This is a genomic window from Cupriavidus phytohabitans, from assembly GCF_017815025.1.
Lineage (GTDB): Bacteria > Pseudomonadota > Gammaproteobacteria > Burkholderiales > Burkholderiaceae > Cupriavidus.
Genome location: NZ_JAGIQB010000035.1, coordinates 1 through 81,346, shown reverse-complemented (window position 1 = coordinate 81,346; position 81,346 = coordinate 1). Strand labels below are relative to the sequence as shown.

The window sequence follows — 81,346 nt, the reverse complement described above, 5'->3', positions numbered from 1 at the left end:
CGCCGATGATAGTGCGGATTCCCGTGTGAAAGTAGGTCATCGCCAGGCTCTTATTGTGCAAAACCCCTCGACAGCGTGTGCTGCGAGGGGTTTTTGCTTTGGTTTTTTCGTCGTCATCAACGGCACCCGCCCCCAATCCCCGTTGTTTTCCCGCTGCATTCCGGGTACCCCAGCATTCCTGCTCCACACACCTTCTGCTATGTTCAACTCCCAAGTGCCCACGAGCGGCACGAAGCCGTTTGCATCAAGCAGCAAGCAGTGAGCAATAGACAGGCCCTTGCCAAGGAAGCAGGGCCAGTTCCGGGATTCGAGGGGTTACATGACGGCCAAGGCGTTTCGGCTGGTTCTTACTGGCGCCGCCAGCGCGCTGATGCTGGCAGGATGCGCATCCAATCCCCCCGGTTCCGCAGGCTTATCCACCGCCGAAACTGATTCGGCACAGGCGGGCAGCATTTCCGCGGTCGACTGCCAGGCTTTTGCCAAGCGCATGGCGGCGTACGCGCAGACGCAGCGCGCTACCGAGCAGGGCGAGCTGCCTTCGGCCACGCCGGCTAATTCCTTCACAGCGGCTAACGGCCGCGCTGTGGAGGCCGATGCAGGCGAAGACGGAGAGGAGACCGACGCCGCGCCGACGACGCTGCCTACGCTTCCACTGTTCTCGGTGGCGCAACGCGCAGGACATCTGCCGGTCGGCTGGCAGCCATGGACCATCAACCGCAACAAGATCCCCACCCGCTATGCGATGACCGAAGTCGACCAGCGCGTGGTCGTCCATGCACAGGCCGATAGCTCGGCATCCGGCCTCTATGTACCGCTGCACGATCGCGATGCCGGCATGGTCCGCTGGAGCTGGAAGACCAGCGGGATCATCCGCAATGCAGACAACAGCCACGGTCCGCGCGAGGATTCTCCGCTGCGCCTGTTCGTCGCCTTCGACGGCGACAAGGGCAGTCTGCCGCTGAAAGACCAGTTGATGTACGAGATGGCACGGCTCACCACCGGCCGCGAAATGCCTTACGCCACGTTGATGTACATCTGGGGCGGCAAGCGCGCCGAAGGCTCGGTGGTGGCCAATCCGCATACCGACCGCGTGCGCATGATCGTGGTCGATAGCGGCACGAAGCATGCCAATGAGTGGCGATGCCACGAACGCGACCTGCGCGCGGACTACCGCAAGGCGTTCGGCACCGATCCCGGGCGAGTGGTTGCGGTCGGCATCATGACCGATACCGACAACACCAGGAGCAAGGCGGAATCCTGGTACGGGGATATCGCGCTGGACTGAGGGCAACGTGGCGGCGTCAGCCGCCGACCGGCTCGGCCATCGCCAGCAGCGCGAACGAGGCCAGCCAGTGTGTCGAGACATAGTCGCCGGCAACGGCATAGGGCAGCGATGCCTCGATATGGTCGGACCAGGCGCGCACGGCCAGCGGGCGCAGCGGTTCCGGCAACGCCGGCTCCAGCAGGCGCCAGCACCACGCGCGCGACAGGTTCAACCCGTCGAGATGCGACGTCTTGGGATCGCTGCGATTGGCGACCTCTACTGGAGTCAGCCAGTTGGCCAGTTCCGCCGGCCCAGGCACGAACATTTCCCACCATTGCCCGAACGCGCTGCCGTCCATGACGGCATGCATCAATACGGCTTCGGTCATGCCGCCCGACAGGAATTCATCGCCGCCCGGCTCATAGCGCGCCGGATAGCTGCGGTCGTGCCCGAACCAACGATGCGCGCGCCGCACGATGGCGCGCCGCAACGCCGTGTCCTGCGCTGCGCGCGCGTAGGCCAGCGCCATCACGCAGGCAAAGGCGCTGTTGAAGTGTGTGCCGGTGCGCACCGGGAAATCCGCCGCGTCCAGAAACTCAGCCAATTGCCGCGACAGGTGCGAGGCGAGCGGAGCGCAGGCTTCGGCCCATGCCACGGCGCGCGGATCCAGCTGAGCCAGCGCCAGCAATTCGGCCTGCAGCTTCATTACCCAGCCCCAGCCATACGGACGTTCGAACGTCCGCGAACCGGGCCGATGGAAATAGTCCAGTTCGACCGCGATATGCTGCGGCCGCAGCTGCGCGTCGAGCGCATCGCGAAGTTCGTCCGCTTCATCCAGGTCAGGGTACAGCGCCAGCAGCCGCACCAGCAGCCAGTGCATGTGCACGCTCGAATGCCAGTCGTAGCTGCCGCAAAAGGCCGGGTGCCAGTTCGCCGGCTCGGCCACGTCGCCGGCGGCGCACATCATGTGATCCACCTTGTACGGATAGCGGCGCAGGATATTGTCCAGTGCCACGCGCGCAAAGCTGCGCGCCGTCCCCCGATCAAGCGCCGAGCGGCCCATGCAGATGCTCCCCCTGTCTTGCGCGAATGCGCTGTTATCGATTCTGCCTGCAGGCTGCGCCTTGAGTTCTTGTTGTTACACAGGTGCCAGCCACTTCTCCACCAGCCGCACGAAGAAAGTCGAGCCCACCGGCAGCAATTCGTCGTTGAAGTCGTAGCTGGGGTTATGCAGCATGCAGGGTCCCATGCCATGCCCGCTGTCGCGGTGTGCGCCGTCGCCGTTGCCGAGGAACAGGTAGCAGCCCGGCTTTTCCTGCAGCATGAAGGAGAAATCCTCGGCGCCCATGGTCGGCTCGATGTCGCTGTCGACATTGGCTTCGCCCACCAGTTCGGCGGCGACCGCGGCGGCGAAGCCGGTTTCGGCTTCGGTGTTGATCGCGGGCGGATAGTTGCGGTGGAATTCGTAGTCGACGGTGCAGTCAAACGCGCTCGCGACAGCGCGGGACACTTCCTCCATGCGCCGCTCGATCAGGTCGAGCACCGGCACCGTGAACGTGCGCACCGTACCGCCGATCCAGGCTTCGTTCGGCACGATATTGGTTGCGTCGCCGGCATGGAACTGCGTGACCGAGATCACCGCGGTATCGATGGGGCGCTTGTTGCGGGTGATGATCCCCTGCAGCGCCGAGACGATCTGCGCGGCGGTGAAGACTGGATCGTTGCCATTGTGCGGCATGGCCGCATGCGCACCCTTGCCGCGCACGACGATGCGGAATTCATTGCTCGATGCCATCAGCGGACCCGTGCGCGTGCCGAAGGCGCCTACCGGCATGCCTGGCCAGTTGTGCACGCCGAATACCGCATCGCAGGGAAAACGGGAGAACAGTCCGTCCTTGATCATTTCGCGCGCACCGCCGCCGCCTTCCTCGGCCGGCTGGAAGATCAGGTGCACGGTGCCGTCGAAGGGCTTGTGCTGCGCCAGGTAGCGCGCCGCGCCGAGCAGCATCGCGGTATGCCCGTCGTGGCCACATGCATGCATCTTGCCCGCATGCTGTGAACGGTGGCCGAAGGTGTTGGCCTCTTGCAGCGGCAGGGCGTCCATGTCGGCGCGCAGGCCGATGGTGCGCGCGCTGCTGCCATTGCGGATCACCCCGACCAGGCCGGTGGTGCCGAGGCCGCGATGCACTTCGATGCCCCACGCCTCGAGGTTGCGCGCAACCACGTCGGCGGTGCGCTGTTCTTCGAAGCAGAGTTCCGGATGAGCGTGGATATCGCGGCGGATCGCGCGGATTTCGGCCTGCGCCTGCAGGATTTCGGGGATGAGCTTCATGATGCCGGAGTCTGGGCGTGGCGAGCCGGGTAGGCGTCGGATAACCCCGATCATACGATGCCTCTCGGAAAAGCGCCAAAATGCGCCGGTTCGTGCCTCATCCAGCGAATGGCGCGGTGCAATATGCCAAATGGTGTGGGTTTCCCCGCATTGCCCTCGCATGTCGACTGCTGGAACAGTTCATGCTTGAAGTGCCCGGCCGGCAAATTGCCGTTTTGCGCTGCATCACTGCGCCCAGATTGCGCACCAAAAAGCAGCGCCCGTGCGCGACCTGCTGCGTGACCCGCGGCGCGCGCATTGCCGATCCTAAAACGTCTGCTTCACTTCCTACAGGGAGAATTGCGCGATGTCCCTTCGCACTTTCAAGAAGGCAATCGGTGTTGTCGCCGTGGCCGGGGCCCTTGGCCTGGCCTGGTCCGGCAGCGCCCAGGCCGCGGACCTCAAACTGGCCATGAGTTCGCCGCCGACCTCGATGGATCCGCATTTCTACAACCTGTTCTCCAATATCAACGTGTCGGAGCACATCTTCGACTCGCTGGTGAAGATGGATCCGGACAGCCGCATCATCCCGGGCCTGGCCGAATCCTGGAAGCTGGTCAACAACCTGACCTGGGAATTCAAGATCCGACAGGGCGTGAAGTTCCATGACGGTTCCGAGCTGACCACCGAAGACATCGTCTGGTCGCTGGACCGCCCGGCCACCATCCAGAACAGCCCTGGCAAGTTCGACGTCTACACCAAGGCGATCGTCAACAAGAAGGTGATCGACAAGTACACCATCCAGCTGACCACCAACAAGCCGTACCCGCTGATGCTGAACGACCTGACGTCGATCTTCATCGTGCAGAAGAAGGCCACGCAGGGCCTGAGCTCGGACGATTTCGCCCAGGGCAAGGGCATGATCGGCACCGGGCCGTTCAAGTTCGTCAGCTACGCCCGCGACGACCGGGTCGAACTGGTGCGCAACGACAACTACTGGGGAGCCAAGCCGGCGTGGGAAAAGGCCACGCTGCGCTTTATCCCGAACCCGGCCACGCGCCTTGCGGCGCTGCTGTCGGGCGACGTGCAGGCGATCGAGAACGTGCCGACGCCCGACCTGCCCAAGGTGCGGCAGGATCCCAAGCTGTCGTTCTTCTCGAAGATCTCGCACCGCGTGATCTACCTGTATTTCGATGCCAAGCGCGACAAGTCGCCCTACGTCACCACGAAGGAAGGCGCGCCGCTGGACAAGAATCCGCTGAAGGACGCGCGCGTGCGCAATGCCATCAGCATGGCGATCAACCGGCAGGGCATCAAGGACCGGCTGATGGAAGGCCTGTCGGAGCCGACCAACAACCTGGTGCCGCCCACGCTGTTCGGCTACAACCCCAACCTGAAGACGGTCAAGTACGACCCCGAAGGCGCCAAGAAGCTGCTGGCCCAGGCCGGCTACCCGAACGGCTTCGGCGTGACGCTGCACACGCCCAACAATCGCTACGTCAACGACGAGAAGATCGCGCAGACCATCGCGCAGAACCTGACCCGCATCGGCATCGTTACCAAGGTGGAAGGCATGCCGATGGCGACGTACTCGTCCAAGGGCATCAAGCATGAGTGGTCGTTCGGCCTGCTCGGGTGGGGCGCCCAGACCGGCGAGGTCAGCTCGCCGCTGCGCGCGCTGCTGGCGTGCGAGGACAGCAAGAAGGGCTTCGGCACCACCAACTGGGGCGAATACTGCAACCCAAAGATGGACGTGGTGCTGGAACAGGCGCTGTCTACCGTGAATGATGCCGAACGCTCCAAGATGCTGCAGGAAGCCACCGCGATCGCGATCAACGATGGCGGTATCATCCCGATCCACCAGCAGGTGACCACCTGGGCCACGCAGAAGGGCATCGTCTATGTGCCGCGTACCGACGAGCGCACCTACGCGCATAACTTCAAGCCCCAGTAAGCAGGCTGCCTGCTGCTGAGTTCGCGGTGCCGCGCATGGCTGCTGCGCCGCCCGGAAGCGTATCGCGCTCCTGGGCGGCGTGCGCATTCGCGCGCGAAAGGATAGTGGTCTGAATATGCTGGTTTTCATCATCCGGCGCCTGATGCAGAGTGTAGTGGTGCTCTTCGTCATGTCGCTGCTGGTTTTCCTCGGCGTCTTTGCCATCGGCAATCCCGTCGACATCCTGATCAACCCGCAGGCCGACCAGGAGGACATCAAGCGCACCATCGCGGCGCTCGGCCTGGACAAGCCGCTGTGGGAGCAATACTGGGTGTTCCTGCAGAATGCGCTGCAAGGTAACCTCGGTACTTCGTTCGCGCACGGCACGCCGGCGCTCAAGCTGATCTTCGAGCGCATGCCAGCCACCATGGAGCTGGCCGTCTGCGCGATCCTGCTGGCGATCGTGCTGGGCATTCCGCTGGGGCTGTGGGCCGGGTTGCGGCCCAACGGCGTGGCGGGCAAGTCGATCATGACGGTGTCGATCCTCGGGTTCTCGCTGCCCACCTTCTGGGTCGGCCTGATGCTGATCATGGTGTTCGCGGTGCAGCTCGGCTGGCTGCCGTCCAACGGGCGCGGCGAGACCGTGCGCGTGCTCGGCATCCCGCTCAGCTTCCTGACCGTCGACGGCATCCGCCACCTGGTGCTGCCGGCGGTGACGCTGTCGCTGCTGAATATCGCCATGGTGATCCGGCTTACGCGCGCCGGCACGCAGGAGGCGATGCTGCAGGACTACGTCAAGTTTGCGCGCGCCAAGGGCTTGTCCAATACGCGCATCGTCGGCGTGCACGTGCTGAAGAACATCCTGATTCCGATCGTCACGGTGATCGCGCTGCAGTTCGGCTCGATCATCGCGTTCGCAATCGTGACCGAATCGATCTTTGCCTGGCCCGGCATGGGCAAGCTGATCATCGACTCGATCCAACTGCTGGACCGGCCGGTGATCGTGGCCTACCTGATGGTGATCGTGACGCTGTTCATCCTGATCAACCTGGTGGTGGACATCATCTACAGCATGCTCGATCCGCGCGTGCGCATTGCCGACAACAAGGGCTGAGCCATGACTGCCGCAACCGTCGAACCGCAAGACAAGACGCCGCCGGGCGTACCACCGGCCGCACCGCCGGCCGCGCGCGAACAGTCGCCGTGGCGCCGCTTTGCCATGGAGTTCTTTTCCAGCAAGATCGCCGTGGCCGGGCTGGCCACGCTGGTCACCATCATCCTGATTGCGATCCTTGCGCCATGGCTGGCGCCGCAGAACCCGTATGACCTGGCTACGCTCGACGTGCTCGACGCCCGGCTGGCGCCGGGCGAGAAGGCCGGCACCGGCATGACCTTCCTGCTCGGCTCGGACGAGCAGGGGCGCGACATCCTGTCGGCGGTGATGTACGGGCTGCGCATCAGCATCGGCGTGGGCGTGGTGAGCACCGTGATCGCGCTCTTGCTCGGTGCCACGCTGGGGCTGCTGGCCGGCTTCCTGGGCGGGCGTACCGAGGCGTTCATCATGCGCGTGGCCGACCTGCAGCTGTCGTTCCCGCCGATCCTGCTGGCGCTGATCCTGCTGGCGTTCCTGCGCCCGGGGCTGGGCAACATTGTGATCGCGCTGGTGGCGGTGCAGTGGGCCTACTACGCGCGCACCACGCGCAGCGCCGCGCTGGTGGAGCGCCGCAAGGAATATATCGAGGCGGCCACCTGCCTGGGCCTGCCGCCGCGGCGCATCATGTTCCGCCACCTGCTGCCCAACTGCCTGCCGCCGCTGATCGTGATCGCGGCGCTGCAGGTGGCGTCGGCGATCACGCTGGAGGCGACGCTGTCGTTCCTCGGGCTGGGCGTGCCGATCACGGAGCCGTCGCTGGGCTCGCTGATCTCCAACGGCCAGCAATACATGCTGTCGGGCAAGTACTGGATCAGCTTCTTCCCGGGCATCGCGCTGGTGGTCACCATCGTGGCGATGAACCTGGTCGCCGACCAGTTGCGCGACGTGCTCAACCCGCGCCTGCAGACGCAATAACCCGCGGGAGACCGACATGGCACAACCTACGCTGGTCGTAGAGAACCTGAAGACGCATTTCTACACGCGCGGCGGCATTGCCAAGGCTGTCGACGACGTGTCCTTTACCGTGGGCCGCGGCGAGATCATGGGGCTGGTGGGCGAGTCCGGCTCCGGCAAGTCGATGACCGGCTACTCGATCATGGGCCTGATCGACCCGCCCGGGAAGGTCGTCGACGGGCGCATTGCGCTGACCAGCCGCGACGGCATCACGCGTGACCTGCGCGCGCTGACGCCGGCGCAGCAGCGCGACGTGCGCGGCAACCGCATCGCGATGATCTTCCAGGATCCGATGATGACGCTCAACCCGGTCCTGCGCATTGACACGCAGATGATCGAGGCGGTGCTGGCGCACGAGAACGTCGGCAAGGCGGTGGCGCGCGAGCGCGCGCGCAATGCGCTGGCGCGGGTCGGCATCCCGTCGCCGGACGAGCGCCTGCTGGCCTATCCGCACCAGTTCTCGGGCGGCATGCGCCAGCGCGTGGCGATCGCGATCGCGCTGCTGAACAAGCCCGACCTGATCATCGCCGACGAGCCGACCACGGCGCTCGACGTCACCATCCAGGGCCAGATCCTGTACGAGATGCAGACCCTGTGCCGCGAATCCGGCACGGCGCTGATCTGGATCACGCACGACCTGTCGGTGGTGGCGGGGCTGGCCGATACCGTGTGCGTGATGTATGCCGGCAAGATTGTCGAGGCGGGCGATGTGCGCCAGGTGCTCGAGCATCCCGAGCATCCGTACACGCACGGCCTCATCGGTTCAGCGCCGTCGCGCAACCCGCGCGGCGCGCCGCTGCGGCAGATCCCGGGGATGACGCCATCGCTGCTGAACCTGCCGGGCGGTTGCTCGTTCCGCGAGCGCTGCCCGTACGCGACCGCCGCGTGCAAGACCGAGCCGCCGCTGGAGACCGCGCCTGACGGCCGCCGCCTGCGCTGCTTCCACCCGGTGCTGGCCAACCAGGAGGCGGCATGACCACGACTGAACTGCAATCCCGACCGATGGCAAACACTGCGGCCGCTCCCGGTGAGACGCCCGCGGCGCCGCTGCTGGAGCTGCGCGGCGTGTCCAAGCGTTTCGTCAAGTCGCTCGACACCGCGGCGCGCATCGCCAACCTGTTCGGCGCCCATGCGCGCGAAGAGGTGGTGCATGCGGTCGACCGCGTCGACCTGAGCATCCGCACCGGCGAGGTGGTGGGCCTGGTCGGCGAATCCGGCTGCGGCAAGTCCACGCTGGGCCGCATGGCCGTCGGCCTGCACACGCTGACGGAAGGTGATCGGCTGTGGCGCGGCACCAACCTCGACCACCTGCCGCCGGACAAGCGCCGCGAGAAGCAGCTGGCGATCCAGATGATCTTCCAGGATCCGTACGCTTCCCTCAATCCGCGGCTGCGCGTGCTGGACATCGTCGGTGAGGCGCCGGTGGTGCACGGCATGGTCGACCGTGGCGGGCAGAAGGGCTATGTCGAGGACATGCTGGTGCGCGTCGGCATGGACCCGACCGTGCTGCGGCGCTTCCCGCACCAGTTCTCGGGCGGGCAGCGCGCGCGCATCGGCATTGCGCGGGCGCTGGCGGTGAAGCCGGAATTCCTGGTCTGCGATGAGTCGGTGGCGGCACTCGACGTATCGATCCAGGCGCAGGTGCTGAACCTGTTCATGCGGCTGCGCGAAGAGCTGAACCTGACCTACCTGTTCATCAGCCATGACCTTGGCGTGGTCAAGCACATCAGCGACCGGGTGGTGATCATGTACCTGGGGCGGGTGGTCGAGTCGGCGCCGACCGAGGACGTGTTCGCCGCGCCGAACCATCCGTACACGCAGGCGCTGCTGGCCGAAGCGCCGAAGCTGGAGGTCGGCAAGAAAACCTATGTGGCGATCAAGGGCGAGATTCCATCACCATTGAATCCGCCGTCGGGGTGCCATTTCCATCCGCGCTGTCCGTATGCGATGCCACGTTGCAAGGAGGAGCAGCCGGCGTTGAAGGAGATCGCGCCGATGCGGTTTTCGGCTTGCCATTTGAATGACATGAAGTAGGAGAGGACCCAAGCCGTCTTGCTCCCCTCTCCCAGAGGGAGAGGGGAGAAACCAAACGCGGCTGGAAAACTCACCGGATCACCTGCCCCTTCGAATTGATCACCGTCATCTCCACGAACCGTGACCCCACATGGTTCTCCGGCGTGAAGTTGACGATGAATCCGCCCAGGTCAAGGCTGCGCATCGATTCCAGTGCCGTCACCAGCTTCTCGCGCGTCAGGTCCTTGCCCGCGCGGCGCAGCCCTTCGGTAAAGGCCTTCGCCGCGATGTAGCCCTCGATGCTGGCGTAGTCGAACTCGTTCGGCTTGCCGGCGGCCTGAAGCAGGCGCAGGTATTCGCGCACCACCGGCAGCGTTGCGTTGCCCGGATGCGGCATCACCTGCGAGATGATCACGCCGCTGCCTTTCGCGCCGACCTCGTTTGCCAGCGCCTGCGTGCCGACGAAGGAAACGTTGTAGAACTGCCCGTTGTAGCCGCGCCGCAGCGCTTCCTTGACGAAGGCGCCGGCCGTGCGATACGCGCTGATCATCACCACGGTATCGGGCTGGGCCTTGATAACGCCCTGCATGGCGTCACCGATTTCCACCGTATTGCGGACCACGGCTTCGCGCGCGACCAGCTGCACCCCACTGTCGGTGGCGCTCTTCAGCGCGCGTTCCAGCTCTTCCAGCTCGGCCTTGCCGTAGGCATCGTCGTTGTAGACCACGGCCACGCGCTTCAGGCCGGTGGTCTGGATCTGGCGCAGGATCGCCGCGGCTTCGTCGCCGTAGCCGGCACGGACATGGAAGACGTAGCGGCTGCGCGGCTCGCGCACCGAGCGCGCGCCGGTATACGGGCCGAAGAACGGCACCCTGGCCTGTGTCGCCAGCGGCAGCGCGGCCTGGCTGGTGGGCGTGCCGACGTAGCCAAACAGCGCGAAAACGCGGTCTTCCTCGATCAGCTTCCGTGTGTTCTTGGCGGCAGGCTCGGGCTCGTAGTAGTCGTCCAGCGCCTCGAGCCGGATCTTGCGGCCAAAAATGCCGCCTTGCTGGTTGATGTGGTCGAAATAGAGCCGTGCGCCCGCGTGCATCTGCTTGCCGAGCGACGCGGCGGGCCCGGTCAGCGCGGCCGATTGGCCCAGCCGGATGGTATCGGCGGTGACGCCGGTTTCGGATGTGGCAGTGCTGGCGATGGCAGCGCCGGATGCGCCGCCCGTGCCGATGGCGCACGCCACCAGCAGGCCGGCAAGCCGGCCATTGACCCCGGATCGGAAAAACATAAACCCCCGCAAAATATGGTTCGGTTACCCGTTCGCCGCCATGCGCCGGTCTGCGCCGGCATTGGTCGGCAAGCGCGCCGCCAGCATGGGGCCGGCCGCGCGCCGGCACATCATAATCGAATACAATCCGATCGAGATACTCCCCGCGCCTGGTCCCGTACGCCCGCACGGACGGGGACGCGCCGCAGCGCCGGCGCCGGCCCGCGACCCGCGGCAACCGCGCCATAAACCTCACGTTCCGACCGAACGAAAGATAACGACTGACCGCCAGCCCCCCGGAGATCCCATGGCTTCCCGCATTGTCCGCGCCGCCTGCCCGCATGACTGCCCCGACACCTGTGCCTTGCTCGTCACCGTCGAGGACGGCCGCGCCGTCAAGGTGGCCGGCGATCCGGACCATCCCGGCACGCAGGGCGTGCTGTGCACCAAAGTATCGCGCTACACCGAACGCACCTACCACCCCGACCGCCTGCTGACGCCGATGAAGCGCATCGGCAGGAAAGGCGAGGGCAAGTTCGCACCGATTTCCTGGGATGAAGCGCTCGACACCATCGCAACGCGCCTGCAAGCCATCGCCGCGCGCGATCCGCAGGCCATCGTGCCGTACAGCTATGCCGGCACCATGGGCCTGGTGCAGGGCGAGAGCATGGCCGCACGCTTCTTCCACAAGCTGGGCGCGTCGCGGCTGGACCGCACCATCTGCGCCAGCGCCGGCGCCACCGCGTTGCGCTATACCTATGGCGCCAGCGTCGGCATGGACATGGAGCACGTGGTCGATGCGAAGCTGGTGATCATCTGGGGCGGCAACCCGATCGCTTCCAACCTGCATTTCTGGACACGTGCGCAGGAAGCCAAGCGGCGCGGCGCCACGCTGGTGGCGATCGATCCCTACCGTTCGCTGAGTGCCGAGAAATGCCACCGCCATATCGCGCCGATGCCCGGCACCGACGGCGCGCTCGCGCTGGGCATGATCCATGTGCTGGTCCGCGACGGGCTGCTCGACCATGACTACATCGAACGCCACACGGTGGGCTTCGAGGCACTGCGAGAGCGCGCCCAGGCCTATCCGCCGGCACGCGTGGCCGAGATCTGCGGCATTCCGGTCGAAGACATCGAGTGGCTGGCAGGCCTCTACGGCCAGCTGGCGGTGCGCGAGCGCCAGCCGGTGGCGATCCGCCTGAACTACGGCATGCAGCGCGTGCACGGCGGCGGCCAGGCGGTGCGGGCGGTGGCGTGCCTGCCCTCGCTGGTGGGCGCGTGGCGCCATGCCGCCGGGGGGCTGCAGCTGTCGACCTCGGGCTTCTTCCCGATCAACGATGCCGCGCTGCAGCGGCCTGACCTGCTGCCGGGCGGGCCCGGCAAACTGCCGCGCCTGGTCAACATGAGCACCATCGGCGATGCGCTGCTGGCTGACCCCGCGCCCGGCGCGCCGCGGATCGAGGCGGTGGTCGTCTACAACAGCAACCCGGTCGCGGTGGCGCCGGAGTCGGCCAAGGTCGCTGCCGGCTTCGCGCGCGAGGACCTGTTCACGGTGGTGCTCGAGCATTTCCGCACCGATACCGCCGACTACGCCGACATCCTGTTGCCGGCCACCACGCAGCTCGAGCACACCGACGTGCACAAGGCCTACGGCCACACGTATTTCCTCGCCAACAACGCCGCGATCGCACCGATGGGCGAGGCGCTGCCCAATACCGAGATCTTCCGCCGCCTGGCGCAGCGCATGGGTTTCACCGAGCCGTGCTTCGCCGACACCGACGAGGACATCGCCGCGCAGGCGATCCTCCCGGGCGATGCCCGCGCCGCCGGCATCAGCTGGGCGTCGCTCAAGGAGCAGGGCTGGCAGAAGCTGGCGCTGGCGCCGGCACCGTTCGCCGAAGGCGGCTTTCCCACCGCCTCGGGCAAGTGCCAGTTCTATTCCGAGCCGATGGCCCGCGATGGCTTCGACCCGCTGCCCGACTACGTGCCGCAGTACGAGTCCCCCGCGACCGCGCCGGAACTCGCGGCGCGCTACCCGCTGGCGATGATCTCGCCGCCTGCGCGCAACTTCCTGAACAGCTCGTTCGTCAATGTCGACAGCCTGCGCGCCACCGAGGGCGAGCCGCACCTGGACATCCACCCGGCCGACGCCGCCGAGCGCGGCATCGTGCACGGCGCCATGGTGCGCGCCTTCAACGACCGCGGCAGCATGCTGGCGCGCGCCCGCGTGACCGACCGCGCCCGGCGCGGGCTGGTGGTGGGCCTGTCGATCTGGTGGAAGAAGCTGGCCTCGGACGGCAAGAACGCCAACGAACTGACCAGCCAGCGCCTGACCGACCTGGGCCGGGCGCCGGTATTCTATGACTGCCTGGTGCAGGTCGAGGCCTGCACGGAAGGGGCAGTCCAGCCCGCATGAATACCCGGCAAGGCGCGCGGCCGGGCCGCCGGCGCGGGGCGGCAATCCTGGCGGCGTCGGTCATGACGGGCCTGGCCCTGCTCACGGCCGGATGCGAAACCGTGGGCTACTACGCGCAGTCGATCGGCGGCCACCTCGGCGTGATGGCGCAGGCGCAGCCGCTCAACGACGCTATCGCCGGCGCACGCGACGCCAACGACGCGCGCCTGGCGCAACGGCTGGCGCTGGCCGGCCGCATCCGCGACTACGCGTCGCGCGAGCTGAAGCTGCCCGACAACGGCAGCTACCGCCGCTATGCCAACCTGCACCGGCCCTATGTGGTGTGGAGCGTGTTCGCCACGCCCGAGTTGTCGATGGAGCTGCGCAAGTGGTGCTTCCCTATCGTCGGCTGCATCAGCTACCGGGGATACTACGCGCAGGACGACGCCGAGCAGTACGCGCAGGGCCTGCGCCGCGACGGCCTGGAAGCGTACGTCGCAGGCATCCCCGCCTATTCGACGCTGGGCTATTTCGACGACCCGCTGCTCAATACCTTCGTCTACCTGCCGGAGGGCGAGCTGGCGCGGCTGATCTTCCACGAACTGGCGCACCAGGTCGTCTACGTGCGCAACGACACCGCCTTCAACGAGTCCTTTGCCACCGCCGTGGAAGCCGCCGGCGTGGAGCGCTGGCTGGCGGAGGATGCCTCGGAGGATGCGCGCACCAGCTACCGGCAGTACGACGCGCGCCGCCAGCAGTTCCGCGCGCTGCTGCTCGGCACGCGCGACCGGCTGGCGGCGCTGTACCAGACGCCGCTGGACGGCGAAGCCAAGCGCGAGGGCAAGGCCAGGATCTTCGCCGACATGCGCGAGCAATACGCTCGGCTCAAGCTGGAGTGGGGCAACTACAGCGGCTATGACCGCTGGTTCGACCAGCCGCTGACCAATGCCCACCTGGCGGCGGTGGCGACGTACCAGCAGTGGGTGCCGGCCTTTACCGCGCTGCTGGCGCAGTGCGATGGCGACTGGCGCCGCTTCTATGCCGAAGCCGGCCGCATCGGCGCGCTGCCGGCCGCCGAGCGCGAGGCCACGCTGCGCCGGCTGGCGCCGCCCGCTACCCGCGTCGATACGCTGACCGCGAGCGGCACGGCGGCCGGGCCCGACTGACGGCTGGCAGGTATCGATAAAGCGCGGTTTCCCTTCGGGCTGGCCATGTTGAGCGCGCGGCCACGCTGGCAGCCCCATGCCGCCATGCGAGAATTGCGATCATGTCGACCGTACAGAGACCCGCCCCCGCAGACGTTGCGCCCGAGCCCGTGCCGGCACGCATGCAAATCGCCGAGCGCCAGGAAGCGCGCCGCCGCCAGATCCTCGATACCGCCGCGCAGCTCTTCTATACCAAGGGCTATCCCGGCATGACCATGAACGACCTGTGCCGCGCGCTGGGCGTGACCAAGCCGGCGGTCTACTACTACTTCACCGACAAGTACGAGATCTTCGACATCCTGTGCCGCGAGTCGGCGCAGACCTGCCTGCCCGTGATCCGCGAGACCGCCGACCCGGCGCTGCCGGTGCGCGAGCGCCTGCATGCCTGCCTGCTCGAAATGGCACGCCGCTGCGTTGCCTGCCACGTGCCCGCGACGCTCAGCTTCCGCGACCACCAGTACCTGCGCCCCGATACCGTGGCCTGGCTCGACAGCATGGCGCGCGGCTTCTACCGCGACCTGTATGCGTTGCTGGAAGAGGGCAAGCGCGAGGGCGTGTTTGCCTTTGGCGATGCGCGCGTGACGGCGCATGCAATCGGCAGCGTGGTCGGCTTCATGTACACGTGGCACCAGCCGGGCCGCATGGATGACGAGGCGCTTGCGCACGAACTCGCCACCAACATGATGAAGCTGGTGCTGCCCGGCGGAGGTTGAACCCACGGGCCTAGGGGTTATCCCGCTGCCACCGCGGCACCGGTGGCGCATAATGCCCGTCAGGGGCGCGTGCGTAGTGCAATGTCCCCGAGGACTTCGTCTAAGTTGTTGTTTTAACCGAAGCGCCCGTTTAGCATCACGGCAAAATCGAACGACCATTCAGAAATTCAGGAGACGGTGCTATGGACAGGATTTGGCTGAAACACTACCCGGCCGGCGTCCCCGCCGAGATCGATGCCAGCCAGTTTCGTACGCTTGCCCAGCTGCTCGAAGCGTCTTTCCGCACCTATGCCGACCGCAAGGCCTTTGTCTGCATGGACAAGGCCATCACTTACGGCGAACTCGACCAGATGTCCTCGCGCTTCGCCGCGTGGCTGCAGTCGCGCGGGCTGCGTCCCGGCGCGCGCGTGGCAATCATGATGCCGAACGTGCTGCAGTATCCGGTGGTGCTGGCCGCGGTGCTGCGCGCCGGCTTCGTCGTGGTCAATGTCAATCCGCTTTACACCCCGCGCGAGCTGGAGCACCAGCTCAAGGACAGCGGCGCCGAGGCCATTGTCATCCTGGAGAACTTTGCCGCCACGCTGCAGCAGGTGCTGGCCCGCACGCCGGTCAAGCACGTGGTGGTCGCCAGCATGGGCGACTTGCTCGGCGGACTGAAGGGCGCGATCGTCAATTTTGTCGTGCGCAACGTCAAGAAGATGGTGCCGGCGTGGGAGTTGCCCAACTGCGTGCGCTTCAACAGCGTGCTGGCCGAAGGCGGCAGGCTCACGCTGCAGCCGGCGACCACCGGACCTGACGACATCGCCTTCCTGCAATACACCGGCGGCACCACCGGTGTGAGCAAGGGCGCAGTTCTGCTGCACCGTAACGTGGTCGCCAACGTGCTGCAGTCCGAGGCCTGGATGCAGCCGGCGCTGGCCAAGGGCGGCCATATCGACCAGGTCGTCACCATCACCGCGCTGCCGCTGTACCACATCTTCGCGTTGACCGTCTGCTGCCTGCTGGGGATGCGCAGCGGCGGCATGAGCGTGCTGATCCCCAACCCGCGCGATATCCCGGGCTTTATCAAGGAATTGCAGAAGTACAAGTTCAACATGTTCCCGGCGGTCAACACGTTGTACAACGCGCTGATCAACAACCCGGAGATCGCCAAGGTCGACTTCTCCGGCCTGCGCGTGGCCAACGGCGGCGGCATGGCGGTGCAGGAAGCGGTGGCCAAGAAGTGGCTGGACAAGACCGGCTGCCCGATCATCGAGGGCTACGGCCTGTCCGAGACCTCGCCGTCGGCCACCTGCAACCCGACCGACAGCAATGCCTTCTCCGGAACCATCGGCATGCCGCTGCCGTCGACCGAAGTGGTGATCCGCGACGACGATGGCAGGGACCTGCCGCTGGGTCAGCCGGGCGAGATCTGCATCCGTGGCCCGCAGGTGATGGCGGGCTACTGGAACCGCCCGGACGAGACCGCCAAGGTCATGACCGCTGACGGCTTCTTCAAGACCGGCGATATCGGCATCATGGACGAGCGCGGCTACACCAAGATCGTCGACCGCAAGAAGGACATGATCCTGGTGTCGGGTTTCAACGTGTACCCGAACGAAGTCGAAGGCGTGGTGGCCGAGTGCCCGGGCGTGCTGGAAGTGGCCGCGGTGGGCGTGCCCGACACGCACTCTGGCGAGGTGGTCAAGCTGTTCGTGGTCAAGCAGGACCCGGCGCTGACCGAGGCGGACGTGATCGAGTTCTGCAAGGAGCGGCTGACCGGCTACAAGCGGCCGAAGTACGTGGAGTTCCGCACCGAGCTGCCCAAGACCAACGTCGGCAAGATCCTGCGCCGCGAACTGCGCGACAGCCGCAAGGCGGCCTGAGCGCCAGCGCCTGCGCAAACGACAACGGCCTCCGCAACGGAGGCCGTTTGCTTTCCAGCGCCGCTTCCGCGGCTCAGCATTCGTTCGATGGCGCCAGTCTCGGATCCGTACTGCCATCCAGGTAGATCACCCGCACGCACGCGCCCGGCTCCAGGCCAGGTATCGCCGGCGCATTGGCCGATACGAGCGTGCCGTCCATGGTCCGCACCTTGTACTGGAACAGGTCGATCTGCTGCACCGGCGCCGGGCGACTGAACAGCCGGCTCAGGTCGAAGGCAAAGCCTACGCCCACCCCGCCGCCTCCGCCACCTCCCGCGGCACCCACGCCGACGCTGGTACCGCTGCCGTAATAAGCGGGCGCCTGCGCGACGTCCATCCGAGTCAGGAAGGTCCTTTCGGTCACGCGGCCAAGCTTGATGGTGGCGTTCACCGGGGTCATCTGCGGCGGTTGCGGCGTGCTGCTGCAGGCGGCCAGGAGCGGCAGCAGGCCGCACAGCGTGAGGTAGGGTAGCGTCTTCATGGCGAGATCAGGCCGTTCTTGAGCCTGCCGAGTAGTCGGAACAGCGCGCGCCGGTCGGTTTCGGCCAGCCCCGAAAACAGTTGGCCGATCCAATCCTCATGCGCACGCGCCATGCGCGAGAATGCCGCGCGTCCCGCCGGCGTCAGGCGGATCAGGTAGGCGCGGCGGTCGGTGGGCAGCGCCTCGCGCGAGACCAGCCCTTCCTGCTGCAACTGGTCCGTGATGCCGGTGACATTGCCGCCCGTGACCATCATGCGGCGTGACAGCTCGCCCATCTTGAGCCCTTCGGGGTGGCGATCGAGCTGGGCCATCAGGTCGAAGCGCGGCAGCGTGCAGGCAAAATCCTGCCGAAGCCGCGAGCGGATGTCGCCTTCGATCAGGTTGGTGCAGGTCAGCAGCCGCAGCCACAGCCGCAGGGCTTCGTGCTCGGTCTGGTCGGCACGGGTTTCAAGGTCGACCGGCGCGTTCTCGGCGCCGGCGGCAGGGGACAGGTTTGGCATCTTCAGTGCAACGGTGCGCGGGTGTGCGGCGAACGCCGCCGGCGGCTGCCGGATCGGGCCGGCAGTCAACATTTGATGCCTCAAGTATATGCGCGATGCGGACGGTCGCCCCTGCCGGCGATCAAACCGTCGTCAATCGACCTTGGCGCCCGAATCCTTGACCACCTTGGCCCATTTGGTGGTTTCGGCGCGGATCAGCGCCGCGAACTGCTCCGGCGTATTGCCGACCGGTTCGGCACCCTGTGCCTGCAGGCGTTCGCGCACCGCGGGAGCGCCGAGCGCCTTGGCCACTTCCTGCTGGATGCGGTGGACGATTTCCGGCGGTGTCCCGGCGGGTGCCAGCATGCCGAACCAGGAGCTGGCCTCGTACTGCGGCAGGCCGGCCGCCTGGGCGATGGTCGGCACGCCCGGCAGTGCCGGCGAGGGTTTGGCGCTGGTCACGGCCAGCGCCTTGAGCTTGCCGGCCTTGATCAGCGCCATCGACGAAGGCAGGTTGTCGAACATCACCTGCATGGTGCCGCCGGTCAGGTCGGTCAGCGCCGGCCCGCTGCCCTTGTACGGGAAATGGACCATGAAGGTCTTGGTCTGGGTCTTGAACAGCTCGCCGGCCAGGTGGATCGAGGTGCCGTTGCCGCTGGAAGCCATGTTCAGCTTGCCCGGGTTGGCACGCGCGTAGGCGATCAGGTCCTTGACGCTGTCGATCTTGTTCTGCTGCGCGAAGGCCGGGTTGACTACCAGGACGTTCGGCACCGCCGCCACTTCGGTGATGGGTGCAAAGTCCTTGATGGGGTCGAACGGCAGCTTTCCATACAGCGACTGGTTGATGCCGTGGGTGCCGACCGTGCCCATCAGCAGCGTATAGCCGTCCGGCGCCGCCTTGGCGACGATATCGGCGCCGATATTGCCGCCCGCGCCGGGTTTGTTGTCCACCACCACGTTCCAGCCAGGCAGCTTGGCCAGCTCCGCGGCGACGGCGCGGGCCAGGATATCGGTGGTGCCGCCTGCGGCAAACGGGACGACCAGCCGAACCGGCTTGGACGGATACGGATCGGCGGCCAGCGCCGCGGGACTGGCGAGCGCGGCAAGGCTGCCGGACAGCAACAGCGCGACGGCGCGCCGGCGAATGGGTTGCATGCGTGGTCTCCTGGTGTAGCCGCCTCGTGTCGCCGGGCGGTGGCATGTGCATTCTAGTTGGCCGCAATCGGCACGCCGATGGGGTGATGCCCTAAGCGCAAGGCGCCGCACGCCCATGAAAAAAGGCACCCGCAGGTGCCTTTTGAACGATCGGCCGGTGAGGCTGGCGATCAGAACTTGTGGCGGATGCCCAGGGCGACGCCGACCATCTTGTCTTCGCCGGTACCCAGGAAGTAACCATTGGCGAAGCTGATCGCCGAGGTGTCGAAGTTCAGGCCGGCGTTCTTCGAGAAGGCCGTGGTCAGGTACAGGTCGGTGCGCTTGGACACGCTGTAGTCCGCGATAAACGAGATCTGCCAGGGGTTCTTGATGTTGTTGGTGGCGCCGGTGGCAGCCGGGTTGAAGTTCTTGACGTCGTCGTAGTAGTACGCGAGCGTCAGGCCCAGTGCGGGGGTGACCTGGTAGTTGCCGCCGACCCAGTAGTAATTGTCCTTCAGGATCGTATTGTCGTTCGGCGCCTTGCTCATGCCCCAGCGATAGCCGGCCATCAGCTTGGCCGGGCCAAAGGAATAGCTGGCAGCGACCGCGGCCTTCTTGGCCTCCCCGGTGCCGCCGGCGGCGTTCAGGGTCGGGTTGTACTGGTCATAGGCGCCGCTGATGCCGAACGGGCCGGCTGCCCATGAGACGCCTGCACCGTAGCCGGTATCGCGGCGGAACTGGCCCGGGACTTCGCCTCCGCCGGCGACGCCGTTGCCGAACGACCAGTGGGCGACCGCCGTCACCGGACCGAACTTGCCCGTGTACTTGGCCGTGTTGTCCGAGCGGAAGTTCAGGCCCAGTTGCGCCACCACCGGTTCATACTGGGTGGCATAGCCGGCCGGCGAGAAATTGGCCATCATGTCGAACAGCGAGGTGTACTGGCGACCGAAGGTGAAGCGGCCAGCCTGGGCGCTTTCCAGGCCGACATAAGCCTGGCGGCCGAACAGGCGGCCGCCTTGCTGCAGACCGCCATTGTCGAGGCCGAAACCGCTTTCGAGCACGAACAGCGCCTTCAGGCCGCTACCGAGGTCTTCCACGCCGCGCAGGCCCCAGCGGGAGCCGGACAGGCCGCCGGATGACATACGGAAGAGGTTTTCGGCCGGGCCGGTGGCAAAGCCGTTGGCGGACGACGGGATGACGCTCGACATGTTGCTCACGTACTCGATGTTGGCATCCACCACACCGTAGAGCGTGACGCTCGATTGGGCCTGCGCCGCCCCGGCAAATGCGCCAAGCGCTGCCAGCGCCAGAAGCGATTTCTTCATGCTCGTTGATCTCCACTGTAAGAATTATTGGTGACGGCCCGGGGGAACCTCCTGTTGGTCTCCATCCCCCATGCGTCAAACTTCCTTGGAAGTTGCGAAGTACTGTAACAAACAACTTTTCGTTCACCATTCGGGCGCAACCCCCTTGTCTGGTTTTAGCAACTCAGGGTTTCTGAGTAGCGCTCCGCATCGATGCAAGGCGTGGCGCGGGATGCGGCGAATTAGAGGCAAGCTACAATGCGGGTAATCCCGATGCGGTCGCCGCGGGTCGCGCTGCCGCGTGTACCCCACCATGAAGACCTCGGGAGCAAGAAGATCAATCCGCTTGCGCGACATGGACACCCTGATCAAAGAATTCGACGTGGCACTGCGGGCCATCGCCGGGGCAACCCGCTCCGCGCGCGCCAACCCGGCCGACCAGCTGGCGCCGGACACCGAACAGATGAGCGCCGAAGAGCGGCGCCACGTGGCCGGTCTGATGCGCATCAACCATGTCGGCGAGGTTTGCGCCCAGGCCCTGTACCAGGCGCAGAAACTGACCGCGCGCAACGCGACAGTGCGCGCGCAGATGGATGCGGCCGCGCGCGAAGAAGAAGACCACCTGGCCTGGTGCGCCGAGCGGCTGCGCGAGCTGGGCTCGCGCCCGAGCCTGCTCAACCCGCTGTGGTACGCGGGTGCGTTCGCGATCGGCTGGGTTGCGGGCCGGACGGGCGACAAGGTCAGCCTTGGCTTCGTGGCCGAGACCGAGCGCCAGGTCGAGCACCATCTCGGCGGCCACCTGGACCGCCTGCCTGAAGCGGACGGCCGCTCGCGCGCTATCCTCGAGCAGATGCGCGACGACGAGATCCGCCATGGCGCTGCCGCCCGCGATGCCGGCGGCATCCCGCTGCCCGCGCCGGTGCGTGCGCTGATGCGCGGCGCTTCGCGCGTGATGACCACCGCCGCCTACCGCATCTGAAGCGCGGCGGCTGCGCGCCCGGCCTCATTGCCGCTCGCTCGCGGTTGCCCGCCGGCCCTTGATTTTCCAGTGCTGGCGGGCGATTGTTGTATCCTTTCCCCGGGCTGCGTGATAGTCGTTCCCGCCGCCGCCGGCAGTTCTCCTCCCGCAGTTCTCAGGTGGTTTCTCTGCTTTCCTCCCTAACATCTTCATTTCATTAAGGATTCACTTTCACGGTGCGTGAGGTGTGCGCGCTAAGTCATTGTTCTGATTCGAAAAATCTCGTTTGCTGCTCTGCAACCAGCCTTGACCGCCCAAATTGCTTCCTCTAAAGTGGGAAATAGTGTGAGGAAGTGTATTTTTGTGTGAAATTGCGAACCGACCGTGGGATCATTTCGTCACAGTCGGAAACAGAGGGATTCACGCGATTGCCAGCTGCCAGGGGCCACCGGTAGCAGGCAGGGACCGGGAGCGAGCGTGTTTCAGGGAGCATCGGCGCTGTCGCTGGATGCCAAGGGGCGGATGTCCATTCCGTCCAGGCATCGCGAGGCGCTGCAACAGCAGGCTGAGGGCCGGGTGACGCTGACCAAGCACCCGGATGGCTGCCTGCTGCTGTTTCCGCGGCCCGAGTGGGAAACCTTCCGCACGCGCATTGCAGCGCTGCCGATGGATGCGCACTGGTGGAAGCGCATCTTCCTGGGCAACGCCGCCGACGTGGAAATGGACGGAGCAGGCCGGGTGCTGATCGCACCGGAGCTGCGCAGTGCCGCCATGCTCGACAAAGAGGTCATGCTGCTCGGCATGGGCAGTCATTTCGAAGTGTGGGATGCCGCGACCTACGCCGCCAAGGAACAGCAGGCGATGGCGCAAGGCATGCCCGAAGCATTGAAAAATTTCTCTTTCTGAAGAGGTCATGAGTCCTACCGGAACGCCGGCAACCCCCGCCCTGCGCCATCGCACCGTGCTGCTGGACGAGGCCGTCGACGCCCTGGTCTGGCGCCCGGACGGCGTCTACGTGGACGGCACCTTCGGCAGGGGAGGGCACAGCCGGGCGGTACTGGCCCGGCTGGGGCCAGACGGGGCCCTGGTCGCGTTCGACAAGGACCCAGCAGCAATCGCAGAAGCGGGCACCATCGGGGATGCCCGCTTCTCCATTGAGCACGCCAGCTTTGCGGACATGGCAGAGCGCCTGGCCGGGCGCGGCCACGTGGCCGGCGTGCTGCTCGACCTGGGGATCAGCTCGCCCCAGATCGATGAGGCGGCGAGGGGGTTTTCCTTTCGTTTCGAGGGCCCGCTGGACATGCGCATGGACACCACGCGCGGCATTACCGCCGCGCAGTGGCTGGCGCAGGCGGATGAGCAGGACATTGCCAGGGTGATACGAGACTATGGGGAAGAACGGTTTGCTGTACAGATTGCAAAGGCGATTGTTGCTCGCCGGCGCGAACCCGGCGATGGCGGACCCATCGCCACTACTGCCGACCTTGCCGCGCTCGTGGCGAAAGCCGTCAAAACACGCGAGAAGGGCCAGGACCCTGCGACCCGCACCTTTCAGGCTCTACGGATTCACGTCAATCAAGAGCTTGAGGACCTCGAAAGAGGTCTGAAGGCGGCTTATGACCTGTTGCAGGTAGGGGGACGCCTGGTGGTGATCAGCTTCCATTCGCTGGAGGACCGCATCGTCAAGCGGTTCATGGCGGCGCACGCCCGTCCCCAGCAGGATGCCGACCCGGCCCTGCGCCGCGCGCCGCTGCGCGCGGCCGACCTGCCGCAGCCCACGCTGCGCCTGCTCGGACGCTCCAAGCCCGGCGCCGAAGAGGTAGCCGCCAATCCGCGCGCGCGCTCGGCCGTGATGCGCGTGGCCGAGAAACTGGCTCCGGCCGGCGGAGGCGTGCGCGCATGAACCGCCTGACTTTCTTCCTTCTGGCCGCGCTGATCCTGTGCGCGCTCTCGCTGGTAAGCGCCCAGCACCAGGCGCGCACGCTGTTCGTGGCGCTGGAGCGGGCACAGTCGGAAGAACGCCAGCTCGACATCGACTGGGCGCGCCTGCAGTACCAGCAGAGCTCGCTCGGCAAGAGCGCGCGCATCGCCGATGCCGCGCGCGCGCAGCTGAAGATGGCACCGGCCAACCCCGGCAAGACCCAGTACCTGTCGGGCATCGTGCTGCCGCCGGCGCAGCCCGCGCCGGCCAGCGAGGCGGAGGCGCGCCAATGAGCATGGCCCGACCCAACCCGCCCGGCCGCAACGGCAACGGCACTCCGTCGCGCCCGCGCAGCGGCCAGTTCTCGGCCAGCCCGGTGCTGGGGCTGCGCCTGCCGATGTGGCGCTCCAAGCTGGTGGTGTTCCTGATGTTCGCGGCTTTTGTCGCGCTGGCGCTGCGCGCCGCATGGATCCAGGGCCCGGGCAACCAGTTCTACGAGGCCGAGGGCAAGAAGCGCTTCCAGCGCACGCTGGAACTGCCGGCCACGCGCGGCAAGATCCTGGACCGCAATGGCCTGGTGCTGGCCACCAGCCTGCCGGTCAAGGCGATCTGGGCGGTGCCCGAGGATGTGCCCAACCAGGTCGAGCTGGCCAAGATCCGCCAGCTGGCCAGGCTGCTCGGCATGTCGGAGAAGGACCTCGGCAAGAAGCTGTCGGAGGACAAGGGCTTTGTCTACCTGAAGCGCCAGGTGCTGCCCGACGTCGCCGACAAGATCGCCGCGCTCAAGATCGAGGGCATCCACCAGACCCGCGAGTACAAGCGCTTCTACCCGGAAGGGGAGGCGATGGCGCATATCGTGGGCTTCACCAATGTGGAAGACCGCGGGCAGGAAGGCGTGGAGCTGGCGCGCGAAACCGGCCTGGCCGGCCGCCCCGGCGCGCGCCAGGTGATCAAGGACCGCCTCGGCCGCGTGGTCGAGGATGTCGGCATCCTGAAGACCCCGCGCGACGGCGAAGACATCCAGCTGTCGATCGACGCCAAGATCCAGTACCTCGCCTACAACGAACTCAAGGCCGTGGTAGATAAGCACAAGGCCAAGGCCGCCAGCGCCGTGGTGCTCGACGCCCAGACCGGCGAGGTGCTGGCGCTGGCCAACTGGCCCACCTACAACCCCAACGACCGCACCCGGCTGTCCGGCGAGCAGTTGCGCAACCGCGTGTTGACCGACACCTTCGAACCCGGCTCGATGATGAAGCCGATCACCGTGGGGCTGGCGTTGCAGCTCAAGCGCGTGACGCCGTCGACGGTGATCACCACCACCGGCAAGTACCAGTTCGAAGGCGCCACCATCAGCGATACCCACAACTACGGCGCCCTCACCGTCAGCGGCGTGATCCAGAAATCGTCCAACATCGGCACGACCAAGATCGCGATGCTGATGAAGCCGCAGGAGATGTGGGATATGTACACCAGCATCGGCCTGGGCCAGGCGCCCAAGATCGGCTTCCCTGGCGCGGTGGCAGGGCGCGTGCGTCCGTTCAAGAGCTGGCGTCCGATCGAGCAGGCCACCATGTCGTACGGCTACGGCCTGTCGGTGTCGCTGTTCCAGATGGCGCATGCCTACACCATCTTCGCGCACGACGGGGAGCTGATCCCGGTCACCATGTTCCGCGCCAACGGTCCGGCCACCGGCGAGCGCATCCTGTCGCCGCAGGTGGCGCGCGACGTGCGCGCCATGATGGAAACCGTGACCGCGCCCGGCGGCACCGCGCCCGAGGCGCAGGTGATGGGCTATCGCGTCGGCGGCAAGACCGGCACCGCCTACAAGCACGAAGGCCGCGGCTATAACCGCAGCAAGTACCGCGCCTCGTTCATCGGCCTGGCGCCGATGTCCAACCCGCGCATCATCGTCGCCGTCAGCGTCGACGAGCCTACCGCCGGCAGCCACTACGGCGGCCTGGTGGCGGGCCCGGCGTTCGCCGCCATCACCGGCGGCACGCTGCGCGCACTGAATGTCCAGCCCGATTCGCCGATCCGCCAGCTGGTGGTCAGCGACAAGGTGCCGGAAAGCGAACCGTGGAGCGCGACCCAATGACGGCCAAGCCCCTGCTCCCGCTCGAGGTGACCACCCAGGCCAGCAACGCGCTGGCCTGGCTGCGTACCAACGTGGCCGCTTCGGCGCAGTTGACGGGCGATAGCCGCCGGCTGGCGCGCGGCGACGTGTTCTTTGCCTACGTGCTCGGCAACGAGCGCCTGGCCACAGACGGGCGGCCCTATATCCAGCAGGCCATCGCGGCCGGCGCCGGTGCCATCGTCTATGAGGCTGAAGGCTTCGACTGGCCATTTGGCGACGTCGTGCCGCATCTGGCGGTCAGCAACCTGCATCAGCTGGCCGGCCCGATCGCCGCCGGCTGGCACGGGAATCCGGTGCGCGGCCTGGCCGTGACCGGGATCACCGGCACCAACGGCAAGACCTCGTGCAGCCAGTGGCTGGCGCGCGTGCTGCAGGCCGCTGGCACGCCCTGCGCGACCGTCGGCACGCTCGGCACAGGCTTCCCCGGCGCACTGCAGGCGACCGGCTTCACCACGCCCGACGCGGTGCAGCTGCAGGCCAGCCTGGCGGCGCTGCACGACGCCGGCGCGCGGGCCGTGGCGATGGAAGTGTCCTCGCACGGCCTGGAGCAGGAGCGCGTGGCCGGCACGCATTTCACGGTGGCGGTACTCACCAACCTGACGCAGGACCACCTCGACTACCACGGCTCGATGACCGAGTACGAGGCCGCCAAGGAGCGCCTGTTCCAGTGGGACGGCCTGCGCACCGCAGTGGTCAACCGCGACGACGCCATGGGCCAGCGGCTGCTGGCGGCGGACGCGGCCGCAATCGCCGCGCCGCACGTGATCGAATACGGCATCGACGGCCCCGGCGCCGCCACGGTGCGACGCCCGCGCGGCGAATGGCTGCGCGCCACCAACGTGCGCGCCACGCCCAACGGCACCGCTTTCCATATCGACGGCAGCTTCGGCAGCACCGAGATGGCCACGCCCATGATCGGCGCCTTCAACGTCAGCAACCTGCTGGCGGTGCTGGGCGCGGCGCTGGCCAACGGCGTGGCATGGAATGCGGCGCTGGCGGCGCTGCGCGCGCTGACGCCGGTCGAGGGCCGCATGGAATTGTTCGGCGCCAACGGTGGCGATGCCGGGCTGGGCCCGCTTGCGGTGGTCGACTACGCTCACACCCCTGACGCGCTGGAACAGACGCTGGCCGCGCTGCGCCCGGTGGCGCAGGCGCGTAATGGCCGCCTGTGGTGCGTGTTCGGCTGCGGCGGCGATCGCGACCCGATCAAGCGCCCGCTGATGGGCGCGGTGGCCGAACGCCTGGCCGACGAGGTCATCCTGACCAGCGACAACCCGCGCAGCGAGGACCCGCAGGAGATCCTGGACGCGATCGCCGACGGCATGGCCGACCGCGCGCGCGGCCGCCAGATCGAGGATCGCGCCGCCGCCATCCTTTACGCCATCCGGCACGCGGCTTCGGCCGACGTGGTGCTGGTGGCAGGCAAGGGCCACGAGGCCACCCAGGAGATCCAGGGGCGCAAGCGCCCGTTCTCCGATCGCGAGCATGTCCGCCTGGCGCTAGCCACCCGTGGAGTATCGGCATGAGCCAGACCACCATGACCACCTTGCAGGACGCCGCCGGCTGGATTGCCGGCGCGCGCGTTTCCGGCGACGGCGCCGTTGCGTTCTCGCGCGTGCAGACCGACAGCCGCACCGTCGAGCCCGGCGACCTGTTCGTCGCGCTGAAGGGCGAGCGCTTCGATGCGCATGACTTCATCGCCGACGTGGTGGCCAAAGGCGCCGCGGCCGTGCTGGTGAGCCGTGAAGTCGATGCTGGCGTGCCAGCCATTGTCGCCCCCGACACCCGCATCGCGCTGGGCGAGCTGGGTGCCGGCTGGCGCCGCCGGTTCACGCTGCCCGCGGTGGCGGTGACCGGCAGCAACGGCAAGACCACGGTCAAGGAAATGATCGCGGCGATCTTCGCTGCGGCGGTGGGCGAAGACCAGCGTCTGGCCACCGGTGGCAACCTGAACAACGACATCGGCCTGCCGCTGACGGTGCTGCGCCTGCGCGCCACGCACAAGCTGGCAGTGCTGGAGCTCGGCATGAACCATCCGGGCGAGACCGTCTACCTGGCCGGCATCGCCCAGCCCACCGTGGCGGTCATCACCAACGCGCAGCGCGAGCACCAGGAATTCATGGTCAGCGTGGAAGCCGTGGCGCACGAGCACGCGGCCGCGATCGCGGCGCTGCCGGCGGACGGCGTGGCGGTATTCCCGCTCGACGAGGAAAGCGGCGGTGCCTATGCACCGGTCTGGCGCGAGGCCGCCGGTGCGCGCCGGGCGCTGTCGTTCGGCACCTCGCAGCGCGCGGACGTGCACGCCACCATGGCATTGGTCGACGGCGTGCAGGTAATGCAGGTGCGCGCGCCGGGCCATGCGTTTGAAGTCAGGCTTGCGCTGCTGGGCGAGCACAACGTGCGCAACGCGCTCGCGGCGATCGCCTGCGCGCTGGCCGCGGGCGTGCACGTGCCGGCGATCCAGGCGGGGCTGGCCGGCTTCCAGGCGGTCAAGGGCCGGCTGCAGGTGAAGTACACGCCGGGCGGCACGGTGGTCATCGACGACACCTACAACGCCAACCCCGATTCCATGCGCGCCGCCATCGACGTGCTGGCCGGTTTTGCCGCGCCGCGCATGCTGGTGCTGGGCGACATGGGCGAGGTCGGCAACCAGGGGCCGGCGTTCCACGAAGAGATCGGCGCCTACGCGCAGGCGCGCGGCGTCGACGCGCTGTGGGCCGCCGGCGAACTGGCCGTGCACGCGGTGCGCGCGTTCGGCGCCAACGGCCGCCATTTCGGCAGCGTGGAAGACCTGGCAAAGGCCTTGGAGGAAGACAGCGGGGGCATGGTGGCGCAAGCGGGCGCCATGCTGGTGAAGGGATCGCGCTTCATGCGCATGGAACGGATCGTCGCTGCGCTGGTCGCAGACACTTCCGCACATTAACGAAGACAACACGATGTTATTGGCTCTGGCCCAGTGGCTGCAAAACGACTACAGCTTCCTCCGGGTCGTCAACTACCTGACATTCCGCGCGGTGATGGCAAACCTCACCGCGCTGCTGATCGGCCTGACGTTTGGTCCGTGGGTGATCCGCAAGCTGACCGAACTGAAGGTCGGCCAGGCGGTGCGCACCATCGGCCCGCAGACGCACCTGGTCAAGTCCGGCACGCCGACCATGGGCGGCGTGCTGGTGCTGGTGTCGATCGCCGTCTCGACGCTGCTGTGGTGCGATTGGGGCAACCGCTTTATCTGGGTGGTGATGCTGGTCACCTTCGGCTATGGCGCCATCGGCTGGGTCGACGACTACCGCAAGGTGGTCTATCGGGACCCGCGCGGCATGTCGAGCCGCGAAAAGTTTTTCTGGCAGACGCTGATCGGCCTTGTGGCCGCGGTCTACCTGGCGTTCTCGGTGTCCGAAAGCAGCAATGTGCGGGTCTGGGAGCTGTTCCTGAACTGGGTCGAGGGCGGGCTGTCGCTCGACATGCCGTACAAGTCCAACCTGATCGTGCCTTTCTTCAAGGAGATCAGCTACCCGCTGGGCGTAGCCGGCTTCATCGTGCTGACCTACCTGGTGATCGTGGGCTCGAGCAACGCCGTGAACCTGACCGATGGCCTGGACGGCCTGGTGATCATGCCGGTGGTGCTGGTCGGCGGCGGGCTGGGCGTGTTTGCCTACGTGATGGGCAACGCGGTCTACAGCAAGTACCTGCTGTTCCCGCATATCCCGGGCGCGGGGGAACTGCTGATCTTCTGTTCCGCGCTGGGTGGGGCAGGGCTGGCCTTCCTCTGGTTCAACGCGCACCCGGCACAGGTGTTCATGGGCGACGTGGGCGCGCTGGCGCTGGGCGGCGCGCTGGGCACGATCGCGGTGATCGTGCGCCAGGAGATCGTGCTGTTCGTGATGGGCGGCATCTTCGTGGTGGAAACGCTGTCCGTGATGGCGCAGGTCACATGGTTCAAGATCACCAAGCGCCGTTATGGAGAGGGCAGGCGGCTGTTTCGGATGGCGCCGCTGCACCACCATTTCGAGCTGGGCGGCTGGAAGGAAACGCAGGTCACGGTGCGCTTCTGGATCATCACCATGTTGCTGGTGCTGATCGGGTTGTCGACGCTGAAGTTGCGTTAATGGTTGTGCCGATGGCGATGGCCGCGGCGCTTTCTAAATAGAAACAGGAAACCAAAGGCAGGAAATCGAAGTGTTTGGCGAGCTGCAGAAACCTCATGTGCTGGTACTTGGCCTCGGCGAATCGGGGCTGGCCATGGCGCGCTGGTGTGGCCTGAACGGCTGCGCGGTGCGCGTGGCCGACACGCGCGAGGCGCCCGCCAACCTTGTCTTCCTGCAGGCCGAGCTGACTTCGGCCGAGTTCGTGGGCGGCCCGTTCGCGGAAAGCCTGCTCGACGATATCGGCCTGGTGGCGATCAGCCCCGGCTTGTCGCCGCTGGACGCCGGCACCGGTGCCTTGCTGGCCGCCGCGCAGGCGCGCGGCATTCCGGTGTGGGGCGAGATCGAGCTGTTCGTGCGCGCGCTCAGGCACCTCGAAGCCGAATCCGGCTACGCGCCGAAGCTGCTCGCGATCACCGGCACTAATGGCAAGACCACCACCACGGCGCTGACGGGCCGGCTGGTCGAGCGCGCCGGCAAGACCGTGGCGGTGGCGGGCAATATCAGCCCGTCGGCGCTGGACAAGCTGTCGGCATGCATCGCCTCGGCCACGCTGCCGGAGGTGTGGGTGCTGGAACTCTCCAGCTTCCAGCTGGAGACCACGCATACGCTGGCGCCGGATGCGGCCACCGTGCTCAACGTGAGCCAGGACCATCTCGACTGGCACGGCTCGATGGAAGCCTACGCCGCATCCAAGGCGCGCATCTTCGGGCCCGCCGGCAGCGAGTGCGTGCAGGTGCTGAACCGCAATGACAAGCTGACGCTGGACATGGCGCGGGCGGGCCGCAAGCCGGTGACCTTCGGCATCGACCTGCCGGAAGTGCCGGGCAGCTTCGGCATCCTGCGCGAGGGCGGCATGCCCTGGCTGGTGCTGGCCGAACCCGATTCGGAAGCGGAAGGGGAGGGCAGGCCGCGCCGCCGCAAGGCCGCCGAAGCTTCCGAGGAAGCCGTGCCGCTGCGCCACAAGCGCCTGATGCCGGCCGACGCGCTGCATATCCGCGGCATGCACAACGCCACCAATGCCATGGCGGCGCTGGCGCTGTGCCGTGCCATCGACCTGCCGATGAACGCCTTGCTGCACGGACTGCGCGAGTACCGCGGCGAGCCGCACCGCGTGGAGTGGGTGGCCACCATCGATGACGTCGAGTATTTCGACGACAGCAAGGGCACCAATGTCGGCGCAACCGTGGCCGCGCTGTCCGGGCTGGACAAGCGCGTGGTGCTGATCGCCGGCGGCGAAGGCAAGGGCCAGGACTTCTCGCCGCTGGCCGCGCCGGTGGCGCAATACGCGCGCGCAGTCGTGCTGATCGGCCGCGCTGCCGCCGAGTTGCGCGATGCGTTGCAGGGCAGCGGCGCCAGCCTGGCCGATGCCGCCACGCTGGAAGAAGCCGTGGCCAAGGCCACGGAACTGGCCGAGCGCGGCGACGTCGTGCTGCTGTCGCCGGCCTGCGCCAGCCTCGACATGTTCCGCAACTACGTGCACCGCGCCGAGGTATTCCGCGCCGCGGTGGAAGAACTGGCCCTGTCCCGGGGGATCCTGCCATGAGCGACGCGCAGGTCAAGCGCAGCGGGTTTATCGGCGCCACCATCGGCAATGCCTGGGGTGGCCTGCGTGACGCGGTATCGGGCGTCAAGCCCACGCGCTCGCGCATGATGGAGTACGACCAGCCGCTGCTGTGGGTCGCGATCATGCTGCTCGCGCTCGGCCTGGTGATGGTCTTTTCGGCCTCGATCGCGCTGCCGGATTCGCCGCGCTACGCCAACTACCGCGAAAGCCATTTCCTGATGCGGCATGCGTTTGCGCTGTTTATCGGGCTCTCGGTCGGGCTGGTGGCGTTCCAGGTGCCGGTGAAGGTATGGGACCGCTATGCGCCCAAGCTCTTTGTCGTCGCGCTGATCCTGCTGGTGATCGTGCTGGTGCCGTTCGTCGGCAAGGGCGTGAACGGCGCGCGCCGCTGGATCCCGCTGGGCGTGATGAATTTCCAGCCGTCCGAGCTGATGAAGCTGGCGGTGGTGCTGTATGCCGCCAACTACACCGTGCGCAAGCAGGAGTGGATGCAGACCGTGGCCAAGGGCTTCCTGCCGATGGGCGTGGCGGTGGTGGTGGTCGGCATGCTGCTGCTGCTCGAGCCCGACATGGGCGCGTTCCTGGTGATCGCGGCGGTGGCGATGGGCATCCTGTTCCTGGGCGGCATCAACGGCAAGCTGTTCGCCGGGCTGGTCGGCGTGGCAGTGGGCGCGTTCGCGCTGCTGATCACGGCGTCGCCGTGGCGGCGCGAGCGGATCTTTGCCTACCTGAACCCGTGGGAAGAGAGCAACGCGCTGGGCAAGGCCTACCAGCTGACGCACTCGCTGATCGCCTTCGGACGCGGCGAGTGGACCGGGGTCGGGCTGGGCGGCAGCATCGAGAAGCTGCATTACCTGCCCGAGGCGCATACCGACTTCATCCTCGCGGTGATCGGCGAGGAATTCGGCTTTGTCGGCGTGCTGGTGGTGATCGTGCTGTTCTACTGGCTGGTGCGGCGCGCCTTCAATATCGGCCGCATCGCGCTGCAGCTCGACCGCACCTTTGCCGGCCTGGTGGCCAAGGGCATCGGTGTGTGGATCGGCTGGCAGACCTTCATCAACATGGGCGTGAACCTGGGCCTGCTGCCGACCAAGGGGCTGACGCTGCCGCTGGTGAGCTATGGCGGGTCGGGGATTCTGATGAACTGCGTGGCGTTGGCGATCCTGCTGCGTATCGATTATGAAAATCGCGTGCTGATGCGTGGAGGGAAGGTATGACGCAGCCACGCACCCTGCTCGTGATGGCCGGCGGCACCGGGGGACATGTGTTCCCGGGGCTGGCGGTCGCGCATGCGTTGCGCGAGCAGGGCTGGAACATCGTCTGGCTGGGCAACCGCACCGGCATGGAAGCCACGCTGGTGCCCAAGCACGATATCCCGATGGAATTCATCCAGTTCGGCGGGCTGCGTGGCAAGGGGCTGGTGACCAAGTTCCTGCTGCCGCTGAACCTGCTGCGCGCATTCTGGCAGAGCATCGGCGCGCTGCGCCGGGTAAAGCCGAACGTGGTGCTGGGCATGGGCGGGTATATCACCTTCCCGGCTGGCATGATGGCCTCGCTGCTGGGCCGCCCCCTGGTGCTGCACGAGCAGAACTCGATCGCCGGCCTGGCCAACAAGGTGCTGGCCAAGGTGGCCGACCGCGTGCTGTGCGCGTTCCCGGACACGCTGCCCGGCGGCGAATGGACCGGCAACCCGGTGCGCGAGGAACTGGCGCACCTGGATGCGCCCGAGTCCCGTTACGACCAGCGTACCGGTCCGCTGCGCATCCTGGTGGTGGGCGGCAGCCTGGGCGCCGCGGCGCTGAACGAGGTGGTGCCGAAGGCGATCGCGCTGTTGCCGGAAAGCGAGCGTCCGGTGGTGACGCACCAGGCGGGTGCCAAACAGATCGACACGCTGCGCGCCAACTACGCGGCGGCGCAGGTGCCGGCACAGACCCTGCCGTTCATCGACGACATGGCGCGTGCCTATGCCGATGCCGACCTGGTGATCTGCCGCGCCGGCGCAATGACGGTGTCGGAAGTGGCCGCGGCGGGCGTGGCGGCGCTGTTCGTGCCGTTCCCGCATGCCGTGGACGACCACCAGACCACCAACGCAAAGTTTTTGTCCAGCCAGGGCGCGGCCCTGCTGGTGCAGCAAGACGACCTGACGGCCGAGGGCCTGGCGCAAACCATCGCCAGCCTGACCCGGCCGCAGCTGAAAGACATGGCGCGCCTGGCGCGCGGACTGGCCAAGCCTGAGGCAACCCGGCGCGTCGCCGAGGTGTGCAGCCAGCTGGCCAGGGACTGAAATGAGCGAAGCAGCAATCCAATGAAGCATATCGTCAAAAACATCCACTTCGTGGGCATCGGCGGGGCCGGCATGAGCGGCATCGCCGAGGTCCTGCTGAACCTGGGCTACAAGGTCTCGGGTTCCGACGTGGGCAGCAATGCCGCCACGCGGCGCCTGGCGTCGCTGGGCGCAACGGTCATGCACGGGCATGACGCGGCCAACGTGACCGGCGCCAATGCCGTGGTGGTGTCGACCGCGGTCAGCGGCGACAACCCCGAGGTGCTGGCCGCTCGCAGCAAGCGCATCCCGGTGGTGCCGCGCGCGGTGATGCTGGCCGAACTGATGCGCCTGAAGCAGGGCGTGGCCATCGCCGGCACGCACGGCAAGACCACCACCACCAGCCTGGTGGCATCGGTGCTGGCAGAGGGCGGGCTGGACCCGACCTTCGTCATTGGCGGCCGGCTCAACTCCGCGGGCGCCAACGCGCGCCTGGGCACCGGCGACTTCATCGTGGCCGAGGCGGATGAGTCCGACGCGTCGTTCCTGAACCTGTTCCCGGTCATCGAGGTCATCACCAATATCGATGCCGACCACATGGACACCTACGGGCACGATTTCGCCCGGCTCAAGCAGGCGTTCATCGAATTCACGCAGCGCCTGCCGTTCTACGGCATCGCCGTGCTGTGCGTGGACGATCCCAACGTGCGCGAGATCCTGCCGCTAGTGTCCAAGCCGGTGGTGCGCTACGGGTTTGCCGAAGACGCGCAGATCCGCGCGGTGGACGCGCGCGCGGTCGATGGGCAGATGCACTTCACCGTGATGCGCCAGCTCAACGGCCATGTCGAGCCGCCGCTGGACATCGTGCTGAACCTGCCCGGCATGCACAACGTGCAGAACGCGCTGGCGGCGATCGCCATTGCCACCGAGCTGGAAGTGCCGGACGCCGCCATCGTCAAGGCGCTGCGCGAGTTCCACGGCGTGGGCCGCCGCTTCCAGCGCTACGGCGAAGTGGCCACCACCGACGGTGCCGGCACCTTCACGCTGGTGGACGACTACGGCCACCACCCGGTGGAAATGGCTGCCACGCTGGCCGCGGCGCGCGGCGCGTTCCCGGGCCGCCGCCTGGTGCTGGCGTTCCAGCCGCACCGATTCACTCGTACGCGGGATTGCTTTGAGGACTTCGTCAAAGTGCTGGGCACCGTCGATGCCCTGCTGCTGTCCGAGGTCTATGCCGCCGGCGAGACCCCGATCGTGGCCGCCGACGGCCGTGCGCTGACCCGCGCGTTGCGCGTGGCCGGCAAGGTAGAACCTGTTTTCGTGGAGCAGATGGAAGAGATGCCGCAGGCCATCCTGAATGCTGTCCGGCCCGGCGATGTGGTCGTGACGATGGGCGCCGGCTCGATCGGCGGCGTGCCGGGGCAACTGGTGTCATACCAGCAGACGCAACAGTCGGGAGGCCAGCAATGAGCTTCGTCGCCCATCCCAATATCGATCCCAAGTCGCTGGGCAAGGTCGGCGTGCTGTTCGGCGGCCGTTCCGCCGAGCGCGAGATCTCGCTGATGTCGGGCAACGGCGTGCTGGCCGCGCTGCAGTCGCGCGGCGTCGACGCGCATGGCTTCGATCCCGGCCTGCAAAGCGTGGCCGAGCTGGCCGCGGCCAAATTCGACCGCGTCTTTATCGCGCTGCACGGCCGCTACGGCGAAGACGGCACCATCCAGGGCCTGCTGGAACAGCTGGGCGTGCCCTACACCGGCAGCGGCGTGCTGGCGTCGGCGCTGGCGATGGACAAGCAGGCCACCAAGCGCCTGTGGACCACCCATGACCTGCCCACGCCGCGCTTCGCCATGCTGCACGCCGACACGGATTTCGACGCGGTGGTTGCCGACCTGGGCCTGCCGCTGATCGTCAAGCCGGCGCGCGAAGGCTCGTCGATCGGCCTGACCAAGGTGACGGCGGCCGACCAGATGCGTGAGGCGTTCGAGAAAGCCGAGGCGCTGGACAACGACGTCATCGCCGAGACCTTCATCGACGGCGCCGAGCTGACCTGCCCGATCGTGGGCGAGGGCGACACCGCCGAAGCGCTGCCGGTGATCCGCATCGTCGCGCCCGAAGCCAACTACGACTATCAAAATAAATACTTTACTGACGATACCCAATACTTGTGCCCGTCAGGGCTGGACCCCGAAATCGAAAAGGAAGTCCAGGCGCTGGCGGTGCAGTCCTACCGCGTGCTGGGCTGCCGCGGCTGGGCGCGCGCCGACGTGATGCTGCGCGCCGACGGCAAGCCGTTCCTGCTCGAGATGAATACCTCGCCCGGCATGACCGGCCATTCGCTGGTGCCGATGGCGGCGCGCGCAGTCGGCATCAGCTACGAGGACTTCGTGCTGCAGGTGGTGGCCGCCGCGACGCTGGACCTGCACCCGAACGAGCACTGGAAGCCTGAATAACCGAGAACCCGCCTGGACCATGTGGCATAACGCACGCCTGCTCAACCTGATCGCCACCACGCTGTACGCCGTGGTGGCGTTGATGGCGCTCGCGGCCGGCCTGCTGTGGCTGGCGCAGCGGCCGGTGTTTGCCATCACCCACGTGGAGATCGCGCCGATGGACGGCGGCGCGCTGCGCCACGTGAACGCCCCCAGCGTGCGTGCCAGCGCGCTGGGCAAGCTGTCGGGCAACTTCTTCACGCTCGACCTGACCGCGGCACGGCAGGCGTTCGAGTCGGTGCCGTGGGTGCGGCGCGCCAGCGTGCGGCGCGAGTGGCCCAACGGCCTGGCCGTGGAGGTCGAGGAGCACGAGGCGCTGGGGACGTGGGGCTCGCCGGAGAGCGGGCGCCTGCTCAATACCTACGGCGAAATCTTCGTGGCCAACACCGCCGAGGCGGAAGAAGACGCACAGCTGCTGGCGCTTGACGGGCCGCCGGACAGCGAGGGCGACGTGATCGAGAAGCTCGAGGTCATGCGCCAGTGGTTCAAGCCATTGCATACCGAGCCGCTGGCGGTGACGCTGTCGGGCCGCTATGCCTGGCGGGCCAGGCTGTCCAACGGCATGGTGGTCGAGCTTGGCCGCGAGCAGAACGATGAAGACCGCGCTGCAATGGACAAGCGGGTCAGGCGTTTCGTCGCTGCGTGGCCGCAGGTCACCGAGCAGTGGGGCAAGCAGATCGACTACGCCGACCTGCGTTATCCCAACGGCTTTGCCATCCGTGCCGCCAACGCCCGCTTCCTGACCGAGGCGCAGATCGCCGCGGCGGTGCGGGCCGAGAAGGCGGAGCGGGCAGCGAAGGCGGCCCGGGCTACGCAGGCGGCAGCAGCGGTTTCCGGTACTTCCAACAACAATCCGACGCGACTGAAGAGCAAGAACGCGGAGAAAACCCGATGAGCAAGGAATACAAGGACCTGTTGGTCGGTCTCGATATCGGCACCTCGAAGGTGGCGGCGGTGGTCGCAGAACTGCGCCCCGACGGCAGCTACGAGGTGATCGGGATGGGCCAGTCGGAGTCCAAGGGTCTGAAGAAAGGGGTCGTGGTCAATATCGAGGCCACCGTGCAGTCGATCCAGAAAGCACTGGAAGAGGCTGAGCTGATGGCCGACTGCAAGATCTCGGAGGTCTTTACCGGCATTGCCGGCAGCCATATCCGCAGCTTCAACTCCAGCGGCATGGTGGCGATCAAGGACAAGGAGGTCACGCAGACCGACGTGGCGCGCGTGATCGAGACCGCCAAGGCGGTCAATATCCCGACCGACCAGCAGATCCTGCACATCCTGACGCAGGAATTCATCATCGACGGCCAGGAAGACGTGCGCGAGCCCATCGGCATGAGCGGCATCCGCCTGGAAGTGAAGGTGCATATCGTCACCGGCGCCGTCAGCGCCGCGCAGAACATCGTCAAGTGCGTGCGCCGCTGCGGCCTGGAAGTGCATGACCTGATCCTGCAGCCGCTGGCGTCCAGCCTGGCGGTGCTGACCGAGGACGAGAAGGAACTGGGCGTGGTGCTGGTCGACATCGGCGGCGGCACCACCGATATCGCCATCTTCAGCGAAGGCGCGATCCGCCATACGGCCGTGATCCCCATCGCCGGCGACCAGATCACCAACGACATCGCCATGGCGCTGCGTACGCCGACGCCGGACGCCGAGGACATCAAGATCCAGTACGGCATCGCCAAGCAGGCCATCGCCGATCCGGAAGACATGATCGAGGTGCCGGGCGTGGGCGATCGCGGCACGCGCACGCTCAGCCGCCAGGCGCTGGCCGCGGTGATCGAGCCGCGCATCGAAGAGCTGTACTCGCTGGTGCACCAGGTGGTGCGCGAGTCGGGCTACGAAGAGCTGCTGTCGTCCGGCGTGGTCATCACCGGCGGTACCGCGATGATGCCGGGCATGGTCGAGCTGGGCGAGGACATCTTCCTCAAGCCCGTGCGCGTGGGCGTGCCGGAGTATCGCGGCAACCTGCACGAGGTGGTGAAGAGCCCGCGCTATGCGACGGTGATGGGCCTGCTGCTGGAAGGCCGCGTGCAACGGATGCGCGGGCGCAAGGTCGCGGTGCAGAGCGGGTCGGTCAAGCAGGTGTGGACCCGCATGAAGGAATGGTTCGTCGGCAATTTCTGATCGATGTTCCGATCGACGCGGAAATTACCGGGCTGAAGATGCAACGGCGCGCGAATGGCTTTGTCTACCGGACATGCGTTGGCGCGTTGAGTGAAGTTTATTGGTTCTTTTCTTAATGGTTTCTTGTTCAGAAACCAGGGGTTGCGGCGGGGAGGCTGCATCGTCTGGGGACTGATTCTTCTCGGAGGCAGTGATGGACTTTGACATGATCGAAACGGAAGTGATGGACGGCACCATCATCAAGGTGGTCGGCGTGGGCGGCGCGGGCGGCAATGCCGTGCAGCACATGATCAGCCGCGGCGTGCAAGGCGTCGAATTCATCTGCATGAACACCGACGCCCAGGCGCTCAAGCGTTCCAGCGCTTCGCGCGTGCTGCAACTCGGCAATACGGGCCTGGGCGCTGGCGCCAAGCCGGAAGTCGGCCGCGGTTGTGCCGATCAGGCCCGCGAGCAGATCGCCGACGCGCTGCGCGGCGCGCACATGGTCTTCATCACTGCCGGCATGGGCGGCGGCACCGGCACCGGTGCTGCGCCGATCGTGGCGCAGGTTGCCAAGGAAATGGGCATCCTGACCGTGGGCGTGGTCAGCAAACCGTTCGACTTCGAAGGCGCGCGCCGTGCCAAGGTGGCCGAGCATGGCTCCAGCGAGCTGGAGTCGAGCGTCGATTCGCTGATCGTGGTGCTGAACGAAAAGCTGTTCGAAGTGATGGGCGACGACGCCGAGATGGACGCATGCTTCCAGTGCGCCGACGACGTGCTGCACAACGCGGTGGCCGGCATTGCCGAGATCATCAATGTTGACGGCCTGGTGAACGTCGACTTCGAAGACGTGAAGACGGTGATGGGCGAGCAGGGCAAGGCCATGATGGGGACGGCCACGGTGTCGGGCGTGGACCGCGCCCGCCTGGCGGCCGAGCAGGCCGTTGCCAGCCCGCTGCTGGAAGGCGTGGACCTGTCCGGCGCGCGCGGCGTGCTGGTCAATATCACCGCCAGCCGTTCGCTGAAGCTGTCGGAAACCAAGGAAGTCATGAACACCATCCGCAGCTATGCCGCGGAGGATGCAACCGTGATTTTCGGTACGGTGTACGACGATTCGATGAGCGATGCGCTGCGCGTGACCGTGGTCGCGACCGGCCTGGGCCGCTCGGCCAAGAAGCAGCAGCCGATGACGCTGCTGAAGACCGGCACGGACAACATGCCGGTGCAGATGATGGCCAACATGGCCGCCACCGCCGCGCAGCACAGCTCGCCGGACTACAGCAACCTGGAGACGCCGGCGGTGTGGCGCAGCTCGCGCGAGTCGGCGTCTGCCCACGTGGCGGCGCTGCAGGAGAAGGGTGTGGACACGTACGATATTCCGGCCTTCCTGCGCAAGCAGGCAGACTGAGCGCCGGACGGCGCGGCATCGGTGCCTCCACCGGCCGCCTGACGGATCGCGTCGCCTTGTCGCGATGCACGCGCGCTCCCTATCCGCGCGTGCCTTGCATGGACTGACGTGACCCGGCAGGCCGGCCGGCGGCGCCGCGCCGCCTGCCGCAACGGCGCATCGTCCGCCACAACCCGCATCCCGTCGCCGGGCAGGGCGTGCCGCTGGCCGCCTCCCCGGACTGGTTTCCCGCCTTCCCGGTCGGGATGTCTCGCCGTCCGCGCGGCGCACCCACAAGGTGCGTCGCGCGGACGTCTTTGTAGCAAGGTGTATCGATTGCGACCGGATGTGACCCGGCTTTTGCATCGCCGGCGCGGCGCCTATGATCTTGGGGTTGCCCGCGGTACGAGACATTGTCCGGAACGCTGTCCGGATCGTTGAACCGGCACGCTGCCGCGCCGCTGCGGCGCAGCCGGCCGCCATCCGTCCTATCCTTCAGACAACCCAGAGACTTCGCCCCATGATTACCGTCGGTTCCCGCGTCCCGGACGCCACCCTGCAGGAATTCATCGAAACCGAAAGCGAGGGCTGCTCGCTCGGCCCCAACGCCTTCCGCGTCGCCGACCTGGTGCGCGGGCGCAAGATCGTGGTGTTCGGACTGCCGGGCGCGTTCACGCCGACCTGCTCGGCCAAGCATGTGCCGGGCTTCGTGACACATGCCGCAGACCTGCGCGCCGCCGGCGTCGATGAAGTGTGGTGCGTGTCGGTCAACGACGCCTTCGTCATGGGCGCGTGGGGCCGCGAACAGCAGGTTGCCGGCAAGGTGCGCATGATGGCTGACGGCAGCGCCGAATGGACCCGTGCGCTGGGCCTGGACCAGGACCTCGGTGCGCGTGGCATGGGCGTGCGCTCCAAGCGCTATGCCATGGTGATCGACGATGGTGTGGTGACCCGGCTCGATGTGGAGGCGCCCGGCGAATTCCGCGTCAGCAGCGCCGAGGCCGTGCTGGCTGCGTTGCGCGGCTGACACAGTCATCCGGGTAAACGTGGATAATTCGCAACATCTTGATGCGGTGTTAACAGCCGGAAACAAAACCCGGCTGCACCACCTTCCGGGTGGTGGTAAAATCGCTTAATCAAAAAAAGCACCACGATAGATTTTTATAATAGTTGAGGCTGTCATGCTCAAACAGCGCACGATCAAATCCCTGGTGAAGACGGTAGGCATCGGCCTGCACTCGGGCCGCAAGGTCACGTTGACCCTGCGGCCCGCGGCGGCCGACACCGGCATTGTCTTTACCCGCGTCGACCTGCCCGAGGCCGTCGAGATTCCCGTGGCCGCTTCGGCCATCGGCGACACGCGCCTGGCGTCGGTGCTGCAGAAGGATGGCGCGCGTGTTTCGACCGTCGAGCACCTGATGTCGGCGTGTGCCGGCCTCGGCATCGACAACCTCTATGTCGATGTCGACGCCGAGGAAATCCCGATCATGGACGGCAGCGCCGCGTCCTTCGTGTTCCTGCTGCAGTCGGCCGGCATTGAAGAACAGAACGCGCTGAAGACCTTTATCCGCGTCAAGAAACCGGTGGAAGTGCGCGAGGGCGACAAGTTCGCGCGGCTGGAGCCGTTCTTCGGCTTCAAGCTGGCGTTCACCATCGACTTCCGTCATCCGGCTGTCGACAAGACTGGCCAGACCTTCTCGATCGACTTTGGCGACACCAGCTACGTGCGCGAGATCGCCCGGGCCCGCACCTTCGGCTTTGCCCATGAGGTGGAGGCGCTGCGCGAGATGGGCCTGGCGCGCGGCGGCAGCCTGGACAACGCTATCGTGCTGGACGAGCACCGCATGCTGAACAACGAGGAACTGCGCTATGGCGACGAATTCGTGCGCCACAAGATCCTCGATGCCATCGGCGACCTGTATGTGGTCGGCCACCCGCTGATCGGGTCCTATGTAGCGCACAAGTCGGGCCACGGCCTGAACAACCAGCTGCTGCGCGCGCTGCTGGCGGACCAGGAGGCCTATGAACTGGTCACCTTCGACCGCGTCGAGGAAGCGCCCGCCGCCTTCCTGCCGCAGGCGCAGCCGGCTTTTGCCTAGAACTGCGCCACTGCCCGCCACGCAACGAAAAGCCGACCCGAGGGTCGGCTTTCTTGTTTGTCCGGAATTTCTGCCGGCCGCTCAGCGGTGATGCGAGAGCAGCGTCCTGAGCGCATCGCGCAGCGGCGAGTCCGGCAGCGTGCGCGCGAGCTGGTCCAGGCTGGCGAGGCCGGTTGGCGTCATCTGCCCGCTGGTGCGCTTGCGCTCGACCGGACCAGCGTCCCAGTCCGAGTGACGCTGCACCTCGGGCTGCACCCGCACCCGGATCGCGGTGATCTGCGAGCCGCGCTGCTGCAGCCGTCCCAGCAGCGTCGGCACCACCTGCCGCACCCGCGCCGCGGCCGCGCCATGTGCCGCCAGCAACAGCAGCACCTGGCCATTCGGGTCGACGGCGTCCCGCTTGACGCCGGCCACGGCGATGCCGGCGCGCATGCCGGGGGGCAGCAGCGACAGCACTTCGGCCTCCAGCACGGACAGCTGGCGCGCGGTCTGCATCAGCCCGGAAACCGGGCCGGACTTGGCCAGCCAGTCGTTGAGCGGCTTGGCGGCAGCAGTCTGCAGGGCGTGATGGGTGAAGCGGCGCATGGCTGCATTCTAGCAAGGGGCGGCGGGGCTGCCCGGGGCGGTGCGGATTGAAGCTGCCGCACCCGCCCCAAACTGCAGCAGACAGAGGGGGCCGGGGTCGGCCTGCGTTGGCCGGTGCCTGGTCGGCAGCCTTGCACGGCAAGGGCCGGCGCGTTCCGGCCGTGACCCCGGCACATGATAAACTCGGCGTTTCGCGCCAATCTATCCATTCCTCGCCCGGCCGCCGGTGCAGCCCGCTTACCAGGGGCGTCAGCCCGGTCCCGCGCAGGTGAAAGCAATCGATGATCACGGGCCTTCTCAAGAAAGTCTTCGGCAGCCGCAATGAGCGGCTGATCAAACAATATCGCCGCACGGTGGCGCAGATCAATGCGCTGGAGCCGAAGTTCGAGCAGCTCTCGGACGACGACCTGCGTGGCATGACCGAGACCTTCCGGCAGCGCCATGCTGGCGGCGAGTCGCTCGAAGCGCTGCTGCCCGAGGCTTTCGCCGTATGCCGCGAGGCCAGCAAGCGCGTCATGAAGATGCGCCACTTCGACGTGCAGCTGATCGGCGGCATGGTGCTGAACGACAACAAGATCGCCGAAATGCGCACCGGCGAGGGCAAGACGCTGACCGCGACGCTGGCCGTGTACCTGAATGCCATTACCGGCAACGGCGTGCACGTGGTGACGGTCAACGACTACCTGGCGCAGCGCGATGCCGAGTGGATGGGCCGCCTGTACAACTACCTGGGCCTGTCGGTGGGCGTGAACCTGTCGCAGATGGCGCATGACGAGAAGCAGGCTGCGTACAACGCCGACATCACCTACGGCACCAACAACGAGTTCGGCTTCGACTACCTGCGCGACAACATGGTCTACGACCCGTCGCAGCGGGTGCAGCGGCCGCTGAACTACGCCATCGTCGATGAAGTGGACTCGATCCTGATCGATGAGGCGCGCACCCCGCTGATCATCTCGGGCCAGGCCGAGAACCAGACCGACCTGTACCAGCGCATGAACGGCATCCCCAAGCTGCTCGAGCGCCAGATCGGCGAGGAAAAGGCCGACGGCACCGGCGTCGAGAAGCCGGGCGACTACTACGTCGACGAGAAGGGCCACCAGGTCTACCTGACCGAAGCCGGCCACGAGAAGGCCGAAGTGATCCTGTCGCAGCAGGGCCTGATCGGTGAAGGCGAGTCGCTGTACGCGCCGCAGAACATCACGCTGATGCACCACCTGTACGCCGCCTTGCGCGCGCACAGCCTGTTCCACCGCGACCAGCACTACGTGGTGCAGAACGACGAAGTGGTGATCGTCGATGAATTCACCGGCCGCCTGATGACGGGCCGCCGCTGGTCAGATGGCCTGCACCAGGCCGTCGAAGCCAAGGAAGGCGTGACCGTCCAGCAGGAAAACCAGACGCTGGCGACCATCACCTTCCAGAACTACTTCCGCATGTACAGCAAGCTGGCTGGCATGACCGGCACGGCCGACACCGAAGCGTACGAATTCCAGGAAATCTACGGCCTGGAAGTGGTGGTGATCCCGACCAACCGCCCGGCCCAGCGCAAGGACCAGCAGGACCAGATCTACAAGACCGGCAAGGAGCGCTACGACGCCGTGGTGCGCGATATCCGCGACTGCTACGAGCGTGGCCAGCCGGTGCTGGTGGGCACCACCTCGATCGAGACCTCGGAATACCTGTCGGGCCTGCTCGAGCGCGAACAGCTGCCGCACCAGGTGCTCAACGCCAAGCAGCACGCGCGTGAAGCCGAGATCGTGGCGCAGGCCGGACGTCCCAAGATGATCACCATCGCCACCAACATGGCCGGTCGCGGTACCGACATCGTGCTGGGCGGCAACGTGGAGAAGCAGTCGGGCTTTATCGAAGCGGACCCGAACCTGTCCGACGCCGACAAGGGCGCGCGCATCCAGCAGCTCAAGGATGAATGGCAGTCGCTGCACGAGCAGGTCAAGGCCGCCGGCGGCCTGCATATCGTCGGCACCGAGCGCCATGAATCGCGCCGTATCGACAACCAGCTGCGTGGCCGTGCCGGCCGCCAGGGCGACCCGGGTTCATCGCGCTTTTACCTGTCGCTGGACGACCAGCTGCTGCGCATCTTCGCCGGCGACCGCGTGCGCGCGATCATGGAACGCCTGAAGATGCCTGAAGGCGAGCCGATCGAGGCCGGCATCGTCACGCGCTCGATCGAGTCGGCGCAGCGCAAGGTGGAAGGCCGCAACTTCGATATCCGCAAGCAGCTGCTGCAGTACGATGACGTCGCCAACGACCAGCGCAAGGAAATCTACAAGCTGCGCAACGACGTGCTCGAGGCCAACGACGTCGGCGAGATGGTCACCAACCTGCGCGAGAGCGTGCTGATCGAGCTGTTCCGCGACCATGTGCCGGCCGACACCATGGAAGAGCAGTGGGACATCGCCGGCCTGGAAACACGCCTGCGCGAGGACTGGGGCCTGGAAGTGCCGCTGGCGCAGACCATCGAGGGCGCGCAGAGCATCGAGGACGAAGAGCTGCTCAACCTGATCATGAAGGCCGCGACCGAGCGCTACGAGGGCAAGGTCGCGATGGTCGGCCGCGAATCGTTCGCCGGATTCGAGCGCTCGGTCATGCTGCAGAGCATCGACACGCACTGGCGTGAGCACCTGGCCGCGCTGGACCACCTGCGCCAGGGCATCCACCTGCGCGGCTATGCGCAGAAGGACCCCAAGCAGGAGTACAAGCGCGAGTCGTTCGAGCTGTTCGCGCGCCTGCTGGACGTGATCAAGAGCGAAGTCACGCGCGTGACCTTCAACGTGCAGATCCAGTCGCCGGAGGAACTGGAACAAGCCTCCGAGCAGATCGAGGAAGGCCTGTCGCATCTGGAGAACGTCCAGTACAAGCATGACGAGTTCGCCGAAGGCCGCGAGCCGGTCGAGGAAGCGCCGTCGCCGCGCACCGGTGCAGCGATGGCCGCCGCCGAGCTGGCGCTGGCCGGCATGCCCAAGGTCGGCCGCAACGATCCGTGCCCGTGCGGCTCGGGCAAGAAGTTCAAGCAGTGCCACGGCAAGCTCAGCTGAACTGAGCCGCGCCGGGTGCCCGGTATGACGTCGGTCCCGCAGCGGGGCATGACGCAACAGGAATCGAACATGCCCGCCCCTCGCGGGCATGTTCGTCTGATGACAAGCAAGTCGCGAGCAGGAACATCGAGGAGTCCTACATGCCCGTCAATCTTCCGCTGCCCCTGGCAGAGAACCTGAAATCCGTCGCCGGCGTGGAGCTCGGCTGGGCCGAGGCGGGCATCCGCAAGGCCAACCGCAAGGACGTGCTGGTGGTGCGCGTCGCCGAAGGCAGCACCGTGGCCGGCGTCTTCACCAGCAACCGCTTCTGCGCCGCGCCGGTGCAGGTGTGCCGCGAGCACCTTGCGGCCGCGGGCAAGTCGGGCAAGGGCATCCGCGCGCTGGTGGTCAACACCGGCAATGCCAACGCCGGTACCGGCGAGCAGGGCCTGGCCAACGCCCGCGCCACCTGCGACGCGCTGGCTGCGCAGCTGGGCATCGATGCCGGCCAGGTGCTGCCGTTCTCGACCGGCGTGATCCTTGAGCAATTGCCGATGGACCGCCTGCTGGCCGGGCTGCCCGCCGCCATCGCCAACGCCAGGGCGGACAACTGGCTGGCCGCGGCGGAAGCGATCATGACCACCGACACGCAGCCCAAGGTGGCCTCGCGCACGGTGCAGATCGGCGGCAAGACCGTGACGCTGTCGGGCATCAGCAAGGGCGCGGGCATGATCCGCCCGAACATGGCGACCATGCTGGGCTTTATCGCCATGGATGCCGCGGTGGCGCAGCCGGTGCTGCAGGGGCTGGTGACGCACGCCGCCGATCACTCGTTCAACAGCATCACCATCGATGGCGATACCTCGACCAACGATTCGTTCGTGCTGATCGCCTCGGGCAAGTCCGGTGCCGTGGTCGACCGCGCCGAAGGCCCTGCCTTCGAAGCGCTGCGCGAGGCGGTGACGAGCCTGGCGCAAGAGCTGGCGCAGATGATCGTGCGCGACGGCGAAGGCGCGACCAAGCTGATGACCATCCGCGTCGAAGGCGGCAAGGACGTTGCCGAGTGCCGCCAGATCGCCTATGCGGTTGCGCATTCGCCGCTGGTCAAGACCGCGTTCTACGCCTCGGACCCCAACCTCGGCCGCATCCTGGCCGCGGTCGGCTACGCCGGCGTCGACGACCTCGATGTCGGCCGCGTCAACCTGTGGCTGGACGATGTCTGGGTCGCCCGCGACGGCGGCCGCAATCCCGACTACCGCGAGGAAGACGGCCAGCGCGTGATGAAGCAGGCCGAGATCACGGTACGCATCGCGCTGGGCCGCGGCAATGCCGAAGCCACGGTGTGGACCTGCGACCTGTCGCACGACTACGTGTCGATCAACGCCGACTACCGTTCGTAAGCACCACTGTTTTGCCCCCTCTCCCGCTTGCGGGAGAGGGGCCGCGGGAGAGGGCCGGCGCATCAGGAAGCGTGGTACCGCCAAGCTACCCCTCTCCCCAATCCCCTCCCACAGAGGAGAAAGGGAGCAAAAACAGTTGGCAACAAGCTGACCTCTACTGCCACCACCCCATCACCATGTCCGACCTCGCCGCCCGCCTCGACAACTTCCTCTCCCGCCTCGAACAATGGCTGCCGCCGCAACTGAGCGACGCGGACTGGCAGGAGGCGGTAGCGTTCCGCTGGCGCAAGCGCCAGAGCCTGTTCGGCAATATCGGCTACCTGCAGCCGGTGCGCCAGCTGCCGCCGATTCACCTGGACGACCTGAAGAACATCGAGCGCCAGAAGGACGCCATCGTCGCCAACACGCGCCAGTTCGTGAACAAGCTGCCGGCCAACAACGTGCTGCTGACGGGCGCGCGCGGTACCGGCAAGTCGTCGCTGATCAAGGCCTGCCTGAATGCCTTCGTCAGGGACGGGCTGCGGCTGGTGGAGGTCGACAAGGATGACCTGGGCGACCTCGGCGATATCGTCGAGCTGGTCTCGGCCCGGCCCGAGCGCTTCGTCATCTTCTGTGACGACCTGTCGTTCGAAGAGGGCGAATCGGGCTACAAGTCGCTGAAGTCGGCGCTGGACGGATCGGTCGCGGCGCAGTCGGACAACGTGCTCATCTACGCCACGTCCAACCGCCGGCACCTGCTGCCGGAGTACATGAAGGACAACGAAACCTACCGCCACACCGACGACGGCGAGATCCATCCCGGCGAAGTGGTCGAAGAAAAGATCTCGCTGTCCGAGCGCTTCGGGCTGTGGCTGTCGTTCTACCCGCCCAAGCAGGATGAGTACCTGACCATCGTCGGCCACTGGCTCAAGCACTTCGGCTGCACCGACGAAGACATCGCCGCCGCACGGGGCGACGCGCTGGTGTGGGCACTGGAGCGCGGCTCGCGCTCCGGCCGGGTGGCGTGGCAGTTCGCGCGCGACTGGGGCGGCAAGCACGGCCAGCCGTACATTGCCGACGTGCCGGGGAACGACAAGGCATGAGCGCGGCCATGGACAAGCCCGCAGAGACCGCCGGCAACCCGCCTCGCAAGGTCACCGAAGTCGCCGTCGGGGTGATGGTGCAGCCGGATGGCCGCTTCCTGCTGGCGCAGCGCCCCGTGGGCAAGCCGTATGAAGGCTATTGGGAGTTCCCGGGCGGCAAGCTGGAGCCAGGTGAGACCGTCGAGGCAGCGCTCGCCCGCGAACTGCATGAAGAGCTGGGACTGGATATCACCGCGTGCGAGCGCTGGCATGTGCTCGAGCACGACTACCCGCACGCCTATGTGCGGCTGCATTTCTGCAAGGTTACTGCCTGGCGCGGTGACCCGGTCGGCCGCGAAGGCCAGGCCTTTTCCTGGCAGACGGTGCCCGTGACGGTCGCGCCGCTGCTGCCGGCCACCATTCCGGTGGTCGAATGGCTGGGCGAAGAGGCTTAGGGCACAGACCCTGGCGCCATGAGCGGCCTGTGCGGCTGAGGCGACTGCGTCAGTCGTCCTCGTCGCCGGGCAGGTCCGGCGAAGGCGTCTCGCCTGGCTTGCCGCCGATCACGTATTTCTCGGACGCCCAGGCGCCCAGGTCGATCTGCTTGCAGCGCTCGGAACAGAACGGGCGGAACTTGTTGTCCGGCACCCAGGCCACCTCGGTGCCGCAGGTGGGGCATTTGACGACAGCAGGCATGGCTTCAGAAATTGCAGAGTTTCAGCAGGAACGGGATATCGGCATCGACCGAGCGCGGGCGCAGGTCGCCATCCTGCTGCGTGAAGCGCACCCACAGCATGTATTTGTTCGCGCTCATTTCCGGGATGAAGGCTAGCAGCGAGTCATCCAGCCACACCTGCATCAGCTGGTAGCTGCGCCCGGACAGCATTTGCTGGTAGCTGCCGCCGGTGGCGATCACCTTCCCGCTCTGGCCGGCTTCGCGCAGCAGGCGCAGCACGATGGTGGTGCCCATGCGCAGCGACACCAGCGGGCGGGCCCACTTCAGGATATCGGCGCGGCGGTCCTCCGCGGGGCGGTGTTGCCACGCGTAATAGGCCGGCAGGTCGAACTCGCAGGTGCCACCGGGAATGATGGCACGGCTGCGGATGCTGGTCAGCCACTCGTTGTCGGTCAGCAGCTGCCCGGCCTTGCCCACGGTCTGGTTGAGCATGGTGATGCCTTGCTCGATTTCGCCAATCACACCGTCCAGCGCTTCCTGGTCGATCTGCGGGTTGGCGCGCAGCGGCGCCAGCGCCTGGCGCTGGCGTTCCAGTTCCTTGATCAGGTCGGTCTTGAGGTCGGCGCGGCCGGCTACGTCGATGATCTCGAACAGCGTGGTCAGCGCGACATGGTGCTGCTGGGGATGATCCTGGCCGAGGAAGTATTCCAGCCGATCGAACAGGTCCTCCAGCCGCAGGAGTGTCCTGATGCGTTCGTTGAATGGATATTCGTACAGAATCAAGTGCTATGTCCGTGCAGGGCGCCGGGCGGGCCCCGTAAGAGGAGCAGGCCCGGTGCGGAATGTGGCCCGGGGAACGCCGGAAGGGGCTGGGTGGACTGTGTCGGAGTGATCCGCGGTGTCCAATGCCCGCAGTATGCGGCGATTTCCCGGCATGTTCCAGCGCATTCTATGCGAGACCCGGGCCGAGGACAATGTCGGACGCGCGTTCGCCGCGTGCCGCCGGGCCGGGCCCGCGCATCATGCGCCGGCTTCAGGATGGACCTTTCCTGACGCTGACAGTTCGCGGTAATAGCGGTCGAGGCGGTCCACCTGTGCCACGAGCGCATCGACTGGCCCGTCGTTGTCGATGACGTCGTCGGCACATGCCAGCCGCGCGCGCCGCGTTGCCTGCCTGGCCATGATTGCCTGCACCTGCTCGCGGCTGAAGCCATTGCGCGCCATCACGCGCGCCACCTGGGTGGCTTCGGTGCAGTCGACCACCAGCACGCGGCCCACGCGCTCGCGCCACGAGCCGGACTCTACCAGCAGCGGCACCACGTAGATCAGGTAAGGATGCTCGCCGGCATCGCGGACCGCCTGCGCATGCTCGTTGGTCAGCGCCCGGATCAGCGGATGGGTGATGCCTTCGAGGCGCGCCTTGGCGGCCGGGTCGGCGAATACCAGCGCGCGCATCGCGTCGCGGTCCATGGCGCCGTCAGGGCGCAGGCATTCAGGCCCGAAGGCCTCGACCAGCGCCGCGATGGCACGCCCGCCCGGGGCGGTGACCTGGTGGGCGAGGAGGTCTGTATCGATGATCGCGGCGCCGCGCGCGGCGAACATGTCGGACACGCGGGTCTTGCCGCTGCCGATGCCGCCGGTCAGTCCGATTTCCAGCATGTGGGGATGCCGTGAAGGCTAGTTGACGATGTTGCCGTCACGATACCAGCTTCACGGCAGCACGGTCAGCGGCAGAACGCCGGAGCCGAACACCAGCACCACCACGCCCGCCAGGGCGATAAAGGGGCCGAAGGGGAAGGGCGTCTCGCGATCCTGCCGGCGCAGCGCGATGCTGGCCAGCCCGAACACCACGCCGGCCACCGAAGACAGCAGCACCAGCGCCGGCAGCGCCTGCCAGCCAAACCACGCCCCGAGTGCGGCCATCAGCTTGAAATCGCCGAAACCCATGCCTTCCTTGCCACGCACCAGCCGGAACAGCCAGTACGCCGTCCACAGCACCAGGTAGCCGGCGGCGGCGCCGATCACGGCGTCGCCCAGCGGCACGAACAACCCGCCCAGGTTCAGCACCAGTCCCAGCCACAGCAGCGGCAGCGTGATCTGGTCCGGCAGCAACTGGGTATCGGCATCGATCAGGGTCAGCGCCAGCAGCGCCCAGACCAGCGCCAGCGCCGCCAGGGCCTGCCAGCCGGGCCCGAAGCGCCAGGCCACCAGCGCGCTCAGCACGCCGCAGGCCACTTCCACCAGCGGATAGCGCGCGCTGATCGGCGCCTTGCAGGCCGAGCAGCGCCCGCGCAGCGCCAGCCAGCTCAGCACCGGCACGTTCTCCCAGGGCGCGATCGAGTGGCCGCAGTGCGGGCAGGCCGAGCGCGGCACCATCAGGTTGTAGCGGGCGGGGTAGGGCAGCGGGTCGCCGCGCAGCTCGGCGATATAGTTGGCTTCCTCGCGCTCCATCATGCGCGGCAGCCGGTGGATCACCACGTTGAGGAAACTGCCCACCACCAGCCCAAGCATGGCCGCTGCCGCCACCATGAAGGCAGGCGGCAGCGCCGCCAGCGCCTGCAGCAATTGCCCGCTGCCGGCGGGAAACGGCGAAACGGAATACGACAGCGCCATCGCTTACACCACCTGTCCCAGCTTGAAGATCGGCAGGTACATCGCCACCACCATACCGCCGATCAGCACGCCCAGCACCACGATGATGATCGGCTCGATCAGGCTGGAGATGGCGGCCACGGCGTCGTCGACCTCGCGCTCGTAGAACTCGGCCACCTTCAGCAGCATATTGTCGAGCGCGCCGGATTCTTCACCGATCTGTGTCATCTGCAGCACCATGTTGTCGAACACGTGCGTGGCCTGCATGGCGTTGGTCAGGCTGGTACCGATGCGAACCGACTGTTCGATCTCGCGCGTGGCGTCGTAGTAGACCCAGTTGCCGGCGGCGCCCGCCACCGACTCCATCGACTCCACCAGCGGCGTGCCGGCGGCGAACATGGTCGCCAGCGTGCGCGTCCAGCGCGCGATCACCGCCTTGCGGAAGAGGCTGCCGAAGATCGGCAGCTTCAGCAGCGCGCGGTCGGACCAGCGCTGCACCTTCTCCGATTTCTTGCGCGCCCGCAGGTAGAACGTGATGCCGGCCACTGGCCCGCCGATGACCAGGTACCAGTACTGCACGAAAAAGTCTGAAATTGCGATCACCAGCAGCGTCGGCGCGGGCAGGTTGGCGCCGAAGCTTGAGAACACACCCTTGAACGCCGGGATCACGAACAGCATCAGGATCACGGTGACGGCAAAGGCCACCGTCAGCACCGCGATCGGGTAGATCATCGCCGACTTGATCTGGCCCTTCAGTGCGATGGTCTTTTCCATGTAGAGCGACAGGCGCTCCAGCAGCGCGTCCAGGATACCGCCCTGTTCGCCCGCATCGATCAGGTTGCAGTAGAGCGTGTCGAAGTACTTCGGCTGCCGCCGGAATGCCGCCGCCATGCTGCTGCCCGATTCGATATCGAAGCGGATTTCGGACAGCAGCTGGGTGAAGTTGGGGTTGGCGTGCCCGCGCGCGATGATGTCGATCGACTGCAGCAGCGGAATCCCCGCCTTGAGCATGGTCGACAGCTGCCGGGTAAAGTAGGCGATGTCCTTCTCGGTGATCTTGCGCCCGCGCGCGGCCTTGCGCTTCTTGAGCTTGACGATGGTCAGGCCCTGCTTGCGCAGCGTGGCGGTGACCTCGGCCTGGCTCTCCGCGCGCAGTTCGCCGGTGAAGGTCTTGCCTTTGCGGTCCTTGCCTTCCCATTCGAAGATGTACTGGGTGGGGGCCTTGCGCCCCTTGCCTGATTTTGCCCGCGACGGTGCTGCCGTCCGGGCGCCCGCCGCTGGTGAGCGCGTCGCCATGTTGTTGACCCCCGGTGTAAATGACGCTTCTGGTACGTCTTGTATTTACGTTGTGACTGCCTTGCTACGTATTCGTGGTCGCCAGCACCTCTTCGAGTGATGTGACGCCCTGCCTGACCTTCAGCAGCCCAGCCTCGCGCAACGATAGCACGCCGTCCTTGCGCGCCTGCTCGGCGATCTGCAGCGCGGTGCCGTGCGACAGGATGATCTGCTGCATTGCCTCGGTGATCGGCATGACCTGGTAGATGCCGCAGCGGCCCTTGTAGCCGCTGCCGTTGCAGCGCTCGCACCCGACCGGGTGGTAGGGCTGCCAGCTGCCGTCAAGGTCCTGTTCGCGGAAGCCGGCATCCAGCAGCGTCTCGCGCGGCAGATCGCCGGGGCGCTTGCAGGTGCACAGCCGCCGCGCCAGCCTCTGTGCGGTGATCATCAGCACGCTGGAGGCGATGTTGAACGGCGCCACGCCCATGTTCATCAGCCGCGTCAGCGTGGTGGGCGCGTCATTGGTGTGCAGCGTCGACAGCACCAGGTGGCCGGTCTGCGCGGCCTTGATCGAGATATCGGCGGTTTCCAGGTCGCGGATTTCGCCGACCATGATGACGTCCGGATCCTGCCGCAGGAACGAACGCAGCGCCGCGGCGAAGGTCAGGCCGGCCTTGTCGTTGACGTTGACCTGGTTGATGCCGGGCAGCTGGATTTCGGCCGGGTCCTCGGCGGTCGAGATATTGATGTCGCCCTGGTTCAGCAGGTTCAGGAAGGTGTACAGCGAGACCGTCTTGCCGCTGCCGGTGGGGCCGGTCACCAGCACCATGCCGTACGGGCGCTTGATCACGTCCAGCAGCAGCGCCTTCTGCTGTGGCTCGTAGCCGAGCTGGTCGATGTCGAGCTTGTCGCTCGACGATTCCAGGATCCGCATCACGATCTTCTCGCCGAACAGCGTCGGCAGGGTCGAGACGCGGAAATCGACGGCCTTCTCGACCGTTTCCCTGGCGTCCTTGTCCTTGGGATCCTTCGCGTCCTTATTGTCCTTCGGCAGCGCGATCAGCAGCTTCATGCGGCCATCCTGCGGCACGCGCTTTTCAGAAATATCCAGCCGGGACAGCACCTTGATGCGGGTGGCGATCTTGTCGCGGATATCCAGCGGCGGCCTTGCCACCTCCTGCAGCACGCCGTCCACGCGGAAGCGGACCCGGTAGAAGGTCTCGAACGGCTCGAAATGCAGGTCGGAGGCGCCGCGGTGGAAGGCTTCGGTCAGCAGCTTCTGCAGGAAGCGCACCACGGGCGCGTCGTCGATGGCATCGGCGGCAGTGCGGTTGCGCTGCGCGCCGGCGGCTGCCACCGGGTCGTATTCGATCATCTTGCGCTCGGCCTGCACCGGCGAGATGTTCTTGAGCGTGCCCAACGCCTCGCCGGCGGAGCGCACGTACTTCATCAGCTTGTCGTGCTCGACCACCACTGCTTCGACCGGCAGCTTGTACTTTTCCTTGATCGCGTCCAGCCCGGCCTGGTTGGACGGATCGGACAGCCCCAGCACCAACCGGTTTTCTCGCCGGCCCAGCGGCAGCAGGCGGTGCGCATGGAATTCGCGGTTCCCCGCCAGCCCCGGCGGCACCTTGGCCAGGTTGTACTGGTTCAGGTCCAGCAACGGCAGCTGGTATTTGTCCGCGGCGAACAGCGCCAGGTCGTGGGCGCTCATGGTGCCGCTGCCGACGATCTCGTCGATCAGCTGCGATTGCTTTTCACGAGCGGCCTGCTCCAGCTGAGCAAGCAGGGCGGGCGCGATACGCCGGCTCTGGGCCAGGGCAAGACCGAGTGTCATGACAGGTGCGCAGTGGTTGGAACAGTGGCGCCGGCCAGGGCAGGGCGAGACGGTTCCACGTCTTGGGATCGGGCCAGTTTGCCGCTGGGGTCACTTTTTGTAAAGGCGACTGCGGGACGTGTTGGCGTTTGCGCGACACGGGCGCAACCCTACTTGCGCGGGGGCATGGGTAGCCATCAAGGAGCTGCCGGCCAGAAAGACAAAAAGCCGAATCAACTTTCGTTGATTCGGCTTTTTAAATCTGGTCGGGGTGAGAGGATTCGAACCTCCGGCCTCTACGTCCCGAACGTAGCGCTCTACCAGGCTAAGCTACACCCCGATTTGTTTTTGCTGTCGTCGCCAAGCGTCAGCAGCAAAGAAGGTAACTATAACAGCGTTTGTGCTGAAATGGAAGAGGATGATTCAGGGAATCCTTACGACTGCCGTTGCAGCGAGAACTCGCAGAGCTGGATCAGCGTTTCCTTCAGCGCGGAATCCGGGAACTGCCGAGCGGCCCGCTCGGCGGCTTCCGCTTCCTGGCGCGCGGCCTCGAAGGTGACGTCGAGCGCGCCGCTGGCGTGGATCGCCGCGAAGACCGCGTCGAAGTGCTCGGTGCCGCCCTGCACGATGGCATCGCGCGCCAGCTGGCGCTGCTGCGCGGTGCCGTGCTCCAGCAGGTGCAGCAGCGGCAACGTGGGCTTGCCTTCGCGCAGGTCGTCGCCGGCGTTCTTGCCCATCTGCTCGGCGCTGGCGGTGTAGTCCAGCATGTCGTCGATCAGCTGGAAGGCGGTGCCGATGCGGCGGCCGTATTCGGCGGCGGCTTCCTCCATCTGCTTGTCGGCGCCAGCCAGCACCGCGCCCAGCTGGGCAGCGGCCTCGAACAGCTTGGCGGTCTTGTAGCGGATGACCTGCAGGTAGCGCTCGATGGTGACGTCCGGGTCGTGCATGTTCAGCAGCTGCAGGACCTCGCCCTCGGCGATCACGTTGGTCGCGTTGGACAGGATCTCCATGATGCGCATGCTGCCGGCATCGACCATCATCTGGAACGCGCGCGAGTAGAGGAAGTCGCCGACCAGCACGCTGGCGGCATTGCCGAACACTGCGTTGGCGGTATCGCGGCCGCGGCGCAGCTCGGATTCGTCGACGACGTCGTCGTGCAGCAGCGTGGCGGTGTGGATGAATTCCACGACGGCAGCCAGCTCGTGGTGCCGGTTGCCGTCATAGCCCAGCGCTCGTGCCGTCAGCAGCAGGATCACCGGGCGCAGGCGCTTGCCGCCGGCACCGATGATGTATTCGCCGATCTGTTCGATCAGGGGGACTTCGGAAGACAGCCGCTGGCGGATGACAGCATCAACCGCGCGCATGTCTGCAGCGACCGGGGCAAGCAAGGCAGTGGCGGAAGGCTGGGACAAGATGATCACCGTTACGCAAAACCGGACGATTATATGCGAAGCACGCGGCGTTCTACGCATGCCCCGCATTCTCGCCGGGGGCTCAGGGTATGCGCGCAGCGGCGCCGGTGACCGGCGCAACTATAATGCGGACATGGACAAGCCCGTATCCCGCCGCCAACTGCGCCGCACCGCCTGGTTGGTGGCGTTTGCCGCACTGGCGGGGTTCCTTCTCGCCGATCTGACCTGAGCGAGCCGCTGCCGATTGTGCCGGCCGCGCCGCAAGCAGGCTATGTGCCTGTTTTCTTTGCACTTTTGCCCGATCTCGTTTACAATTCCCGGTTTCCTCCGGTAGTCACTCGCGTTTGCGGGTCTTTGCCGGCGGGAGATAACCGGGCCGCATCGCGCGGTCTCGGCGTTTTATTCACATCCGAGAGGTTCGACAATGTACGCGGTCGTAAAAACCGGCGGCAAGCAATACAAGGTTGCTGCTGGCGAAAAACTGAAAGTAGAACAGATACCGGCAGACATTGGCGCAGAAATCACGCTCGACCAGGTGCTCGCAGTGGGCGCCGGCGACCAAATCAAGTTTGGTACGCCGCTGGTTAGCGGGGCTTCCGTCAAGGCTACCGTTATCTCCCAGGGTCGTCACGACAAGGTGAAGATCTTCAAGATGCGCCGTCGCAAGCACTACCAGAAGCGTCAGGGCCATCGTCAGAATTACACCGAACTGCGCATCGAAGCGATCGTTGCCTGATCGATCGAGCGTAATCCGGTAAAGCGACAGGAGTAAGACATGGCACAGAAAAAAGGCGGCGGTTCCACGCGGAACGGCCGTGATTCCGAATCGAAGCGTCTGGGCGTGAAGGTGTTTGGTGGCCAGGCCATCAACGCCGGCGGCATCATCATCCGCCAGCGCGGTACCCGCGTGCATGCCGGCGACAACGTCGGCGTGGGCAAGGACCACACGCTGTTCGCCCTGGTTGACGGCCACGTGCAGTTCGCCGTCAAGGGCCCTGCCAAGAAGCAGCAAGTCAGCGTCGTCCCGGCGGCCTGATAACAGCCTTTGCAGGATGAAAGGCCCCGCAACGCTTGCGGGGCTTTTTCTTTTCTGGCGAAGTAAACTACGCCGGCCCCCGATCTGCCGATCCATCACGGAAAACCCATCATGAAGTTCATCGACGAAGCCCGAATCGAAGCCATCGCCGGCAACGGCGGCAATGGCAGCGCCTCGTTCCGGCGCGAAAAGTTTGTGCCCTTCGGCGGCCCGGATGGCGGCGACGGCGGCCGCGGCGGCAGCGTGTTCGCGCAGGCGGACCGCAATATCAATACCCTGATCGACTTCCGCTACGCCAAGAAGCACGTGGCCAGGAACGGCGAGAACGGCCGGGGTTCCGACTGCTACGGCGCGGCCGGCGACGACATTACGCTGCGCATGCCGGTCGGCACGCTGATCACCGACATGGACACCGGCGAAGTCATCGCCGACCTCACCGAGCACGGCCAGCGCGTGTGCCTGGCCGAAGGCGGCATGGGCGGCTGGGGCAACCTGCATTTCAAGTCCAGTACCAACCGCGCGCCGCGCCAGCAGGTGGACGGCAAGCCGGGCGAGCGCCGCATGCTCAAGCTCGAGCTGAAGGTGCTGGCCGACGTCGGCCTGCTGGGCATGCCCAATGCCGGCAAGTCGACTCTTATCTCGCATATTTCCAACGCGCGGCCCAAGGTGGCGGACTATCCGTTCACCACGCTGCATCCCAACCTGGGCGTGGTGCGCGTGGACCATGAGCAGTCGTTCGTGGTCGCCGACATTCCGGGCCTGATCGAAGGCGCCGCCGAGGGCGCGGGCCTGGGCCACCAGTTCCTGCGCCACCTGCAGCGCACCGGCCTGCTGCTCCATATCGTCGACCTGGCGCCGTTCGACGAGGCGGTCGATCCGGTCGCCGAGGCCAAGGCCATCGTCAACGAACTGAAGAAGTACGACGAGGACTTGCACGACAAGCCGCGCTGGCTGGTGCTGAACAAGCTCGACATGGTCCCCGAGGACGAGCGCGCGGCGAAGGTCAAGGACTTCCTCAAGCGCTACAAGTGGAAGGGCCCGGTGTTCCAGATCTCGGCGCTGACCGGCGAAGGCTGCCGCGAGCTGATCTACGCGATCAAGGACCACCTGGCGGCGATCAAGGCCGAAGAGGCGGCGGCGCTGGCAGAACCGGACATCCGGCTCGACGAGCGCCTGCATAACGTCGGCCAGGACGAGCGCGAGGCATAAACAAAACCAACGGTCAGAAACGAATTCCGGAGACAGGATTCCCGCCATGCAATCGGTCATCGCGCAGGCAAAGCGCATCGTCGTCAAAGTCGGCTCCAGCCTGGTCACCAATGATGGCAAGGGACTGGACCACGACGCCATCGCCCGCTGGGCATCGCAGATCGCCAAACTGCGCGTGGCGGGCAAGGAAGTGATGCTGGTCAGCTCCGGCGCCATCGCCGAAGGCATGCAGCGCCTGGGCTGGGTGCGCCGGCCGAAGGAAATCCACGAGCTGCAGGCCGCCGCCGCCGTCGGCCAGATGGGCCTGGCGCAGGTCTATGAAAGCCAGTTCACGCGCTACGGCATCCGCACCGCGCAGGTGCTGCTGACCCACGCCGACCTGGCCGACCGCGAGCGCTACCTGAACGCGCGTTCCACGCTGCTGACGCTGCTTTCACTGGGTGTGGTGCCGATCATCAACGAGAACGACACCGTGGTCACCGACGAAATCAAGTTCGGCGACAACGACACGCTCGGCGCGCTGGTGACCAACCTGATCGAAGGCGACGCGCTGGTGATCCTGACCGACCAGCGCGGCCTGTACACCGCCGACCCGCGCAAGGACCCGGCGGCGCAGTTCGTCGACGAGGCCATGGCCGGCACGCCCGAACTGGAAGCCATGGCGGGTGGCGCCGGCACCTCGATCGGGCGCGGCGGCATGCTGACCAAGATCCTGGCGGCCAAGCGCGCCGCCAAGTCCGGCGCACACACCATCATCGCGTCCGGGCGCGAGGCCAACGTGCTTGAGCGGCTGGCCGCGGGCGAGGCCATCGGCACCCAGCTGCTGGCGCCGACGGGCCGGCTCACGGCGCGCAAGCAATGGATGGCCGACCACCTGCAACTGCGCGGGCGCGTGGTGATCGACAACGGCGCGGTCGAAAAGCTGACCGGCGGCGGCAAGTCGCTGCTGCCGATCGGCGTGGTCGAGGTGCAGGGCGAATTTGCCCGCGGCGAGGTGATCGCTTGCGTCGACCCGCAGGGCAAGGAAGTGGCGCGCGGTATCACCAACTATTCGAGCGCCGAGGCGCGGCTGATCGCGCGCAAGCCTTCATCGGAGATCGAGTCGGTGCTGGGCCACCTGAACGAGCCCGAGCTGATCCACCGCGACAACCTCGTGCTGGTCTGAGCGGCACCAGAGCGCCACCGAGCGCTCCAACAAAAAACGGCGGAACTGCCAGGCAGTCCCGCCGTTTTTTCTTACCCGATGCCGCCCGGCTCAGCGTCCGCTGGGCGCGCGCGATTGCAGCTCGCGCACCATGTCTTCCGGCTTGCCGGCCACCGTGCGGCCCTGGCAGAAGAACTCGATGGCCAGCGTGGCAGCGTAGGCGTTGCGCACGCCGGTTTCCATGCGGTGCCAGGCCTCGCCGTAGTCGCTGGTGTTTGGCACCCATTCGGTGGCGCCCTTGGGCAGCGTGGCGTAGAGCTTGCGCTCGAACGCGTCGCAGCGCATGCCTTCGAAGGTCACGTTGCGGGCGCCGCTCTGGCTGGTGGTGACCACGGTGTAGCGCACCACGTTGTCCTTGCCGACCGAGACCGACTTGCTGTCCACCGCGAACGACAGCGTTCCGGTGCCGGAGACCGAGAACGGAACCAGGTTGGCATCCTGCGGCGGCGCCGGCAGCATCGCCTTCGCTTCCTCGAAGGTCTTGGGCGCGAAGGGGCTGAGCCAGGTACTTTCTTCTTCCGCTATCTCCTTGCCGGTGGTCTTGCAGCCCGCCAGCGCCAGCGTGGCGGCGGCAAGCAGCAGGCCGGCAGCGGTCAGGCCGCCGCGGCGGCCCGGGCCGGTGCAACTAGTCATCAGTACTCCGTGCGTTGGTAACCGGCGCGGCCGGCGAAACGGTCTCTTGCGCAGCCGCGCTGCCGCCATCGGCGGGCCTTGGCGGCTGGCCGGCGACTGCGGGCGCAATGCCGCGCTGGCCGCCGCCATGGCGGCCATGCGCATGCGTGCCATAGGGGCTCAGCGGCACGCGCGGATGCCGGTTCAGGAAGCGCGACAACTCCGTCAGCGCCATCTGGTAGACATCGCGCTTGAACTCGATCACCGCATCCAGCGGCACCCAGTAGTGGCTCCAGCGCCAGGCATCGAACTCCGGATGGTCGGTTGCCCGCAGGTGAATATCGCAGTCCCTGCCCGCCATGCGGAGCAGGAACCAGATTTGTTTCTGGCCCCTGTAGTGGCCGCGGATCTCGCGGCGGATGAACTTGTCCGGCACCTCGTAACGCAGCCAGTCGCGCGTGCGACCAACGATCCTGACGTGCTCCGGGAGCAAGCCGGTTTCCTCATGCAGTTCGCGGTACATGGCCTGTTCCGGCGTCTCGCCGTACTTGATGCCGCCCTGCGGAAACTGCCAGGAGTGTTCGCCGATGCGCTTGCCCCAGAAAACCTCGTTGCGTGCGTTGAGGAGGATGATGCCGACGTTCGGGCGAAAGCCTTCACGATCGAGCATGACTGCACCTCGAATCCTTTAGAATTACGCTGATTATAAAGGAAGCGCGCAGCCGGGCTCTGGCGGGGGGATGCTGGTTTTCCCCGAGCAGAAGGGCAGTTTCAGGCGCGTGCGCGACAAATCAGTGCCGCCGCTCCCGGAATTGGCCGGGCAGGCGTTGCGGCCTCGAGAGAAAGCTACGGATGAAAGCCTCGCAATTCTTCATTTCCACCCTCAAGGAAGCGCCCGCCGACGCGGAAATCGTGTCGCACAAACTGATGATGCGCGCCGGCATGATCAAGAAGCTGGGCGCCGGCATTTACACCTACATGCCGATCGGGCTGCGCGTGATCCGCAAGGTGGAGAACATCGTGCGCGAGGAAATGAACCGCGCCGGCGCGGTGGAAATGTCCATGCCGGTGATCCAGCCGGCCGAGCTGTGGCAGGAGACCGGCCGCTGGGACAAGATGGGCCCCGAACTGCTGCGCCTGAAGGACCGCCACGAGCGCGACTTCGCCGTGCAGCCCACCTCGGAAGAGGTGGTGACCGACATCGCCCGCAGCGAGATCCGCAGCTACAAGCAGCTGCCGCTCAATTTCTACCAGATCCAGACCAAGTTCCGCGATGAGCGCCGGCCGCGCTTCGGCATCATGCGCGGCCGCGAGTTCACCATGAAGGACGCCTATTCCTTCGACCGCGACACCGATGGCCTGCGCAAGTCGTACGAGAACATGTACGACGCCTACGTGCGCATCTTCAGCCGCTTCGGGCTGGAATTCCGCGCAGTGGCGGCTGACAACGGTGCCATCGGCGGTTCGGGTTCGCATGAATTCCACGTGATCGCCGATACCGGCGAGGACGCCATCGTCTACTGCCCGACCTCGGCCTACGCCGCCAACATGGAGGCCGCCGAGGCGCTGCCGCTGCTGGCGGAGCGCGCCGCGCCCAAGCAAGACCTGGTCAAGACCTTCACCCCGGAGAAGGTCAAGTGCGAGCAGGTGGCCGAATTCCTGAACATCCCGCTGGAGACCAACGTCAAGTCGATCGTGCTGGCCACGGAAAGCGAAGCCGGCGTCCAGATCTGGATGCTGCTGATCCGCGCCGACCATGAGCTGAACGAGGTCAAGGCCTCCAAGGTGCCGGGGCTGGCCGAGTTCCGCTTTGCCACCGAGAACGAGATCGTCGACGCCTTCGGCTCGCCCCCGGGCTACCTGGGCCCGATCGACATGAAGAAGCCGGTCAAGGTGGTGGCCGACCGCACCGTCGCCAACATGAGCGACTTTGTCTGCGGCGCCAACTACCGCGACTACCACTACACCGGCGTCAACTGGGGCCGCGACCTGCCCGAGCCGATCGTGGCCGACCTGCGCAACGTGGTGGCGGGCGATGCCTCGCCGGACGGCCAGGGCACGCTGGAGATCTGCCGCGGCATCGAGGTGGGCCACGTGTTCATGCTGGGCACGCGTTACTCGGAATCGATGAACGCCACCTTCCTGGACGAGAACGGCAAGACCCAGCCGATGCAGATGGGCTGCTACGGCATCGGCATCACCCGTATCCTGGGCGCCGCGATCGAGCAGAACTTCGATGAGCGCGGCATCATCTGGCCGGCTGCGATCGCGCCGTTCGAAGTGGTGATCTGCCCGGTCGGCTACGACCGCTCCGAGGCCGTCAAGGCAGAGGCCGACCGCATCCATGCCGAGCTGCTGGCTGCCGGCATCGACGTCATCATCGACGACCGCGGCGAGCGCCCGGGCGTGATGTTCGCCGACTGGGAACTGATCGGCGTGCCACACCGCGTGGTGGTGGGCGACCGCGGCCTGAAGGAAGGCAAGGTCGAATACCAGGGCCGGCGTGACGCGCAGGCCACCGCGGTCAGCGTGGCCGACGTGGTCAGCCACGTGCGCAACCAGCTGGCGAACTGAGCCCGATGCGCGCCGCACGCGCAATGCCTGCCGCCCGCCGCCTTGCTGGCGGGCTGCTGCTGGCGCTGGCCGCGGCGGCCGCGCATGCCGGCGCGCAGAAGGAAGAAGACCTGGCAGATTCCGTGCGCGGCGCGCTGGCCGCCGCGATTGCCGACGACCGGCCCACGCGGCCGGTCTTTGCTTCCGGCGGCGAGCGCCTGGCCTACCTGAAGTGGCTGGGCGAAATGTCTTCCCGCCTGGCCACGCGCATCCCCGAGCCGCAGGTGCGCGTGGAACTGATCGAGGTCGCCTACTACGAGGCCAAGCGCGCCGGGCTGGAACCTTCGCTGGTGCTGGGCCTGGTCCAGGTCGAGAGCAATTTCCGCAAGTATGCGATCAGCTCGGCCGGCGCGCGCGGGCTGATGCAAGTGATGCCGTTCTGGGTCCGCGCCATCGGCGACAACGACCCGCGCAAGCTGTTCCACCTGCAGAGCAACCTGCGCTACGGTTGCACCATCCTGCGCTACTACCTCGACCGCGAGCAGGGCGACCTGTACCTGGCGCTGGGCCGCTACAACGGCAGCCGCGGCCGCGCGGAATATCCCAACGCCGTACTGGCGGCGTGGAAGCGCTGGCAGTACTCCGAAGCCTCGGTCACGGTCGCCGGCGATCCGGACAATGCACCGCCGCGCGCCCCGCGTGCGCTGCCGTCCGACCCGCCGGAACGCAACCCTTTCTCGCCGCGCCGCGTCGCCAACCCGTCATGATCCGCGAAGCATCCGTTGCCGGCGGCAAGGCCGGCTATACCGAATCCTCGCCCGAACTGGAGCAATGGCTGGCCCGGCATGTCGCGCAGGGCTTTGGCGCCGATGCACTGGTGCTGTCGATGCTGCGTTCGGGCTATGACGACAGCTTTGCGCGCCGGGCCGTGGCGGCGGCGTTCGGTGCGGACACTGCAGCGCGCGGCCCGGCCAAGCCGGAGCCGGCGCGCACGGCGGCACCCCGGGCCAAGACCACCGAGGCATCCTATCTGGCCGACGGCGGCGATCGCCAGGTGCCGATCCTCTTCCGGCTCGCCTCGCCGCAGATCCGCCTGTACCAGCAATTGCTGAGCGCCGAAGAATGCGACGCGCTGGTGGCGCTGTCGCGCGGCCGGCTGGCACGCTCGCCGGTGGTCAACCCCGATACCGGCGACGAGAACCTGATCGACGCCCGCACCAGCATGGGCGCCATGTTCCAGGTTGGCGAGCATGCGCTGATCGAGCGCATCGAGGCGCGCATCGCCGCGGTCACCGGCGTGCCGGCCGAACACGGCGAAGGCTTGCAGATCCTCAACTACAAGCCCGGCGGCGAATACCAGCCGCATTTCGATTTCTTCAACCCGCAGCGGCCGGGCGAGGCACGCCAGCTGACAGTCGGCGGCCAGCGCATCGCCACGCTGGTGATCTACCTGAACACGCCCGAGGCCGGGGGCGCCACCGCGTTTCCGCGCGTGGGGCTGGAAGTGGCGCCGGTAAAGGGCAACGCGGTCTACTTCAGCTACCTGCTGCCCGACGGCGCGCTGGACGAGCGCACGCTGCATGCCGGCCTGCCGGTGGCGGCGGGGGAGAAGTGGATTGCCACCAAGTGGCTGCGCGAGCGCCCGTATCGCAGCGAGGCCTGACCTCCCCCGTCCGACCTCTCCAGGCAAGCCATGCGCGGTCATCAGCGTGGAGCATTGGCCGAGCCAATCCTGTATCGGCGATTTAGTGGAAAAGTGTACCGGTACTGTACCGGAAACTGACCGTAGACTGATTTCCTGAACGCCCCTGGAGTCAGTCATGGAAGTATCCCAGCTTGCCGCCGGCACTGGTGTCTTTGCCGCCTTCGCCGGCTTTGCGCTGGTGTCGTCTATCACCCCCGGTCCGAATAACACGATGCTGCTGGCTTCCGGCGTGAACTTCGGGTTCTTGCGCACGGTGCCGCACCTGCTCGGCGTCAGCATTGGCTTTGCGCTGATGGTGGCGCTGGTCGGGTTGGGGCTGGGCTCGCTGTTTCACGCCTTCCCGTGGACCTGGCAGGTGCTGCGCGTGGCGGCGACTATCTATCTGGTGTGGCTGGCGTGGAAGCTCGCCACGGCCGGCGGCGTGCAGGACCAGCAGGTGGCGCGGCCGATGGGCTTCTGGGCCGCGGCGGCGTTCCAGTGGGTCAATCCCAAGGCGTGGGTGATGGCCGTAGGCGCGTGTAGCACCTATGTGTTGCACGGCAACCTGTGGCTCAACGTGCTAATGCTGGCCGGAATATTCGGGGTGGTGAACCTGCCCAGCGTGGCGATGTGGGCGTTGTGCGGCTCGGCGCTGCGGCGCTGGCTGGCGCAGCCGAAAGTGCTGCGCGCGTTCAATGTCGGGATGGCGGTGTTGCTGCTGGCGTCGCTGTGGCCGATCTTGGGCTCGCACCACGCGTGATGTATCTTCTCCCCTCTCCGGTCTGTACAGGGGAGAGGGGAGAAAATCCCCAGCGATCCAAGATCACATCAGCGCCCGGATCGCGCCCAGATTCCGCCAATACCCCTTGGCATCCATCCCGCACCCAAACACATAGCGATCCGGCACCGCAAAGCCGCAGAAGTCCGGATGCATCGGCTTGAGCTTGGTCAGCGTCTTCTCGCACAGCACCGCGGCGTGGAATTCCCTGGCGCCCATGTCCATGATGCGCTCGCGGATCGCGGCCATGGTTTCGCCTTCATCCAGGATGTCGTCCAGCACGAGCACCACGCGGTCCTTGACCGACTCGCGCGGTGCCACGCGCCACTGCATCTCGCCCCCAACGGTCTTGTTGTTGTAGCGCGAGAGGTGGATGTAGTCGAACTCAAGCGGGAACGCCAGCTTGGGCAGCAGCATGCCGGTGAACACCACCGCGCCGCCCATCACGGACAGCACCAGCGGGAAGGCATCGCCCATCTTGGCGGTGATCTCGGCGGCCATGCGGTCCAGCGATGCCTGGACTTCCTCGGCCGAAACGATTTCTTCGGAGTTGGCCCACAGCTCGCGGGCCTGAACGGCGCTCATCATGATGTCTTTCCTGTTCTTTTGCGGGGGAGGCGGATCGTAGTGCAGCCCGGGCTCAACGATTGAAGAGGCCCTTCATGCCGCCCTTCATCGCGCCCATCTGGCGCATCATCTTCATCATGCCGCCGCCCTTGAGCTTTTTCATCATGGATTGCATCTGGTCGAACTGGTTCAGCAGGCGGTTGACTTCCTGAACCGGCACGCCGGCGCCGGCGGCAATGCGGCGCTTGCGGCTGGCCTTGATCAGGTCGGGCTTGGCGCGCTCGGCCGGCGTCATGCTGTTGATGATGCCTTCCATGCGGGCCACCTGCTTCTCGGCCTGGTCCATGTTGGCGCCCTGCGCCTGCTGGGCGAACTGCGCCGGCAGCTTGTCGACCAGGCTGGCCATGCCGCCCATCTTCTTCATCTGGCCGATCTGGGCCTTGAAGTCTTCCAGGTCGAAATCGCCGGTCTTCTTGATCTTCTTGGCCAGCTTCTCGGCCGCGTCCATGTCGACGCCGCGCTGGGCTTCCTCGACCAGCGCCATGATGTCGCCCATGCCCAGGATGCGCTGGGCCATGCGGTCCGGGTAGAACGGCTCCAGCCCGTCCAGCTTTTCGCCGACGCCGACGAACTTGATCGGCCGGCCGGTGATATGGCGCACCGACAGCGCGGCACCGCCGCGCGCATCGCCGTCCAGCTTGGTCAGCACCACGCCGGTCAGCGGCAGGGTGTCGTTGAACGCCTTGGCGGTGTTGACCGCGTCCTGGCCGAGCATGGCGTCGACCACAAACAGCGTCTCGGCGGGCTTCAGCTCAGCGTGCAAGGCGGCGATTTCCTGCATCATCAACTCGTCGATACCCAGGCGGCCAGCCGTATCGACGATCAGCACGTCGTGGTAATGCTTGCGCGCCCAGTCCACCGCCGCGCGGGCGATCTCGACCGGCTTCTGGTCCGGCTGCGACGGGAAGAAGTCAGCGCCGACTTGCTCGGAAACGGTCTTCAGCTGGGCGATAGCGGCGGGGCGGTAGACGTCGCAAGAAACCGTCAGCACCTTCTTCTTCTTGTTTTCCTTCAGCCACTTCGCCAGCTTGCCGACGGTTGTGGTCTTGCCCGCACCCTGCAGGCCGGCCATCAGGATGATGGCGGGCGGCTGCACGTTCAGGTTCAGCTCGGCTTCCTTGTTATTGCCGCCGGCGGCCTCGGCACCGCCGATGACCGAGGTCAGCTCGCGCTGGACCACGCCGACTAGCGCCTGGCCCGGCGTGAGGCTGGTGATCACATCCTCGCCCAGCGCCTTTTCCTTGACGCGGGCGATGAATTCGCGCACGACCGGCAGCGCCACGTCGGCTTCGAGCATGGCAAGGCGCACTTCGCGCAGCATCTCGGCGGTGTTGGCCTCGGTCAGGCGCGCCTCGCCGCGCATGGTCTTGACCACACGCGCCAGGCGTTGAGTGAGATTGTCCAGCATGGCAGGAATCGGGGGAGATATCGGAGCAGGGGCTCGGTCTGAAAACGGGGCAGGCCCGTGCCAGTTGCAGGCTGGAGCACCGGTTCAACCGGCCGCCACCGTCCGTGGGCACTAAGGTAAACTGCGCAAATGGTCATTGTACTGTATGCCCTGACGGCACTTCTCTATTGCGGCCTGGCCTGGCACGGCTGGGCCACGCGCCATGCCGGCGTTGCCTCTACGGCCGCCAAGGCCGGACAATCCGGCGGCGCGGCCTCGGCCGTGCTGGTCGCCGGCGGCCCCGGCAGCGCCCTGCCACCGGCGGGCGGCGCGCACGGCGAGGGCCGGCCGGCCTGGTGGCACGTGCTGATGCTGGCGGCGCTGGCCTGCCACGGCATGCTGCTGCACGAAACCATCTTCCCGTCCGACCGCATGGTGTTCGGCTTTGCCTTCGCGCTGTCGGCCATGCTGTGGCTTGGCGTGGGCATCTACTGGATCGAGAGCTTCTTCTTCTCGCTGGCCGGGCTGGGGCTGATCGTGATCCCGGTGGCGCTGGTCGCGAGCCTGATGCCGCTGGCCTTTCCGGGCTCGCAGATCCTGGGCTACGCGGCGCAGCCGCTGTTCAAGCTGCACTTCATCATCGCCAACGTGGCGTACGGGCTGTTCACGCTGGCGGCGTTCCATGCCTTCCTGATGCTGCTGGCCGAGCGCCGGCTGCACGGTTTCCGCCACGTCCCGGCACGGCCGGCCGAGGCCAATGGCACGCAACCCAGCCAGTGGCTGGGCCGCTGGCTGGACCTGCTGCCGCCGCTGCTGACACTGGAGAAGCTGCTGTTCCGCCTGATCGGCGCCGGCTTCGTGCTGCTGACACTGACGATCGGCTCGGGCCTGCTGTTCTCCGAAGAACTGTTCGGCCGCGCTTTCCGGATGGACCACAAGACCGTGTTCGCGCTGATTTCGTGGGCCATGTTCGGCGGCATCCTGGCCGGGCGCATCTTCCGCGGCTGGCGCGGCAAGGTGGCGCTGCGCTGGGTGATCGCCTCGTTCGGCATCCTGCTGCTGGCCTATGTCGGCAGCCGCTTTGTGATTGAAGTAGTCCTGCACCGTTTCTGAGACACCATGGCACGTATCCTGATCCTGCTGGCCGTGGTGCTGGGCGTCTTCTGGTGGCTGCGCGCCCGCGCCGAAGCGCGGCTGGCGCAGCAACGCGCGCGGCAGCAAGCCAGCGAAGCCGCCGCGCGCGCCCACGCCAATGCCGGCCAGCCCGCCGACGCTGAACCGATGGTCCAGTGCGCCCAATGCGGCGTACACCTGCCGATGGGCGAAGCCATCGCCTGGCGCGGCCTGCACTACTGCCGCCGCAGCCACCTGCCTGACGAGGCCAGCCACACCGACGGCGGCGGCGCGCGCCCATGACCGAACCGGCGCCGTCAGGCTGGCAGCGGCTGAACGCCTGGCGCGGCCTGGCGCAGCTGTGGCGTCAGCCTGAACCGCCCGAATTCCACTGGCGCCTGCTGCGCTATTTCTGCTGGACCCGTGTGGCCGTGGGTCTGCTGCTGCTTGGCTATGCGCTGATGCGGCGCGGCGAGCCCGCGCCGGCGCCATTGCCGCCATTGCCGCCATTGCCGCCATTGCCGCCGTTGCCGCCGTTGCCGCATTCGTTGCTGCCGGATCTGCCATTCGGGCTGGCCGGTGTCGAGCATGCGGCGGCCATGACGGTCGCCGTGCCTTACCTTGGCATTGCGCTGGCGATGCTCGCCGGCACACTCTGGCGCCGCCATTTCCACCTGCGCGTGCGCGTGCAGGTGCTGGCTGACCTGGCGCTGCTGGCGCTGGTGTTCCACGCCATGGGCCACCCGGGCAGCCAGGGCCAGGCCGACGGCCTCGCCATGATCTTCCTGCTGCCCGCGCTCGAAGCCGGTGCGCTCACCAGCCTGCCGTTCGCGCTCTTTGCCGCGTCGATCTCCGCGCTGGTGGTGATGGGCGGCCCTTTCATGCACACCATCCTGCTGCGTCAGGCCGATGCCGGGCTGCTGGGTTCGGGACTGTTCGGGCTGGTGTTCATGATCGCGGCGCTGCTGATGTACATGCTGGCCAACCGCCAGCTCGCGCAGGAGCGGCTGGCGCTGGCGCGCGAGCAGGAATTGCGGATGCAGCAGCTGGTCAACCGGCTGATGGTCAACGACATGCAGGACGGCGTGATGCTGGTGCGCGCCAACGGCGCCGTGGTGGCGGCGAACCCGGCGGCGGTGGTGCTGTTGGGCGTGCAGGCGCATGAGCGCATCTATTCGCGCCGGCTGGGTGCGCCGGCGGGGCAGGGCCGCGATGGCGACACCGTGCTGTTCGACCTGCGCCGCATCCCGCGCCTGCAGCCGCTGATGGAAATGCTGCGCGACTGGCTGCGCAGCAAGGACGACGTGCCGCGCATCCTGCAATTGCTGCCGATGGCGTCCGGCACCGCCCTGGCCGACGGCACCATGCAGCACACCCGGCTGCGGCTGCGTTTCGTGCTGCCGGGGCTGGCGGGATTGCGCTCGACGCTGGCGCACGGGCGCACCGTGCCGTCGCAACTCGATACCGCCGCCTGGAACGAACTGTCCCCCGAGGCCGCCGCCCGCCTGCGCCTGGCCATCGCGCAGAACGAGGCCATGGCCTGGTCGCAGGAAGACGAAGCGCTGCTGCGCAGCGAGATGCGTGACACCGTGCTGGTCCATATCGAAAGCTGGGAGCGCATCGCCGAACAGGTGCAGCAGGAAAAGCTGGCCGCGATGGGCCGGCTGGTGGCCAGCATCGCGCACCAGATCCGCAACCCGCTGGCGGCCATCAGCCAGGCCAGCGAGCTGCTGGCCGACTCCGCGCGCCAGGGGCCTGCAGCGGCGGATCGTTCAGACAACACCGGCGGCGCCGATGTCGATATCGATGCGCGCCTGCTGCGCATCATCCACGACAACGTGCGCCGGCTCGACCAGGTGGTGTCCGATGTGCTGCAGATGTCGCGCCGCCCGCGCACCGGCCGCAGCACCGTGCACCTGGCGCAGGCGCTGCCCGAGATCGTCGAGCGCTGGCGCCTGGAAATGCGTTCGCGCCGTCCACACGCCGGCGAGACCCGACCGGCCGGCCGCGCCGACATCAACGCCAACGCCATCCGCCTGACCGTGGACGTGGCCCAGCCGGTGGTGTTCGACGCCGCGCAGCTGCAGCAGGTGCTGGGCAACCTGCTCGACAACGCCTGGCGCTACTGCAGCCGGCTGCCGGGCTCGATCCGGCTGCTGGCGCACGCGCTGGACCAGCACCATGCCGAGCTGATCGTCTGGAACGACGGCGCCGAGGTCTCGCGCGAGCACCAGCGCAGCCTGTTCGAGCCTTTCTTCACCAGCAACGCCCAGGGCACCGGCCTGGGCCTGTTCATGGCGCGCGAGCTGTGCGGCGCCAACGACGCGCAGGTGCGCTACGGCGCGGTCTCGGTGCCGGCGCTGATCGAGCGCACCGGCGTGCTGGCCGCGGCCGCGCGCGATACACTGCCGGCCAAGGCCTTCGTGCTGACGCTGCGCATCGAGACCGCCGATGCGGCCGTCGCATGAACGGCGTCCGCCCATCCACACCCACCGCCATGCCACCCCGAACGCCCGATCCCATTCTCGTCATCGACGACGAGGCCGACCTGCGCGAGCTGCTCGACATCTCCATCCGGCGCATGGGCCATGACGTGGTGCTGGCAGGCTCGCTGGCCGAGGCGCGGCAAAAGCTGGCGCAGGGCCGCTACAGCCTGGTGCTGACCGACATGCGGCTGGGAGACGGCCTGGGCATCGAGATCGTGCGGCAGCTGTCGGCCGCGCCCGAACGCATCCCGGTGGCGGTCATCACCGCTTACGGCAGCGCCGACAACGCCGTCGAGGCGCTCAAGGCCGGCGCCTTCGACTACATCGCCAAGCCGGTCTCGCTGGAGCAGTTGCGCAGCCTGGTGCTCAACGCGCTCGGCCGCCAGCAGCGCGACAGCACCGAAGCCGATGCCGGCGGCAGCGCCGGCGCGGATGCCGCCGCCGACCGGGCCGCGGCGTTGCTGCCCGGCCATTCCGCCGCCATGCACGAGGTGCGCCGCTCGCTGTCGCGGCTGGCGCGCAGCATGGCCCCGGTGGTCATCAGCGGCGAATCCGGCAGTGGCAAGGAGCGCGCCGCGCGCGCCATCCACGCGATCAGCGCGCGCGCCTCGCACCCGTTTATCGCGGTCAACTGCGGCGCCATCCCCGAGACGCTGATGGAGTCGGAGTTCTTCGGCCACGTCAAAGGCGCCTTCACCGGCGCCGATGGCGAGCGCGGCGGTTTTTTCCACGCCGCCAACGGCGGCACGCTGCTGCTCGACGAGGTGGCCGACCTGCCGCTGGCCATGCAGGTCAAGCTGCTGCGCGCGCTGCAGGAGCGCCGCGTGCGCAAGATCGGCGCCAGCCGTGAAGACGCCGTCGACGTGCGCGTGATGTGCGCCAGCCACAAGGACCTGGCCGCGATGGTCGCCGCCGGCCAGTTCCGCCAGGACCTGTATTACCGCCTGAACGTGCTGGCGCTGCGCATGCCCACGCTGCGCGAGCGCGGCGAAGACATCCCGGTGCTGGCGCGCGCCATCCTGGACCACCTGGCCGTGCGCTACGGCGACCCCCATCCCAAGCGCCTGGCGCCGGCCGCGCTGGAACAGCTGGCCGCCTACCGCTTCCCCGGCAACGTCCGCGAGCTGGAGAACCTGCTCGAGCGCGCCTACGCCTTTGCCGAGAGCGAGCAGATCGAGGTGGCCGACCTCGGCTCGCTGGATGCCGGCGCGCCCGGCGCCGGGCTGACGGCGCCCGCGCCCGCGATGGCGTCACCGTTGCCTGCGACCCAGTACGCCCCCTGGGGCGCACCGGGAGTGTGGGCGCCGATGCCGCCCGCGGCGACGCCCGCGCCCGCGATAGTGGCCGAACCCGCTGCCGCGCCACAGCCCGCCTCACAGCCCGCCGCACCGTCCACCGCCCAGCCCGAGCCCGCCGGTGATGCCACCGAGCGCGCCTGCCGCGGCATCGTCTTCCCGATCGACCTGCCGGCCCGGCTCGAAGCCGTCGAGCGCGAGCTGATCCTGCAGGCGCTGGCGCAGACCAATTTCAACCGCACCGCCGCCGCGCCGCTGCTGGGCCTGAACCTGCGCCAACTGCGCTACCGCATCCAGCAGCTGGGCATCCGCGAAGCCATGGACGCCGCCGACCGCGGCGTGGCCGAGAACGCCGGCGACGGCACGGGCGAGGGCACGCCATGACCACGCCCAGTCAGCCCAACCTGCCCGCGTCCGCGCAGGCTTTCCTGCCCGACGCCGGCGGCTGGGTGCCCGCCGCCCGCCGCGTGCCGTCGCCCAATTTCGACCAGCGCCCGCCGGGCATGCCGGTGGACCTGGTGGTGCTGCACAACATCAGCCTGCCGCCCGGCCAGTTCGGCAGCGGCGACATCGAGGCGTTCTTCCAGAACCGGCTCGACCCGGACAAGCATCCGTTCTTCGCCACCATCCATCAGGTCCAGGTGTCCGCGCACTTCCTGGTGACGAGGCAGGGCGAGCTGGTGCAGTTCGTGCCGTGCACGCAGCGGGCCTGGCATGCCGGCCAGTCGGACTTCTTTGGCCGCACGCGCTGCAACGACTTCTCGATCGGCATCGAGATCGAGGGTTGCGACGACCTGCCGTTCACCTCCGCCCAATACGACACCGTGGCCGCGCTAGTGCCGGCCCTGATGGCGGCCTACCCGGTACGGGCGATCGCCGGCCACAGCGACATTGCTCCGGGACGCAAGACCGATCCTGGCCCGCATTTCGACTGGGACCGCTTCGCCGCCAGTGCAGCCGTGCCGCAAGGCATGTTGCCCTATCGGCACCCCTGCGCGTGATCCGTTCGTAACGTCATTCCCTGCGGTCGTGCGCCCAGTCGTGCGCCCCATTCCGGCGCACATGCCCCAAGCAGATTAGGGGCTATCGCATGCTCGCAACAATCAAAAAAATTTTTGTGAAATGTGCAGTTGCGAATGGTTTCTCTGAAACCCTTGTGTGCACTAGGCTCCCGGGCATGTGGCGCTGCCGCACCCGCCAGCTTCGCCCGGAAACGACCCCGAAATAGCGGTTGTCAAGACTGGTCATTCGGATTCGTTTCACTATACTTAGCCCAGTTTTCAGCAGCACCCACTATATCTAGTAGTCAAACCGGGGAGCTGGCCCAAGTGTGAGGTGGCGGTTGTGCAGTGAGTGCAACCCGTCAGGAAACCTCCGCAAGGCTGGCGAATCACAAAGAGTCCCTGGCGAAATGTTCACGCAGAGGCAGTTTGTCCGTGCGCGGTCACACCGAAACGGATCCTTCTTTCCGCCGCATTTCGCCAGGGACTCTTTTGTCTCTTATATCCAGGCTAAAAACAGGACTTCACATGCAAACGGCCCAGAACGAACTCACCACGGGTAGCGCCGCCGCAGGCGTTGCCAACCAGGCACCGAACGCACAGCAGACCTCCAGCGCCGCTTCCACCAACTACCCGGATCACAAGATCATCCGTCGTAATGGCGCCGTGGTGGCGTTCGAGCCGTCCAAGATCGCCGTGGCCATGACCAAGGCCTTTCTCGCCGTCAACGGCGGGCAGGGCGCCGCATCCGCGCGCGTGCGCGAGATCGTCGAGCAGCTGACCGACAACGTCGTGCGCGCACTGGTGCGCAGCCGCCCGAGCGGCGGCGCCATCCACATCGAAGACGTGCAGGACCACGTGGAACTGGCGCTGATGCGCTCGGGCGAGCATGAAGTGGCCCGCGCCTACGTGCTCTACCGCGAAAAGCGCAAGGCCGAGCGCGCCAGCGCCAGCGCCGAGGCCGTGGCCCGCGTGCAGGAAGCCGGTGTCAACATCAACGTGACCGATGCCGGCGTGAGCAAGCCGCTCGACATCGTCGCGCTGCACGCCCTGCTCGACAACGCCTGCGCCGGCCTGGGCAAGGCCGTCAGCGCCGAGCCGATCCTCAAGGAAACGCTCAAGAACCTGTACGAAGGCGTGCCGATGACGCAGGTGTACGACTCCGCCATCCTGGCCGCGCGTACCCTGATCGAAAAGGACCCGGACTACAGCCAGGTCACCGCCCGTATCCTGCTGCACACCATCCGCAAGGAAATCCTGGGCGCCGAAGTGACGCAGGCCGAAATGACCACGCGTTACGCCGAGTACTTCCCGAAATTCATCGCGCGCGGCATCAAGGCCGAGCTGCTGGACGAGAAGCTGGCCACCTTCGACCTGGCCCGCCTGGGCGCCGCGCTGGACGCCGGCCGCGACTTCCAGTTCAACTACCTGGGCCTGCAGACGCTGTATGACCGCTACTTCCTGCACATCGACGAGACCCGCATCGAGATGCCGCAGGCATTCTTCATGCGCGTCGCCATGGGCCTGGCCCTCAACGAAACCGATCGCGAAGCGCGCGCCATCGAGTTCTACCAGCTGCTGTCGTCGTTCGACTTCATGTCGTCCACGCCGACCCTGTTCAACTCGGGCACCCAGCGCTCGCAGCTGTCGTCGTGCTACCTGACCACCGTCTCGGACGACCTGGAAGGCATCTACGAAGCGCTCAAGGAAAACGCGCTGCTGTCCAAGTTTGCCGGCGGCCTGGGCAATGACTGGACCAACGTGCGCGCGCTCGGCTCGCACATCAAGGGCACCAACGGCAAGTCGCAAGGCGTCGTGCCCTTCCTCAAGGTGGTAAACGACACCGCCGTGGCAGTGAACCAGGGCGGCAAGCGCAAGGGCGCCGTCTGCGCTTACCTGGAAACGTGGCACCTGGATATCGAAGAATTCCTGGAGCTGCGCAAGAACACCGGCGACGACCGCCGCCGTACCCACGACATGAACACGGCCAACTGGATTCCGGACCTGTTCATGAAGCGCGTGATGGAAAACGGCGAATGGACGCTGTTCTCGCCGTCCACCTGCCCGGACCTGCACGACAAGGTCGGCAAGGCGTTCGAGCAGGCCTACCTCGGCTACGAAGCCAAGGCCGCCAGCGGCGAACTGAAGCTGTTCAAGAAGGTTCCGGCCATGCAGCTCTGGCGCAAGATGCTGGGCATGCTGTTCGAAACCGGCCACCCGTGGATCACCTTCAAGGATCCGTGCAACATCCGCAGCCCGCAGCAGCACGTCGGCGTCGTCCACAGCTCCAACCTGTGCACGGAAATCACGCTGAACACCAATGACAGCGAGATCGCCGTCTGCAACCTGGGCTCGGTCAACCTGGTCGCCCACCTGGCCAAGCAGGCCGATGGCTCGTACGTGCTCGACCACGCCAAGTTGCAGAAGACCATCCGCACCGCCATGCGGATGCTCGACAACGTCATCGACATCAACTACTACGCTGTCGAAAAGGCCCGCAACTCCAACCTACGCCACCGTCCGGTCGGCATGGGCATCATGGGCTTCCAGGACTGCCTGCACGTGCTGCGCACGCCGTACGCCAGCGACGCCGCGGTGAAGTTCGCCGACAGCTCGATGGAAGCCGTGTGCTACTACGCCTACCAGGCCTCCACCGAGCTGGCCGAAGAGCGTGGCCGCTACGAGACCTACACCGGCTCGCTGTGGGACCGCGGCATCCTGCCGCAGGACTCGCTCAAGCTGCTGGCCGAAGAGCGCGGCGGCTACCTGGACGTGGACCTGTCGAGCAGCATGGACTGGGACAGCCTGCGCGCCCGCATCAAGCAGCACGGCATGCGCAACTCGAACTGCATCGCGATCGCGCCGACCGCCACGATCTCGAACATCATCGGCGTGTCCGCGTGCATCGAGCCGACGTTCCAGAACCTGTACGTCAAGTCGAACCTGTCGGGCGAGTTCACCGTGGTCAATGACTACCTGGTGCGCGACCTGAAGGAACGCGGCCTGTGGGACGAAGTGATGGTCGCCGACCTGAAGTACTTCGACGGCTCGCTGTCGCGCATCGACCGCATTCCGCAAGACCTGCGCGACATCTACGCCACCGCGTTCGAAGTCGAGCCGACCTGGCTGGTCGAAGCCGCCAGCCGCCGCCAGAAGTGGATCGACCAGGCCCAGTCCCTGAACATCTACATGGCCGGCGCCTCGGGCAAGAAGCTGGACGACACCTACAAGCTGGCCTGGCTGCGCGGCCTGAAGACCACGTACTACCTGCGCACCATGGCTGCCACGCACGTGGAGAAGTCCACCGTGTCGCGCGGCTCGCTGAACGCGGTGTCGTCGGGTAGCGACAGCGGCTCCGCCATGGACGCCGCTGCCGCATCGGCCCCGGCCATGCCGGAAGCCGAAGGCGCGGTCTGCACGATGCGCCCGGGCGACCCTGGCTTTGAAGAGTGCGAAGCCTGCCAATAAGGCAAAAAACACTAGAAAGCAAAAAACCACCCCCTGTTTGCTCCCCTCTCCCGCATGCGGGAGAGGGGCGGGGGTGAGGGCCGGCGCATCAACGAAGTGAAGCGTCAAACCTGACCAACGACCGCGCCCCCCAAACCGAATCACGGAGAACAACATCATGCTGAGCTGGGACGACGACGTTCAAGCCACCCCGCAGGCCGCACCGCAGCCTGCCCTGCAACCCGCTGCATCGGCTGCCACCGCTGACCAGCAAGGCGTCCTGCCGCCGAGCGCCACGCAAGCCGGCATCCTGGGCAACAACCCCAACGCCGCCGCCGCGCAAAGCAACCGCCGCGTCAACGCCGCCGACAAGCGCGTCATCAACGGCTCGACCGACGTCAACCAGCTCGTCCCGTTCAAGTACAAGTGGGCGTGGGAAAAGTACCTGGCCGGCTGCGCCAATCACTGGATGCCGCAGGAAATCAACATGTCGCGCGACATCGCGACGTGGAAAGACCCCAACGGCCTGACCGAAGACGAGCGCCGCATCATCAAGCGCAACCTCGGCTTCTTCGTCACCGCCGACTCGCTGGCCGCCAACAACATCGTGCTGGGCACCTACCGCCAGATCACCGCGCCGGAATGCCGCCAGTACCTGCTGCGCCAGGCCTTTGAAGAGGCCATCCACACGCACGCCTACCAGTACATCGTCGAATCGCTGGGCCTGAACGAAGCCGAGATCTTCAACGCGTACCACGAAGTGCAATCGATCCGCGACAAGGACGAGTTCCTGATCCCGTTCATCGACACGCTGACCGATCCGTCATTCAAGACCGGCACGCCGGAAAATGACCAGAAGCTGCTGAAGTCGCTGATCGTGTTCGCCTGCATCATGGAAGGGCTGTTCTTCTATGTGGGCTTCACGCAGATTTTGGCGATGGGGCGGCAGAACAAGATGACTGGGGCTGCGGAGCAGTATCAGTACATCCTGCGGGATGAGTCGCTGCACTGCAATTTTGGGATTGATCTGATTAATCAGATCAAGCTGGAGAATCCGCATCTTTGGACGGCGGAGTTTAAGGCTGAGATTACTGAGTTGTTCAAGAAGGCTGTTGATCTTGAATATCGTTATGCTGAGGACACCATGCCGCGTGGCGTGCTGGGGCTGAATGCGCCGATGTTCAAGTCTTACCTGCGGTTCATCTGCAATCGTCGGTGCCAGCAGATTGGGTTGGATCAGCTGTTCCCGAATGAGGAGAACCCGTTCCCGTGGATGAGTGAGATGATTGATTTGAAGAAGGAGCGGAACTTCTTTGAGACTCGGGTTATTGAGTATCAGACGGGTGGGGCGTTGAGCTGGGATTGAGGAAGAAGAAGCAAGCAGTTTGTCCAAATTCGTCGTAAAAAAGGGAGCCGAGAGGCTCCCTTTTTTCATATTTGGCATGCTCTCTACCGCTTTCGGGGGATGACCAATTCGATCGAGGAGTGGAAAAATGTTACGTACCGGAGTTCAATTATAGGTTCATTTTTCCGCGAGGCAGATTGTGCGAAGGCGGCCATGGTGAGCGCCCTTGCCGATGCCCGGCGCGCCATGCCGTCCGCTACGCTGATCGAAGCGGTTCCCGATCTGGTGGGACTTACCGATATCGCCGATGCCGTCGGCATGTCCCGCCAGAACATGCGCAAGTTGATGATCGGCTATCCCGAGTCTTTCCCGGCGCCGGTGCATGAAGGCAGCACCACACTCCGGCACTTGCTGGATGTGCTGATATGGCTGGATCAGCGCGATTACAGCATTGACCCGATCCTGTTGGATGTCGCCGGCACGGCCATGCAATTCAATCTTGTCCGTTGCGCCAGTCAGGTGGTGCCTGCCATGGCGCGGGAGTTTCGGGCGCTGGTGGGGTAACGGCAACGCACTGGAAGTCACACGATTGTTCGATAGCCGGGGCGGGCGAGCGAATCGAACATCAGGTACGGGCAGACGAAGCCGCCAAAGTTCGCAAGGCAGTTGATCGCGCCGATGCACGCCGTGGCCGTCGTCCCGCCGAGCATGCCGTCGGCAACGTTTGCATGACCGGCGAGAAGCTGATGATCCTTGCCTGGTCACCCCGTGGTGTTCGCAACGCTCAGAGAATGCTCTTGGACCCTGCCGTTCGCGACGCGATATACGCGATCTGCCGCCTGGACCAGCGAATGGCGATGCGTAACCACTATCACCGTTGGTACCCGTTGCCGGACACGTGCGAAGATTCGCGCCTCGCGTTCTGGATCGAGCGAGGATGTGGGTTCATCCAGAATGATGACCGCCGGGCGGCGCGCGAGCGCACGGCCCAGCGCGACACGCTGGCGTTCCCCACCTGACAGGGCCCTGCCTTGAATGCCCAGCGGTCGATCCAGGATATCGCCGTTTCCGTCTGCGGCGATCTCATGCAGTTCAAGCAACGCAACGAGTTCGTGCAGCTTGTGGTCTGACGGCGGGTTGTCACAGCCGTAGGTCAGATTCGTCCTGAGTGAGCCGGTGAGGATCATCGGCGCCTGAGGCGCGACAGCGACTTCGCCAGCGATATCGCTGATGGACAGCTTGCCGACGTCCGCGCCAAAAAGGTAAACAGTGCCAGCTGCGGGGCGGGCGAGTCCGAGCATCAATTGGACCAGGCTCGATTTGCCCGCCCCCGATGGCCCGGTGAGCGCGACAAGCTCGCCCTGCCTGATAGTGATGTTCACGCGGCGCAAAATCTGCTTCTGGCCTTGTGTGACAACTGCGTGCTCGATGCGAAAGACTTCGTTCGCCGTCCGATCCATATGCAGGCTAGATTCTCCGCGCTCGACTGGTAGCTCCAGAAGCCCAAAGCTCTCGCGTAACGCGAGATGGTTGCGGCGCAAATCGGACAGCGATCCCGCAAGGGTAGTGAAAGGTATCGCCAGTGTCACGATGTAGCCAACAATCATGACGAAGTCGCCTGCGCGGAATGTCGAATGGATGGCGCCATATGCGGTCGTCACCGTGAAGAGCGTGAGCAAAAGGCCGGTGCAGATGGCTTGCGTCGCAAGCAGAAGTGCGAGCCGGGTGTTTCCGTGGGTCAATTTGCCGATATAGACATCAAGCGTGCGGTGCAACGCGGCATCCTCTCTCGCGTACGCGTTGTTGAGTTTGATGTCGAGCATGAAGCCGAGCTTTTCAACAAGATGGCTCGACAGCAGGTCGGCACCGCTGAAGATCTCCTCATGAGCGCTCTTGCTTTTGTCCGCGAGGAACCATGTCGCGGCGAAGAGAAGCAACATGGATACGGCAAATCCTAGAGCGAACGCGCCGTCGGTCAATTGCCACAGAACGACGCTGGACAGTATCAGCTGGAGAACAGTCGGGACTATTGCCCAGAACACAGCAAACGTGATTGCACTGAAAGCTGCACGACTTCGTGCGATGACTGAAACCAGGCTGCCCGGATCTTCTGCAGTCAGGCGCGGGTAGTCAACCCTGATGAGTCTGGCAAAGATGGCGTGATGGAATGCGGCATCACATCTTGCGAGAACGGCCGCGGAAAGCATGGCTTTCAGCCAATCGAACGCGCGAGCGGTGGTCCAGGCAAGTCCATAAGCGGCTGCGAGAAGTACCGGCGAACCTGTAGCGCTATGCGGGGCTTCCACAGATAGAGCATTGGTTGCCTCACCCAAGAGGTAGGGGACTAGCGTTGACAATGCCGCGCACAGCGCTACAAACAACGTTGCGCCGCAGAAGTGGATTGGCAAGGCCGGATATTTTCTGACCGAGATTCGGTAGGCGAAGATCCAGTCCTTATACAAATCCAAAAGAAACCTCATTGTCATCACCTTCAGGTATCAAAGTCATGTGGGACTCTGGACCAGCTTGGCATCGCCATGGCTTTGCATCGCGCATGACCCTGTTACACATTTCGACGAAGTCCATGCACGAACATTTCCACGGCATAGATCCGGGTAATCTCCATCAAGCCAGCGGGATATCCCAGTGCCGCGCGCTTTATGAGCTTGCTCAAGCTGACAACGTCGAGGAGCCCGGCAGACGCCGCCCACCCCTCCAGGCATGTCTCAAGGACGTGGGCGTTGTTCACTTTGATGCCCTGCAGCGCAGAGTGCATGATGTCGCCCTTGTCTGTCCGCCAGAGAGTTACCAAGCCTGACGCACGATACACAGCCTTCCGCACACTGAGCCGATTGTGGTCGGCGGAGAAGGCTTCCTCGAGATTCATTTGCATTGCATGCTCAACAATCGGTTGAGCAAGAAAGGGCATGACAGGCCGGCCTCCTTTCGGGTAGGGCTGCACCAGCGCGTCATCAAGGACGGCCCCCAGCGCTGCGATCTGATATCGCCTGGCCGGCCTTAGTCTTAGTGTCGCGCCACGCAGTACATCGTCGTACAAGGTCGCGGGTCGCTCCCTTGGCGCTTGCTGTATAACTGTTTGAGCTTGTTGGGCGTGTGAACCACCGAGATGATCAAAGGCACCGCCGAATGCGAATTTCAGTACGCTGTATAACGGCAGACGGTAATGAATGGCAAGGTCCCTTAGCGCGGAGACGGCGCGCATCAGGTGCAGGCTCGCGGCGGCATCAACGACCACGCAGAACGGTGGTGGGGCGAGATACAGCGAATCGCCCCCGTGACCATTCAACAATATGCCGCGTTCGACGGGGATGCCCGCTTTCTCCATGTCTTGGTCGCGCGCAAGAAAGCAAAGCTTTGTAGCGGGTTGCGCGACAGCTGGGATGGCATCTATGGAAGTGAATGGCAGCTTTGCCAACAGTGGATACGCCCTATGGTTTATGCCGCAGTGCCTAGCGACATGCCGGGCGATCGCGACTTCATTGGATGACGTTCGAGTTGGATCGAAATGGGTGATTGCCAGTGTTCGCGTATTCAATTTCGCTCGCTGCAAAGCTACCGCAAGTGCGGTGGAATCCAGTCCACCAGAGAGCTCGAGAGTGATGGCATCCACGCCTCGCAACATCGAGCTGTGCACCATGGTGAGCAGATCTACGAAGTCTGCTTGATCGCGAGGTTTTCGTGAGGGCCAAGGTGACCAAGCGCGGAATAGTTCCGGAGCTGCAACGCGCTTCCAACGCAATGCGTGGCCCGGCGGGAGATGTGATACTCCTCTCCAGCCCGTTCCCGTTGATTCACCATATCCATGCGCGAGAAACTGATGCAGAAAAGAGAGATCTGGCTCACGGCAGGCGCCGCCCAACTGCGCGAAGTCGTCAATCCGGTTGCCGACGTGCAAGGTGCCGTCGGCAGCGAGGCGATAGAACACTGGATGCTGACCACAAGGATCGGCCAGGACCACAAACCTGTTCTGGAGTTTGTCGTAGACAATAATGAAGTATGGCCCCCAGAATTGCCTGCTAACGTTCTGGGGGACGGTCTGCGCTAGCTCAGCTCATGCGGTTATACACATCTTTGACCCACCGAAGCGATCCTGGCGCCCCGGAAAAGTGTTTACATTCAATGACTTGAA

The 81,346-nt window shown here is 66.1% G+C and carries 72 protein-coding genes, 1 tRNA gene and 1 pseudogene; 49 read left to right on the top strand and 25 right to left on the bottom strand.

Going from position 1 to position 81,346, the window contains the following annotated elements:
* On the bottom strand, positions 1-187 hold a 187-nt coding region (locus J8I34_RS22800), incomplete at its 3' end, for a hypothetical protein (protein ID WP_209807077.1).
* 132 nt (positions 188-319) lie between these two features.
* Between J8I34_RS22800 and J8I34_RS22795 the strand changes: the two genes are divergently transcribed.
* Positions 320-1,285, top strand: a complete 966-nt coding sequence (locus tag J8I34_RS22795; protein WP_209774318.1) for a DUF3047 domain-containing protein — start codon at positions 320-322, stop codon at positions 1,283-1,285.
* Between the two features lie 16 nt (positions 1,286-1,301).
* On the opposite strand, the gene J8I34_RS22790 is transcribed toward J8I34_RS22795, so the two are convergent.
* Positions 1,302-2,327 (bottom strand): DUF2891 domain-containing protein, encoded by a 1,026-nt coding sequence (locus J8I34_RS22790; RefSeq protein ID WP_209807076.1) that lies wholly within the window; start codon positions 2,325-2,327, stop codon positions 1,302-1,304.
* 75 nt (positions 2,328-2,402) lie between these two features.
* Positions 2,403-3,596 (bottom strand): M20 aminoacylase family protein, encoded by a 1,194-nt coding sequence (locus tag J8I34_RS22785; RefSeq protein WP_209807075.1) that lies wholly within the window; start codon positions 3,594-3,596, stop codon positions 2,403-2,405.
* Between the two features lie 346 nt (positions 3,597-3,942).
* Here J8I34_RS22785 and J8I34_RS22780 point away from each other — a divergent pair, with 346 nt between their 5' ends.
* From J8I34_RS22780 to J8I34_RS22760, 5 genes are all read left to right on the top strand, one after another.
* Positions 3,943-5,529 carry an ABC transporter substrate-binding protein gene (locus tag J8I34_RS22780; RefSeq protein ID WP_209761210.1) on the top strand — a complete coding sequence of 529 codons (1,587 nt, stop codon included), beginning with the start codon at positions 3,943-3,945 and terminating at the stop codon, positions 5,527-5,529.
* A gap of 115 nt (positions 5,530-5,644) precedes the next feature.
* Positions 5,645-6,622 (top strand): ABC transporter permease, encoded by a 978-nt coding sequence (locus tag J8I34_RS22775; RefSeq protein ID WP_029048052.1) that lies wholly within the window; start codon positions 5,645-5,647, stop codon positions 6,620-6,622.
* Between the two features lie 3 nt (positions 6,623-6,625).
* A complete protein-coding gene (locus J8I34_RS22770) occupies positions 6,626-7,576 on the top strand; it encodes an ABC transporter permease (protein ID WP_029048053.1) in 951 nt (316 codons plus the stop codon).
* Positions 7,577-7,592: 16 nt separating this feature from the next.
* Positions 7,593-8,591, top strand: coding sequence for an ABC transporter ATP-binding protein (locus J8I34_RS22765; RefSeq protein WP_029048054.1), 999 nt, complete (start codon positions 7,593-7,595; stop codon positions 8,589-8,591).
* Entirely contained in the window at positions 8,588-9,649 is a 1,062-nt protein-coding gene (locus tag J8I34_RS22760; RefSeq protein ID WP_029048055.1) for an ABC transporter ATP-binding protein, read from the top strand. Before J8I34_RS22765 ends, J8I34_RS22760 begins: the two co-directional genes overlap by 4 nt.
* A 70-nt stretch (positions 9,650-9,719) precedes the next feature.
* Here J8I34_RS22760 and J8I34_RS22755 read toward each other — a convergent pair whose 3' ends face one another.
* A complete protein-coding gene (locus tag J8I34_RS22755; RefSeq protein WP_209774312.1) occupies positions 9,720-10,907 on the bottom strand; it encodes an ABC transporter substrate-binding protein in 1,188 nt (395 codons plus the stop codon).
* Between the two features lie 286 nt (positions 10,908-11,193).
* Between J8I34_RS22755 and J8I34_RS22750 the strand changes: the two genes are divergently transcribed.
* From J8I34_RS22750 to J8I34_RS22735, 4 genes are all read left to right on the top strand, one after another.
* Positions 11,194-13,302, top strand: a complete 2,109-nt coding sequence (locus J8I34_RS22750; protein WP_029048057.1) for a molybdopterin-containing oxidoreductase family protein — start codon at positions 11,194-11,196, stop codon at positions 13,300-13,302.
* Positions 13,299-14,447, top strand: a complete 1,149-nt coding sequence (locus J8I34_RS22745) for an aminopeptidase (RefSeq protein ID WP_029048058.1) — start codon at positions 13,299-13,301, stop codon at positions 14,445-14,447. The genes J8I34_RS22750 and J8I34_RS22745 overlap by 4 nt, the downstream gene beginning before the upstream one ends.
* 101 nt (positions 14,448-14,548) lie before the next feature.
* Complete coding sequence (locus J8I34_RS22740; RefSeq protein ID WP_035877959.1) at positions 14,549-15,199, top strand: TetR/AcrR family transcriptional regulator; 651 nt, start codon at positions 14,549-14,551, stop codon at positions 15,197-15,199.
* Positions 15,200-15,381: 182 nt separating this feature from the next.
* Positions 15,382-17,064, top strand: coding sequence for a long-chain fatty acid--CoA ligase (locus J8I34_RS22735; protein WP_029048060.1), 1,683 nt, complete (start codon positions 15,382-15,384; stop codon positions 17,062-17,064).
* 73 nt (positions 17,065-17,137) lie between these two features.
* On the opposite strand, the gene J8I34_RS22730 is transcribed toward J8I34_RS22735, so the two are convergent.
* The 4 genes from J8I34_RS22730 to J8I34_RS22715 form a co-directional block, all read right to left on the bottom strand.
* Entirely contained in the window at positions 17,138-17,584 is a 447-nt protein-coding gene (locus tag J8I34_RS22730) for a hypothetical protein (RefSeq protein WP_209774305.1), read from the bottom strand.
* The gene (locus J8I34_RS22725; RefSeq protein WP_029048062.1) at positions 17,581-18,084 is read right to left on the bottom strand and encodes a MarR family winged helix-turn-helix transcriptional regulator; all 504 of its coding nucleotides are present in this window, start codon (positions 18,082-18,084) and stop codon (positions 17,581-17,583) included. Before J8I34_RS22725 ends, J8I34_RS22730 begins: the two co-directional genes overlap by 4 nt.
* A gap of 132 nt (positions 18,085-18,216) precedes the next feature.
* Positions 18,217-19,218, bottom strand: coding sequence for a tripartite tricarboxylate transporter substrate binding protein (locus J8I34_RS22720; RefSeq protein ID WP_029048063.1), 1,002 nt, complete (start codon positions 19,216-19,218; stop codon positions 18,217-18,219).
* Positions 19,219-19,388: 170 nt separating this feature from the next.
* Positions 19,389-20,522: a porin gene (locus tag J8I34_RS22715; protein WP_029048064.1), complete on the bottom strand. Its 1,134-nt coding sequence runs from the start codon at positions 20,520-20,522 to the stop codon at positions 19,389-19,391.
* A 334-nt stretch (positions 20,523-20,856) separates the two neighbouring features.
* Between J8I34_RS22715 and coq7 the strand changes: the two genes are divergently transcribed.
* The 18 genes from coq7 to lpxC all read left to right on the top strand — a co-directional run bounded on the left by coq7 (position 20,857) and on the right by lpxC (position 41,564).
* Positions 20,857-21,480 (top strand): 2-polyprenyl-3-methyl-6-methoxy-1,4-benzoquinone monooxygenase, encoded by a 624-nt coding sequence (gene coq7 / locus J8I34_RS22710; protein WP_029048065.1) that lies wholly within the window; start codon positions 20,857-20,859, stop codon positions 21,478-21,480.
* Between the two features lie 456 nt (positions 21,481-21,936).
* Positions 21,937-22,365 carry a division/cell wall cluster transcriptional repressor MraZ gene (gene mraZ, locus J8I34_RS22705; RefSeq protein WP_010814778.1) on the top strand — a complete coding sequence of 143 codons (429 nt, stop codon included), beginning with the start codon at positions 21,937-21,939 and terminating at the stop codon, positions 22,363-22,365.
* 7 nt (positions 22,366-22,372) lie between these two features.
* Positions 22,373-23,362 (top strand): 16S rRNA (cytosine(1402)-N(4))-methyltransferase RsmH, encoded by a 990-nt coding sequence (gene rsmH, locus J8I34_RS22700; RefSeq protein WP_209774304.1) that lies wholly within the window; start codon positions 22,373-22,375, stop codon positions 23,360-23,362.
* Positions 23,359-23,673: a cell division protein FtsL gene (gene ftsL / locus J8I34_RS22695; protein WP_029048067.1), complete on the top strand. Its 315-nt coding sequence runs from the start codon at positions 23,359-23,361 to the stop codon at positions 23,671-23,673. The genes rsmH and ftsL overlap by 4 nt, the downstream gene beginning before the upstream one ends.
* Positions 23,670-25,475, top strand: a complete 1,806-nt coding sequence (locus tag J8I34_RS22690; RefSeq protein WP_029048068.1) for a peptidoglycan D,D-transpeptidase FtsI family protein — start codon at positions 23,670-23,672, stop codon at positions 25,473-25,475. Before ftsL ends, J8I34_RS22690 begins: the two co-directional genes overlap by 4 nt.
* Positions 25,472-27,040 carry a UDP-N-acetylmuramoyl-L-alanyl-D-glutamate--2,6-diaminopimelate ligase gene (locus tag J8I34_RS22685; protein WP_209774303.1) on the top strand — a complete coding sequence of 523 codons (1,569 nt, stop codon included), beginning with the start codon at positions 25,472-25,474 and terminating at the stop codon, positions 27,038-27,040. Before J8I34_RS22690 ends, J8I34_RS22685 begins: the two co-directional genes overlap by 4 nt.
* On the top strand, positions 27,037-28,437 hold the full coding sequence (locus J8I34_RS22680; protein ID WP_209774302.1) for a UDP-N-acetylmuramoyl-tripeptide--D-alanyl-D-alanine ligase: 1,401 nt from the start codon (positions 27,037-27,039) through the stop codon (positions 28,435-28,437). The genes J8I34_RS22685 and J8I34_RS22680 overlap by 4 nt, the downstream gene beginning before the upstream one ends.
* Before the next feature lie 13 nt (positions 28,438-28,450).
* Positions 28,451-29,620, top strand: a complete 1,170-nt coding sequence (gene mraY, locus J8I34_RS22675; RefSeq protein ID WP_209774299.1) for a phospho-N-acetylmuramoyl-pentapeptide-transferase — start codon at positions 28,451-28,453, stop codon at positions 29,618-29,620.
* A 70-nt stretch (positions 29,621-29,690) separates the two neighbouring features.
* Entirely contained in the window at positions 29,691-31,202 is a 1,512-nt protein-coding gene (gene murD, locus J8I34_RS22670) for a UDP-N-acetylmuramoyl-L-alanine--D-glutamate ligase (RefSeq protein WP_209807074.1), read from the top strand.
* Positions 31,199-32,440 carry a putative lipid II flippase FtsW gene (gene ftsW, locus J8I34_RS22665; protein WP_029048073.1) on the top strand — a complete coding sequence of 414 codons (1,242 nt, stop codon included), beginning with the start codon at positions 31,199-31,201 and terminating at the stop codon, positions 32,438-32,440. The genes murD and ftsW overlap by 4 nt, the downstream gene beginning before the upstream one ends.
* Positions 32,437-33,507, top strand: coding sequence for an undecaprenyldiphospho-muramoylpentapeptide beta-N-acetylglucosaminyltransferase (gene murG / locus J8I34_RS22660; RefSeq protein WP_209774293.1), 1,071 nt, complete (start codon positions 32,437-32,439; stop codon positions 33,505-33,507). Before ftsW ends, murG begins: the two co-directional genes overlap by 4 nt.
* Before the next feature lie 21 nt (positions 33,508-33,528).
* The gene (gene murC, locus J8I34_RS22655; protein ID WP_209774291.1) at positions 33,529-34,956 is read left to right on the top strand and encodes a UDP-N-acetylmuramate--L-alanine ligase; all 1,428 of its coding nucleotides are present in this window, start codon (positions 33,529-33,531) and stop codon (positions 34,954-34,956) included.
* Entirely contained in the window at positions 34,953-35,936 is a 984-nt protein-coding gene (locus J8I34_RS22650) for a D-alanine--D-alanine ligase (RefSeq protein ID WP_209774288.1), read from the top strand. The genes murC and J8I34_RS22650 overlap by 4 nt, the downstream gene beginning before the upstream one ends.
* Positions 35,937-35,955: 19 nt before the next feature.
* Positions 35,956-36,870 (top strand): cell division protein FtsQ/DivIB, encoded by a 915-nt coding sequence (locus J8I34_RS22645; protein ID WP_029048077.1) that lies wholly within the window; start codon positions 35,956-35,958, stop codon positions 36,868-36,870.
* Positions 36,867-38,099, top strand: coding sequence for a cell division protein FtsA (gene ftsA, locus J8I34_RS22640; RefSeq protein ID WP_012353950.1), 1,233 nt, complete (start codon positions 36,867-36,869; stop codon positions 38,097-38,099). Before J8I34_RS22645 ends, ftsA begins: the two co-directional genes overlap by 4 nt.
* Before the next feature lie 193 nt (positions 38,100-38,292).
* Positions 38,293-39,486 carry a cell division protein FtsZ gene (ftsZ, locus tag J8I34_RS22635; RefSeq protein WP_029048078.1) on the top strand — a complete coding sequence of 398 codons (1,194 nt, stop codon included), beginning with the start codon at positions 38,293-38,295 and terminating at the stop codon, positions 39,484-39,486.
* Between the two features lie 499 nt (positions 39,487-39,985).
* Positions 39,986-40,492, top strand: a complete 507-nt coding sequence (locus tag J8I34_RS22630; protein ID WP_209774286.1) for a peroxiredoxin — start codon at positions 39,986-39,988, stop codon at positions 40,490-40,492.
* A 154-nt stretch (positions 40,493-40,646) separates the two neighbouring features.
* Positions 40,647-41,564, top strand: a complete 918-nt coding sequence (gene lpxC / locus J8I34_RS22625; protein ID WP_029048080.1) for a UDP-3-O-acyl-N-acetylglucosamine deacetylase — start codon at positions 40,647-40,649, stop codon at positions 41,562-41,564.
* An 81-nt stretch (positions 41,565-41,645) separates the two neighbouring features.
* Here lpxC and J8I34_RS22620 read toward each other — a convergent pair whose 3' ends face one another.
* Complete coding sequence (locus J8I34_RS22620; RefSeq protein WP_209774283.1) at positions 41,646-42,149, bottom strand: DciA family protein; 504 nt, start codon at positions 42,147-42,149, stop codon at positions 41,646-41,648.
* Positions 42,150-42,430: 281 nt separating this feature from the next.
* Between J8I34_RS22620 and secA the strand changes: the two genes are divergently transcribed.
* From secA to J8I34_RS22600, 4 genes are all read left to right on the top strand, one after another.
* A complete protein-coding gene (gene secA / locus J8I34_RS22615) occupies positions 42,431-45,208 on the top strand; it encodes a preprotein translocase subunit SecA (protein WP_029048082.1) in 2,778 nt (925 codons plus the stop codon).
* A gap of 140 nt (positions 45,209-45,348) precedes the next feature.
* Positions 45,349-46,587 carry a bifunctional glutamate N-acetyltransferase/amino-acid acetyltransferase ArgJ gene (argJ, locus tag J8I34_RS22610; RefSeq protein ID WP_209774281.1) on the top strand — a complete coding sequence of 413 codons (1,239 nt, stop codon included), beginning with the start codon at positions 45,349-45,351 and terminating at the stop codon, positions 46,585-46,587.
* A gap of 176 nt (positions 46,588-46,763) precedes the next feature.
* Positions 46,764-47,669: an ATP-binding protein gene (locus J8I34_RS22605; RefSeq protein ID WP_029048084.1), complete on the top strand. Its 906-nt coding sequence runs from the start codon at positions 46,764-46,766 to the stop codon at positions 47,667-47,669.
* Positions 47,666-48,103, top strand: coding sequence for an NUDIX domain-containing protein (locus tag J8I34_RS22600; protein WP_029048085.1), 438 nt, complete (start codon positions 47,666-47,668; stop codon positions 48,101-48,103). The genes J8I34_RS22605 and J8I34_RS22600 overlap by 4 nt, the downstream gene beginning before the upstream one ends.
* A gap of 49 nt (positions 48,104-48,152) precedes the next feature.
* Here the strand turns inward: J8I34_RS22600 and J8I34_RS22595 are convergent, their stop codons facing one another.
* From J8I34_RS22595 to ispB, 8 genes are all read right to left on the bottom strand, one after another.
* The gene (locus tag J8I34_RS22595) at positions 48,153-48,344 is read right to left on the bottom strand and encodes a DNA gyrase inhibitor YacG (protein ID WP_029048086.1); all 192 of its coding nucleotides are present in this window, start codon (positions 48,342-48,344) and stop codon (positions 48,153-48,155) included.
* Between the two features lie 4 nt (positions 48,345-48,348).
* A complete protein-coding gene (gene zapD / locus J8I34_RS22590) occupies positions 48,349-49,107 on the bottom strand; it encodes a cell division protein ZapD (protein ID WP_029048087.1) in 759 nt (252 codons plus the stop codon).
* Between the two features lie 237 nt (positions 49,108-49,344).
* Positions 49,345-49,983 (bottom strand): dephospho-CoA kinase, encoded by a 639-nt coding sequence (coaE, locus tag J8I34_RS22585; RefSeq protein WP_209774279.1) that lies wholly within the window; start codon positions 49,981-49,983, stop codon positions 49,345-49,347.
* 51 nt (positions 49,984-50,034) lie between these two features.
* On the bottom strand, positions 50,035-50,937 hold the full coding sequence (locus J8I34_RS22580) for a prepilin peptidase (RefSeq protein ID WP_209774276.1): 903 nt from the start codon (positions 50,935-50,937) through the stop codon (positions 50,035-50,037).
* Between the two features lie 3 nt (positions 50,938-50,940).
* Entirely contained in the window at positions 50,941-52,212 is a 1,272-nt protein-coding gene (locus J8I34_RS22575) for a type II secretion system F family protein (protein WP_209807073.1), read from the bottom strand.
* 64 nt (positions 52,213-52,276) lie between these two features.
* Entirely contained in the window at positions 52,277-54,028 is a 1,752-nt protein-coding gene (gene pilB / locus J8I34_RS22570) for a type IV-A pilus assembly ATPase PilB (RefSeq protein ID WP_209807072.1), read from the bottom strand.
* A gap of 242 nt (positions 54,029-54,270) precedes the next feature.
* A tRNA-Pro gene (locus tag J8I34_RS22565) sits at positions 54,271-54,347 on the bottom strand.
* 94 nt (positions 54,348-54,441) lie between these two features.
* Positions 54,442-55,371 (bottom strand): octaprenyl diphosphate synthase, encoded by a 930-nt coding sequence (ispB, locus tag J8I34_RS22560; RefSeq protein ID WP_209774272.1) that lies wholly within the window; start codon positions 55,369-55,371, stop codon positions 54,442-54,444.
* 49 nt (positions 55,372-55,420) lie between these two features.
* Between ispB and J8I34_RS22555 the strand changes: the two genes are divergently transcribed.
* The 5 genes from J8I34_RS22555 to proB all read left to right on the top strand — a co-directional run bounded on the left by J8I34_RS22555 (position 55,421) and on the right by proB (position 58,829).
* Positions 55,421-55,648, top strand: a complete 228-nt coding sequence (locus J8I34_RS22555; protein WP_209807071.1) for a hypothetical protein — start codon at positions 55,421-55,423, stop codon at positions 55,646-55,648.
* Between the two features lie 195 nt (positions 55,649-55,843).
* Positions 55,844-56,155: a 50S ribosomal protein L21 gene (rplU, locus tag J8I34_RS22550; RefSeq protein ID WP_006576525.1), complete on the top strand. Its 312-nt coding sequence runs from the start codon at positions 55,844-55,846 to the stop codon at positions 56,153-56,155.
* A gap of 39 nt (positions 56,156-56,194) precedes the next feature.
* A complete protein-coding gene (gene rpmA / locus J8I34_RS22545) occupies positions 56,195-56,455 on the top strand; it encodes a 50S ribosomal protein L27 (RefSeq protein WP_010814747.1) in 261 nt (86 codons plus the stop codon).
* 111 nt (positions 56,456-56,566) lie between these two features.
* Positions 56,567-57,664 carry a GTPase ObgE gene (gene obgE, locus J8I34_RS22540; RefSeq protein ID WP_209807070.1) on the top strand — a complete coding sequence of 366 codons (1,098 nt, stop codon included), beginning with the start codon at positions 56,567-56,569 and terminating at the stop codon, positions 57,662-57,664.
* A gap of 46 nt (positions 57,665-57,710) precedes the next feature.
* The gene (gene proB / locus J8I34_RS22535) at positions 57,711-58,829 is read left to right on the top strand and encodes a glutamate 5-kinase (RefSeq protein ID WP_029048094.1); all 1,119 of its coding nucleotides are present in this window, start codon (positions 57,711-57,713) and stop codon (positions 58,827-58,829) included.
* A 90-nt stretch (positions 58,830-58,919) separates the two neighbouring features.
* Here proB and J8I34_RS22530 read toward each other — a convergent pair whose 3' ends face one another.
* Together J8I34_RS22530 and J8I34_RS22525 are read right to left on the bottom strand one after the other, a co-directional pair.
* The gene (locus J8I34_RS22530; protein WP_209774267.1) at positions 58,920-59,501 is read right to left on the bottom strand and encodes a CNP1-like family protein; all 582 of its coding nucleotides are present in this window, start codon (positions 59,499-59,501) and stop codon (positions 58,920-58,922) included.
* Positions 59,494-60,150, bottom strand: coding sequence for an RNA pyrophosphohydrolase (locus J8I34_RS22525; protein ID WP_029048096.1), 657 nt, complete (start codon positions 60,148-60,150; stop codon positions 59,494-59,496). Before J8I34_RS22525 ends, J8I34_RS22530 begins: the two co-directional genes overlap by 8 nt.
* A gap of 182 nt (positions 60,151-60,332) precedes the next feature.
* Between J8I34_RS22525 and J8I34_RS22520 the strand changes: the two genes are divergently transcribed.
* The 4 genes from J8I34_RS22520 (at position 60,333) to J8I34_RS22505 (ending at position 64,477) form a co-directional block, all read left to right on the top strand.
* A complete protein-coding gene (locus tag J8I34_RS22520) occupies positions 60,333-62,054 on the top strand; it encodes a proline--tRNA ligase (protein WP_209774264.1) in 1,722 nt (573 codons plus the stop codon).
* Between the two features lie 5 nt (positions 62,055-62,059).
* A complete protein-coding gene (locus J8I34_RS22515; protein WP_209807069.1) occupies positions 62,060-62,800 on the top strand; it encodes a lytic transglycosylase domain-containing protein in 741 nt (246 codons plus the stop codon).
* A complete protein-coding gene (locus J8I34_RS22510) occupies positions 62,797-63,696 on the top strand; it encodes a 2OG-Fe(II) oxygenase (protein ID WP_209807068.1) in 900 nt (299 codons plus the stop codon). Before J8I34_RS22515 ends, J8I34_RS22510 begins: the two co-directional genes overlap by 4 nt.
* A gap of 157 nt (positions 63,697-63,853) precedes the next feature.
* The gene (locus J8I34_RS22505; RefSeq protein ID WP_029048100.1) at positions 63,854-64,477 is read left to right on the top strand and encodes a LysE family translocator; all 624 of its coding nucleotides are present in this window, start codon (positions 63,854-63,856) and stop codon (positions 64,475-64,477) included.
* Between the two features lie 63 nt (positions 64,478-64,540).
* Here J8I34_RS22505 and J8I34_RS22500 read toward each other — a convergent pair whose 3' ends face one another.
* Both J8I34_RS22500 and ffh read right to left on the bottom strand, forming a co-directional pair.
* Positions 64,541-65,083, bottom strand: coding sequence for a hypoxanthine-guanine phosphoribosyltransferase (locus tag J8I34_RS22500; protein WP_209807067.1), 543 nt, complete (start codon positions 65,081-65,083; stop codon positions 64,541-64,543).
* 52 nt (positions 65,084-65,135) lie between these two features.
* Positions 65,136-66,530, bottom strand: a complete 1,395-nt coding sequence (ffh, locus tag J8I34_RS22495; protein ID WP_029048102.1) for a signal recognition particle protein — start codon at positions 66,528-66,530, stop codon at positions 65,136-65,138.
* A gap of 129 nt (positions 66,531-66,659) precedes the next feature.
* Between ffh and J8I34_RS22490 the strand changes: the two genes are divergently transcribed.
* From J8I34_RS22490 to J8I34_RS22455, 8 genes are all read left to right on the top strand, one after another.
* Entirely contained in the window at positions 66,660-67,622 is a 963-nt protein-coding gene (locus J8I34_RS22490) for a cytochrome C assembly family protein (protein ID WP_209807066.1), read from the top strand.
* A gap of 6 nt (positions 67,623-67,628) precedes the next feature.
* Positions 67,629-67,925, top strand: a complete 297-nt coding sequence (locus tag J8I34_RS22485; RefSeq protein ID WP_029048104.1) for a PP0621 family protein — start codon at positions 67,629-67,631, stop codon at positions 67,923-67,925.
* Positions 67,922-70,090 (top strand): sensor histidine kinase, encoded by a 2,169-nt coding sequence (locus tag J8I34_RS22480; RefSeq protein ID WP_209807065.1) that lies wholly within the window; start codon positions 67,922-67,924, stop codon positions 70,088-70,090. The genes J8I34_RS22485 and J8I34_RS22480 overlap by 4 nt, the downstream gene beginning before the upstream one ends.
* Before the next feature lie 29 nt (positions 70,091-70,119).
* Positions 70,120-71,787, top strand: coding sequence for a sigma-54-dependent transcriptional regulator (locus J8I34_RS22475; protein WP_029048106.1), 1,668 nt, complete (start codon positions 70,120-70,122; stop codon positions 71,785-71,787).
* Positions 71,784-72,404: a 1,6-anhydro-N-acetylmuramyl-L-alanine amidase AmpD gene (gene ampD, locus J8I34_RS22470; protein ID WP_209807064.1), complete on the top strand. Its 621-nt coding sequence runs from the start codon at positions 71,784-71,786 to the stop codon at positions 72,402-72,404. The genes J8I34_RS22475 and ampD overlap by 4 nt, the downstream gene beginning before the upstream one ends.
* Before the next feature lie 528 nt (positions 72,405-72,932).
* On the top strand, positions 72,933-75,872 hold the full coding sequence (locus J8I34_RS22465) for a ribonucleoside-diphosphate reductase subunit alpha (protein ID WP_209807063.1): 2,940 nt from the start codon (positions 72,933-72,935) through the stop codon (positions 75,870-75,872).
* A 157-nt stretch (positions 75,873-76,029) separates the two neighbouring features.
* Entirely contained in the window at positions 76,030-77,217 is a 1,188-nt protein-coding gene (locus J8I34_RS22460; protein ID WP_029048109.1) for a ribonucleotide-diphosphate reductase subunit beta, read from the top strand.
* A 99-nt stretch (positions 77,218-77,316) separates the two neighbouring features.
* The gene (locus J8I34_RS22455; RefSeq protein WP_209807062.1) at positions 77,317-77,760 is read left to right on the top strand and encodes a DNA-binding protein; all 444 of its coding nucleotides are present in this window, start codon (positions 77,317-77,319) and stop codon (positions 77,758-77,760) included.
* Between the two features lie 17 nt (positions 77,761-77,777).
* On the opposite strand, the gene J8I34_RS35275 is transcribed toward J8I34_RS22455, so the two are convergent.
* The 4 genes and pseudogenes from J8I34_RS35275 to J8I34_RS35740 form a co-directional block, all read right to left on the bottom strand.
* Positions 77,778-77,906, bottom strand: coding sequence for a hypothetical protein (locus J8I34_RS35275; RefSeq protein WP_256441851.1), 129 nt, complete (start codon positions 77,904-77,906; stop codon positions 77,778-77,780).
* 51 nt (positions 77,907-77,957) lie between these two features.
* Positions 77,958-79,676, bottom strand: a complete 1,719-nt coding sequence (locus tag J8I34_RS22450; protein ID WP_245176078.1) for an ATP-binding cassette domain-containing protein — start codon at positions 79,674-79,676, stop codon at positions 77,958-77,960.
* Between the two features lie 83 nt (positions 79,677-79,759).
* Entirely contained in the window at positions 79,760-80,827 is a 1,068-nt protein-coding gene (locus J8I34_RS22445; RefSeq protein WP_209807061.1) for an asparagine synthase-related protein, read from the bottom strand.
* 174 nt (positions 80,828-81,001) lie between these two features.
* A pseudogene (locus J8I34_RS35740) lies at positions 81,002-81,205 on the bottom strand (hypothetical protein); the annotation flags it as partial.
* Positions 81,206-81,346 lie beyond the last annotated feature (141 nt).

Coding starts and splice junctions, on each gene's coding strand:
- J8I34_RS22795 (WP_209774318.1), top strand. CDS start 320: ATGACGGCCAAGGCGTTTCGGCTGGTTCTTACTGGCGCCGCCAGCGCG.
- J8I34_RS22790 (WP_209807076.1), bottom strand. CDS start 2,327: ATGGGCCGCTCGGCGCTTGATCGGGGGACGGCGCGCAGCTTTGCGCGC.
- J8I34_RS22785 (WP_209807075.1), bottom strand. CDS start 3,596: ATGAAGCTCATCCCCGAAATCCTGCAGGCGCAGGCCGAAATCCGCGCG.
- J8I34_RS22780 (WP_209761210.1), top strand. CDS start 3,943: ATGTCCCTTCGCACTTTCAAGAAGGCAATCGGTGTTGTCGCCGTGGCC.
- J8I34_RS22775 (WP_029048052.1), top strand. CDS start 5,645: ATGCTGGTTTTCATCATCCGGCGCCTGATGCAGAGTGTAGTGGTGCTC.
- J8I34_RS22770 (WP_029048053.1), top strand. CDS start 6,626: ATGACTGCCGCAACCGTCGAACCGCAAGACAAGACGCCGCCGGGCGTA.
- J8I34_RS22765 (WP_029048054.1), top strand. CDS start 7,593: ATGGCACAACCTACGCTGGTCGTAGAGAACCTGAAGACGCATTTCTAC.
- J8I34_RS22760 (WP_029048055.1), top strand. CDS start 8,588: ATGACCACGACTGAACTGCAATCCCGACCGATGGCAAACACTGCGGCC.
- J8I34_RS22755 (WP_209774312.1), bottom strand. CDS start 10,907: ATGTTTTTCCGATCCGGGGTCAATGGCCGGCTTGCCGGCCTGCTGGTG.
- J8I34_RS22750 (WP_029048057.1), top strand. CDS start 11,194: ATGGCTTCCCGCATTGTCCGCGCCGCCTGCCCGCATGACTGCCCCGAC.
- J8I34_RS22745 (WP_029048058.1), top strand. CDS start 13,299: ATGAATACCCGGCAAGGCGCGCGGCCGGGCCGCCGGCGCGGGGCGGCA.
- J8I34_RS22740 (WP_035877959.1), top strand. CDS start 14,549: ATGTCGACCGTACAGAGACCCGCCCCCGCAGACGTTGCGCCCGAGCCC.
- J8I34_RS22735 (WP_029048060.1), top strand. CDS start 15,382: ATGGACAGGATTTGGCTGAAACACTACCCGGCCGGCGTCCCCGCCGAG.
- J8I34_RS22730 (WP_209774305.1), bottom strand. CDS start 17,584: ATGAAGACGCTACCCTACCTCACGCTGTGCGGCCTGCTGCCGCTCCTG.
- J8I34_RS22725 (WP_029048062.1), bottom strand. CDS start 18,084: ATGCCAAACCTGTCCCCTGCCGCCGGCGCCGAGAACGCGCCGGTCGAC.
- J8I34_RS22720 (WP_029048063.1), bottom strand. CDS start 19,218: ATGCAACCCATTCGCCGGCGCGCCGTCGCGCTGTTGCTGTCCGGCAGC.
- J8I34_RS22715 (WP_029048064.1), bottom strand. CDS start 20,522: ATGAAGAAATCGCTTCTGGCGCTGGCAGCGCTTGGCGCATTTGCCGGG.
- coq7 (WP_029048065.1), top strand. CDS start 20,857: ATGGACACCCTGATCAAAGAATTCGACGTGGCACTGCGGGCCATCGCC.
- rsmH (WP_209774304.1), top strand. CDS start 22,373: ATGAGTCCTACCGGAACGCCGGCAACCCCCGCCCTGCGCCATCGCACC.
- ftsL (WP_029048067.1), top strand. CDS start 23,359: ATGAACCGCCTGACTTTCTTCCTTCTGGCCGCGCTGATCCTGTGCGCG.
- J8I34_RS22690 (WP_029048068.1), top strand. CDS start 23,670: ATGAGCATGGCCCGACCCAACCCGCCCGGCCGCAACGGCAACGGCACT.
- J8I34_RS22685 (WP_209774303.1), top strand. CDS start 25,472: ATGACGGCCAAGCCCCTGCTCCCGCTCGAGGTGACCACCCAGGCCAGC.
- J8I34_RS22680 (WP_209774302.1), top strand. CDS start 27,037: ATGAGCCAGACCACCATGACCACCTTGCAGGACGCCGCCGGCTGGATT.
- mraY (WP_209774299.1), top strand. CDS start 28,451: ATGTTATTGGCTCTGGCCCAGTGGCTGCAAAACGACTACAGCTTCCTC.
- ftsW (WP_029048073.1), top strand. CDS start 31,199: ATGAGCGACGCGCAGGTCAAGCGCAGCGGGTTTATCGGCGCCACCATC.
- murG (WP_209774293.1), top strand. CDS start 32,437: ATGACGCAGCCACGCACCCTGCTCGTGATGGCCGGCGGCACCGGGGGA.
- murC (WP_209774291.1), top strand. CDS start 33,529: ATGAAGCATATCGTCAAAAACATCCACTTCGTGGGCATCGGCGGGGCC.
- J8I34_RS22650 (WP_209774288.1), top strand. CDS start 34,953: ATGAGCTTCGTCGCCCATCCCAATATCGATCCCAAGTCGCTGGGCAAG.
- J8I34_RS22645 (WP_029048077.1), top strand. CDS start 35,956: ATGTGGCATAACGCACGCCTGCTCAACCTGATCGCCACCACGCTGTAC.
- ftsA (WP_012353950.1), top strand. CDS start 36,867: ATGAGCAAGGAATACAAGGACCTGTTGGTCGGTCTCGATATCGGCACC.
- ftsZ (WP_029048078.1), top strand. CDS start 38,293: ATGGACTTTGACATGATCGAAACGGAAGTGATGGACGGCACCATCATC.
- J8I34_RS22630 (WP_209774286.1), top strand. CDS start 39,986: ATGATTACCGTCGGTTCCCGCGTCCCGGACGCCACCCTGCAGGAATTC.
- lpxC (WP_029048080.1), top strand. CDS start 40,647: ATGCTCAAACAGCGCACGATCAAATCCCTGGTGAAGACGGTAGGCATC.
- J8I34_RS22620 (WP_209774283.1), bottom strand. CDS start 42,149: ATGCGCCGCTTCACCCATCACGCCCTGCAGACTGCTGCCGCCAAGCCG.
- secA (WP_029048082.1), top strand. CDS start 42,431: ATGATCACGGGCCTTCTCAAGAAAGTCTTCGGCAGCCGCAATGAGCGG.
- argJ (WP_209774281.1), top strand. CDS start 45,349: ATGCCCGTCAATCTTCCGCTGCCCCTGGCAGAGAACCTGAAATCCGTC.
- J8I34_RS22605 (WP_029048084.1), top strand. CDS start 46,764: ATGTCCGACCTCGCCGCCCGCCTCGACAACTTCCTCTCCCGCCTCGAA.
- J8I34_RS22600 (WP_029048085.1), top strand. CDS start 47,666: ATGAGCGCGGCCATGGACAAGCCCGCAGAGACCGCCGGCAACCCGCCT.
- J8I34_RS22595 (WP_029048086.1), bottom strand. CDS start 48,344: ATGCCTGCTGTCGTCAAATGCCCCACCTGCGGCACCGAGGTGGCCTGG.
- coaE (WP_209774279.1), bottom strand. CDS start 49,983: ATGCTGGAAATCGGACTGACCGGCGGCATCGGCAGCGGCAAGACCCGC.
- J8I34_RS22580 (WP_209774276.1), bottom strand. CDS start 50,937: ATGGCGCTGTCGTATTCCGTTTCGCCGTTTCCCGCCGGCAGCGGGCAA.
- J8I34_RS22575 (WP_209807073.1), bottom strand. CDS start 52,212: ATGGCGACGCGCTCACCAGCGGCGGGCGCCCGGACGGCAGCACCGTCG.
- pilB (WP_209807072.1), bottom strand. CDS start 54,028: ATGACACTCGGTCTTGCCCTGGCCCAGAGCCGGCGTATCGCGCCCGCC.
- ispB (WP_209774272.1), bottom strand. CDS start 55,371: ATGCGCGCGGTTGATGCTGTCATCCGCCAGCGGCTGTCTTCCGAAGTC.
- J8I34_RS22555 (WP_209807071.1), top strand. CDS start 55,421: ATGATCACCGTTACGCAAAACCGGACGATTATATGCGAAGCACGCGGC.
- rplU (WP_006576525.1), top strand. CDS start 55,844: ATGTACGCGGTCGTAAAAACCGGCGGCAAGCAATACAAGGTTGCTGCT.
- rpmA (WP_010814747.1), top strand. CDS start 56,195: ATGGCACAGAAAAAAGGCGGCGGTTCCACGCGGAACGGCCGTGATTCC.
- obgE (WP_209807070.1), top strand. CDS start 56,567: ATGAAGTTCATCGACGAAGCCCGAATCGAAGCCATCGCCGGCAACGGC.
- proB (WP_029048094.1), top strand. CDS start 57,711: ATGCAATCGGTCATCGCGCAGGCAAAGCGCATCGTCGTCAAAGTCGGC.
- J8I34_RS22530 (WP_209774267.1), bottom strand. CDS start 59,501: ATGACTAGTTGCACCGGCCCGGGCCGCCGCGGCGGCCTGACCGCTGCC.
- J8I34_RS22525 (WP_029048096.1), bottom strand. CDS start 60,150: ATGCTCGATCGTGAAGGCTTTCGCCCGAACGTCGGCATCATCCTCCTC.
- J8I34_RS22520 (WP_209774264.1), top strand. CDS start 60,333: ATGAAAGCCTCGCAATTCTTCATTTCCACCCTCAAGGAAGCGCCCGCC.
- J8I34_RS22515 (WP_209807069.1), top strand. CDS start 62,060: ATGCGCGCCGCACGCGCAATGCCTGCCGCCCGCCGCCTTGCTGGCGGG.
- J8I34_RS22510 (WP_209807068.1), top strand. CDS start 62,797: ATGATCCGCGAAGCATCCGTTGCCGGCGGCAAGGCCGGCTATACCGAA.
- J8I34_RS22505 (WP_029048100.1), top strand. CDS start 63,854: ATGGAAGTATCCCAGCTTGCCGCCGGCACTGGTGTCTTTGCCGCCTTC.
- J8I34_RS22500 (WP_209807067.1), bottom strand. CDS start 65,083: ATGATGAGCGCCGTTCAGGCCCGCGAGCTGTGGGCCAACTCCGAAGAA.
- ffh (WP_029048102.1), bottom strand. CDS start 66,530: ATGCTGGACAATCTCACTCAACGCCTGGCGCGTGTGGTCAAGACCATG.
- J8I34_RS22490 (WP_209807066.1), top strand. CDS start 66,660: ATGGTCATTGTACTGTATGCCCTGACGGCACTTCTCTATTGCGGCCTG.
- J8I34_RS22485 (WP_029048104.1), top strand. CDS start 67,629: ATGGCACGTATCCTGATCCTGCTGGCCGTGGTGCTGGGCGTCTTCTGG.
- J8I34_RS22480 (WP_209807065.1), top strand. CDS start 67,922: ATGACCGAACCGGCGCCGTCAGGCTGGCAGCGGCTGAACGCCTGGCGC.
- J8I34_RS22475 (WP_029048106.1), top strand. CDS start 70,120: ATGCCACCCCGAACGCCCGATCCCATTCTCGTCATCGACGACGAGGCC.
- ampD (WP_209807064.1), top strand. CDS start 71,784: ATGACCACGCCCAGTCAGCCCAACCTGCCCGCGTCCGCGCAGGCTTTC.
- J8I34_RS22465 (WP_209807063.1), top strand. CDS start 72,933: ATGCAAACGGCCCAGAACGAACTCACCACGGGTAGCGCCGCCGCAGGC.
- J8I34_RS22460 (WP_029048109.1), top strand. CDS start 76,030: ATGCTGAGCTGGGACGACGACGTTCAAGCCACCCCGCAGGCCGCACCG.
- J8I34_RS22455 (WP_209807062.1), top strand. CDS start 77,317: ATGACCAATTCGATCGAGGAGTGGAAAAATGTTACGTACCGGAGTTCA.
- J8I34_RS35275 (WP_256441851.1), bottom strand. CDS start 77,906: ATGCTCGGCGGGACGACGGCCACGGCGTGCATCGGCGCGATCAACTGC.
- J8I34_RS22450 (WP_245176078.1), bottom strand. CDS start 79,676: ATGAGGTTTCTTTTGGATTTGTATAAGGACTGGATCTTCGCCTACCGA.